Origin of the sequence: Burkholderia sp. ZZQ-2, from assembly GCF_050768715.1 — a bacterium.
In the GTDB taxonomy this organism is placed as follows: Bacteria; Pseudomonadota; Gammaproteobacteria; order Burkholderiales; family Burkholderiaceae; genus Burkholderia; species Burkholderia cepacia.
Genome location: NZ_LDVA01000274.1, coordinates 1 through 111,887, shown reverse-complemented (window position 1 = coordinate 111,887; position 111,887 = coordinate 1). Strand labels below are relative to the sequence as shown.

109 protein-coding genes, 6 tRNA genes, 1 other RNA gene, 1 pseudogene and 1 riboswitch (1 of these 118 running past the window's edge) are annotated in these 111,887 nt (G+C 66.4%); of the genes and pseudogenes, 59 read left to right on the top strand and 58 right to left on the bottom strand.

Annotation, left to right across the window (positions count from 1 at the left end; translation table 11 throughout):
- From rpsA to gyrA, 8 genes are all read right to left on the bottom strand, one after another.
- Positions 1–1,094, bottom strand: partial view of a 30S ribosomal protein S1 gene (rpsA, locus tag ABY44_RS22145; RefSeq protein WP_027788061.1) — the 5' portion only. 619 nt of this gene lie to the left of the window's left edge; only the first 1,094 of its 1,713 coding nucleotides appear in the window; the start codon lies at positions 1,092–1,094; the stop codon falls past the left edge of the window.
- A 142-nt stretch (positions 1,095–1,236) separates the two neighbouring features.
- Entirely contained in the window at positions 1,237–1,923 is a 687-nt protein-coding gene (gene cmk / locus ABY44_RS22140) for a (d)CMP kinase (RefSeq protein WP_006476573.1), read from the bottom strand.
- Between the two features lie 13 nt (positions 1,924–1,936).
- Complete coding sequence (gene aroA, locus ABY44_RS22135) at positions 1,937–3,241, bottom strand: 3-phosphoshikimate 1-carboxyvinyltransferase (protein ID WP_060174723.1); 1,305 nt, start codon at positions 3,239–3,241, stop codon at positions 1,937–1,939.
- Between the two features lie 13 nt (positions 3,242–3,254).
- Positions 3,255–4,181 (bottom strand): prephenate dehydrogenase/arogenate dehydrogenase family protein, encoded by a 927-nt coding sequence (locus ABY44_RS22130; protein ID WP_060174722.1) that lies wholly within the window; start codon positions 4,179–4,181, stop codon positions 3,255–3,257.
- A gap of 186 nt (positions 4,182–4,367) precedes the next feature.
- Positions 4,368–5,450, bottom strand: coding sequence for a prephenate dehydratase (pheA, locus tag ABY44_RS22125; protein ID WP_048024358.1), 1,083 nt, complete (start codon positions 5,448–5,450; stop codon positions 4,368–4,370).
- A 33-nt stretch (positions 5,451–5,483) separates the two neighbouring features.
- Positions 5,484–6,566: a 3-phosphoserine/phosphohydroxythreonine transaminase gene (gene serC, locus ABY44_RS22120; protein ID WP_027788065.1), complete on the bottom strand. Its 1,083-nt coding sequence runs from the start codon at positions 6,564–6,566 to the stop codon at positions 5,484–5,486.
- A 155-nt stretch (positions 6,567–6,721) separates the two neighbouring features.
- Positions 6,722–7,321 (bottom strand): DUF2059 domain-containing protein, encoded by a 600-nt coding sequence (locus ABY44_RS22115; RefSeq protein WP_021157463.1) that lies wholly within the window; start codon positions 7,319–7,321, stop codon positions 6,722–6,724.
- A gap of 83 nt (positions 7,322–7,404) precedes the next feature.
- Positions 7,405–10,008 (bottom strand): DNA gyrase subunit A, encoded by a 2,604-nt coding sequence (gyrA, locus tag ABY44_RS22110; protein WP_027788066.1) that lies wholly within the window; start codon positions 10,006–10,008, stop codon positions 7,405–7,407.
- A gap of 527 nt (positions 10,009–10,535) precedes the next feature.
- Here gyrA and ompA point away from each other — a divergent pair.
- From ompA to ABY44_RS22085, 5 genes are all read left to right on the top strand, one after another.
- Positions 10,536–11,204: an outer membrane protein OmpA gene (ompA, locus tag ABY44_RS22105; protein ID WP_021157465.1), complete on the top strand. Its 669-nt coding sequence runs from the start codon at positions 10,536–10,538 to the stop codon at positions 11,202–11,204.
- Between the two features lie 154 nt (positions 11,205–11,358).
- A complete protein-coding gene (gene ubiG / locus ABY44_RS22100) occupies positions 11,359–12,057 on the top strand; it encodes a bifunctional 2-polyprenyl-6-hydroxyphenol methylase/3-demethylubiquinol 3-O-methyltransferase UbiG (protein WP_027788067.1) in 699 nt (232 codons plus the stop codon).
- A 13-nt stretch (positions 12,058–12,070) separates the two neighbouring features.
- Positions 12,071–12,787, top strand: coding sequence for a phosphoglycolate phosphatase (gene gph, locus ABY44_RS22095; RefSeq protein ID WP_060174721.1), 717 nt, complete (start codon positions 12,071–12,073; stop codon positions 12,785–12,787).
- Between the two features lie 17 nt (positions 12,788–12,804).
- Positions 12,805–13,174, top strand: a transfer-messenger RNA (tmRNA) gene (gene ssrA, locus ABY44_RS22090).
- A 176-nt stretch (positions 13,175–13,350) separates the two neighbouring features.
- Entirely contained in the window at positions 13,351–14,592 is a 1,242-nt protein-coding gene (locus tag ABY44_RS22085) for a tyrosine-type recombinase/integrase (RefSeq protein ID WP_060174720.1), read from the top strand.
- A gap of 86 nt (positions 14,593–14,678) precedes the next feature.
- Here ABY44_RS22085 and ABY44_RS22080 read toward each other — a convergent pair whose 3' ends face one another.
- Both ABY44_RS22080 and ABY44_RS22075 read right to left on the bottom strand, forming a co-directional pair.
- Entirely contained in the window at positions 14,679–15,062 is a 384-nt protein-coding gene (locus tag ABY44_RS22080; RefSeq protein ID WP_060174719.1) for a type II toxin-antitoxin system death-on-curing family toxin, read from the bottom strand.
- A complete protein-coding gene (locus tag ABY44_RS22075; protein WP_196487892.1) occupies positions 15,063–15,236 on the bottom strand; it encodes a hypothetical protein in 174 nt (57 codons plus the stop codon). It lies immediately after the preceding gene.
- Positions 15,237–15,917: 681 nt separating this feature from the next.
- On the opposite strand from ABY44_RS22075, the gene ABY44_RS22070 reads away from it, so the two are divergent.
- Complete coding sequence (locus ABY44_RS22070) at positions 15,918–16,100, top strand: hypothetical protein (protein ID WP_060174718.1); 183 nt, start codon at positions 15,918–15,920, stop codon at positions 16,098–16,100.
- Positions 16,101–16,203: 103 nt separating this feature from the next.
- The gene (locus ABY44_RS22065; RefSeq protein WP_060174717.1) at positions 16,204–16,392 is read left to right on the top strand and encodes a hypothetical protein; all 189 of its coding nucleotides are present in this window, start codon (positions 16,204–16,206) and stop codon (positions 16,390–16,392) included.
- A gap of 57 nt (positions 16,393–16,449) precedes the next feature.
- Here the strand turns inward: ABY44_RS22065 and ABY44_RS22060 are convergent, their stop codons facing one another.
- From ABY44_RS22060 to ABY44_RS22005, 12 genes are all read right to left on the bottom strand, one after another.
- The gene (locus ABY44_RS22060; RefSeq protein WP_063812536.1) at positions 16,450–17,169 is read right to left on the bottom strand and encodes a hypothetical protein; all 720 of its coding nucleotides are present in this window, start codon (positions 17,167–17,169) and stop codon (positions 16,450–16,452) included.
- Between the two features lie 85 nt (positions 17,170–17,254).
- Entirely contained in the window at positions 17,255–17,602 is a 348-nt protein-coding gene (locus tag ABY44_RS22055; protein ID WP_060174715.1) for a hypothetical protein, read from the bottom strand.
- A complete protein-coding gene (locus tag ABY44_RS22050; protein ID WP_060174714.1) occupies positions 17,599–18,489 on the bottom strand; it encodes a phosphoadenosine phosphosulfate reductase family protein in 891 nt (296 codons plus the stop codon). Before ABY44_RS22050 ends, ABY44_RS22055 begins: the two co-directional genes overlap by 4 nt.
- A gap of 261 nt (positions 18,490–18,750) precedes the next feature.
- Positions 18,751–19,176: a DUF5681 domain-containing protein gene (locus tag ABY44_RS22045; RefSeq protein ID WP_060174713.1), complete on the bottom strand. Its 426-nt coding sequence runs from the start codon at positions 19,174–19,176 to the stop codon at positions 18,751–18,753.
- A 46-nt stretch (positions 19,177–19,222) separates the two neighbouring features.
- Positions 19,223–20,203, bottom strand: a complete 981-nt coding sequence (locus ABY44_RS22040; RefSeq protein WP_060174712.1) for an AAA family ATPase — start codon at positions 20,201–20,203, stop codon at positions 19,223–19,225.
- Entirely contained in the window at positions 20,203–20,712 is a 510-nt protein-coding gene (locus ABY44_RS22035) for a hypothetical protein (protein ID WP_060174711.1), read from the bottom strand. The genes ABY44_RS22040 and ABY44_RS22035 overlap by 1 nt, the downstream gene beginning before the upstream one ends.
- The gene (locus ABY44_RS22030) at positions 20,709–21,554 is read right to left on the bottom strand and encodes a hypothetical protein (RefSeq protein WP_431642016.1); all 846 of its coding nucleotides are present in this window, start codon (positions 21,552–21,554) and stop codon (positions 20,709–20,711) included. The genes ABY44_RS22035 and ABY44_RS22030 overlap by 4 nt, the downstream gene beginning before the upstream one ends.
- Positions 21,551–21,826 carry a hypothetical protein gene (locus tag ABY44_RS22025; protein WP_060174741.1) on the bottom strand — a complete coding sequence of 92 codons (276 nt, stop codon included), beginning with the start codon at positions 21,824–21,826 and terminating at the stop codon, positions 21,551–21,553. The genes ABY44_RS22030 and ABY44_RS22025 overlap by 4 nt, the downstream gene beginning before the upstream one ends.
- Before the next feature lie 8 nt (positions 21,827–21,834).
- Entirely contained in the window at positions 21,835–22,050 is a 216-nt protein-coding gene (locus tag ABY44_RS22020) for a helix-turn-helix transcriptional regulator (RefSeq protein WP_060174710.1), read from the bottom strand.
- Between the two features lie 123 nt (positions 22,051–22,173).
- Positions 22,174–22,734, bottom strand: a complete 561-nt coding sequence (locus ABY44_RS22015) for a hypothetical protein (RefSeq protein WP_015602309.1) — start codon at positions 22,732–22,734, stop codon at positions 22,174–22,176.
- A 92-nt stretch (positions 22,735–22,826) separates the two neighbouring features.
- Positions 22,827–23,192: a hypothetical protein gene (locus tag ABY44_RS22010; RefSeq protein WP_060174709.1), complete on the bottom strand. Its 366-nt coding sequence runs from the start codon at positions 23,190–23,192 to the stop codon at positions 22,827–22,829.
- A complete protein-coding gene (locus tag ABY44_RS22005) occupies positions 23,192–23,356 on the bottom strand; it encodes a hypothetical protein (RefSeq protein WP_185643676.1) in 165 nt (54 codons plus the stop codon). The genes ABY44_RS22010 and ABY44_RS22005 overlap by 1 nt, the downstream gene beginning before the upstream one ends.
- 374 nt (positions 23,357–23,730) lie before the next feature.
- Between ABY44_RS22005 and ABY44_RS22000 the strand changes: the two genes are divergently transcribed.
- Positions 23,731–24,039, top strand: coding sequence for a hypothetical protein (locus ABY44_RS22000; RefSeq protein WP_060180692.1), 309 nt, complete (start codon positions 23,731–23,733; stop codon positions 24,037–24,039).
- Here ABY44_RS22000 and ABY44_RS21995 read toward each other — a convergent pair.
- From ABY44_RS21995 to ABY44_RS21980, 4 genes are all read right to left on the bottom strand, one after another.
- The gene (locus ABY44_RS21995; RefSeq protein ID WP_081072613.1) at positions 24,010–24,762 is read right to left on the bottom strand and encodes a hypothetical protein; all 753 of its coding nucleotides are present in this window, start codon (positions 24,760–24,762) and stop codon (positions 24,010–24,012) included. The two genes, ABY44_RS22000 and ABY44_RS21995, sit on opposite strands and share 30 nt — an antisense overlap.
- Before the next feature lie 599 nt (positions 24,763–25,361).
- Positions 25,362–25,715, bottom strand: coding sequence for a DUF4148 domain-containing protein (locus ABY44_RS21990; RefSeq protein ID WP_027788069.1), 354 nt, complete (start codon positions 25,713–25,715; stop codon positions 25,362–25,364).
- 379 nt (positions 25,716–26,094) lie between these two features.
- A complete protein-coding gene (locus tag ABY44_RS21985; protein WP_060174706.1) occupies positions 26,095–26,364 on the bottom strand; it encodes a hypothetical protein in 270 nt (89 codons plus the stop codon).
- Between the two features lie 101 nt (positions 26,365–26,465).
- Positions 26,466–27,572: a substrate-binding domain-containing protein gene (locus ABY44_RS21980; protein ID WP_060174705.1), complete on the bottom strand. Its 1,107-nt coding sequence runs from the start codon at positions 27,570–27,572 to the stop codon at positions 26,466–26,468.
- Positions 27,573–27,703: 131 nt separating this feature from the next.
- Between ABY44_RS21980 and ABY44_RS21975 the strand changes: the two genes are divergently transcribed.
- The 4 genes from ABY44_RS21975 to ABY44_RS21960 are packed head-to-tail and all read left to right on the top strand — an operon-like array spanning position 27,704 to position 33,006.
- On the top strand, positions 27,704–28,204 hold the full coding sequence (locus tag ABY44_RS21975) for an NAD(P)H-dependent oxidoreductase subunit E (protein ID WP_060174704.1): 501 nt from the start codon (positions 27,704–27,706) through the stop codon (positions 28,202–28,204).
- Positions 28,201–29,778 (top strand): formate dehydrogenase beta subunit, encoded by a 1,578-nt coding sequence (locus tag ABY44_RS21970; protein ID WP_060174703.1) that lies wholly within the window; start codon positions 28,201–28,203, stop codon positions 29,776–29,778. Before ABY44_RS21975 ends, ABY44_RS21970 begins: the two co-directional genes overlap by 4 nt.
- Before the next feature lie 17 nt (positions 29,779–29,795).
- A complete protein-coding gene (gene fdhF, locus ABY44_RS21965) occupies positions 29,796–32,747 on the top strand; it encodes a formate dehydrogenase subunit alpha (protein ID WP_060174702.1) in 2,952 nt (983 codons plus the stop codon).
- A 7-nt stretch (positions 32,748–32,754) separates the two neighbouring features.
- Complete coding sequence (locus tag ABY44_RS21960) at positions 32,755–33,006, top strand: formate dehydrogenase subunit delta (RefSeq protein WP_027788075.1); 252 nt, start codon at positions 32,755–32,757, stop codon at positions 33,004–33,006.
- Between the two features lie 8 nt (positions 33,007–33,014).
- On the opposite strand, the gene ABY44_RS21955 is transcribed toward ABY44_RS21960, so the two are convergent.
- Positions 33,015–34,658, bottom strand: coding sequence for an FAD-dependent monooxygenase (locus tag ABY44_RS21955; protein WP_060174701.1), 1,644 nt, complete (start codon positions 34,656–34,658; stop codon positions 33,015–33,017).
- Between the two features lie 130 nt (positions 34,659–34,788).
- Here ABY44_RS21955 and ABY44_RS21950 point away from each other — a divergent pair, with 130 nt between their 5' ends.
- Positions 34,789–36,627, top strand: coding sequence for a tetratricopeptide repeat protein (locus ABY44_RS21950; protein WP_414143082.1), 1,839 nt, complete (start codon positions 34,789–34,791; stop codon positions 36,625–36,627).
- Positions 36,628–36,717: 90 nt separating this feature from the next.
- On the opposite strand, the gene ABY44_RS21945 is transcribed toward ABY44_RS21950, so the two are convergent.
- Positions 36,718–38,013, bottom strand: a complete 1,296-nt coding sequence (locus ABY44_RS21945) for an MFS transporter (RefSeq protein WP_059695985.1) — start codon at positions 38,011–38,013, stop codon at positions 36,718–36,720.
- 358 nt (positions 38,014–38,371) lie between these two features.
- Between ABY44_RS21945 and ABY44_RS21940 the strand changes: the two genes are divergently transcribed.
- Entirely contained in the window at positions 38,372–39,313 is a 942-nt protein-coding gene (locus tag ABY44_RS21940) for a hypothetical protein (protein ID WP_060174699.1), read from the top strand.
- Between the two features lie 79 nt (positions 39,314–39,392).
- Here the strand turns inward: ABY44_RS21940 and ABY44_RS21935 are convergent, their stop codons facing one another.
- Positions 39,393–40,085 carry a DUF2968 domain-containing protein gene (locus ABY44_RS21935; protein ID WP_027788080.1) on the bottom strand — a complete coding sequence of 231 codons (693 nt, stop codon included), beginning with the start codon at positions 40,083–40,085 and terminating at the stop codon, positions 39,393–39,395.
- 115 nt (positions 40,086–40,200) lie between these two features.
- Positions 40,201–41,388 (bottom strand): gamma-glutamyl-gamma-aminobutyrate hydrolase family protein, encoded by a 1,188-nt coding sequence (locus ABY44_RS21930; RefSeq protein WP_060174698.1) that lies wholly within the window; start codon positions 41,386–41,388, stop codon positions 40,201–40,203.
- A gap of 280 nt (positions 41,389–41,668) precedes the next feature.
- On the opposite strand from ABY44_RS21930, the gene ABY44_RS21925 reads away from it, so the two are divergent.
- The 8 genes from ABY44_RS21925 (at position 41,669) to ABY44_RS21890 (ending at position 49,725) form a co-directional block, all read left to right on the top strand.
- The gene (locus tag ABY44_RS21925; RefSeq protein WP_027788082.1) at positions 41,669–42,349 is read left to right on the top strand and encodes a GntR family transcriptional regulator; all 681 of its coding nucleotides are present in this window, start codon (positions 41,669–41,671) and stop codon (positions 42,347–42,349) included.
- Positions 42,350–42,355: 6 nt separating this feature from the next.
- Positions 42,356–43,732: an amidase gene (locus ABY44_RS21920; RefSeq protein ID WP_060174697.1), complete on the top strand. Its 1,377-nt coding sequence runs from the start codon at positions 42,356–42,358 to the stop codon at positions 43,730–43,732.
- 140 nt (positions 43,733–43,872) lie between these two features.
- On the top strand, positions 43,873–44,385 hold the full coding sequence (locus ABY44_RS21915; RefSeq protein WP_027788084.1) for a disulfide bond formation protein B: 513 nt from the start codon (positions 43,873–43,875) through the stop codon (positions 44,383–44,385).
- A gap of 636 nt (positions 44,386–45,021) precedes the next feature.
- Entirely contained in the window at positions 45,022–46,026 is a 1,005-nt protein-coding gene (gene xdhC, locus ABY44_RS21910) for a xanthine dehydrogenase accessory protein XdhC (protein ID WP_431641993.1), read from the top strand.
- An 18-nt stretch (positions 46,027–46,044) separates the two neighbouring features.
- Complete coding sequence (locus tag ABY44_RS21905) at positions 46,045–47,070, top strand: adenosine deaminase (protein ID WP_060174695.1); 1,026 nt, start codon at positions 46,045–46,047, stop codon at positions 47,068–47,070.
- Positions 47,071–47,097: 27 nt separating this feature from the next.
- Complete coding sequence (locus ABY44_RS21900; RefSeq protein WP_081072610.1) at positions 47,098–47,445, top strand: hypothetical protein; 348 nt, start codon at positions 47,098–47,100, stop codon at positions 47,443–47,445.
- The gene (gene guaD / locus ABY44_RS21895; protein ID WP_431641989.1) at positions 47,442–48,758 is read left to right on the top strand and encodes a guanine deaminase; all 1,317 of its coding nucleotides are present in this window, start codon (positions 47,442–47,444) and stop codon (positions 48,756–48,758) included. The genes ABY44_RS21900 and guaD overlap by 4 nt, the downstream gene beginning before the upstream one ends.
- A gap of 178 nt (positions 48,759–48,936) precedes the next feature.
- Positions 48,937–49,074: riboswitch (yybP-ykoY riboswitch) on the top strand.
- A gap of 78 nt (positions 49,075–49,152) precedes the next feature.
- Positions 49,153–49,725, top strand: a complete 573-nt coding sequence (locus ABY44_RS21890; RefSeq protein ID WP_021163944.1) for a TMEM165/GDT1 family protein — start codon at positions 49,153–49,155, stop codon at positions 49,723–49,725.
- Between the two features lie 54 nt (positions 49,726–49,779).
- Here the strand turns inward: ABY44_RS21890 and ABY44_RS21885 are convergent, their stop codons facing one another.
- Positions 49,780–50,481 carry a DUF4136 domain-containing protein gene (locus ABY44_RS21885; protein WP_431641985.1) on the bottom strand — a complete coding sequence of 234 codons (702 nt, stop codon included), beginning with the start codon at positions 50,479–50,481 and terminating at the stop codon, positions 49,780–49,782.
- Positions 50,482–50,668: 187 nt separating this feature from the next.
- Between ABY44_RS21885 and pepN the strand changes: the two genes are divergently transcribed.
- The 7 genes from pepN (at position 50,669) to ABY44_RS21850 (ending at position 58,520) form a co-directional block, all read left to right on the top strand.
- Positions 50,669–53,362 (top strand): aminopeptidase N, encoded by a 2,694-nt coding sequence (gene pepN / locus ABY44_RS21880; protein ID WP_060174693.1) that lies wholly within the window; start codon positions 50,669–50,671, stop codon positions 53,360–53,362.
- Between the two features lie 279 nt (positions 53,363–53,641).
- Entirely contained in the window at positions 53,642–54,655 is a 1,014-nt protein-coding gene (locus ABY44_RS21875; protein ID WP_006485729.1) for a class 1 fructose-bisphosphatase, read from the top strand.
- A gap of 206 nt (positions 54,656–54,861) precedes the next feature.
- Positions 54,862–54,937: transfer RNA gene (locus ABY44_RS21870), tRNA-Thr, on the top strand.
- Positions 54,938–55,108: 171 nt separating this feature from the next.
- Positions 55,109–55,918: a helix-turn-helix transcriptional regulator gene (locus ABY44_RS21865; RefSeq protein ID WP_060174692.1), complete on the top strand. Its 810-nt coding sequence runs from the start codon at positions 55,109–55,111 to the stop codon at positions 55,916–55,918.
- A gap of 144 nt (positions 55,919–56,062) precedes the next feature.
- The gene (locus ABY44_RS21860) at positions 56,063–57,796 is read left to right on the top strand and encodes an FAD-dependent oxidoreductase (RefSeq protein WP_060174691.1); all 1,734 of its coding nucleotides are present in this window, start codon (positions 56,063–56,065) and stop codon (positions 57,794–57,796) included.
- The gene (locus ABY44_RS21855; RefSeq protein WP_027788092.1) at positions 57,793–58,005 is read left to right on the top strand and encodes a hypothetical protein; all 213 of its coding nucleotides are present in this window, start codon (positions 57,793–57,795) and stop codon (positions 58,003–58,005) included. The genes ABY44_RS21860 and ABY44_RS21855 overlap by 4 nt, the downstream gene beginning before the upstream one ends.
- Positions 58,006–58,265: 260 nt before the next feature.
- Positions 58,266–58,520, top strand: a complete 255-nt coding sequence (locus tag ABY44_RS21850) for a GlsB/YeaQ/YmgE family stress response membrane protein (RefSeq protein ID WP_027788093.1) — start codon at positions 58,266–58,268, stop codon at positions 58,518–58,520.
- Between the two features lie 79 nt (positions 58,521–58,599).
- Here the strand turns inward: ABY44_RS21850 and ABY44_RS21845 are convergent, their stop codons facing one another.
- The 3 genes from ABY44_RS21845 to ABY44_RS21835 all read right to left on the bottom strand — a co-directional run bounded on the left by ABY44_RS21845 (position 58,600) and on the right by ABY44_RS21835 (position 62,078).
- Complete coding sequence (locus ABY44_RS21845; RefSeq protein ID WP_060174690.1) at positions 58,600–59,211, bottom strand: hypothetical protein; 612 nt, start codon at positions 59,209–59,211, stop codon at positions 58,600–58,602.
- Positions 59,199–61,562 (bottom strand): TonB-dependent receptor, encoded by a 2,364-nt coding sequence (locus ABY44_RS21840; protein ID WP_060174689.1) that lies wholly within the window; start codon positions 61,560–61,562, stop codon positions 59,199–59,201. Before ABY44_RS21840 ends, ABY44_RS21845 begins: the two co-directional genes overlap by 13 nt.
- A gap of 126 nt (positions 61,563–61,688) precedes the next feature.
- The gene (locus tag ABY44_RS21835) at positions 61,689–62,078 is read right to left on the bottom strand and encodes a DUF2946 domain-containing protein (RefSeq protein WP_060174688.1); all 390 of its coding nucleotides are present in this window, start codon (positions 62,076–62,078) and stop codon (positions 61,689–61,691) included.
- A 239-nt stretch (positions 62,079–62,317) separates the two neighbouring features.
- On the opposite strand from ABY44_RS21835, the gene ABY44_RS21830 reads away from it, so the two are divergent.
- Together ABY44_RS21830 and ABY44_RS21825 are read left to right on the top strand one after the other, a co-directional pair.
- Positions 62,318–62,422: a chorismate mutase gene (locus ABY44_RS21830; RefSeq protein ID WP_162269111.1), complete on the top strand. Its 105-nt coding sequence runs from the start codon at positions 62,318–62,320 to the stop codon at positions 62,420–62,422.
- Between the two features lie 223 nt (positions 62,423–62,645).
- Positions 62,646–63,239, top strand: coding sequence for a chorismate mutase (locus ABY44_RS21825; protein WP_060174687.1), 594 nt, complete (start codon positions 62,646–62,648; stop codon positions 63,237–63,239).
- A gap of 18 nt (positions 63,240–63,257) precedes the next feature.
- Here the strand turns inward: ABY44_RS21825 and ABY44_RS21820 are convergent, their stop codons facing one another.
- Together ABY44_RS21820 and ABY44_RS21815 are read right to left on the bottom strand one after the other, a co-directional pair.
- A complete protein-coding gene (locus ABY44_RS21820; RefSeq protein WP_060174686.1) occupies positions 63,258–64,397 on the bottom strand; it encodes an exonuclease domain-containing protein in 1,140 nt (379 codons plus the stop codon).
- A gap of 141 nt (positions 64,398–64,538) precedes the next feature.
- On the bottom strand, positions 64,539–64,742 hold the full coding sequence (locus tag ABY44_RS21815) for a cold-shock protein (protein ID WP_011351289.1): 204 nt from the start codon (positions 64,740–64,742) through the stop codon (positions 64,539–64,541).
- A gap of 398 nt (positions 64,743–65,140) precedes the next feature.
- Between ABY44_RS21815 and ABY44_RS21810 the strand changes: the two genes are divergently transcribed.
- The gene (locus ABY44_RS21810) at positions 65,141–65,407 is read left to right on the top strand and encodes a hypothetical protein (RefSeq protein WP_027788099.1); all 267 of its coding nucleotides are present in this window, start codon (positions 65,141–65,143) and stop codon (positions 65,405–65,407) included.
- A gap of 499 nt (positions 65,408–65,906) precedes the next feature.
- Complete coding sequence (locus ABY44_RS21805) at positions 65,907–67,052, top strand: porin (protein WP_060083963.1); 1,146 nt, start codon at positions 65,907–65,909, stop codon at positions 67,050–67,052.
- A gap of 83 nt (positions 67,053–67,135) precedes the next feature.
- On the opposite strand, the gene greB is transcribed toward ABY44_RS21805, so the two are convergent.
- Positions 67,136–67,699 carry a transcription elongation factor GreB gene (greB, locus tag ABY44_RS21800; RefSeq protein WP_021163929.1) on the bottom strand — a complete coding sequence of 188 codons (564 nt, stop codon included), beginning with the start codon at positions 67,697–67,699 and terminating at the stop codon, positions 67,136–67,138.
- A 129-nt stretch (positions 67,700–67,828) separates the two neighbouring features.
- Here greB and ABY44_RS21795 point away from each other — a divergent pair.
- From ABY44_RS21795 to ABY44_RS21785, 3 genes are all read left to right on the top strand, one after another.
- Positions 67,829–67,905 (top strand) — tRNA-Arg (locus ABY44_RS21795).
- 67 nt (positions 67,906–67,972) lie between these two features.
- Positions 67,973–68,049 (top strand) — tRNA-Arg (locus tag ABY44_RS21790).
- A 60-nt stretch (positions 68,050–68,109) separates the two neighbouring features.
- Positions 68,110–68,186 (top strand) — tRNA-Arg (locus tag ABY44_RS21785).
- A 187-nt stretch (positions 68,187–68,373) separates the two neighbouring features.
- Here the strand turns inward: ABY44_RS21785 and ABY44_RS21780 are convergent.
- From ABY44_RS21780 to ABY44_RS21765, 4 genes are all read right to left on the bottom strand, one after another.
- Complete coding sequence (locus tag ABY44_RS21780; RefSeq protein ID WP_021164124.1) at positions 68,374–70,740, bottom strand: RelA/SpoT family protein; 2,367 nt, start codon at positions 70,738–70,740, stop codon at positions 68,374–68,376.
- A gap of 63 nt (positions 70,741–70,803) precedes the next feature.
- Positions 70,804–71,007: a DNA-directed RNA polymerase subunit omega gene (rpoZ, locus tag ABY44_RS21775; RefSeq protein ID WP_006025620.1), complete on the bottom strand. Its 204-nt coding sequence runs from the start codon at positions 71,005–71,007 to the stop codon at positions 70,804–70,806.
- A 58-nt stretch (positions 71,008–71,065) separates the two neighbouring features.
- Complete coding sequence (gmk, locus tag ABY44_RS21770; protein WP_027788102.1) at positions 71,066–71,749, bottom strand: guanylate kinase; 684 nt, start codon at positions 71,747–71,749, stop codon at positions 71,066–71,068.
- A gap of 88 nt (positions 71,750–71,837) precedes the next feature.
- A complete protein-coding gene (locus tag ABY44_RS21765) occupies positions 71,838–72,761 on the bottom strand; it encodes a YicC/YloC family endoribonuclease (RefSeq protein ID WP_059529547.1) in 924 nt (307 codons plus the stop codon).
- 173 nt (positions 72,762–72,934) lie between these two features.
- Here ABY44_RS21765 and rph point away from each other — a divergent pair, with 173 nt between their 5' ends.
- The 9 genes from rph (at position 72,935) to ABY44_RS21720 (ending at position 79,410) form a co-directional block, all read left to right on the top strand.
- On the top strand, positions 72,935–73,666 hold the full coding sequence (rph, locus tag ABY44_RS21760) for a ribonuclease PH (RefSeq protein ID WP_059695881.1): 732 nt from the start codon (positions 72,935–72,937) through the stop codon (positions 73,664–73,666).
- A 1-nt stretch (position 73,667) separates the two neighbouring features.
- Entirely contained in the window at positions 73,668–74,294 is a 627-nt protein-coding gene (gene rdgB, locus ABY44_RS21755) for an RdgB/HAM1 family non-canonical purine NTP pyrophosphatase (RefSeq protein WP_021164128.1), read from the top strand.
- 34 nt (positions 74,295–74,328) lie between these two features.
- Positions 74,329–75,543, top strand: coding sequence for a radical SAM family heme chaperone HemW (gene hemW, locus ABY44_RS21750; RefSeq protein ID WP_027788106.1), 1,215 nt, complete (start codon positions 74,329–74,331; stop codon positions 75,541–75,543).
- 44 nt (positions 75,544–75,587) lie between these two features.
- Positions 75,588–75,675, top strand: a tRNA-Ser gene (locus ABY44_RS21745).
- Positions 75,676–75,817: 142 nt separating this feature from the next.
- The gene (locus ABY44_RS21740; RefSeq protein ID WP_027788107.1) at positions 75,818–76,213 is read left to right on the top strand and encodes a hypothetical protein; all 396 of its coding nucleotides are present in this window, start codon (positions 75,818–75,820) and stop codon (positions 76,211–76,213) included.
- A 188-nt stretch (positions 76,214–76,401) separates the two neighbouring features.
- Positions 76,402–76,695, top strand: coding sequence for a hypothetical protein (locus ABY44_RS21735; protein WP_027788108.1), 294 nt, complete (start codon positions 76,402–76,404; stop codon positions 76,693–76,695).
- A gap of 334 nt (positions 76,696–77,029) precedes the next feature.
- Positions 77,030–77,521 carry an energy transducer TonB family protein gene (locus tag ABY44_RS21730; protein ID WP_060174685.1) on the top strand — a complete coding sequence of 164 codons (492 nt, stop codon included), beginning with the start codon at positions 77,030–77,032 and terminating at the stop codon, positions 77,519–77,521.
- Positions 77,522–77,815: 294 nt separating this feature from the next.
- Positions 77,816–79,126, top strand: a complete 1,311-nt coding sequence (locus ABY44_RS21725) for an MFS transporter (RefSeq protein WP_021164135.1) — start codon at positions 77,816–77,818, stop codon at positions 79,124–79,126.
- A gap of 104 nt (positions 79,127–79,230) precedes the next feature.
- Positions 79,231–79,410, top strand: coding sequence for a hypothetical protein (locus ABY44_RS21720; RefSeq protein ID WP_021164136.1), 180 nt, complete (start codon positions 79,231–79,233; stop codon positions 79,408–79,410).
- 19 nt (positions 79,411–79,429) lie between these two features.
- On the opposite strand, the gene waaC is transcribed toward ABY44_RS21720, so the two are convergent.
- Positions 79,430–80,428: a lipopolysaccharide heptosyltransferase I gene (waaC, locus tag ABY44_RS21715; protein ID WP_059695885.1), complete on the bottom strand. Its 999-nt coding sequence runs from the start codon at positions 80,426–80,428 to the stop codon at positions 79,430–79,432.
- A gap of 170 nt (positions 80,429–80,598) precedes the next feature.
- On the opposite strand from waaC, the gene ABY44_RS21710 reads away from it, so the two are divergent.
- Positions 80,599–82,158: a chloride channel protein gene (locus ABY44_RS21710; protein WP_060174684.1), complete on the top strand. Its 1,560-nt coding sequence runs from the start codon at positions 80,599–80,601 to the stop codon at positions 82,156–82,158.
- Positions 82,159–82,275: 117 nt separating this feature from the next.
- On the opposite strand, the gene ABY44_RS21705 is transcribed toward ABY44_RS21710, so the two are convergent.
- From ABY44_RS21705 to ABY44_RS21685, 5 genes are all read right to left on the bottom strand, one after another.
- A complete protein-coding gene (locus ABY44_RS21705; protein WP_059695887.1) occupies positions 82,276–82,677 on the bottom strand; it encodes a YXWGXW repeat-containing protein in 402 nt (133 codons plus the stop codon).
- 160 nt (positions 82,678–82,837) lie between these two features.
- Positions 82,838–83,092: a cell division topological specificity factor MinE gene (gene minE, locus ABY44_RS21700; RefSeq protein WP_006486661.1), complete on the bottom strand. Its 255-nt coding sequence runs from the start codon at positions 83,090–83,092 to the stop codon at positions 82,838–82,840.
- Between the two features lie 12 nt (positions 83,093–83,104).
- Positions 83,105–83,920 (bottom strand): septum site-determining protein MinD, encoded by an 816-nt coding sequence (gene minD, locus ABY44_RS21695; RefSeq protein ID WP_027788114.1) that lies wholly within the window; start codon positions 83,918–83,920, stop codon positions 83,105–83,107.
- 59 nt (positions 83,921–83,979) lie between these two features.
- A complete protein-coding gene (minC, locus tag ABY44_RS21690) occupies positions 83,980–84,759 on the bottom strand; it encodes a septum site-determining protein MinC (RefSeq protein WP_059695888.1) in 780 nt (259 codons plus the stop codon).
- Between the two features lie 169 nt (positions 84,760–84,928).
- Entirely contained in the window at positions 84,929–85,570 is a 642-nt protein-coding gene (locus ABY44_RS21685) for a GNAT family N-acetyltransferase (protein WP_226113008.1), read from the bottom strand.
- Between the two features lie 538 nt (positions 85,571–86,108).
- Here ABY44_RS21685 and ABY44_RS21680 point away from each other — a divergent pair.
- On the top strand, positions 86,109–87,269 hold the full coding sequence (locus ABY44_RS21680) for an alkane 1-monooxygenase (protein ID WP_060174683.1): 1,161 nt from the start codon (positions 86,109–86,111) through the stop codon (positions 87,267–87,269).
- On the opposite strand, the gene ABY44_RS21675 is transcribed toward ABY44_RS21680, so the two are convergent.
- The 3 genes from ABY44_RS21675 to serS form a co-directional block, all read right to left on the bottom strand.
- Positions 87,188–87,409 carry a methyl-accepting chemotaxis protein gene (locus ABY44_RS21675; protein ID WP_230948739.1) on the bottom strand — a complete coding sequence of 74 codons (222 nt, stop codon included), beginning with the start codon at positions 87,407–87,409 and terminating at the stop codon, positions 87,188–87,190. The genes ABY44_RS21680 and ABY44_RS21675 overlap by 82 nt on opposite strands.
- A gap of 235 nt (positions 87,410–87,644) precedes the next feature.
- Positions 87,645–87,735, bottom strand: a tRNA-Ser gene (locus tag ABY44_RS21670).
- Positions 87,736–87,871: 136 nt separating this feature from the next.
- A complete protein-coding gene (gene serS / locus ABY44_RS21665) occupies positions 87,872–89,173 on the bottom strand; it encodes a serine--tRNA ligase (RefSeq protein WP_021163430.1) in 1,302 nt (433 codons plus the stop codon).
- A 263-nt stretch (positions 89,174–89,436) separates the two neighbouring features.
- Here serS and ABY44_RS21660 point away from each other — a divergent pair, with 263 nt between their 5' ends.
- Complete coding sequence (locus tag ABY44_RS21660; RefSeq protein ID WP_021163431.1) at positions 89,437–89,703, top strand: DUF2164 domain-containing protein; 267 nt, start codon at positions 89,437–89,439, stop codon at positions 89,701–89,703.
- 39 nt (positions 89,704–89,742) lie between these two features.
- Here the strand turns inward: ABY44_RS21660 and ABY44_RS21655 are convergent, their stop codons facing one another.
- From ABY44_RS21655 to ABY44_RS21645, 3 genes are all read right to left on the bottom strand, one after another.
- Positions 89,743–91,053 (bottom strand): replication-associated recombination protein A, encoded by a 1,311-nt coding sequence (locus tag ABY44_RS21655; protein ID WP_027788118.1) that lies wholly within the window; start codon positions 91,051–91,053, stop codon positions 89,743–89,745.
- A gap of 189 nt (positions 91,054–91,242) precedes the next feature.
- Positions 91,243–91,932 (bottom strand): outer membrane lipoprotein chaperone LolA, encoded by a 690-nt coding sequence (gene lolA / locus ABY44_RS21650; RefSeq protein ID WP_021163433.1) that lies wholly within the window; start codon positions 91,930–91,932, stop codon positions 91,243–91,245.
- Positions 91,933–91,978: 46 nt separating this feature from the next.
- Positions 91,979–94,288 carry a DNA translocase FtsK gene (locus ABY44_RS21645; RefSeq protein ID WP_021163434.1) on the bottom strand — a complete coding sequence of 770 codons (2,310 nt, stop codon included), beginning with the start codon at positions 94,286–94,288 and terminating at the stop codon, positions 91,979–91,981.
- A gap of 413 nt (positions 94,289–94,701) precedes the next feature.
- On the opposite strand from ABY44_RS21645, the gene trxB reads away from it, so the two are divergent.
- The 3 genes from trxB to ABY44_RS21630 all read left to right on the top strand — a co-directional run bounded on the left by trxB (position 94,702) and on the right by ABY44_RS21630 (position 97,190).
- On the top strand, positions 94,702–95,664 hold the full coding sequence (gene trxB, locus ABY44_RS21640) for a thioredoxin-disulfide reductase (protein WP_021163435.1): 963 nt from the start codon (positions 94,702–94,704) through the stop codon (positions 95,662–95,664).
- Between the two features lie 136 nt (positions 95,665–95,800).
- A complete protein-coding gene (locus ABY44_RS21635; protein WP_027788120.1) occupies positions 95,801–96,580 on the top strand; it encodes a Smr/MutS family protein in 780 nt (259 codons plus the stop codon).
- Positions 96,567–97,190: a trimeric intracellular cation channel family protein gene (locus ABY44_RS21630; protein WP_027788121.1), complete on the top strand. Its 624-nt coding sequence runs from the start codon at positions 96,567–96,569 to the stop codon at positions 97,188–97,190. The genes ABY44_RS21635 and ABY44_RS21630 overlap by 14 nt, the downstream gene beginning before the upstream one ends.
- Before the next feature lie 89 nt (positions 97,191–97,279).
- Here ABY44_RS21630 and ABY44_RS21625 read toward each other — a convergent pair whose 3' ends face one another.
- The 4 genes from ABY44_RS21625 to ABY44_RS21610 form a co-directional block, all read right to left on the bottom strand.
- On the bottom strand, positions 97,280–98,398 hold the full coding sequence (locus tag ABY44_RS21625) for an ABC transporter ATP-binding protein (protein ID WP_021163438.1): 1,119 nt from the start codon (positions 98,396–98,398) through the stop codon (positions 97,280–97,282).
- 112 nt (positions 98,399–98,510) lie between these two features.
- Complete coding sequence (locus tag ABY44_RS21620; protein ID WP_006476648.1) at positions 98,511–99,368, bottom strand: carbohydrate ABC transporter permease; 858 nt, start codon at positions 99,366–99,368, stop codon at positions 98,511–98,513.
- On the bottom strand, positions 99,358–100,296 hold the full coding sequence (locus ABY44_RS21615) for a carbohydrate ABC transporter permease (RefSeq protein ID WP_060174682.1): 939 nt from the start codon (positions 100,294–100,296) through the stop codon (positions 99,358–99,360). The genes ABY44_RS21620 and ABY44_RS21615 overlap by 11 nt, the downstream gene beginning before the upstream one ends.
- A gap of 137 nt (positions 100,297–100,433) precedes the next feature.
- Entirely contained in the window at positions 100,434–101,681 is a 1,248-nt protein-coding gene (locus ABY44_RS21610) for an ABC transporter substrate-binding protein (RefSeq protein ID WP_027788123.1), read from the bottom strand.
- 432 nt (positions 101,682–102,113) lie between these two features.
- Here ABY44_RS21610 and zwf point away from each other — a divergent pair, with 432 nt between their 5' ends.
- From zwf to ABY44_RS21595, 3 genes are all read left to right on the top strand, one after another.
- The gene (gene zwf, locus ABY44_RS21605; RefSeq protein ID WP_027788124.1) at positions 102,114–103,583 is read left to right on the top strand and encodes a glucose-6-phosphate dehydrogenase; all 1,470 of its coding nucleotides are present in this window, start codon (positions 102,114–102,116) and stop codon (positions 103,581–103,583) included.
- Positions 103,584–103,670: 87 nt separating this feature from the next.
- Positions 103,671–104,351, top strand: a complete 681-nt coding sequence (gene pgl, locus ABY44_RS21600; RefSeq protein WP_059695897.1) for a 6-phosphogluconolactonase — start codon at positions 103,671–103,673, stop codon at positions 104,349–104,351.
- Positions 104,329–106,257, top strand: a complete 1,929-nt coding sequence (locus ABY44_RS21595; protein ID WP_060174681.1) for a bifunctional transcriptional regulator/glucokinase — start codon at positions 104,329–104,331, stop codon at positions 106,255–106,257. Before pgl ends, ABY44_RS21595 begins: the two co-directional genes overlap by 23 nt.
- Positions 106,258–106,357: 100 nt before the next feature.
- Here the strand turns inward: ABY44_RS21595 and ABY44_RS21590 are convergent, their stop codons facing one another.
- Positions 106,358–107,575 carry a Bcr/CflA family multidrug efflux MFS transporter gene (locus ABY44_RS21590; RefSeq protein WP_027788127.1) on the bottom strand — a complete coding sequence of 406 codons (1,218 nt, stop codon included), beginning with the start codon at positions 107,573–107,575 and terminating at the stop codon, positions 106,358–106,360.
- A 255-nt stretch (positions 107,576–107,830) separates the two neighbouring features.
- Here ABY44_RS21590 and ABY44_RS21585 point away from each other — a divergent pair, with 255 nt between their 5' ends.
- The 5 genes and pseudogenes from ABY44_RS21585 (at position 107,831) to ABY44_RS21565 (ending at position 111,820) form a co-directional block, all read left to right on the top strand.
- Positions 107,831–108,283, top strand: a complete 453-nt coding sequence (locus tag ABY44_RS21585; protein WP_048024193.1) for a hypothetical protein — start codon at positions 107,831–107,833, stop codon at positions 108,281–108,283.
- Positions 108,284–108,474: 191 nt separating this feature from the next.
- Positions 108,475–109,758 (top strand): glutamate-1-semialdehyde 2,1-aminomutase, encoded by a 1,284-nt coding sequence (gene hemL, locus ABY44_RS21580; RefSeq protein WP_014897811.1) that lies wholly within the window; start codon positions 108,475–108,477, stop codon positions 109,756–109,758.
- Between the two features lie 15 nt (positions 109,759–109,773).
- Positions 109,774–110,895 carry a bifunctional diaminohydroxyphosphoribosylaminopyrimidine deaminase/5-amino-6-(5-phosphoribosylamino)uracil reductase RibD gene (gene ribD, locus ABY44_RS21575; RefSeq protein WP_060174680.1) on the top strand — a complete coding sequence of 374 codons (1,122 nt, stop codon included), beginning with the start codon at positions 109,774–109,776 and terminating at the stop codon, positions 110,893–110,895.
- A gap of 14 nt (positions 110,896–110,909) precedes the next feature.
- Positions 110,910–111,155 (top strand): annotated as a pseudogene (locus ABY44_RS21570) (riboflavin synthase); the annotation flags it as partial.
- Positions 111,156–111,301: 146 nt separating this feature from the next.
- On the top strand, positions 111,302–111,820 hold the full coding sequence (locus ABY44_RS21565; RefSeq protein WP_027788130.1) for a DUF1993 domain-containing protein: 519 nt from the start codon (positions 111,302–111,304) through the stop codon (positions 111,818–111,820).
- Positions 111,821–111,887: the final 67 nt, after the last annotated feature.

Here is a 111,887-nt window from a genome sequence, read left to right as displayed (position 1 = left end):
TCATCCCACGGATTCGGCTTGCACTGCTTCATGCCGAGGCTGATACGACGACGGTCTTCGTCGATCTCGAGGACCATGACTTCGACTTCGTCGCCCAGCTGGACAACCTTCGACGGAGCAACGTTCTTGTTGGTCCAGTCCATTTCCGACACGTGGACGAGGCCTTCGATGCCCGATTCCACTTCGACGAATGCGCCGTAGTCGGTGATGTTCGTGACCTTGCCGAACAGGCGCGTGCCCGACGGGTAACGGCGCGAGATGCCTTCCCACGGATCGTCGCCCAGTTGCTTGATGCCCAGCGAGACGCGGTTCTTCTCTTGGTCGAACTTGAGGATCTTCGCGGTGACTTCCTGGCCAACCGACAGGACTTCGCTCGGGTGACGCACACGACGCCATGCGATGTCGGTGATGTGCAGCAGGCCGTCGATGCCGCCGAGGTCGACGAACGCGCCGTAGTCGGTGATGTTCTTGACCACGCCGTTGACGATCGCGCCTTCCTTCAGCGTCTCGAGCAGCTTCGCGCGCTCTTCGCCTTGGGTTGCTTCGATCACTGCACGACGCGACAGCACGACGTTGTTACGCTTGCGATCGAGCTTGATCACGCGGAACTCGAGCGTCTTGCCTTCGTACGGGGTCGTGTCCTTGACCGGACGCGTGTCGACCAGCGAACCCGGCAGGAACGCACGAATGCCGTTGACCATCACGGTCATGCCGCCCTTCACCTTGCCGGTGATCGTGCCGGTGACGAGTTCGTTGTTGTCGAGAGCCTTTTCCAGCGACAGCCACGATGCAAGGCGCTTCGCCTTGTCGCGCGACAGGATCGTGTCGCCGTAGCCGTTTTCGAGTGCGTCGATCGCGACGGACACGAAATCGCCCGACTGCACCTCAACCTCGCCCTGATCGTTCAGGAATTCCTCGATCGGAATGTAAGCCTCGGACTTCAGGCCTGCATTGACGACCACGAAGTTGTGGTCGACGCGCACGACTTCGGCGGAAATCACTTCGCCGGCGCGCATGTCTTGGCGGGTCAGCGACTCTTCGAACAGAGCCGCGAAAGATTCAGTATTCGGGGTGGAGGTTTGCAGGTCGGACATAAAAATCTGATTGTGCATGGATCGCTGTGCCACGCCGGCCGGAATGGCAGGCTGAAAGGGCCAGATCGACGACCACACGGGGTTAAGGGTTCGAAACACGCTCCGCGCTTGCGACGCGGAACACCTACTGCTACCCGCCTTCTCAGGCGGGCTGGCCGAGCGCCCGGTACCACTGCAGCACCTGGTCGACCGCTTCATCGACCGAAAGCGCCGACGTATCGAGCAGCTTGGCATCTGCCGCAGGCTTCAGCGGCGCGGCCGCGCGATTGCTGTCGCGCGCGTCACGTTCACGAAGATCCCGGAGCAAGTCATCTATATTAGCAGAAAAACCTTTTTGCATCAATTGCTTATGCCGTCTGGTCGCGCGCGCCTCGGCGCTGGCCGTCAGGAACACCTTCAACACGGCATCCGGGAAGATCACGGTGCCCATGTCGCGCCCGTCTGCAACGAGGCCCGGCGTCTTGCGGAACGCGCGCTGACGCGCGACGAGCGCGGTGCGCACCGGCCCATGCACGGCAATCGCCGATGCGCGGTTGCCGACCGCTTCGGCACGGATGTCGTTCGACACATCGACGCCGTCGAGCTGCGCGCAGCCCTCCCGGAACGTGATGTGGAGATCGTCGATCAGCTTCACCAGCGCGTCGATGTCCTCTGCCGCGATGCCGTAGCGCACGCTCGCGAGCGCGGCGAGGCGGTACAGCGCGCCGCTGTCGAGCAAGTGGAAGCCAAGATGCGCGGCGACGAGCGCGGCGACGGTGCCCTTGCCGGAAGCAGTGGGACCGTCGATCGTGATGACGGGAGTCGGGTGAAAGGGTCGGGTCGATTTCATCGGAACAGTCGGGTCAGGCTTTGGCGAGCGCGGCGAAGCGGTCGAAATAGTCGGGGAACGTCTTGCCGACGCACTTCGGATCGTTGATCCGCACGGGCACACCGCCCAGGCTGACGAGCGAGAAGCACATCGCCATCCGGTGATCGTCGTACGTGTCGATCGCCGCGTTCGGCGTGAGCCTTTCCGGCGGCGTGACGACGAGATAGTCAGGGCCTTCCTCGACGATCGCGCCGACCTTACGCAGTTCGGCCGCCATCGCCGCGATGCGGTCGGTTTCCTTCACGCGCCAGCTTGCGATGTTGCGCAGCGTGCTCGGGCCGGCGGCGAACAGCGCCGCGACCGCGATCGTCATCGCCGCATCGGGAATCAGGTTGAAATCCATGTCGATCGGCTCGAGCTTGCCGTGGTCGTGGCCGATGCCGCGCACTTCGATCCAGTCGTCGCCCATCGTCACGTTCGCGCCCATCTGCATCAGCGCGTTCGCGAAGCCGACGTCGCCCTGGATGCTCGCGCGCCCCACGCCCTCGACACGCAGCGGCCCGCCGCCGAGCGCGCCAGCCGCGAGGAAATACGACGCCGACGATGCGTCGCCCTCGACCATGATCTGCCCCGGCGATTTGTAGCGAACCCCGGCCGGCACGACGAAGCGCTGCCAGCCGTCGCGCTCGACGGTCACGCCAAAGCGCTCCATCAGCCGGATCGTGATGTCGATGTACGGCTTCGAGATCAGCTCGCCGTCGATCTCGACGACAATCCGGCCGTCCTTCGCCTTCACGAGCGGCAGCGTCATCAGGAGCGCCGTGAGGAACTGGCTCGACACGTCGCCGCGCACGCGGATCGGCGCATCGACCGAGATCGTCGCGGGTTTGATCCGCAGCGGCGGGAAGCCTTCGTTCAGCTCGTAGTCGATCTGCGCGCCGATCTGGCGCAGGCCGTCGACGAGATCGCCGATCGGCCGCTCGTGCATGCGCGGCACGCCGTGCACGCGATAGTCGCCGCCGTTCACCGCGAGCGCGGCGGTCAGCGGCCGCACGGCCGTGCCCGCGTTGCCGAGGAACAGGTCGGCCGTCTTCGCGGTGAATGCGCCGCGCGTGCCCGTGACGACACAGGTATCGCCGTCGCGCGCGAGCTTCACGCCGAGCTTGCCGAGTGCGTCGAGCATCACGCGCGTGTCGTCGGAGTCGAGCAGGTTGGTGATCGTCGTTTCGCCTTCGGCCAACGCCGCGAGCAGCAGCACGCGGTTCGAAATGCTCTTCGAGCCGGGCAGGCGCACGGTGCCCGATGCGCTGGAGTACGGGCCGAGATCGAGATAGTCCATGGGAATCGTCCTGTTATTTCTTGACCGGTTCGGCAGCAGGCGCGCCGCCGCGCTCCTGCCATGCCTTGCGCGCGGCGCGCGAACGCGTGAACACGGCTTCGAGCGCCGCGCCGTCGCCGGCGTCGATCGCCGCGCGCAGCCGCGTGAGCACGCGCGTATAGCCGTCGAGCTCGTCGAGCAGCGCCGCGCGATTCGCAACGCACACGTCGCGCCACATCTCCGGGCTCGACGCCGCGATGCGCGTGAAATCGCGGAAACCACCCGCCGCGTACGAGAATTTGAGTTCCGCGTCGGCCTCGCCGAGGATCTGCTCGACGAGCGCGAACGACAGCACGTGCGGCAAATGGCTGATCGACGCAAACACGCGATCGTGCTGCTCCGTGCTCATCGTGCGCACGTCGGCGCCGGTCGCGCGCCACATCGCGTCGATCCGCGCGACGGATTCGGGCGCATTCTCCGGCAGCGGGCACAGCACCACGTTGCGACCGACGTACAGATCCGGCAACGCGGCCTCGACGCCGCTCGACTCGCGACCGGCAATCGGATGCCCCGGCACGAACTGCGCGATGCGTGCGCCGAGCGCGTCGCGCGCGGCCGCGACGACATCGGACTTGGTGCTGCCCGCATCGGTGACGATCGTCGCCTCTTCAAGCCACGGCGCGACGCGCTTGAGCAACGGGCCCGTTTGCGCAACGGGTGCCGCCAGCAGCACGAGATCGGCGCCGGCCAGCGCGTCGCGCAATTGCGCGTCATCGTCGAGTGCCGCCGCGCGATCGATCACGCCGAGCGCGAGCGCGCGCTCGACCGACGCACGCGAACGGCCCACGCCGACGACCTCGCCCGCACCGCCCGGCGCGCGTTCGCGCAGCGCGCGGGCCAGCGATCCGCCGATCAGGCCGACGCCGAAAATGACCAGTTTGTTGAATGCAAAGCCTGACACGACAAGAGCCAAGTTACGCGCGCGGAACGACGCCCCGCATGCGGAATTCCAGATTCCGGGCAACGGGCCCGCACCCGGCGCAACCTGCGCCGGACGCGGGCCGAACCCGCCTTCGGCAGCGCCAACCGGCCTGCCCTGCCCGCCTCGCCGCAACGCCTGCCCGAGCAGGCGACGGGCCGCCGCGCATCAGCGTGCGCGCGGATACGAACCGAGTATCTTCAGGAACGCAGCCTTCTGGCCGAGTTCCGCGAGCGCGGCCGCCACCGCCGCATCGTCCCGGTGCCCTTCGATATCGATGTAGAAGTAGTACTCCCACGTGCCGACGCGCGCCGGGCGCGATTCGAAGCGCGTCATCGACACGCCGTGCCGCGCGAGCGGCTCGAGCAGCTTGAACACGGCGCCCGGCTCGTTCTTCACCGACACGATCAGCGACGTCTGGTCGTGACCGCTTTGCCCGGCCGGCTGCTTGCCGACGATGACGAAGCGCGTGCGGTTGTGCGGATCGTCCTGGATCAGCGAGAACGCGATCTGCAATCCGTAGTGCGCGGCCGCACGGTCGCCCGCGATCGCCGCGACGGTCGGATCGGCCGCCGCGAGACGCGCGGCCTCTGCGTTGCTCGCCACGGCCTGCCGCTCGAGCTGCGGCGCATTCGCCGCGAGCCACTGCTGGCATTGCGCAAGCGCCTGCGCATGCGCGCAGACGCGCTTCACGCCGTCGAGCGTGCCGCCCTGCGTCAGCAGGTTGTGATGGATCGGCAGCGCGAGCTCACCGCTGATCAGCAATTGCGTCTGCAGCAGCAAGTCGAGCGTGCGCGACACGGCGCCTTCGGTCGAATTCTCGACCGGCGCGATGCCGTATGCGGCAGCCCCGGCCTCGACCGAGCGGAATACTTCGTCGATCGACGGGCACGGCAGCCCTTCGATCGACTGGCCGAAATACTCGAGCATCGCCTGCTCGCTGTACGTGCCGACTGGCCCGAGGAACGCGACGTGGATCGTCTGCTCGAGCGCGCGGCTCGCGGCCATGATCTCGCGCCAGATGGCGCTGATGTGCTCGCTCGCGAGCGGCCCCGCGCTCATGTCCTGCAACCGCGCGATCACCTGCAGCTCGCGCTCCGGCCGGAACACCGGCGCGTTGAAATGCTTCTTGACCTCGCCCACCTCCAGCGCCACCGCGGCGCGCTGGTTCAGGAGCGCGATCAGCTGCGCATCGATCGCGTCGATGCGATCGCGCAGCGGTTTCAGGCGGGAATTCAGTTCGTCGTCCATGCGTTTTGCCGTGCTGTTTGAACAGCGCCGCCGTCAGGCGCCGCGCTGCTCGAAGTCCTTCATGTACTCGACGAGCGCTTTCACGCCCTCGAGCGGCACCGCGTTGTAGATCGACGCCCGCATACCGCCGACGGACTTGTGGCCCTTCAGCTGCAGCAGCCCGCGCGCCTTTGCGCCGGCAAGGAAGTCTTCGTTGCGCGTTTCGTCGGCCAGGAAAAACGGCACGTTCATTCGCGAACGTGCTGCCGGCTCGACCTTGTTCAGATAGAAACTGCTCGCATCGATCGTGTCATAGAGCAGCTTCGCCTTTTCGATATTGCGGGCCTCGATCGCCTCGAGACCGCCCTGCCGCTTCAGCCACTGGAATACCAGACCCGCGATGTAGATCGCGTAGGTGGGCGGCGTGTTGTACAGCGAGTTGTTCGCGGCGATGGTCTTCCATTCGAACGCGGACGGGCAGATCGACAACGAGCGGTCGAGCAGGTCCTCGCGCACGATCACGAGCGTCACACCGGCCATCCCGATGTTCTTCTGCGCACCGCCGAACAGCACACCGTACTTCGCGACGTCCATCGGACGCGACAGGATGTGCGACGAGACATCCGCGACCAGCGGCACGTCGCCGAGATCGGGAATCTCGAACGTCTCGACGCCGTCGATCGTCTCGTTGGTGCACAGATGCACGTAGGCCGGATCGTCCGACAGTTGCCATTCGGCGCGCGCGGGCGCACGCGTGAAGCCGTTTTCCGTCTTGCCGGTTGCGGCGAGATGCGGCGTGCCGTATTTCTTCGCTTCGCTGAACGATTTCTGCGACCACGAGCCCGTCACGACGAAGTCGGCCGTCTTGCGCGAGCCGAGCAGGTTCATCGGCACGATCGCGTTTTCGGCGATACCGCCGCCCTGCAGGAACAGGATCCGGTGGCTTGCCGGCACGCCGAGCAGGTCGCGCAGGTCGGTCAGCGCGGCCTCGTGGATCGACATGAACTCCTTGCCGCGATGGCTCATCTCCATCACGCTCATACCGCTGCCGTGCCAGTCGAGCATTTCGTCGGCGGCTTGCCGCAGCACTTCCTCGGGCATCGCCGCAGGGCCGGCGGAGAAATTAAAGACGCGCATCGTGAAAACCTCGGAGGGACGCGACCGGCTCGCCGCCGGCAGAACGCGCCAGAAAAGAAATGGCCGCTTGCGCTCGCGCGCAAACGGCCATTATCGCACTGTCGTCAGGCTCCCGCCAAACCCGGCCGAACGGCCGGTGGCGTGCCCGGACGGCTTTACTTGCCCGGCTTGACTGCTGCGACTTCCTTGTCAGCCTGCGTACGCGTTGCCTGGATCGCTTGCGGCATGTACTTCTGCATCAGGCCGTTGACCACGTCGCGACCGACCTGATCCTGAACCTGGATGAACTTGCGGCCCGTCGGGCTCTTGTAGAACGTCGTCAGATCCTTGATCTCCGACGTGCTGTAGTACTTCGCGTAGGCGTCGTACTGAGCCGACATCGCGTCGTTCTGGAACTGTTGCGTACCGAACACCTTGCCTGCGCCGTCGACCAGCTTCGGCACCGCGTTCTTCTGCAGCGTCGGAACGGCAGCCTGCTTCTGCTTGTCGTTCAGCGTCTTGTTTTCCGACAGCGCGTCCGACAGGATTGCCGGCACGAGTTGCTTGGCCTGCATTTCGGCGCTGTTGCCGATTGCCGACACGAGCTTCGGCGCGTCGATCGCGTCGAGCAGATCCTTGATCGCAGCCTTCTTGTCGGCGTCGATCGGCGCAGCTGCCGCGGCAGGCGCCGGTGCGGAATTCGACAGCGCTTGCGCCATCGCGAACGTCGGCACCAGTGCAGCCAGCAGGACCAGTTGCTTGAATTGCTTTTGCATCATCACTCCCTTTTGGAAATATGAATGGTTGCTCGCCGGCCGCGGCGCTTCACGCCCGCGGCGGCCAGAGTCTCATCCGTTCTTCAGGCTTCGCCGTCCGACGCCTCGTCGGCCTCGCCATCGCCCTCTTCAGCCTCCGCGATCTGCTGCAGGCCGGAGAGCTTGGTACCCTCATCGAGACTGATGAGTGTAACACCTTGCGTGGCACGCCCCATCTCGCGAATCTCCGAGACACGGGTGCGAATCAACACGCCGGCCGTCGTGATCAGCATGATCTGATCTTCGGCGTCGACGAGCGTTGCAGCCACGACCTTGCCGTTACGCTCCGACGTCTGGATCGCGATCATACCCTTCGTGCCGCGGCCGTGACGCGTGTACTCGGTGATCGGCGTACGCTTGCCGTAGCCGTTCTCGGTCGCGGTGAGCACCGTCTGCTCCTCGCTGCCGGCAACCAGCATCGCGATAACCTGCTGCCCGTCCTCGAGCTGCATGCCGCGCACACCTCGTGCTTCACGCCCCATCGGACGCACGTCGTTCTCGTCGAAGCGCACGGCCTTGCCTGAATCGGAGAACAGCATCACGTCGTGCGCACCGTCGGTGATCGACGCGCCGATCAGGTAGTCACCCTCGTCGAGGCCGACCGCGATGATGCCCTTCTTCATCGGACGGCTGAATGCCTCGAGCGGCGTCTTCTTCACGGTGCCGAGCGACGTCGCCATGAAGATGAACTTGTCGGCCGAGAACTCCTTGACCGGCAGCACGACGTTGATCTTCTCGCCTTCCTGCAGCGGGAACATGTTGACGATCGGGCGGCCGCGCGAGTTGCGCGACCCCTGCGGCACTTCATAGACCTTGACCCAATACACGCGGCCGCGGTTCGAGAAGCACAGGATGTAGTCGTGCGTGTTCGCGATGAACAGCGTCTCGATCCAGTCGTCTTCCTTCATCTGCGTCGCCTGCTTGCCGCGGCCGCCGCGCTTCTGCGCGCGGTACTCGGACAGCGGCTGCGACTTCACGTAGCCCGCGTGCGACATCGTGACGACCATGTCCTGCGGCGTGATCAGATCCTCGGTGTTCAGCTCGGTCGCGTTCAGCTCGATCTTCGAGCGGCGCGCGTCGCCGAATTCGGCCTTCACCGAGGTCAGCTCCTCGCCGATCATCGTCGTGATCCGCTCGGGGCGTGCGAGGATGTCCAGCAGGTCGGCGATCTGCGCCATCACTTCGCGGTATTCGCCGATAATCTTGTCCTGCTCGAGGCCGGTCAGGCGCTGCAGGCGCATCTGCAGGATTTCCTGGGCCTGCGTGTCGGACAGGCGGTACAGCCCGTCGCTCTGCATGCCGAACGCCGGGTTCAGGCCTTCCGGGCGGTACGCGGAGCGGCCGCCGGCCGCCGCGTTCTCGCTCTCGGCGCGCGTGAGCATCTCGCGCACGAGCGACGAATCCCACGGCTTCGCCATCAACTCCGCTTTCGCGATCGGCGGCGTCGGCGCTGCCTTGATGATCGCGATGAATTCGTCGATGTTGGCGAGCGCGACCGCGAGACCTTCAAGCACATGGCCACGTTCACGGGCCTTGCGCAGTTCGTAGATCGTGCGGCGCGTCAGCACTTCGCGTCGGTGCGACAGGAAGCACTGCAGGATTTCCTTCAGGTTCAGCAGCTTCGGCTGGCCGTCGACCAGCGCGACCATGTTCATGCCGAACGTATCCTGGAGCTGCGTCGCCTTGTACAGGTTGTTCAGCACCACTTCCGGCACTTCACCGCGCTTGAGCTCGATCACGACGCGCATGCCGCTCTTGTCGGACTCGTCGCGGATGTCGGAGATGCCTTCGAGCTTCTTCTCGTTGACGAGTTCGGCGATCCGCTCGAGCAGCGAGCGTTTGTTCACCTGGTACGGCAGCTCGTCGACGATGATCGCCATCCGCTGGCCGCGGTCGATCTCCTCGAAGTGCGTGGCCGCGCGCATCACGACGCGACCGCGCCCGGTGCGGTAGCCGTCGCGCACGCCGGCGACGCCGTAGATGATGCCGGCCGTCGGGAAATCCGGCGCCGGGATGATCTCGATCAGCTCGTCGATCGTCGCTTCCGGGTTACCCAGCAGATGCTGGCACGCGTCGACGACTTCGTTCAGGTTGTGCGGCGGGATGTTGGTCGCCATGCCGACCGCGATACCCGACGAGCCGTTGATCAGCAGGTTCGGGATGCGCGACGGCAGGACCGACGGCTGCATTTCGTTGCCGTCGTAGTTCGGCTCGAAATCGACCGTTTCCTTGTCGATGTCGGCGAGCAGCTCGTGACCGATCTTCGCCATGCGAATTTCGGTGTAACGCATCGCCGCGGCATTGTCGCCGTCGATCGAGCCGAAGTTGCCTTGCCCGTCGATCAGCATGTAGCGCAGCGAGAAGTCCTGCGCCATCCGCACGATCGTGTCGTACACCGCGGTGTCGCCGTGAGGATGGTACTTACCGATCACGTCACCGACGATACGCGCCGACTTCTTGTACGCGCGGTTCCAGTCGTTGTTCAGTTCGTGCATCGCGAACAACACGCGCCGATGCACGGGCTTCAAGCCATCGCGGACATCCGGGAGGGCACGTCCGACGATCACGCTCATCGCGTAATCGAGATACGAACGGCGCATTTCCTCCTCTAGGGAGGTGGGCAGGGTCTCTTTGGCGAATTGATCCATGTATCCGTATCGTTTCGGAGCGAAGACGGCGAACGCCTTTCGCGTGGGCGCTGCATGCGCAACGCAACGCGAGATTCTAACATGCGCCCATCAGCCGCCAATTCGCCGCCCCCTCTATATATAAATAGCGAAAATCGCGGCCACGTCGATTCGACCGAAATCGCACGCGACTCGACGCCGCAGGCGATCCCGTCACACTTGTTTCATGCGCACGAGTAAACAACCACGCACATTCGCGCAATTTCGCCGACACACTCTTGACAATCTCTAAAAGTTGCGGCAGGGCGGTGTTGCGCATGCACCACAAAGTTGAAGCGATCTTAGGGTGGGGAGGATTTTTTTTCGTAGGAAGGGAACGATATGGCAAAATGCCAACGCACTGAAAGTTAGACGCTGCTCGAAGTCTACACAGAGCGGTGCCGCGTTTTTTGTGCCGCACCAATGTTATACTTCGAGCAATGTATGACTTGTCACCGTCAACAGGCTCGCAGTAAACCTGCGGTAATCTCAATTTCGAGAGGAGAAATATGAATAAACTTTCAAAGCTCGCGTTCATTGCAGCTACCGCAGTTATGGCTGCATCCGCTTCGGCACAGTCGGTGCCGGCGTCGCGTCAAGCCGTCAATGACAACTGGGTGAACGGCACGGGCGAATGGGTGTGGATGAACGGCACGAACGAGCTCTGCTGGCGCGATGCGTTCTGGACGCCGGCCACCGCCAACGCGAAGTGCGATGGCGCACTGGTCGCCCAGGCACCGCAGCCGCCGGTCGCTCCGGTCGCTCCGGCTATCTCGAGCCAGAAGATCACGTATCAAGCTGACGCACTGTTCGACTTCGACAAGGCAACGCTCAAGCCGCTGGGCAAGCAAAAGCTGGACGAACTGGCTTCGAAGATCGAAGGCATGAACACGGAAGTGGTCGTCGCAACGGGCTACACGGACCGCATCGGTTCGGACAAGTACAACGACCGTCTGTCGCTGCGCCGTGCGCAAGCCGTGAAGTCGTACCTGGTCAGCAAGGGTGTGCCGGCCAATAAGATCTACACGGAAGGCAAGGGCAAGCGCAACCCGGTCACGACGGGCTGCAACCAGAAGAACCGCAAGCAACTCATCGCCTGCCTCGCACCGGATCGCCGCGTGGAAGTCGAAGTGGTTGGTACGCAAGAAGTCCAGAAGACGACCGTTCCGGCAAACTAAGCCGCGGTTTTCGACTGCTTCAAAGCCCCGCCCCGGCGGGGCTTTTTCTTTGACGTCCGTCCAGGCGCCTGCCGCTTCGCCGCTCGTCCGCTTCTTATATACTCGGGGCTGACGAATCGCAGTACCGCCCTCCTCTCGTAGCCCGTTTGCCGACATGACCAACGCCGATCCGCACGAACTCCAGAAATTCAGCGACCTCGCCCATCGGTGGTGGGATCCGAACGCCGAATTCAAGCCGCTGCACGACCTGAACCCGGTCCGCCTCGGCTGGATCGATGCGCATGCGCACCTCGCCGGCAAGCGTGCACTCGACGTCGGCTGCGGCGGCGGCATCCTGTCCGAATCGATGGCCGGACTCGGCGCACAGGTGAAAGGTATCGACCTGTCGACCGAAGCGCTCGGCGTCGCCGACCTGCACAGCCTCGAAAGCGGCATCACTGTCGACTATGAAGCCATCGCAGCGGAAGCGATCGCCGCGCGTGAACCGGGCACCTATGATGTCGTCACGTGCATGGAGATGCTCGAGCACGTGCCGTCTCCCGGCGATGTCGTCGCCGCGTGCGCGACGCTCGTGAAGCCGGGTGGCTGGGTGTTCTTCTCGACGCTGAACCGCAACCTGAAGGCCTACCTGTTCGCCGTGATCGGCGCGGAGTACATCGCGCAAATGCTGCCGAAGGGCACGCACGACTACGCGCGCTTCATCCGCCCGTCGGAACTGGCCGGCTTCGTGCGTGCGACGGATCTGCACATCGTGGAGATCAAGGGCATCACGTATCACCCGATCGGCAAGCGCTTCGCGCTGTCGAACGACACCGACATCAACTACCTCGTCGCGTGCCGCCGCGGCGCATGACCCTCCACCCTGCATGACGACTCCCCTCTCGACCGCGCGGGCTGCACTCGACGAGCCGCGCCTGCTGCACTGCGATGCCGTGCTGTTCGACCTGGACGGCACGCTCGCCGACACGGCCCCCGATCTCGCGGCGGCCGTCAACAAGATGCAACGCGTGCGCGACCTGCCCGAAACACCGCTCGACGTGCTGCGGCCGCTGGCCTCGGCCGGCGCGCGGGGCCTGCTCGGCGGCGCGTTCGGCATCGATCCGCACACGCCCGGTTACGAAGCGATGCGCGACGAGTTCCTGGCCAACTATGCGACGGATCTGTGTGTGCATACGACGCTGTTCCCCGGCATCGGCGACGTGCTCGACGAACTCGATGCACGCGGTGTGCGCTGGGGGATCGTCACGAACAAGGTGATGCGGCTCACGGCGCCGCTCGTCGAGTTGCTCGGTCTCGCGCCACGCGCGGCCTGCGTCGTCGGGGGCGACACAACGCCGCACCCGAAGCCGCATCCGGCCCCGCTGCTGCATGCGGCCGACCAGTTGACGCTCACGCCCGCACGCATCGTCTACGTCGGCGACGATCTGCGCGACATTCAGGCCGGCAGCGCCGCCGGCATGGCGACGATCGCGGCCGCGTACGGCTACTGCGGCGACGGCGCCGCACCGGCCGACTGGCAAGCGCAACATCTCGTCGACACGACACTGCAACTGCGCGAACTGCTGCGCGATGTTGGGCTATAATGTTCGATCTTATCCGCGGGGGCGACCTGGTTTCGACAGGGGTTGTGAAGCGGCTAGGGCATGTCGAGGACCCGTCACCTCGTTAATCAATGGGAAAATCGTAACTGCAAACGACGATACGTTCGCACTGGCAGCCTAAGGGCCGCCGTCCTCTGCCTAGTTCACTGACGGGCTAGTGTCGCAAGACCGGTAGCAATACCGCCAGAGGTCATTTACGTCAGTTAAGCCCTGTCGGCGTCGCGACGCCAGGGTCGAAAACCTAGCGAATCGCCGTAGTGCAGCGTGTTCGTCCGCGTCGCTGCGGTTAAATCAAATGACTGAACTAAACATGTAGAACTAGTCGTGGAGCGCTTCTGGACGCGGGTTCGATTCCCGCCGCCTCCACCAAATTCCCTTCCAAGATGTTCCGAGGAAGTACAGAAACCCGCGATAGCTCAAGGCTTCGCGGGTTTTTTCATTCCGAATTGGTCCGGATTAGTCCGTAGACAGCCGGGGGCAAGTGGGGGCAAGATTGGGGGCATGCAGGTTTCACTCGCCAGCTGTTGCCCCCAACGAGGCGCCCCATGCCACTGACCGATACCGCGATCAAGAACGCCAAGCCGGCCGACAAACCAGCCCGTCTGTTCGACGGCGGCGGCCTGTACCTGGAAATTGCCCCCAGCGGGGGCAAGTGGTGGCGACTCAAATACCGCTTCGGAGGCAAGGAAAAGCGCATCTCTCTGGGCGTCTACCCTGATGTGCCCCTGAAAGAGGCCCGCGAGCGGCGCGACAAAGCGCGTGCGCTGCTGGACGGCGGCACCGATCCCGGCGAGGCCAAGAAGGCCGAGAAGCGAGCCGCTCGGTTGAGCACTGAAAACTCGTTCGAGGCGGTCGCCCGGGAATGGCATGCGAAGTACGCGCCCAGCTGGTCCGCCAGCCACGGCGCCCGCCTGCTCCGCCGGCTTGAGGTCGACGCCTTTCCATGGATCGGCGGTAAGGCCATTGCAGACCTCGCGCCGCCGGACGTGCTTGATGCGCTGCGCCGAGTTGAAAAGCGCGGTGCGCTCGAGACTGCCCACCGCCTCCATGCCAACATCAGCCAGGTGTGCCGGTATGCCGTGGCGACCGGACGCGCACAGCGTGATGTCACGGCCGACCTCCGCGGCGCGCTGCCGCCGGTTCAGCAGGAGCATATGGCCGCGCTCACCGATCCGAAGCAGGTCGCCGAGCTGCTGCGCGCGATCGACGGCTACCAAGGCACCTTCCCGGTGGTATGCGCCCTTCGCCTCGCTCCACTGCTCTTCCAACGGCCTGGCGAACTGCGCGCCGCCGAGTGGGCCGAACTCGACCTCGATGCGGGGATCTGGGAGATTCCTAGCGACCGAATGAAGCGCACCAAACAGGGCAAAGCCTCCGGTGGCGCCCATATCGTGCCGCTGTCGACTCAGGCAGTCATGGTTCTGCGCGAATTGCACGCGCTGACGGGTAATGGCCGATTCCTGTTTCCGAGCGTACGGACGAAGGATCGCCCCATGTCCGACAACACGATCAACGGCGCGCTACGCCGGCTGGGGTACGACGGCGACACGATGACCGGTCATGGCTTCCGCGCGATGGCCCGCACGATCCTGGATGAGGTGCTGGGCTTGCCTGCGGCAATCATTGAGGCACAACTCGCCCACGCGGTGAAAGACCCCCTCGGGCGCGCGTACAACCGCACTGCCCACCTCCCCCAACGTCGCGAAATGATGCAGCGATGGGCCGACTACCTCGACCGGCTCAAGGCAGGAGCGAACGTCATCGAGATTAATTCGGTTCGCGGGTAGCCGATAGGTCAACCGGCCGCTTGTATGCGCACCAGAGACGCAGGCACCGGCACAATGAAAAAGCCCCGCTCGGAGCGGGGCTTTCGTCACTCTTGGGTAAGCTCCCAGAGCGAGCTCAAGTACGAGGCAAGGATTTCGTGATCGATCTCCTTCTGCGCGACGCGCACAATCACCTCTTCAAGTTCCGGGGTACGTGGGATGGGATAGCCTTCCCGCTCCAGATAGGTGAGAGCACACGTCAAAGCAGTCCGCTTGTTGCCGTCGTTGAAAACGTGCCCACAAGCTATCGCGACACCATACATGGCCGCAATGCCGAAGATGTCGTCGATACCGTTGTAAAAAGCGTGATTTTCGACCCGTGCTAGAGCGGCGATGACCCCATCCCGGCCGCCTCCCGCAAACCCTCCAAGGCCACCAAACTCAACTAGGATGGCATCGTGCGCGGTGATGACGTAGTCGACCTCGAGCAATCAGCGATCCTTCAAGGCGATGAGTACATCCCTGTGCTCATCCATCACTTTGTGGATCGACTCGAGGACCTCGCGCTTTTCTGCGGGCGTGGAGACGCGGACCGAAGATTTCGGCCGAATGATCACACGCGGCTTGATTTCTACGCCGTAGAGTTCAGTGATTTTTCGTTCCATATCGTGTCCTCCCGCAGACTGAGATGCGGTGCGATATCGCACCTGTGATCCCGCCTGCACCAACTGACGGCACCGCTAACTGTGTCAACAAAATTGTACGCGTGAATCTATAGCTTTGCTATTGACAGCAGGTTTTTTGATGCGTTCGGAACTGTAAATGTTGTTTCGACGGTCGAATTTCAAGGCACCACGGTGCTGTGGCACGAAATCGACACGGCAAATCTACACAGTCAAAATACGCGTCGCTGGTCGAGCGACGCCACAGGCTCAATCTTCCGAAGTTGCAATCAATTGCAATCCCGGGAGTTGGCGCCCCTCTGGGCTGGTATTGACATGGCAACGGCAACATCCGCGGCCTCCGATCGTGGGCTCTGTTTGGGGGACATACCCTCATGCGCCACAAAACCCCGCCCTTTCGGACGGAGGTTGGTTCAAAATCTGTCACCAGACCGATGTCGGCCAGATGAGCAGGGCCAGGATTGCGAGCCAGATGGCCCACTTCCACAACCGACTCATGCTTACTTCTCCTACTAGCCCCAGCCCGGCGGGCCAGCGGCAGCATGTCTAGGTGTTCAAACCTGGACATGCCGCGGAGAAATGCCGAGTGGAAAATGGAATGGCGCGGCACACGGATCATCCCGATCGGAGCAGCGGCGGGCTGACGGGCGCTGCGGAGGCCATATGGAAATCGTCACGGCGTATCTCGCTGGCATCGTCACTGCAGGCCTCCTCTGGTTCCTCGTGCGCTGGTTCGAAGTCGCACGTGATCCCGAACTGGAAGCCGTTTATCGGCAACGCGCCGAGCAAGATCGAATGCGGCGCCAGCGGCGCAAGGACGAGTCGGCGCGCCGAGGCAGGGGATGAGCCCGGCGCAGCGTCTGCGCACCGCGCCTCGCGCGCGCACGTGCGCATAGTGGCTGCATCGCATCGATGCACGCCCATTGAACGCCACACGGGGAGGCAACACATGAGAGCATCGAACGGGTTCACGCGCCTCGGCGCAGTGCTGAAGGTCGTCGGATACGTCCTCTTCGCCTTCGCCGCATCCGCGTGCATTTTCGGGCCCGCGGGCGTGGCCGGCGCGCTCTTCTTCGGCGTGCCTGCGGCTGGGGTCTGGGCGCTCGGTTGGCTGATTGGCGGACTCAGTGCGACCTAGGCAGCGGCGAATCTCCTCCTAGTAGCGGCCGCCGCATAATCGCGTCGAGCATATCCGTTAAGGTCGCTCCAGTGGCCGGCAATCCAAGCTGTCATGGAATCGATCGGAGTCGTCACACATCCAGATTTCATCGAATTGATGCTGGGGCAGTCGGCCACGCACGAGCGCAACGAGGCGATCCCATTCGTCAGGGTAGTAGAGCGAATTCAGCACGCAGCGCACGATCAACACGGTGTGCTCGGGGTAGACCTTTTCGACCTTGCCCAGAATGCTTTTCAGCACGACGTCACCCATCGCATGCACGAAGTCCTCATTGCCATGAACGACCACCTCAGACGCGATTTCCCGATTTCCACGGCGCCGAGTGCCCGAAACGCTCAGCCCGTCAACACCATAGGCAAATCCGACTGTATCTAGCCGCTCGCGCAGCAGGTGGTCGTTCTCGTGTGCAGCGCTGGTCACTTCCAGGTAACCAGCGGCCGGATAGTATCCGTGGTCAATGTAGCCCCCTCGTTGCTCCATAGTTGCATCGGGACGCTGATTTCCGCTAGACCAGCAAATGGAGATATAGCGCCCCGTCCGATAATGCGACTGGAGGTATCGGCAGATCGGAAGCAGTTCCTCGATCAGCCGCTTCTCAAAGGTTGATGGCCTGAGCCTGAGCCGTGTCGCCGAGTCCGGATGTCGCCATACAGTCTCGAACAATTCATACACCCGGGCACAGAACTGCAGGCCATCTAGCAACACACCATCCACACGGGCATATGCACTGTCCATTTGATCTCCGAGGCTCTGCCGCCAATTCGCTACGCTCCCCGAGAGCTTACCCGTTCCCGGCAGAGCGCCGCCTCCGTGTTGAGCACTATCGGAACCGCGGGATCGCCATGCAGAGGTCGTGGAACCGCCGGAGCGACTCGGTATAGCCCGTCAGCTCACCGATGCCGTGCGTGCGCACCAGCGGCCCGATACGGCGGCCAGCGATGCTTGGCGGCTCACCCTCGGGGATCCAGTAGCCGACACGGAAGCCACGCCGCCGTGGCCGCTCTTTGACCTTGCCGAGCATGATCGCGCCGAGCATCGCCGGCCGCACCGCGTCGGCGGGTATCCCGAACTTGAGGGAAATCGCCTCTGCGGAATAGACGCGACCGGGCACCAGGTCGCGCAGCACATTCTCGAAGGTGAACGGCGGTGGGTTCTTGCGGGCCCTCAATCCCCCCTCCCCTCGCCGACGTCGGAAAGGAGCTCGCCGAGCGCGATCTTCGTCAGGCGCATGTGCCGCTCCTGCTCGTCGTGGATCAGCCGCAGGCGGCGCTCGTATTCGACAGCGGCCTCCGGATGGAAGTCGCGCAGATAGCGAAGCTTGTTGCCGCTCTCGTTCAGCCACGCCGTGCAATGCATGCAGTCGAGCGAGCCGAGACCGTATTCATACGACCTGGGAACCTCGACGCCCTCGGCACGCAGGTAGGCGAACACGTCCTCTCTCGACCAATCGCGTAAGGGGAACAGATACGCGCCCCCGTTGGGATCGGGCTCCGCGTTCAAGAGCACGTTATTCGTCAGTTTCTCGTCTGCACGATCGCCCCGGATCAGCAGATCGACGCCATGTGCGTTGATCGCGTTGTGGAGCGGTAGCCACCAGTTGCTCCAACAGCAATCGAACTTCGAATGAATCTTGAATCTCGGCGCCGACGCCTCGGCCATGCGCCCGGCGGGCGTTGCGCTCAACGGCACCATGTCGGCTGGAAAGGTCTGCTCGGGCGCGTGTCCTCGAATGTAGCCGGGCCCCTTCACCTCGATGAAGTTCGGCACGAGCTTCCGGATCTGTTCCATCTGCTCAATGGTTTCGGGATACGGGTCGCCAGCGTTCGCCCAGAAGACCGTCAGCCAGCGCCAGTAGCGGCGCGCCAGGTTCAGGCACGCGAGCGAGTCCTTGCCGCCCGAGAACAGCAATCCCGGGCGCTTGTGCGCCAGGATCGCCTCCAAGACCATGTGCTCGGTCAGCGCGAATTTCAGCGCACGCTCGGAAAGCGGCTCGGTGTCGTCGGTGGCATGGCCGATGATCAGTTCCATGTCCGGTTTGCTCATGGTCTCGCTCATTCCGGAAGCTCCTCGACGGGCGTCATGCGCAGGAGAACCACCTGTCGGCGCGACTCGACCGGCCGGCGCTGCCGACTGACGAGATCGACGGCACGCCGCTCGGTTTCGGAGATTGCTTCATCCGGTGCACATGGGAAGAACTCGCCGTTAGCGCTGATTCCCGTGAAGGCGCCCCCAGAGGCCGACAAACGGCGGATCCGCACGACCAAGGTCTCGATGCCACTCCCAGCGCTGAGCCCGCGTGCGGCACGCTCGAGGCGCCTAATGCGTGCTTTGAGATTGATAGTTGCCATCGTCCTTGCCCTCCAAGACCGCGAGCCGTTTCTCGAGCTCGTCCACTTCGATGATTCGTGCCTGCGCGGAGATGACCTGCATCACCGCATTCGCCTCGTCCGGCGTGATTCGTCCGCCCGCCATCGCATGCATGACCGCCGCCCCCTGCTCGGCGAGCGAGCCCGTCAACTCAGGCAGATCGACCGGTGCATCCTTCGCCTTGATTACCGGGATGCATCGATCGATGCAGATGCGCAGCGCAGTCGTATCGCCCGCCTTGGCGAGCTCGACAGCTTTCGCCACCAGGTCGACGGCGTGCGGCTGGAGCAACTCGCGCAGCGCGGTGCGCTTGTCGCGCGTGCCCTTCGGCTTGCCGGCCGGATTGCCGCTCTGCCCCTTCTTGAACTGGGTCATCGCCCTGATTTCCCCCTGCTAAATTCAGCCTCACCGATCAGAGCCATTACCGCTTCCACTCGTGCTTCCATGCACCGGAAGCGAGATCCAGATACCGGCCCGGCGCGTTTGGGTCATCTCTGAGCTGCTGGCTCGCTTTGTCGAACCAAAGTCGCGTCGGCCCCTCCCAAGCGAAGTGGCGCTGCTTCTCGCAGAGCAAGAGCACGTCGGGAACGCGACGCAGCTCTTCAATCTTCGCGGCTCGTTTCGCCTCGTCCTGAAGCTGGCGCGCCGCCTGAACGCTGTTTTCCTTATGCTTGTTGCGATGGACGATCAGCACGTTGTCGACCAGGTCCGTGATTTCGCCGGCGCCCTTGATATCGAACTTGTCCGGCGCAGATTTCTCTGTGTCGCCCTTGCGGATGTGATGCACGAGATGGATATGCACGCCGGTATCTCGAGCCAACACGCAAAGCGAATCGACGAAGCGCGCCTGCCCGGCGTAATCGTCCGGCGCCATGCCGCACTTCATGAGGCTGTCGATGACCATGTGGTCGACGCCCAACTCCTTCCGGCAGTACCGCGTAACCGCGACCATTCGGTCCCTCGTCATCGCACCGCGATGCCCGTACAGCCAGAGGCGCGCATCAGTCCAGCGGTGGAATTTCGTGATGTGGTCGATGGATGGCGATGCGCCGCCGGACGACTGCGTGCACATCCGACTCATGGTCGCCTGCATTGGCATTTCGAGTGATGCGATACATGCGCGGCGACCCTGCGCCATCGCATCCAACATTACGTAGCCGAGCGCGCCGGATTTGCCGTGTCCGTTCACGCCGGCCCAGAGCGTTACCTCGCCTGAGCGGAACTTGAGGTTGTCGCCCACCGAGGGCCACGGCGACGGGTCGCCGGCCACTTCTTCGGCGCCGTGGAACATGCGGATAACGTCGTCCATGAATTCGGACGCCGGGCGCACATCGGCACGACCGTCGTCCGCGTCATTGACGTAGGCGTTCCAGTCGATCGAATCGGGAATAGTTCGAGCCATCAGTTCACCTCCTTGGTGTTTTCGTTTCGTTCGGCCGCGAGCTGCACGACGAGCTCGCACGCGTGGTCATAGGGATTCGGCAGCGTGTCGCCGAGGGCATCGAATAGGCGGCGCGCCAGCGTGTGCGATGCCGGCCAGCACATCGGCGCGATCGGCATCGGGAACCAGTCGAAGAGCGCGAAGTCCTCGCCCGGCACCGTGCGCCTCTCGCCGCAATGCACGCGCGGCCCTTCGCGGAACGTGAGCACCAGCGTGTCGGGCACCACGGCCGCGATGTCAGCGAGCGTGCGCAGCAGATCGCTCCAGGGCACATCCGCCGACGCGAATACCTCGACGTCGAGCGCGGCAACAGGACGCCAGTCGTAGGGCTGGCCGGCGGCGGCCGAGAGCGTCACGTTGTCGAAACGCAGCGGCCCTGCGAGCGTCACGAGGACCGGCAGTTCCGGCACCCGACCGGCTCGGCGCATGGACACGAGCGCGGCACCGTTGGAGGGATAGCGATGGCTCATGACACGGGCGCCCAAGGGTCGAAGGCTTGGCCGTTTGCCGCGCCAGCACCAAGCGGCAACTCGTCTTCCCAGCGACGTTGATTGAGGTATGTCAGGGGCGCAGGCTCGTAGCCGTCCAGCCATTGCCGGGTCGCTTTCATCGCTACCACGTGTCCGATTACCTGCTCGGCGATGGCATCCAGACAAGCCCCCCGCCACTTCTCCCGGCACTTGGCCTTCGCCACCTTCCGGCCCGTGGACGGCCATACATCCCAGAAGCGACCGAACTCGGATGAGCCATTGGGCGATGCCGAGTCACCGCGAGGTGACGATATGTTTTTTATTGAAGATGGAGATGGAGATGGAGATGGAGAAGAAGAGCCGTCACCCAAGGGGGGCTTTGGTGAAGCTTTGGTGCTATCACCCAACGGGGGCTTTGGTGCACCCTTCGATACGCTGTCGTCGGTCTGAAATCGCGACGACTCGCCACGAACCGAACGCACGTACTCGTCCTTGACCATCCGCGACGAGTACCAGATCGGCCCTTCCTGCTCGGCAACCAACGTCACCGGCTCGCCGTCACGGCGGCCGGAGCGCGGCACGTAGATGCACGCGGTACACGGCTGCCCGTTGTCGGCGCCCTTCAACACGCCCTTGCTAACGATGGCCCTGAGCGTCACGAGCGGCGCGCCGATCGCCTGTGCGATCTCCTTGAGCGGCCAGCGCAGAACGCCGTATTCCTCCGAGTCGTGCAGTAGGCACATCACGTCGATCCACACGCCCTTCTCAGCGTGTGTGCAGCGCCGCAGGTTGCTGTTCGCCTGCCAGTCGCCCGGGTAAAACTGGAACGATGGGCGGGTCATACCGGCAGCCCCATCGCATCTTTCATGCGCCGGATCTGCACCGCGCTACGGTGCCGGATTTCCAGACGCATGAGATAGCTGCAGCGAGCGCGCAGGACGCGCGTGCCGGCGGCGCACATCAGCCGCCCGAGCGCGTCGATACGCAACTCGCGCGCGTGGTCATCGATAGATCGCCCGAGTGCGGCCGAAGAGCGAATGGCGGCGCGCGTCGACCAGCTTCGCAACTGGATCGTACCAACGCGGCGCGCGCGAGTCGCAAGGTTTGCCGTCATGGCGCGCCTCACGCGTTTTCGGGAACACGGTAGCCGGCCGGGTCAGCCAGCCATGCGTCGATGTCTGCGCGCCGCCAGACGATGCTGCGGGCGCCGATGCGGATCGCCTTGGGGAAGGTGCCCGCCTTCATACGATCGTAGATCGTGCTGCGCGCCAGGGTCGTTTCGACTTCGACTTGCTTGCGACGCATCAGCGTCTGCGATTTGGGCTGCTGATCGGACATTCTCGGCTCCTGTCGGGAGTGCCGGACAAAACCGGCACATGGGAGCCATGATGTCGACCGCCTGAACGACGGTCACGGTATGAAATCGCGAATTAAATACCGTGCGGAGTAGGCCGCGGAGCGCTATTCAGCATCCTCCGCTGACGCCTTCGCCTGAGATGGCACACCCCTCAAGAGCGCGAGCCATGCCTGATAGCCTTTCTTGACGGCGTCAGCGCTCTTCGGGGTAAATTTCGGGGCATAGCGCTCGGTCCAAGCGACCTTTTCCAAGGTCTTCCCATCGGCTACCCACTGGATTGCCCTCTCAACTGTGAAAGGGTCGTCGAGAGGTCGCAGCAACGCGGGGACGCGCTTCGCAATTCGCAGCAGGTCGTGAACGTGCTGGCCGCGTGCAAGCGATTCTTCGCGCGCTTCGCTAGATGCAGGACGGCCACGTCGCCCTTGAACGGCGGGGCGCAGCATTACCCCGCTGTCACCTCGAAGGCTCTCCACGAGATAGTCGAGCAGCCGCTCATCAACCGCTGTATACGGGACCAGGGGGATGCCACCGGGCTCGCCGTTCGCGCGGTTCTGGCAGACCGTCGCACAAAACTCCTCGATGAGTCGACGCGCGGCCTCCATATCGCCATCGCGCGCCGCATCGATCCAGAGCGAGAGTTGATCACGCCCACTGTCAGCGCCCATTGCGCCCTCACGCAAAGCCCCTTCGGAGAAGCCGCGCCGGCCGGGTAAGGGAGCCCGGTTTTCGCCCCGTCGAGCTAGGCGCGGTGAAACGATTATGCCGCAGTGTCGGAGCGTGCCGGCCGCACCGCATATTCGTCGGCCCAATCCGACAGTGCCCCGATATCCTGCACGAGCATCCCCGACACGGCCGCGCCCATCGCAAGAAGCGCCTCCACGGTCGTCGGCTGCAGGGGCGGCTCCACTTCGCAACCCTCCCCAGCACTGCGATATGACGTTTCCTGAACCAGATTCGCACGCGCGATCGCGAAAATATGCTCGAGCCCATGGACCACCGCATAGGCGCGTTCAAGGTGGTTCAGCAACGGGCCGGCCCTAACGAGCGAATCGTCTGCGGCAGCATCGGACACACGTTCGCTGAAGACCGGGAATCGGGAATCGAGGAAGTTCTCGCCGCTCATCACGCCACCTCCGCGCGGACGATTTCAGCCAGGAGGCGCAGTGCGTCGCCGGTGGCGTCGAGCGCATCCTGATAGGTCGGCGCGAGCGCGGCGGTGCGCAGGGCGGCGCGGATAATTTCGAGTGGGGATTGCGGTTGCTCGGGACGAGCGATGGCTTGGCGCATGATGCGGCCTCCTGTAGGTGACATGGAGACCCGCCGCTCATTTCCACGTGAGGGTGGCGGGCCCGACGACAAGGGGTGGAAAACCGGCCTACAGGAAACCGGCCCAGCCGAAGCTAGCCCTCGCCCGGCCCGCCATAGAAAACTGGCGTGCAGAAGCGAACGGACGAAAAAATAGCCGCGTCTGCGGCGGCTCGTCCGCCTGTAGTCCACGGGTTTCCACGCCCGGCCGCTGTTGTCTCAGCGACGACTGCAGAGTAGCCCCGTCGAACGACAGTCGTCAACAGGGAATTCGTAAACTTGGGTACCCATGGCAAGATAGCGGCACAACCGAGACGCCAGTGCAACGCACGTTGCGCGGCACGCAGAGGAGAACCATGGACGAAATTGCGCGCGGCATCGGCTACGCAGTCATCGAAGTCGGCGGAGCAGTGCTCCTTCTCGTTGTGCTGATCCTGGTCGCTTCGAAGTCGCTCTCGTTCGCGCGCGCGTGCAAAGTACTGCTGCTATTGGTTTGGATGCTAGGCGTAACCGTGGTTCCAGTCTACGGGCTGTCGCTAACGTGGCAGCAGGGCAATCACATCACCGCCATTTTGACCGGCATACTTTTCATCTTCCCAGGCCCGCTACCATTCTTCGTCATCGGATGGCCCGAGTTACTCAAAGCGATCCGCGGTATCGATTAAGCGACCTCTCCAGCGCCGACTGAAAAACAACTTGCAATAGCGCATGAACAACTGCCGTTGGACAGGCCAAGCAATGGCGCACGCTCCTCGATACTGTTGCGCGAGAGGTGGCGGATTCCAACGACCAGGATGCGGCATGAAATCGGCCGGAATCGCTTCGATGCCATCGAACATCGATGGCTGCGTTTCCTCGATGCGCGCCGCGCGCGCCACTCGTCGATTGAGCGTCCGTGCTCCGATCGCCAGATAGGTCGCCACGCGCACCGCGTCACCATCGAACCGCTCGAATGTACGGAGATATGCGATGGCCTCGGAGAATCGATCGCTGATCGCGCGCGCTGCCACCGCGGCGTCTTCGCGCATCTCGAGCGCAACGAGCGGCTCGTATTTTTCTGGAGCTGAAAGTCGCGCGCCGACAGCACTGGGCAGAAGATCGCCATCGTCGTCGATATCGTCTCGATCGATGCGCAGCGCGAACCGCTCCTTCCGATTGACGAATTTCCCGAACTGGCGCTGCAGCCGGGCGACAATCATGTCGCGCAGGTCTTCGTCGTCCGGGTCAGGACTTGCATCAGGATCCGCGTGGAGCTCGTCCACGATCAGCCAGGTTTCGCTCGTCAGATCGTCAACGGAGTGATCCCCTTCCGAAGACCAAGCGATTCGCTCGAGCTGCTTGCGAATCAGGCTTGTGACGCGCTGGAAGAATGCGAAGGCCCGGCTCAACGGCCCTCCCAGTCAGTCGGGGACGCGTTACCCGCGCCTGTATCGGCAGCGCAGCAATTCCTCGGCAGCGATAGCCCGGCGCGGCGCCCGGTACTCGATCTGGAGTGCATCGCGCGATGCTAAATCAATCGTATGAAAGATCAATGCATCATCGCCACGAGATGAGTAGCAGTGCTTCTGTTGACCGATGCGGAGCCGCGAAGAAAAGAGTGGTGTAGCAGGAGCAGCGAGACAAACTCGGGGGCAACTTTGGGGGCAACTTTTCTTTCGAAATGCGACTCACCATTTACTGTCGTGGCTTTCACGCAACAATTCGAGTGACGCCGCCCCACCAAATTCCGCGCTCGTCGCACGAACCCCGCATGACGCAAGTCTGCGGGGTTTTTTGTTGCCAAACGCATGCACCCTTCCCCTTCCGAAAAAGCGCCCAGCCACGGACGGGCCGGGCGGAATGCCACCGGTATTCCGGCGACAGGAGGTGACGGATGTCCTGCCGCGCCCGCACAATCATCGATCGCGCCGGGCGGCGGCCGGCCCGGGTGCCGCAGTGCCGGACGCGTCGTCGCACCAGCACTCACGCACACCGGGCGATGTGCGGCTTAGCTGCCGCGATACAGCGACTTCATTTCTTCAGCGGTGGCCGGGCGCACGCCCATTGCACGCGAACCCGATGCCGACGCACCCTGCGCCTGTGCACCGTAACCGCTGGCGTCGGCGCCTTGCGCTTGCGCCATCGCGCTGCGCTGTTGCTCGGCAACACGCGCCGTTGCGGCCTGGATCGCTTCCGGATAATGCGGATCTTCGCCGCGAGCGGAGTTGTAACCTGCCTGCTGCAACTGGACCAGTTCGGCGCGAACCTGCGCGCGGGTGATCGTCGAACCCGACTGGGCAAACGACACGACCGGGGCAACGAGAGCGGCAGCAACGACAACAGCTTGAACGAGCGACTTCATGATGACCTACCTCCAGATTTGTCTGTGTTCGCGGTGAACACCTTGTTCATCGCTGACAACCCGAAGTTTATGTAGGCAGATGCTTAAGAATAAGGCAGGTTTCTGGAAGACATCCTTCCTGATTTACGGGTTAACCCTAGATCCCCCATCAGGCCGACGATGCGCGCATGCAGGCATCGCCCGACACCGAATCGCATGAAGATTCCGCCGGAAAGCAAAAGCCCCGCGAAGCGGCAACACTTCGCGGGGCTCGGACAGAACCGGAATCCCACGGGACTCCGGCAGTCGCCGGTCAACCGGCCAGGCCAGTACGTGGACGCAACGCCCGTCAAGCGAACCGGCGCCGCATGCCCCTTGCGGACGTACTCCGTCCGCCCGGTTACCGGCTATCCATCGGACACTTCAGGTTGCAGCCGTTCGGATCGCCCAAGTCGCCCTTGCGGCGCAAGGCCGACTTCTTGCCGCTCTGGTATTTCTGCGACGGCGTTGACGCTGCGAACGGCATCTGCGGATGCTCGTTCAGACGAAACTGTTCGCTCAGGATACCGCCAGGCACACCGGGGGAATTCTGCGCGAGCGCAAACGGCGGAACAGCGACCAGCAGCCCCGCGGTCAACGCTGCCGCGGCGAGGGGAACGGAAAATTTCATGGCGGGATGACGCTTGAACGGCGTACTTGTTGGAACGTTGGTCAAGCGGCAAGCGTAGCGCAAATCCCCCGCTGCTGCAGCGCGGTTCGATCGCGCGCGCGTTACCGCGAATTGCCGCCCGGCACGCTCGCGCCGTCGCCGCCGGCCAGCCCCGTCGCGATGCTCGTCAACGTTCCGCACGCAGCCGGATCGTAGCCGTCGAGATGCGCGACGCGCTCGACGAAGCGCGCGTCGCGCAGCAGCGCCAGTACGCCGGCAAGCGGCCGCGCGTCGAGCCGCGCGCGTTCGCACGCGAAGTAATAGTCCTCGTCGACGACCGGGATGAAATCGAGCCCGAAATGATGGGCGGCAGGTTCGACGCCGAAGCCGAGATCGGCCATCCCGCTCGCGACGAACGCCGCGATAGCCGAATGCGTGAGCTCGGCCGACGCGTAGCCGTCGATGCACTCGGGATCAATGCCGATCGCGCGCAGCGCGAGGTCCAGCAGCATGCGCGTGCCCGACCCCGGCTGGCGGTTGACGAAGCGGATGTCATTACGCGCGAGATCCGCGAGGCCGCGAACCTGCTTCGGGTTGCCGCGCGGGACGAACAGCCCCTGCTGGCGCCGAGTCAGGTGGATCAGCACATGGCGCGTATCGTCGAGCCACGGCCGGTAGATTTGCGCGCACTGTGCACGAAACGCACCGCGCGGCAGATGGAAGCCCGCCAGGTCGCACTCGCCGCGGGCAAGCGCCTGCACGGCCTCGACGCTCTCGCGATACTTGATGTCGACAGCCGCCTGCGCATCGACGAGCGCGGATACGAGCGTCGCGACCGCGTAGCCGTGCGACGCATGAATGCGCACGGCGCCGTCGCGCTGCGCGAGCCGCCGGTTCAGGTCGCTCGCCACCTCGGCCGCCAGTGTCCGCAGGTTACCGTCGAGCCGGCTGCGCGCGAGGCGCTGCGCATCGACGACCGCCTGCCCGAGCGCCGACAGCGTCGAGCCCTTGCCGCGCGCGGTTTCGATCAGTTCCCCGCCGATGCACGCCTCCAGCGCGCGCAGCATGCCCCACGCGTGCCGGTAGGACAGCCCTTTCGCGTGCGCGGCCTGCGCGATGCTGCCCGTGTCGGCCACGAGTTCCAGCAACGGCGCGACATCCGACAGGCTGGCCGCACGGCCTTCCGTGTCGCGTACGGTCAGATACGCGTCGCATTCGATTCGAACCAATTATGCACTCCGATTTCCTATTGCGACCGCCAAATCTTCCGCTTATCGTTGTTCAAAATCAATCAGAACGAAGTCGAAGTGCGCACTATATGAATTTAGAGCGCATATGAGATTTTGGAGGAGCACAACCGATGTCCCCGAATTCCGAAGCGCCCGACGCGCTCGTCGAGCGCCATGCGCGCGCCGGCCGGTCGCTCGTGGCGATCCTGCACGCGATCCAGGACGACGCGGGCTACGTGCCGCCGGGCTGCGTCGCGCCGCTCGCCAGGGCGCTCAACCTGTCGCGCGCGGAAGTGCACGGCGTACTGACTTACTACCACCACTTCCGCACCGCGCCGCCCGCCCGCGTGACGATCGAGATGTGCCGTGCCGAAGCGTGCCGCAGCATGGGCTGCGAAGCGCTGGCCGCGCATGCGGAAGCCCGCACGGGTTGCCGGTTCGACACGCCGCACGGCGATGTCACGAACGCGCATGCGCCCGGAGACGTCGCGCTCGAATCGGTCTACTGCCTCGGACTGTGTGCGCAATCGCCGTCGCTGACGGTCAACGGCGTGCTGCACGCGAAGGTCACGCCGGAGAAATTCGACGCGCTGCTTGCCGAGGCGGTCGCCCATACCCCGGAGGCCGCATGACGACCCGCATCTACGTTCCGCGCGATTCGTCCGCACTGGCACTCGGCGCCGACGCGCTCGCCGCCGCCATCACGGCGGAAGCGCAGCGGCGCGGCGTCGCCGTCGAGCTGGTCCGCAACGGTTCGCGCGGGCTGCTGTGGCTCGAGCCGCTCGTCGAGGTCGGCACGGCCGCCGGCCGCGTCGGTTATGCGAACCTGTCGGCCGCCGACGTGCCGGCCCTGTTCGACGCGAACTGGCTCGACGGCGGCACGCATCCGAGCGGTGTCGGCCTCGTCGACGCATTGCCCTATCTCGCGCGCCAGCAACGCCTCACGTTCGCCCGCATCGGCCTGACCGATCCGCTGTCGATCGACGACTACCTGCAATACGAAGGCCTCGCCGGCCTGAAGAACGCGCTCGCGCTCGACGGCGACGCCGCGTGCGAAACGCTGATCGAATCGGGGTTGCGCGGCCGCGGTGGTGCCGCGTTCCCGGCCGGCATCAAATGGCGCACGGTCCGGCAAGCCAGCGCCACGCAGAAATACATCGTCTGCAACGCAGACGAAGGCGATTCGGGCACGTTCTCCGACCGCCTGCTGATGGAGTGCGATCCGTACTGCCTGATCGAAGGGATGATCATCGCGGGCATCGCGACCGGCGCGACGGTCGGCTACATCTACGTGCGCAGCGAATACCCGCATGCAATCGCCACGCTCGAAGCCGCGATCGTCCGTGCACGCGAAGCCGGCTGGCTCGGCGAGCACGTGCTCGGCTCCGCGCATGCGTTCGAGCTGCACGTCGCGAAAGGCGCGGGCTCGTACGTGTGCGGCGAGGAAACGGCGCTGCTCGAATCGCTCGAAGGCAAGCGCGGCGTCGTGCGGGCGAAACCGCCGCTGCCCGCGCTCGCGGGCCTGTACGGCCAACCGACCGTCATCAACAACGTGATCACGCTCGCGACGGCGCCCGTGATCTTCGCGCGCGGCGCCGCGTTCTATCGCGACTACGGGATGGGCCGCTCACGCGGCACGCTGCCGTTCCAGCTCGCGGGCAACATCCGCCACGGCGGCCTCGTCGAGCTCGCGTTCGGCGTCACGCTGCGCGAGCTGCTGTTCGATTTCGGCGGCGGCACGGCAAGCGGCCGGCCCGCGCGCGCCGCCCAGGTCGGCGGCCCGCTCGGCACCTACCTGCCCGACCACCAGTGGGACGTGCCGCTCGACTACGAAGCGTACACGGCGATCGGCGCGGTCGTCGGGCACGGCGGCATCGTGCTCCACGACGATACGTCGAACCTCGCCGAGCTGGCCGAATACGCGATGAAGTTCTGCGCGATCGAGTCGTGCGGCAAGTGCACGCCGTGCCGGATCGGTTCGACACGTGGCGTCGAGACGATCGCGCGCATCCGCCACGGCGACACGTCGGAGCGGCAAATCACGCTGCTGCGCGACTTGTGCGACACGATGCTGGCCGGTTCGCTGTGCGCAATGGGCGGCATGACACCCTACCCGGTGCTGTCCGCGCTCGACCATTTCCCCGAAGATTTCGGGCTCGCCGCCGGCAAGGACGCCGCGTCGGGTCCGGTCAAGGCTGCGGCCTGACCCAGAAGGAGCCCTGCATGTCCCTCGACACGAACAACGTCCGCCAAGGCGGCTGCGGCTCGGGCCAATGCGCGTGCAAGAGCGCCGCGCAAGCGCGTGCCCGCGACCCGTTCGACGATACCGACTACGGCACGCCGCAACGGCATGCCGATACCGACGTCACGCTCGAAATCGACGGCCAGCCGGTCACCGTGCCGGCCGGCACGTCGGTGATGCGCGCGGCGATCGAAGCCGGCGTCAACGTCCCGAAGCTCTGCGCGACCGATTCGCTCGAACCGTTCGGCTCGTGCCGGCTGTGCCTCGTCGAGATCGAAGGCCGGCGCGGTTATCCCGCCTCGTGCACGACGCCGGCCGAAGCGGGCATGAAGGTGCGCACGCAGTCGGACCGGCTGCAGTCGCTGCGTCGCAACGTGATGGAGCTGTACATCTCCGACCATCCGCTCGACTGCCTCACCTGCCCCGCCAACGGCGACTGCGAGTTGCAGGACATGGCGGGCGTCGTCGGGCTGCGCGAAGTGCGCTACGGCTTCGACGGCGCGAATCACCTGAAAGACCGCAAGGACGAGTCGAACCCGTACTTCACGTACGACCCGTCGAAGTGCATCGTCTGCAACCGCTGCGTGCGCGCCTGCGAGGAAACGCAAGGCACGTTCGCGCTGACGATCGCCGCACGCGGCTTCGAATCGCGCGTCGCCGCCGGCGAAAGCGAATCGTTCATGGCGTCGGAATGCGTATCGTGCGGCGCATGCGTCGCCGCCTGCCCGACCGCCACGCTGCAGGAAAAAACGGTCGTGCAACTCGGGCAGGCGGAACACTCCGTCGTCACGACCTGCGCGTACTGCGGCGTCGGCTGCTCGTTCAAGGCCGAGATGAAGGGCACGCAGGTCGTGCGCATGACGCCGCACAAGAACGGCCTCGCCAACGAAGGCCATGCGTGCGTGAAGGGACGCTTCGCGTGGGGCTACGCGACGCACAAGGACCGCATCACGAAGCCGATGATCCGCGAGAAGATCACCGAGCCGTGGCGCGAAGTCAGCTGGGACGAAGCGCTCACCTACGCGGCAACGCAATTCCGCAAGCTGCAGCAGAAGTACGGCCGCGACTCGATCGGCGGCATCACGTCGTCGCGCTGCACGAACGAAGAAACCTACCTCGTGCAGAAACTGGTGCGCGCCGCATTCGGCAACAACAACGTCGACACCTGCGCACGCGTGTGCCACTCGCCGACGGGCTACGGCCTCAAGACGACGCTCGGCGAATCGGCCGGTACGCAGACGTTCGCGTCGGTCGGCCAGGCCGACGTGATCGTCGTGATGGGCGCGAACCCGACCGACGGGCACCCGGTGTTCGGCTCGCGGCTGAAGCGGCGCGTGCGCGAGGGTGCGAAGCTGATCGTGATCGACCCGCGCCGCATCGACGTCGTCGACGGCCCGCACGTGAAGGCCACCCACCATCTGCAGCTGCGCCCCGGCACCAACGTCGCGATCGTCAACGCACTCGCGCACGTGATCGTCACCGAGGGGCTCGTCGACGACGCGTTCGTCGCCGAGCGCTGCGAGACGCGCGCATTCGAGCAGTGGCGCGAATTCGTATCGCGTGCCGACAACTCTCCCGAGGCGACCGCCGACGTGACGGGCGTGCCGGCGGAACGGGTCCGTGAAGCCGCGCGCCTCTATGCGACGGGCGGCAATGCCGCGATCTACTACGGGCTGGGCGTGACCGAACACGCGCAGGGCTCGACGACGGTGATGGGCATCGCGAACCTCGCGATGGCGACCGGCAACGTCGGCCGCGAAGGCGTCGGCGTCAATCCGCTGCGCGGCCAGAACAACGTGCAGGGTTCGTGCGACATGGGCTCGTTCCCGCACGAGCTGCCCGGCTACCGGCACATCAGCGACACGATCGTGCGCACGCAGTTCGAACAGGCGTGGTCGGCCACGCTGCAACCCGAACCGGGGCTGCGCATCCCGAACATGTTCGACGCGGCGCTCGACGGCAGCTTCAAGGGGCTCTACTGCCAGGGCGAGGACATCGTCCAGTCGGACCCGAATACACAGCACGTCGCGGCCGCACTGTCGGCCATGGAGTGCATCGTCGTGCAGGACATCTTCCTGAACGAGACCGCGAAATACGCGCACGTGCTGCTGCCCGGCTCGTCGTTCCTCGAGAAGGACGGCACGTTCACGAACGCGGAACGCCGCATCTCGCGCGTGCGCAAGGTGATGCCGCCGCTCGCGGGCTACGCCGACTGGGAAGTCACCCTGATGCTGTCGCGCGCGCTCGGCTACGAGATGGACTATGCGCATCCGTCGGAAATCATGGACGAGATCGCGCGACTCACGCCGACGTTCTCGGGCGTGTCGTACGCGAAGCTCGACGCGCTCGGCAGCATCCAGTGGCCGTGCAACGAGCACGCACCGGAAGGCACGCCGACGATGCACATCGACGCATTCGTGCGCGGCAAGGGCAAGTTCGTGATCACGCAGTTCATCGCGTCGCCGGAGAAGGTCACGCAGCGTTATCCGCTGATCCTGACGACGGGTCGCATCCTGTCGCAATACAACGTCGGCGCGCAGACGCGCCGCACCGAGAACGTCCGCTGGCACGAGGAGGATCGCCTCGAGATCCATCCGCACGACGCGCAGGATCGCGGGATCCGCAGCGGCGACTGGGTCGGCATCGAGTCGCGCGCGGGGCAGACGGTGCTGCGCGCGCTCGTGACCGAACGCATGCAGCCGGGCGTCGTCTACACGACGTTCCACTTCCCCGAATCGGGTGCGAACGTGATCACGACGGACAGCTCGGACTGGGCGACGAACTGCCCCGAGTACAAGGTGACGGCCGTCCAGGTGCTACCCGTCGCGCAGCCGTCCGACTGGCAGAAAGCCTACGCACGCTTCAACGCCGAGCAGCTCGATCTGCTCGAGCGCCGTGCGGCCGCGACCGCCGGCGAGACCACGGGCAAGTGAGGAAGCGATGGACAACGGACACCTGATCGACATGGCCAACCAGATCGGCGCATTCTTCGAATCGATGCCCGATCGCGACGAGGCGCTGGCCGGCATCGCCGACCATATCCGGCGCTTCTGGGAGCCGCGGATGCGCCGCGCGCTTCTCGCGGCGCTCGACGATCCGTCATGCGAGGCTGCGCAACGCGCGGCACCGATCGTGCGCGACGCGATCGCCGCGCACCGCGCGTCCCTCGTGCCTGCCGCGGCAAAGGCCTGACCGCCCCGCTACGCGGGCCGCGACATGCCCGCGAACCAGCTTTCGCAGTGGCGCAGCAACGCGTTCGCGTCGGTCGCCGTGCGCCCGCGCGCGGCCACGTAACCGTCGGGCCGGAGCAGGTAAAACGACGGCCGCGAGCGACCGTATTCCTGCGCAAGCCCGGCGTCCCCGCCTTCGGCATCGGTGACGCGCCAGACGCGCACCGCGTCCGGCATGATCCGTTCGAGCCCCTGCGCGAGCACTTGCGCATCGGCCGGTATCGGCGGCAACGCGCCGGCGTCGGCGTCCGGCGGCTCTTCCAGCAGCAGCAACGTGAAGCTCGCCGGATCGTGCAGGTCGTATAGCCGCGCCGTGCCGGGCGCCTGACCGAGCGGCCCGTCGACCACGCGCACATATGCATCGGGTGCCCGCTCACCTGCGCGCGGCCCGCCGTCGAGCACGCGCTCCAGCGTGAGCGGGCTCTTCCGGTACTGCACGCCGAGTTCGCTGACCGTACGCCGCACGGCGTCGCGCATCGGCCCGAACGACGCCAGCAGCGGCACGACATGATCGCGCAGCAGCTTCATCGCGCCGCGCTCGGCTTCGACGACCTGCGTGACGAAACCGGTCTGCCGCAACACGTCGCGCTCGATCGGATGACGTTCCGCGTGATACGTGTCGAGAAGCCGTTCGGGCGTGCCCGCGCCGAGCACGCGCGCGAGCTTCCAGCCAAGATTGAACGCTTCCTGGATGCCGGTGTTCATGCCCTGCGCCCCGGCCGGGCTGTGGACGTGCGCGGCGTCGCCCGCGAAGAACACGCGGCCGTGACGCAGCCGGTCGACCATCCGGCTGTGCAGGTGAAAATAGGACGACCACGCGAGATCGCTCGGCGAGATCGACGCGCCGGCACGGGCACGCACGATAGCGTCGCATTCCGCGAGCGACGGGACCGGCGCATCGGACGACGCGTCGCTGCCGGGCGGCCGGTCAGCCACGAGCCGGTAATGGCCGCCGCCCATCGGAAACAGGCCGGCCATGCCTTCGGGCGTCGCGAACAGGTGGATCTCTTCGTCCGGCCAGTCGGGTATCGCCGCGAAATCGGCGAGCAGGAACGTCTGCTCGAACGCCTGCCCGGTGAAGCCCAGGCCGAGCAGATGCCTGACCGTGCTGTGCGCGCCGTCGGCGGCGATCAGGTACGACGGCGCGAACGATTCGTCACGACCGTCGGCGCGGCGGATCGACACGTCGAGCGACGCGCCGCCCGCATCGCATGCGGTCAGCGTCGCGCCGCGCTCGACCGTCACGCCGAGCCGGGCCAGATGCTCGGCGAGCAGGCGCTCGGTGACGGTCTGGTCGAGAAACAGCAGGTACGGATAGCGCGTGTGCAGCGGATCGAAATCGAGCCGCGCGATCACGCGGCCGTCGGCATGGAGCGCGGCTGCATGCGCACGATGGCCGAGCGCGAGAAACGGTTCGACCGCGCGATGCTGCTCCAGCAGTTCGAGCGTGCGCGCCTGGATGCCGATCGCGCGCGAATGCGGCGCGGGCGCGGCAAGCCGATCGATGATGCGCACCGGCACGCGGGCTCGCGCGAGGCTCATCGCCGCGGCAAGGCCGGTCGGCCCCGCACCGACGATCAGCACGGGCCGGATATCGGGCAGTGTGTCAGCCATGAGAACCTCGATGACACGCGATCCTGCAAGTCTACGCCGCTCCACGTGACGGGGCCATATGCCGATCGGCCGACGCGCGGCGGCGCCTCGCGGTGTGGGAAAATACGCCCTTTCCGTCAGTTTTCGCGTCATGGATACCGCATTCGACCGAGCGTATGCCGCACACCGCGCGGGCCGCCTCGCCGAGGCCGAGCACGGCTATCGCAACGCGCTCGCCTCCGATCCCGCCAACGCCGACGCGCTGCATCTGTTCGGCGTGCTGCGGCACCAGCAGGGCCAGCACGCCGAGGCGGCCGACCTCGTCGGCCGCGCCGTCGCGCTGCGTCCGGACGATGCCGCGCTGCAGCTCAATCTCGGCAACGCGCTGAAGGCGCTCGGCCGGCTCGACGAAGCGGTCGACCGCTTTCGCAACGCGCTGACGCTCGCGCCCGAATTTCCGCTCGCGCACTACAACCTCGGCAACGCGTATGCGGCGCTGCAGCGCCACGACGATGCGATCGACGCATTCGGCCGCGCGCTGCGGCTCACGCCCGACGATGCATCGATCCACAACAATCTCGGCAACGCGCTGAACGCGCTCGGCCGCCACGACGATGCGCTCGCCGCGTTCCATCGCGCGCTCGAGTTGCGGCCGGGGCATGCGGGGGCGCACAACAACCTCGCGATGGCGCTGAACGCGATGGGCCGCGCCGACGATGCGATCGCGCACTTCCAGGCCGCGATCGCCGCGCAGCCGCGCTTCGTCGCCGCGCACTTCAATCTCGGCAACACGTTCGACGCGGTCGGCCGGCATGCCGAGGCGGCCGCCGCGTTCGAAGCCGCGCTCGCGCTGCATCCGCCGTTTCCGCTCGCGCTGTTCGGGCTCGCGAACGCACTAAGCGCGCAGGCGCGCCACCGCGACGCGCTGCCCTTCTACGAGCGAGCGGTCGGTCTCGATCCGTCGTTCAGCCTGGCCTGGCTGAACCTCGGCAACGCACATCACGCGCTCGGTGCGCACGAGATGGCGCTGCGCGCGTTCGACCAGGCGCTGCGTGTCGCCCCCGATCTCACGCTGGCACGGCTGCACCGCGCGGTCACGCTGCTGACGCTCGGCGACTTCACGCGCGGCCTGCCCGCCTATGAAGCGCGCCACGACACGCCGGGCGCGACGCCGCTCGGCACGCTGCCGCGCTGGCAAGGCGAACCGATTGCGTCGCGTACGCTGCTGATCCGCGCGGAACAGGGCTTCGGCGACACGCTGCAGTTCGTCCGCTTCGTGCCGCTCGCCCGCGCGCGCTGCGCGCGCGTCGTGCTCGAAGTCCAGCCGGAACTCGTTACGCTGCTGGCGCCGGCGGCCGCGCGCTGGCGCGTGACCCTCGTCGCACAGGGCACCGCGAAACCGCCCACCGCGGATGTCGCCTGCACGCTGATGAGCTTGCCGTTCCTGCTCGGGCTTCAGGCGGAGGACATCGTCGCGGGCTCGCGCTACCTCGATGCCCCCGACGGCGCCGGCAGGCGCTTTCGCGGCTCGCTCGGCGGGCAGTCGAAGCGCAAGTTCGGCCTTGCATGGTCGGGGCGCCGGCAGGCGCAGGAAAACCGCTCGATGCCGTTCGACGCGCTCGCGCCGCTGCTCGCGCTGCCGGATATCGACTGGATCGTGCTGCAACCCGCACTCGACGAGGACGAACGCGCGCGCGTCGACGCGCATCCGCGCGTGCACCGGTTCGACGGCCGGTTGAACGACTTTGCCGACACGGCCGCGCTGATCGAGCGGCTCGACGGCGTCGTCACGATCGATACCGCGGTCGCGCATCTCGCCGGCGCGCTCGGCAAGCCACTGTGGGTCATGCTGCCATTCGCGCCCGACTGGCGGTGGTTCACCGGCGACGACTGCCCGTGGTATCCGCAGGCCAGGCTCGCCCGCCAGCCCGCACCGGGGCAATGGCTCGACGTGGCGACAGCAGTCGCCGGCATGCTGCGCGAAGCCTGAACGCGGACGAAAAAAGGGAGCGCCGTTCACCCGGGCTCCCTTTGTCCATGCGACGCGCGCGGCCGGCGCCGCGCGACGTGCGCTTGCCTGTCAGGCCGCCTTGTACTGGTTGCGAGCCTCGGGCGTGCGATACAGCACGAGTGTCGCGATCAGCCCGCAAATCGCGGCAACGCTCAGCCACAGCCCCGGCGCGGCCTTGTTGCCGGTCTGATGAATCAGCAGCGTCGAGATCGCGGGCGTGAAGCCGCCGATCGTCGTCGCCAGGCTGTATGCCAGCGAGAAACCGGCCGTGCGCACGTCGGCCGGCATCACTTCGGTCAGCGCGACGACCATTGCGCCGTTATACGACGCATACAGGAATGACAGCCACAGCTCGACCGCGAGCAGCCGCAGGAACGACGGATCGCCGACGAGCCACAGCACGGCCGGGTAAGCCGACAGCAGCGTCAGCACGGTAAACGCAATCAGCACCGGGCGGCGACCGATGCGGTCGGACAACGCACCGGACAGCGGCAGCCACACGAGATTGGAAATCCCCACGCAGACGGTCACGACGAGCGCGTCGAGCGACGACAGGTGCAGCACTTCCTTGCCGAACGTCGGCGTATAGGCGGTGATCATGTAGAACGACACCGTCGTCATGATCACCATCCCCATGCCCGCCACCACGACGCCCCAGTTGTCGAGCATCGAACGCATGATCTCGCCCATCGTCGGACGATGACGCTTCGCGAGGAACTCGTCGGTCTCCTTCAGCGAACGCCGGATCAGGAACAGGAACGGCACGATCAGGCAGCCGATCAGGAACGGAATGCGCCAACCCCACGCGGTCATCTCCTCGACCGGCAGTGCACGGTTGAGCAGCACGCCGACGAACGCGGCGAACACCACGGCCACCTGCTGGCTGCCCGACTGCCACGACGTATAGAACCCCTTGTGGCCCTTCGTCGCGATCTCCGACAGATAGACCGACACGCCGCCGAGTTCGACGCCCGCAGAAAAGCCCTGCAGCAGCCGGCCGAGCAGCACGAGCACCGGCGCGAGCACGCCGATCGTCGCGTAGCCGGGTATCGCGGCCACCGTGAGCGTGCCGAGCGCCATCAGCCCGAGTGTCAGGATCAGCCCCTTGCGCCGGCCGTGGTGGTCGATGTACGCACCGAGCACGATCGCGCCGACCGGGCGCATCAGGAAGCCCGCGCCGAACACCGACAGCGACAGCATCAGCGACGCGAATGCGTTGCCGCTCGGAAAGTAGGTTTTCGCGATGGCCGACGCGTAATAGCCGTAGACCATGAAGTCGTACATTTCCAGGAAGTTGCCGCTGACGACGCGGAACACGGTGCGGAATTTCGATTCCTGCGTGATGGCGTGTGACGCTGTGGACATGTTTTTCTCGCTCAGCTCGGATGGCGCGAATCCGCGCCGCATGGATCCGACGACGCACGCGGCGCCGGGCCGGCGCGCACGGGCATCGCTGCCCGCCGGCGGCGCGCCGCGCGACGACGCGCGCACCGGCATGGTTCGCGCATCATGCCACGCCAACCCGACATTTGCCTTGTGCCGCCGCGACCGTTGCCATTGCCGTCGCGGCACTCTTCTCGTACGAGTCGCCCCGAATCGGAAGAAAAAATCGGATTGATCTGATCGACCTGCTCTCGCCACCTGACCACAATGTCACGATTTGCGACGACATTTCCGCGCCGCGGCCGGCAAGGTTGCCCGTGTCGCACGGCGTACCGCCCTCATGACCCCATCGCCACTCGTCCCCGTCGAAGGCGCACTCGCCCGCCCTCGCGTCAAGCCGCTCGATATCGCTCCGTCGTTCGGCCGCGAATGGACCTTTCGCGGCGCGCCCGGTGCACGGCCCGACAGGCACTGTCTCGCCACGCTGACGACATCCTGCATCGACGTCGACCGGCCGCACAGCGCATGCCGCTGGCAGCCGCGGTCCGTGGCGTTATCGATGCCGGTTTCGGCTGGCGCGCCGGTCGTGCCGGCCGGCGTTACCGGCGCGCGCATCCGCCGTTCTCACGACCGGCGTGCGCGGTATGCGATCTGCTGGAGCATCGGCGCGCTCGGCATCATCGGCTGGCTGATCGCCGCATATGAACCGCCTGCGGGCTTCGGGCCCACATACGCGATTCAAGCGGCCGGCAGCGTGCCGGATCACGCTACGTCGTGGTCCGGCACCGTGCAGGTCGCGACGGTACAGCCGGATACGTCGACGAGCACGCCACCGCAGCGCACGATGGCCGCGCCTGTCGCGACAACGGCCGAAGCGCCGCAGGTCATGCACCACGTCGCGCGTCGTCCGGCACCGCTTCGTCCCGACGCAACGTCCAACGTGCCGCCCGCGGCCATTGCATCGTCACTCCGTTCGAACGACAAACGCGGCGCGACGGCGGCACCGGCCCGGCCCGCGACCCCGTCGCGGCTGGCCGCGCGCCCACCGGTCCGGAGCAGCACGGTTGCCCCACGCGCACATGATCAGTTCGCCCCCGCGTCGCCCGCAATCGCCGAACCACGCGACACGCTCGACGATCCGCTCACGCTGATCGCAATGGCAAGCGCGCTGCGCGCTACCCAACCCGAGTGCGCATCGCACACGCCCGCCGCCGGTTTCGACTGGACGGCACAACTGTCCCACCGCCGCCTGACCGATACGCCGGACGCGTTCGCGCACTGACGGCCGCACCATGAAAAAAACCCGGCGAAGCGCGCTTCGCCGGGTTTTGCCCGTCTCTCTCCGTCCGTCTGACGAATCGTTACTTGTGTGCCGGCAGCCCCGTCTCGGTCTGCTTCTCGAGTTGCCGCACCTGCTCCTGCAGATCACGCAACTGCATCTGCGCGGCCCGCTTCTCGACCTGCAGCGCCTGTGCCTGCTCCTGCGCCGAACGCTGCCGTTGCGCGACTTCGGCCTGCTGGCTACGCGCAACGCTCAGGTCGGCCTGCAACTGCTGCGCACGGTTCGCCTGCAGCGCGATCACGCGCTCGAGAAACGCTTTCTGCGCCTCCAGCTCGGTACGACGGATCTCGATATCGGCGAGTTGTACGGTCTGCTGAACGAAGTTCGCGTACACCATCTCCGCGCGGCTCTTCTCCTGCGACCGGATCACACGCCACAGGTGCTTGTCCTGGAACAGCGCGACGTAGTACGTCATCTCGCGCGGATCGAACATCAGGCTCGCACCGTAGCTGCCGTTGTACGTCGTGCGCATTTCGACGATCCGGCCATCGTGCAGCATCTGCGTCAGCTCGGCGACGTTGCCTTGCGCGGATGCATCCGTCGCCACCGTGGCGGACGCCGCCGCGTCGCCGCGCAGGCTCGTGACCGCCGGGCGCGTACCGGCGGCCGGCGCGGTCGCGTCGGCGGACCAGGCCGTGCCTGCTTGCGTGCAGGCAGCCAGCGCAACGATCCACGTTGCGCATCGTGCAGGGGAGAAATTTCGGAAAACCAACGTCGGACTCCGGCGAACGATTCGGAACTCGCGATTATCGTTCAAAACGAAATGGCCGCATCTCGAATTTATCGGGATGCGGCCGGCCTTCGTACGACGCGAAGAAAGGGGCTGGCTACAGGCGGGTTTCGCGCGCCGCGCGCAGGAACGCATCGAGCAGCGGCGTGCAGTCGAGCAGCTCCGAGCCGCCGGCGCGATGGAACTCGGGGTGCCACTGCACGCCGACGACGAACGGCGAACGCCGATGACGAATGCCCTCGATGATCCCGTCGCCCGCCGACACGGCCTCGATGTTCAGATCGCGGCCGAGATCGCGGATCGCCTGATGGTGAATCGAGTTGACGATCGCCTCGCTGCGCCCGGGGAACATGCTCGCGAGCGTCGACGAATCGGGAAAGCGGATCGCGTGTCGATGCTGGTCGTAATGCTCGCTCACGTGCGCATTCGCGGTCGGCACGTCGGTGGCGATGTCCTGGTACAGCGAGCCGCCGAACGCGACGTTGATCAGCTGGCAGCCGCGGCATACGCCGAGGACGGGTTTGCCGGATTCGACGAACTCGTGCAGCAGCTCGAGTTCGTACATGTCGCGCACGCGATCGCCCGGCCATTCGGGGCGGGCGTCGGACGCGGCGTAGGTTTGCGGCGACACGTCGGCGCCGCCCTGCAGCAGCAGCCCGTCGAGATGCTTCGCGTAGTCGCGCAGGCGGATGTTGCTCGGGTGAATCATGCCCTGGTGGCCGACGGTCGGAATCATGAACACGAGCACGTCGCGCGACATCACCCAGTGCGCGATCGATTCCTCGAGATACTGCAGTGTCTTGCCCCGCAGCCCCTTCGCACCCGGTTCCGGATGGAAGATCCGCGCCGACACGCCGATGCGCAGCGTGCGCTGCGTGATGCGCTGGCCGGCGCGGTCGAACAGCCGGCGCGCGCGCGCGGCCACGATCCGGCCGAACACCGACCACGGCGTGTCGCTCTGCTTCAGGTAGGCCGGCGGCGCATTCTGCGCGCTCGCCGGCGGCGGGCGCGGCGTGTCGAAGTCGGGCTGCGCGCCGAACCCCGGCGGCGGCGCGCCATGCTTCGGCGGCGTGGCAACAGCGCCATCGACGGCGGTGCCCGTTGCACCGGGCGCACCCGGCTCGGACGCCGCCGTGACCGGCGACGCGCCGTCCGCGGCGACGTCCTGCGCGGCGGCCTGGACTGCCGGCGCATCGGGCGCTTTCGCCGGATCGGTACGGGGGGAATCGGAAGAAACGGAGGAGGTGCCGGGCAGACCGGCCGGGGAAGGCGTGTTTTCGCTCATGACGATGGTCTGGTACGTCGCTCACGCGTATGGATAAACGAGGATTCATTATGCGTCAGCGCACGATCGCGCGGCAAACCTGCAACATCCTGTCGATATTGTTGCAAGTCGGCGGCAAACTGCGCCGACAAGCGCCCCCGTCCCTCGCGCCGGCAAGCCGGTGCACCGCCGCCGGTACTGGACACCAGTGATATATCACAATAATATCCAGCCATCGTCCACGCTTCCCGATCGCCCGCGCCATGATCGCGCCCCGTCCGGCCGCCGCGCCGCACCCCGCATGAATGCCCTGACCGACGTCACCCGCGACCGCCCCGCCGCACCGGCGGCCAGCCTCGCCGACCGCGCGTACGCACTGATCCAGCGCGACATCATCACGATGCGCCTGAAGCCCGGCGCCGCACTCAACGAAGCCGACCTCGTCGCCCGCACCGGGATCGGCCGCACGCCGGTGCACCAGGCCGTGCATCGGCTCGTACTCGAAGGGCTGCTGTCCGTGATGCCGCGCAAGGGATTGATGGTGCAGCCGCTGTCGCTCGACGACATCGTCGCGGTGATCGACGTGCGGCGCATCAACGAAGCGCACTGCGCGGAACTCGCCGCGCGCCATGCGACGCCCGACGATCTCGCGCGCCTGGCCGCGCTGCTCGACGAAGGACAGGCGTGCGTCGACACGCACGACGTCGAGGGCATGATGGAACTCGACCGCGCGTTCCACCAGGCGATCGCCGCGGCCGCGCGCAATGCGGTTCTCGCCGAGATCCTGCGCGCGCTGCACGAACGCTCGCTGCGCTTCTGGTTCGTCACGCTGTCCGAACCCCACCATCTCGCCGACGTCCAGCACGAACATCGCGAACTGTTCGACCGGCTGTCCGCGCGCGATGCCGCCGGCGCACGCGCGGCCGTCGAAAACCATATCGACTCGTTCCGCTCCACGCTTCTTCAACATCTTCGCCCCTGAGCCGCCATGACCACTTTCACGCCCTTTCCCCCGCTCGCCCAGCTCGCCGCCGATCTCGCCGCCGGCCGGACCACGAGCCGCGCGCTCGTCGACACCGCGCTCGACCGGATCGCCGATCCGTCGGGCCAGGGCGCGGTCGTCTTCACCGAAGTCGATGCCGACAACGCGCGTGCCGCCGCCGACGCGCACGACCGGCTGCGCGCCGCGGGCACCGTGCTGTCGCCGCTCGCGGGCATTCCCGTGTCGGTCAAGGACCTGTTCGACGTCGCGGGCCAGGTGACGCGCGCGGGTTCGCGCGTGCTCGACGGCGCGCCGGCCGCGCGCACCGATGCGGTCGCCGTCGCCCGGCTCAAGCGGGCGGGCGCGGTGCTGGTCGGCCGCACCAACATGAGCGAGTTCGCATTCTCGGGGCTCGGGCTGAATCCGCACTTCGGCCACCCGCGCTCGCCGTACCACCGCGACGTGCCGGGCGACGCACGAATTTCCGGCGGCTCGTCGTCCGGCGCGGCCGCGTCCGTCGCCGACGGGATGGCCGCCGTCGCGCTCGGCACCGACACGGGCGGCTCGATCCGCATTCCGGCCGCGCTGTGCGGGCTGACGGGATTCAAGCCGACCGCGAGCCGGATCCCGACACAAGGCGGCGTACCGCTGTCGACGACGCTCGACTCGTTCGGCCCGATCGGCCTGACGGTCGCCTGCTGCGCGCTCGTCGACCGGATGCTCGCGGGCCTCGAACCGCACGTGCCGGCCGCCCGGCCGCTCGAGGGCGTACGGCTCGGCGTGCTGACGAACTACGTGACGGACGGTGTCGATGCCGACGTCGCGGCCGCGCTCGACGCCGCGCTCAAGCATCTCGAAGCCGCCGGCGCGATCGTCACGGAAGTGCGCTTCCCTGCGCTCGACCGGCTGCCGGACGTCAACCGCTTCGGCTTCTCGCCGATCGAGGCCTACGCATGGCATCGCCCGCTGCTCGCTCGGCACCGCGACCAGTACGATCCGCGCGTGCTCACGCGCATCCTGAAGGGCGAACCCGCGAGCGCGGCCGACTATCTCGACCTGCTCGCCGCGCGCACCGCGATGCTCGCCGAAGCCGCGCACACGGTCTGGGCGCGCTTCGATGCGCTCGTCGCGCCGACGGTGCCGGTCGTGCCGCCGCGCATCGCCGACCTCGAAACGGACGACGCCGCGTTCACGCGCACCAACGCGCTGATCCTGCGCAACCCGAGCGCGTTCAACTTCCTCGACGCGTGCGCGCTGTCGCTGCCGTGCCATCCGCGCGACGCGGCGCCGGTCGGCCTGATGCTCGCGGCCGCACCGCATCGCGACGACGCGCTGCTCGCGATCGGCCAGGCCGTCGAGGCCGTGCTCAATACGATCCGCTGAACGCAGCCAGCCGAGCGCCGGCGGACAGGGCGCGCGGTGCGGCAGGTTGCCGCACGCGCGCTGTCAGTTTCGTGCCAGACCGTTCGCGCTAAAATCGCGCGATTGTTTTCCGGACCGACCCCACGAGGAACCCCGCCGACATGAACGACTACACGCTCGCAATCCGCCGCGAACGCCGCCTGCTGATGCTGCTCGGCTGGGTGTGCATCGCCCTGCTGGCCGGTGCGCTCTACCTGCAGTACGTGAAGAACGAAGATCCCTGCCCGCTGTGCATCATCCAGCGCTACTTCTTCTGCGCGATCGGGATCTTCGCGTTCCTGGCCGCCGGGATCCGCAACTGGCGCGTCATCTGGGTGCTCGAGCTGCTGATCGCGATCGCCGCGGCCGGCGGCGTCGGCACGGCCGCCCGGCATCTGTCGATCCAGATGAATCCTGGCTTCAGCTGCGGCTTCGACACGCTGCAGCCGATCGTCGACAGCCTGCCGCCCGCGCAGTGGTTCCCCGGCATGTTCAAGGTCGCCGGGCTGTGCGAGACCGTCTACCCGCCGATCTTCGGCATCCTGCTGCCCGGCTGGGCGCTGATCGGCTTCGCCGCGATCCTGGTTGCCGTCGTCGCGAGCCTCTGGCGCCATCGCCGCAAGCTCGCGGCATGACCGGCCGGTTTCGCACCGGCCTGCGCGCGGCCCGCTCACCCGGGCCACACGCCGCCAGCCGGCAAGCCCGGCACCGGAGCACTCGCCGAAGCGGCCCGGCCGGTCGCCCCTGACCGGCCGTACCCGGGCGGCCCCGCGTAAACACCTACCTCGCCGCCGCCCGGATAGCCTGGCGAACGCGCATCGCGCGACTTCCGCGCCCAGCCCCGCCACGCCTGCGTTTTGGCCCGATGTGCACGCATCGGCGCCCCGATCCCGGGCGGCGGGCCTATGATCGACATGATCGCCTCCTGATAGCCCGGATCACCGCCCCGCGATGTTCCCGCCGCCGTGCGGTGCTATCTTCCGGACTGGATGGCGATCTACGTGCGCGAGGCCAGGCGGTCTCCCCCCCTGCGTAACGCGCGCCCGATCCGCAATGTCGACTGGATTCATCATGACAACGCAAACCATCCGCATCCGTCACCCTCATGGCGTCCGCGCATCCGGCGGTGCCGTCCGCGCGCACTGTCGCCGCGCCGCCGCACCGCATTCGCCGTGCGGCCGGCCCGCCCCGCTCCCGTCCGTCATCGTTGCCGCCACGCTCGCCAGCCCGCGCCGCGTGTCGTGCCGCGTCGTTTCGCAAGGGGTGTGCTGATGGAAGCCTGGCTCGGCGATCTGCAGCAACTGCTCGCGCACGGCGAAGCCGCCGTGCTCGTGACGGTCGCGCACACCGACGGCTCCGCGCCGCGCGAAGCCGGCACCAAGATGCTCGTCACGCGCGACACGGCCCGCCATACGATCGGCGGCGGTCATCTGGAATGGAAGGCGATCGAGATCGCGCGGCATCTGCTGAAGGACGGCGCGCACGTGCCGCACGCGCGCCGGCTCGAACGGCTCGCGCTCGGCCCGAGTCTCGGCCAGTGCTGCGGCGGCGCCGTGGTGCTCGCGTTCGAGCGGCTCGACGTCGGCGATCTCGGCTGGATCATGTCGCTCGCGAAGCGTGTCGCGGCCGGCGCCGCGACCGTGCGTAGCGTATCATTCGGCCCCTCGCCGGGCGCGCCGCTGTTGAGCGAGCCCGAATCGGAAGCCGCGCGTGCCGACTGCCTGCTGTGGGAAACCGGCGGCGTGTCGCTGATGACCGAAACGATCGCGCCGTATGCGTTCCCCGTCGTGCTGTTCGGCGCCGGGCACATCGGCACCGCGCTCGTGAAGGTGCTGGCGACGCTGCCGTGCCAGGTGCGCTGGATCGACGGGCCCGATGCGGTGTTCCCGCCGGCCGACGCGCTCGCCGGCATCGGCAACCTCGCGATCGAGGCGGCCGATGCCCCGGGCGACGCCGTCGACACGGCGCCGCCGCAGTCCTACTTCGTCGTGATGACGCACGACCACGCACTCGATTTCGTGCTGGCCGAGCGCATCCTGCGACGCGGCGACTATGCATACTTCGGGATGACCGGCTCGCACGCCAAACGCGTGCAGTTCGATCATCGCCTCGCGGCGATCGGCATCGACCCGGCCCAGGTCGCGCGGATGCGCTGCCCGATCGGTGTCGAAGGCATCATCGACAAGGCGCCCGAAGTGATCGCGATCTCGGTGGCTGCGCAATTGCTGCAGGCCGTCGAAGCGAACGCGGCCGCGCAGGCTTCCCTTACCTACTGACCGACCAAGAACGACGCCATGACCCCGACACTCAAGGACAAGATCGCCCGCGCGCCGAAAGCGGAGCTGCACATTCACATCGAAGGCTCGCTCGAGCCCGAGCTGATCTTCGCGCTCGCGCAGCGCAACGGCGTGAAGCTCGCGTACGACTCGATCGACGCGCTGCGCGCCGCCTACGCGTTCACCGACCTGCAGTCGTTCCTCGACATCTATTACGCCGGCGCGAGCGTGCTGCTGACCGAGCAGGATTTCTACGACATGACGGCCGCGTACTGCGAACGCGCGCTCGCCGACAACGTCGTCCACACCGAACTGTTCTTCGATCCGCAAACGCACACCGAACGCGGCGTGCCGATCGAGACGGTAGTCGCGGGCATCGAGCGCGCACTCGCCGATTACGAGCAGCGCGGGCTGTCGAGCAAGCTGATTCTGTGCTTCCTGCGCCACCTGTCCGAAGAGGACGCGCTCGCGACGTTCGAATCCGCGCTGCCGCTGTTCGAGCGCTATCGCCATCGCCTGATCGGCGTGGGCCTCGACTCGTCCGAACTCGGCCATCCGCCGACGAAGTTCGCGCGCGTGTTCGACAAGGCACGCGCGCTCGGGCTGAAGCTCGTCGCACATGCGGGCGAGGAAGGCCCGCCCGCGTACATCTACGAGGCGCTCGACGTGCTGAAGGTCGACCGGATCGACCACGGCGTGCGCAGCATCGAGGACGCGGCCCTGGTCGAGCGTCTCGCCAGGACGCGCACGGCACTGACCGTCTGCCCGCTGTCGAACCTCAAGCTGTGCGTGTTCGACGACATGGCGAAACACACGCTGAAGGCGCTGCTCGATCGCGGCGTCGCGGTGACGATCAACTCCGACGATCCGGCCTATTTCGGCGGCTACGTCAATGAAAACTACTTCGCGACGGCCGAAGCGCTGCAACTCACGGATGCCGAAGTCCATGCGGTGATCCGCAACGGCTTCGAGGCATCGTTCATCGATCCGGCGCAGCGCGACGCACTGTACGCGCGCCTCGACGCGTACTGGCAGGCCGCCTGACGGCCCGCATCGAGGAACGCCAGACAGATGAAACACGGCAACGGCATCCGCTTCGCAACCACCGGCCCGGCGTCGCGCCGGAACGGTCGCGTGCGTGCCCGCGCGGCGAGCGCGCCATTCGTCGTCGCCCGCCCGTGCTTGCCGTCGCGGTTTGCCGCTGCGTTCGCCGCCGCTCCGGTCGCGAACGCAGCGGCTGCGAGGCCCGCCGGCAACCACTCGCCGGCGGCTTCGGCCGCCACGTTCGCCCGCGCAATCGCCTCCGGTCGTGCCGCACGCAGCATGCCGCTACCGCTCGCGAAACGCCGTCCCGCCGCCCTCCGGCGTCGATCGCTTTCTTCTGTTCGCCTTACCTTGATGCAGGACCATTCGTCATGACGCAAACCGCTTTCCGTTCCCAGCTGCTGACTTTCAACGGCGACCCGGCGCAATCGAGCCAGGCCGCGAACTACGAGACCGACGGCCTCCTGATCGTCGACGACGGCAAAGTCGTCGCGGCCGGCCCGTACGCGCCGCTCGCCGCGACGCTCGCGCGCGACGCGATCGTCCATGACCTGCGCGACAAGCTGATCGTGCCCGGCTTCATCGACACGCACATCCACTATCCGCAGACGGACATGATCGCGTCGCCGGCGCCGGGCCTGCTGCCGTGGCTGGACAAGTACACGTTCCCGACCGAGCGCCAGTTCGGCGATCCCGAGCATGCGCGCGAGGTGGCCGACTTCTTCGTCGACGAACTGCTCGCCTGCGGCACGACGAGCGCGCTCGTCTACTGCACGGTGCACAAGCAGTCGGCCGATGCGCTGTTCGCGGCGAGCGACGCGCGCGACCTGCGGATGATCGCGGGCAAGGTGCTGATGGATCGCAACTGCCCCGAATTCCTGCGCGATACCGCGCAATCCGGTTACGACGACAGCGCCGAGCTGATCGGCCGCTGGCACGGCAAGGGCCGCCAGATGTACGCGCTCACGCCGCGTTTCGCGCCGACGTCGACCGAAGCGCAGCTCGAGGCGTGCAGCGAACTCGCGCGCCGCCATCCGGACGTGTTCGTACAGAGCCACGTCGCGGAGAACGTCGACGAGGTGAAATGGGTGGCCGAGCTGTTCCCCGGCCATCGCAGCTATCTCGACATCTACGACCGCTACGGGCTGCTGCGCCCGCGCGCGGTGTACGGCCACTGCATCCACCTCGACGACGAGGACCGGCGCCGGATGGCCGAGACGCGCACCGTCGTCGCGCACTGCCCGACGTCGAACTTCTTCCTCGGCAGCGGGCTGTTCGATTTCGACAAGGCCGGTGAATACGACGTGCCCGTCACGCTCGCGACCGACGTCGGCGGCGGCACGTCGTTCTCGATGCTGCAGACGATGAACGAAGCGCACAAGGTCGCGCGGCTGTCGGGCCACCATCTGACCGCGACCCGGATGTTCTGGCTCGCGACGGCCGGCGCCGCGCAGGCGCTCGACCTCGCCGACACGGTCGGCACGCTCAAGCCGCGCACCGAGGCCGACTTCGTCGTGCTCGATCCGCAGGCCACGCCGCTGCTCGCGCGCCGCACGAAGCGCGCGGATTCGCTCGAGGAACTGCTGTTCGCGTTCGCGCTGCTCGGCGACGACCGCGCGGTGTACCGCACCTATGCGGCCGGCGAACTCGTCCACGAGCGCGGGGCGGCGCGGCGCCCCGCCGCGTAACGGCGTTCCGGGGGGTGTCACGGCAGGCGCGGGCGTTCGCCGCCGCGTCTGCCTGCGGCCGCTCCCCGCCTGCCGGGCCTGCTGTACGGCCGGAGCTTGCCGAACGCCAATCCCCGCCCCGACACCAGGCACCGCACCGCTCGACCGCTTTCCCGCGCGCGACACGCCGTGCTAGAATTCGCCGCTCATTGGGGAGTAGCCGCTCCGCTCGATGTCCCGCGCCCCCGGCGCGCATCGTGACGGAGGCGTCCGTCAACAGACTTGGCCTTGCGGCCATGGCGGGCGCAGCCACCTAGGCCTGGCGAGACCGATGGTTCACAGTGCGCCGCATCAGGGCCCGGCGCGCCGTGGATCGTCGCTCGCACGCACAACACCGGCCCGTGGAACCCCATACGTGTCTCAAGCCTTCCTGATCTCCACCGGCGCCGTCGCGCTCGCTGAAATCGGCGACAAGACCCAGTTGCTTTCCCTCGTCCTGGCCGCACGCTATCGCAAGCCGGTGCCGATCATTCTCGGTGTGCTCGTCGCGACGCTCGTGAACCACGGTTTCGCCGGCGCGCTCGGCGAATGGCTCGGCGCGCTGGTCACGCCGTCGATCATGCGCTGGGCGCTCGCGTTCTCGTTCATCGCGATGGGGTTGTGGATCCTCGTGCCGGACAAGCTCGACGCCGACGAGGCCAATGCCAACCGCTCGCGGCTCGGCGTGTTCGGTGCGACCCTCGTCGCGTTCTTCCTCGCGGAAATGGGCGACAAGACGCAGATCGCGACCGTCGCGCTGGCCGCGCGCTTCCAGGACTACATCGGTGTCGTGGCCGGCACGACGTTCGGGATGATGCTCGCGAACGTACCCGCGATCCTGCTCGGCGACCGTTTCGCGCACCGCCTGCCGACGAAGCTCGTGCACGGCATCGCGGCCGTGCTGTTCGTCGTGCTCGGCGCGCTGGCGCTGCTGGGCGTCGGGGTCTGACGGGGAAGAAAACGGCAGGCGCGGCCGGACGGCCGCGCCGAGGCTGATGCCGCGTTACTTGGCGGCGGCTGCGCCCGAAGCGGGCGCAGCCGGCACCGCGCGCTCGTTGGCGGCCGGTGCCGCCGGGCCGCCGCGCTTGTCGACCGGCAGCCGGACCGAGCGGACCGCGCCGTTCGACAGCGGGAAATCGGCGAGCGCGCTGCGCGCAAGGAACGGCATCGCGTACAGCAGCGTGCCGTTGTCGCCGGTCGTGCGCGCGGACACGTTATAGACCTCCTTGCCCGTCGCGCGCTCGGTGATGCGGATGCCGAGCGTGTAGTCGAACACCTGGTACGTCTGCGCGACATAACCGGCCGGCATCGGCCCCCAGGGCCCCCACGGGCCCCACGGCCCGCGCCGCCAGTACGGCCCCGGCCCGACGAACCACGGATCGTAATAGACGGGCTGCGGCACCGTCACGAGATCGCTGCCGACCGCATAGGTCAGCCCGACGAGATAGCGCGCCTGCGCCTGCGGCACCTGCCGGTACGCATACGTGGACAGCTCGTTCGCGACGATCGGCTCGTAGGTCGACTGCTCGATGCTGTTCTTCTGCGCGTCGGTGCGGGTGAACGCATAGGTGCGTGTCGCGTCGCTGCCGCTCCAGTCGGAGAAGGCCGTGACCTGGGTCGTCACGTAGCTGGTGCAGCCGGTCAGCAGCGCCACGCACAGCACCGCCGCCCAGCCCGCACCGCGTTGAATCCATTCGCGTTTCATGTTGATCCTCTTCGATCCGTCACCCGTTCGTCGCACCGCGCGAACCGTAACGGGATGCCGATAATACGCGGACTCCCGGAACCGGTAAAAAGTTCGCCCGGCACGCAGCCGCAAGCCTTTGTACAATGGCCCGGTTCGCCCGGCCCGTGCCACGGGCCCGTCCCCCACTCCACCGATCTCGACGACCATGTCCGACAACGCTTCCTCCACCGTGATCCGCCGCGCCGACTACACGCCGCCGGCCTTTCTCATCGATGCCGTTGCGCTCGAATTCGATCTCGCGGCGGCCCGTACGATCGTCAGGAATACGATGCGCGTGCGCCGCAACCCGGACGCCGCGCCCGCGCCGCACCTGGAGCTGATGGGCGAAGCGCTCGAATTCGTCGGCGCACGGCTGGACGGCGCGCCGCATGGCGCCGTGCGCGCGCACGAGCACGGGCTGACCGTCGAGAACGTCCCCGATGCATTCGAGCTGACGCTCGAAAGTGCATGCGCGCCCGACCAGAATACGACGCTGTCGGGTCTCTATGTATCGAGCGGCAACTTCTTCACGCAGTGCGAAGCCGAAGGCTTTCGCCGCATCACCTACTTCCTCGATCGCCCGGACGTCATGGCGTCGTACACGGTGACGCTGCGCGCCGACAAGGCCGCCTACCCGGTGCTGCTGTCGAACGGCAACCTCGTCGATTCCGGCGACCTGCCCGACGGCCGCCACTTCGCGAAGTGGGAAGACCCGTTCCGCAAGCCGAGCTACCTGTTCGCACTGGTCGCCGGCAAGCTCGTCGCGATCGAGGAGAAGATCACGACCGGCTCGGGCAAGGAAAAGCTGCTGCAGGTGTGGGTCGAGCCGGCCGATCTCGACAAGACGCGTCACGCGATGGATTCGCTGATCCATTCGATCCGCTGGGACGAGAAGCGCTTCGGCCTCGAGCTCGATCTCGACCGCTTCATGATCGTCGCGGTCGGCGACTTCAACATGGGCGCGATGGAAAACAAGGGGCTCAACATCTTCAACACGAAGTACGTGCTGGCGAACCCCGAGACCGCGACCGACACCGACTTCGCGAACATCGAATCGGTAGTCGGCCACGAGTACTTCCACAACTGGACCGGCAACCGCGTGACCTGCCGCGACTGGTTCCAGCTGAGCCTGAAGGAAGGCCTGACGGTGTTCCGCGACCAGGAATTCTCGGCCGACATGGCCGCGGGCGACGCCGTCGAATCGGCGGCCCGCGCGGTCAAGCGCATCGAGGACGTGCGCGTGCTGCGCCAGCTGCAATTCGCCGAGGATGCAGGCCCGATGGCGCACCCGGTGCGCCCGGAGAGCTACGTCGAGATCAACAACTTCTACACGATGACCGTCTACGAGAAGGGCTCGGAAGTCGTGCGGATGTACCAGACGCTGTTCGGCCGCGACGGCTTCCGCAAGGGGATGGACCTGTATTTCAAGCGCCACGACGGGCACGCCGTGACCTGCGACGACTTCCGCCACGCGATGGCCGACGCGAACGGGCGTGACCTCGCGCAGTTCGAGCGCTGGTACAGCCAGGCCGGCACGCCGCGCGTGTCGGTGCGCACCGCGTACGACGCGGCCGCGCGCCGCTATACCGTCACGCTCGCGCAGGGCTACGGCGACGCGTCGCCGGCCGCGCGCGAAACGCAGCAAGGGCCGCTGCTGATCCCGTTCGCGATCGGCCTGATCGGCCGCGACGGCCGCGACCTGCCGCTGCGCCTCGACGGCGAAGCCGCCGCGGCGGGCACGACGCGCGTGCTCGACTTCACCGACACCGAACAGACCTTCACGTTCGTCGACGTGCCGGAACAACCGCTGCCGTCGCTGCTGCGCAACTTCTCGTCGCCGGTGATCGTCGAGTACGACTACAGCGACGACGACCTCGCATTCCTGCTCGCGCACGACAGCGATCCGTTCAACCGCTGGGAAGCCGGCCAGCGCCTCGCGACGCGCGCGCTGCTGACGCTCGCCTCGCGTGCCGCCGCGAACGAGCCGCTCACGCTCGGCGAGAACTTCGTTGCCGCCTTCCGCCGCGTGCTGACCGACGCGACGCTGTCGCCCGCGTTCCGCGAACTCGCGCTGACGCTGCCGTCGGAAACCTACCTCGCCGACCAGATGGCGGAAGCCGATCCGGCCGCCGTGCATCGCGCGCGCCAGTTCGTGCGCCGCCAGCTCGCCACCGCGCTGCGCGCCGAATGGCTCGCCACATACGAGCAGCACCAGACGCCCGGCGCCTACGAACCGACGCCCGAGGCTTCCGGCCGCCGCGCGCTGAAGAACCTCGCGCTCGCATATCTCGCCGAGCTCGAGGATCCGGCCGATGCCGTGCGCCTCGCGACCGCGCAATACGACGCGGCGAACAACATGACCGATCGCGCGGCCGCACTCGGCGCGCTGCTGTCCGCCGCGGCCGCCGGCGCGAACGAACCGGCCGAGCACGCGCTCGACGATTTCTACCGCCGCTTCGAGAAGGAAGCGCTCGTGATCGACAAATGGTTCGCGATGCAGGCCGCGCAACGCGGTACGCCCGCGCAGCCGACGCTCGCGAAGGTTCGCAAGCTGCTCGCGCACCCCGCGTTCAACCTGAAGAATCCGAATCGCGCACGTTCGCTGATCTTCAGCTTCTGCGCGGCCAACCCCGCGCAATTCCACGCGGCGGACGGCTCGGGTTATGCATTCTGGGCCGAACAGGTGCTCGCGCTCGACGCGATCAATCCGCAGGTCGCGGCGCGCCTCGCCCGCTCGCTCGAACTGTGGCGCCGCTTCACGCCCGCGTTGCGCGACCGCATGCGCGAAGCGCTCGAGCAGGTCGCGGCAGGCGCGAAATCGCGCGACGTGCGCGAGATCGTCGAGAAGGCGCTCGCGTAACGCAATTCTCCGCATCGCTCACACGCGAAACAGCCGGTGCCGCCCATGGCGGCACCGGCTTTTTTACTGCGTGAATACTGCCGGCCCCGGACGTAGTCGCGGGGTCTGACCGCGCCGCTTGCCGCCGCTGCATGGCGCGTCCCGTGCATCGTCGCTGCCAGAAACCGGGCCGATCCGGCCGCCCGGCCATGTAACCGGACGAAAAAAGCCGGCGGCACGGGAGGCGCGGCGGGTAAAATTGCGGCCATTCAAGGATTCTTTGGCCTTCTGGAGTCTGTCATGTCCATTGCCCGCCGCACCACGCTGTCGAAGTTCCTGATCGAACAGCAACGTGAGACCAACAACCTCCCCGCCGACCTGCGCCTGCTGATCGAAGTCGTCGCACGCGCGTGCAAGGCGATCAGCTACAACGTGTCGAAGGGCGCGCTCGGCGAGGCGCTCGGCACCGCCGGCAGCGAGAACGTCCAGGGCGAAGTGCAGAAGAAGCTCGACATCCTGTCGAACGAGATCCTGCTCGACGCGAACGAATGGGGCGGCAACCTCGCCGCGATGGCATCGGAAGAAATGGAAACCTTCTTCCCGATCCCGGCGAACTACCCGCGCGGCGAATACCTGCTCGTGTTCGATCCGCTCGACGGTTCGTCGAACATCGACGTGAACGTGTCGATCGGCACGATCTTCTCGGTGCTGCGCTGCCCGGACGGCAAGCAGGCAACCGAGGAATCGTTCCTGCAGCCGGGCACGCAGCAGGTCGCGGCCGGCTACGCCGTGTACGGCCCGCAGACGGTGTTCGTGCTGACGACCGGCAACGGCGTGAACTGCTTCACGCTCGACCGCGAAGTCGGCTCGTGGGTGCTCACGCAGAGCAACATGCAGATCCCGGCCGACACGCGCGAATACGCGATCAACGCATCGAACGCACGCCACTGGTACGACCCGGTCAAGCGCTACGTCGACGAACTGAACGCCGGCAAGGACGGCCCGCGCGGCGACAACTTCAACATGCGCTGGATCGCATCGATGGTCGCCGACGTACACCGGATCCTGAACCGCGGCGGCATCTTCATGTACCCGGCCGACAAGCGCACGCCCGATCGTCCGGGCAAGCTGCGCCTGATGTACGAAGCGAACCCGATGTCGTTCATCGTCGAACAAGCGGGCGGCGCCGCGACGACGGGCACGCAGCGCATCATGGAAGTCCAGCCGACGGGCCTGCACCAGCGCGTGCCCGTGTTCCTTGGCTCGAAGAACGAAGTCGAGCGCGTGACCGGCTATCACGACGAAGCAAAATAATTGCACTGCAGCACTAGACGGAGGTGCGATGCGCAAGTACAATCGCGCCTCTTGATGTGGCCCTGACCGGTCGCATCACAGTGAAGTGAAAGCGGGAAGTCCGCCGGATCGATGGTTTCGCGAAGCAGCAGCAGCAAGCTGAAAAAAATTTCGCAAAACCTATTGCCAAGATCCCGGAAATCACCATATAATTTCATTTCTCTGCTGCCGGTGTAGCTCAGTTGGTAGAGCAGCGCATTCGTAATGCGAAGGTCGTAGGTTCGACTCCTATCTCCGGCACCAAGACATAAAGGCCTGACAAGCATCGCTTGTCAGGCCTTTTCTCTTTTCCGGCGCCGAAATCGTGCGCCCGCCCTCTCGCCTCACCCAGTCCGCTTGCGGGCATCTCCGGACTCCCGTATCACGCGCCGACGACTACAATCGCCGGACACTCCACCCTCGCCCCCCTTCTTCATGCGCACCTGGCGTCTCGAGCGAGCGAATCTCGCCGCGCAGCTGGACGTGTCCCGCGCAACGCGCCTCGTCGCCGCGATCGGCGGCAACGAGCCGAACGCATTCGCGGCCGAAATCCTGAAACTGTTCGACGACGCGCTGTCCATCACGCAGTGCACGATCTTCGCGTACGAGTTCGGCAATCGCCCGCGCACGATGTCGGTCGCCGATCATCGCGGAGGCCGCTACCTGCGCGACCTCGCCGACACCTACGCACGACATTTCTACGCACTCGACGGCAACCAGCAGATCGTGTCGACCGCCCATCGCGGCACACGCCGCCACGATCTGCTGCTGCACCAGCAGGCCGGCGACGAGATCGATCACGAAGCGTATCGTGCCGCGTGCTACCGCGGCCCCGACGTATCCGACCGGCTGGCGCTGCTGATGCAGCCCGGCGATGCGACGTGGCTGTCGATCAACCTGTACCGCGCGCATTGCAGCGGCGCATTCCAGCCGCGCGAGATCGCCGCGATCGAAGCGCTCGCGCCGCTGATCGCGCAGGCCGCAAGGCATCACTACGCGCTCGCCGGTGCGGCACAGATCGGTATCCCGCAACGGATGCTCGCGCGACTGCGCCATGCATGCCCCGATTTGTCCAAGCGCGAGCTCGACGTGCTGCGCGGCGTACTCGACGGCCAGACCGCGCACGAGATCGGCGAGACGATCGGCGTGAAGGCATCGAGTGTCGTCACCTACCAGAAGCGCGCGTACCGGCGCCTCGGCATCTCGAGCCAGCGCGAGCTGTTTGCGCTGTGCATGCAGCCGTGAAACGTCGCGGCCTGCGTTGAGCCCCTCGCTGTACCCGATTTGGGGACAACCGACGCACGACCGGCTTCCATACTGTCCCGACCTGTTGCGCGCATCTTTGCGTCGATGCGCGCACGTCGAGCCGGACAACCCTGGAAGCCAACGATGGATATCGACTTCAAGCCCTACCCGTTCGTCGCCGAGCGCCATCCCGCGCATCTGCCGGCCTGCGACGACGGTATCGATACGCACCGGCATCGCGTTGCGATCGTCGGTGGCGGCCCCGTCGGCCTGGCCGTCGCGCTCGGCCTTGCGAACCACGGCATCCGCAGCGTGCTGATCGAGGCCGACGACGCAGTCTGCCACGGCAGCCGCGCCATCTGCATCTCGCGGCGCAGCCTCGAGATCATCGAGCGGCTCGGTGCGCTCGACGACTTCCTGCGCAAGGGGCTGCCGTGGACCGGCGGGCGCAGCTTCTACCGTCGCGACGAAGTGCTGCATTTCACGATGCCGCAGGACGAAAACCAGAAGCTGCCGCCGATGGTGAATCTCGCGCAGTATCACATCGAGCAGTTCCTGCTCGACGCCGCGCTGCGCCGCCGCGAACTCATCGAGATCCGCTGGCAGACGAGAGTCACCGGCGTGACCCGGCAACCGGACGGCGTACGCCTCGACGTCGACACGCCGCTCGGCGGCTACGCACTCGACGCCGACCGGGTCGTCGCGTGCGACGGCGGGCGCAGCACGATGCGCGACGCGCTCGGCCTGTCGCTCCGCGGCACGAGCTACGAGGGCCGCTACGTGATCGTCGACATCGCGCTCGACAGCGACCGGCCGACCGAACGACTGGCGTACTTCGACCCGTCGTCGAACCCGGGCTCGACGGTGCTCGTTCACAAGCAGCCCGACAACGTGTGGCGGATCGACTATCAGTTGCGCGACGATGAGGATGCCGAAGCCGCCGTGAAACCGGAAAACGTGATCCCGCGCGTGCAGAACCTGCTCGACATGATGGGCGAGCGCGGCGACTGGTCGCCGATCTGGATCACGATCTACAAGGCGAACGCACTGACACTCGAACGCTATCGACACGGTCGCGTGCTGTTCTGCGGCGACGCTGCGCACCTCGTGCCGATCTTCGGCGTGCGCGGCGCGAACTCGGGCATCGACGATGCCGACAACCTGGCATGGAAACTCGCGTACGTGACGCGCGGACTCGCATCGGACACGTTGCTCGACAGCTACTCGGACGAACGCGTGTTCGCGACGCACGAGAACCTCCGCTACGGCACCAAGAGCACCGAGTTCATGGCGCCGCCGTCGTTCGCGTTCGAACTGATGCGCAAGGCCGTGCTGTCGCTCGCGGTCCGCCATCCCGCGCTGCGCTCGCTGATCAATCCGCGCCAGACGACGGCCATCGCGTATGCGACGTCGCCGCTCAACGCGGCCGAACGCGACACGTTTTCGGCCGGCCCCGCGCCCGGCACGGTGCTCGCCGAATGCCCGCTGATGCTGTACACGGCACACGGCAGCGACGTGCGCCGCGGCCACCTGACCGACCTCGTCGCTCCGCGCTTCACCGCATTCTGCTTCACTGCCGACGGCGTGCCCGAGGCGACGCTGGCCGATCTCGAGCGGCGCCTGCAGGCTGCGCGGATGCCGTTCGCGCTCGTCACGCTCGCGCGGCATGCGGCGCCACGGCAACCGGCCTGCGGCGGCCATGACGTCGGCGGCCGGCTGTTCGACATGTACGGCGCGCGCGACGGCACCGTCTATCTCGTGCGTCCGGACGGTCACGTACTCGGCCGCTGGCACGACGCGCGCGCCGGCGACGTGGCCGCCGCACTCGAACGCGCACTCCATCCTTGCGCATCGACCGATCCTCAGGAGACCGCATGATGACGGATACCGAACGCGACACCCTCTACACCGACCTGTGCCGCACGATGACGCGGATCGGTGAAGCCGATGCGTCGCTCTTTCTCGCCCGCTTCGCACTGCTGTCGATCGAGGCGATCGGCGACACCGCGACCGTCGCACGGCTGATTGCCGACGCAAGCGACGGATTGCCCTCTGCGGGCATGCAGGCTTCGACGCTCGGACGATGACGCTCACGGCCGACCGGCTTCACCGGCAGCCATTCCTTACAGATTCATTTCGCCGCGCATCGCCCGTGCGCCAGCCTCGCCGTATGCAGACGAATTCCCTGGAAAATCCGGTTACGGGTGCATAACATTACTTAACGATTCCGACCCGTCTATCGCGTTACATTGCGTGGGCGGCGCGGCGGGTCGCAATGCCGCCTTCATTCAGCTTGCGGCGACAGCCGACGTCCGGTCATTCGACACAACACAAGGAGAGGACCACCATGACTCATGGCTTGATTATGTGGCTCATCATCGGCGCGATCGCCGGCTGGCTTGCCGGCTTGCTCGTCAAGGGCGGCGGCTTCGGGCTGATCGTCGACATCATCGTCGGGATCGTCGGCGCAGTGATCGGCGGCTGGCTCGCCGGGCTGCTCGGCATCAGCATCGGCAGCGGTTTCATCGGATCGGTGATCGTCGCGGTCGTCGGTGCAGTGATCCTGCTGTTCGTGATCCGGCTATTCAAGCGAGCGGCCTGACGCTTCTCTCCACGCGCCTTCGGGCGCGTTTTCGCATCAGGCCGGCGCGCGGCCCGTTCGCCGCGCGCCACCGGCCCGTTCAGCGCCTGGCGCGCTGCAACCCGCCGTCGAGCACGTCGGCCGTCAGCAATCCGCTGCGCGCTTCGCGCGCGCCATCGCGCCCGATCCATACGGTGCGCAGCATCTCCCCTCTCCATCCCGCATCGAGCGCCGCGCTCAGCCGCTCGGGCATCGGCTCGGCGTTCGCGTACTGCACGACCTGCGGCAGATGCATCTGCGCGAGTGCCCGGGAGATCGCCGGGCCGTTGTCGTCGTACACATCCATTGCGACCATCGCGAACTGCATGTCCGGACTCGTAGCGATCTTCGGACGATTCTCGGCGCTCGTGTAGATCGGCTCCGGCATCGCGTTGACGGTGGCGGGCGCGGACAGCGTGCGGCCCGCGTCGTCGGACTGCGCGACGACGACATGCGCGCCTTCGACCCACGCGGCCCACAGCCGGTGATGCGTGTCGAATGCCGCCCCCGTCGCGAGCGGCTGCTTCTGCTGCGCGGGCACTTCCTGCATGCTCATGTGCGCGGCGCGCGAATCGGCGGCCTTCGGCAGGACGTGGGTGTCGTGCGCCCCGGCAGTCGACAGCAACGCGCACCACAGCGCGCCGCCTGCCGCGGGCGATTTCACAGTGACCATTTCAGTTCTCCGTAGAAAGTACGGCCCGGATATGGGTGAAACACGTAGTAGCGGCGGTCCGTCACGTTGTCGATACCGACCGACGCGGTCCAGTGACGGTCGAAGCGGTAGCGCGCCTTCAGGTCGACGATCGTGAACGAGCTCGTACCGCCGTAGACGTCCGGGTTCACGTCGCTGTTGTCGAGCGCGTTGAACTGGCGACCCGAATAGCGCACGCCGACGCTCGCGAGCCAGTGTTCGTCGAAGCGATACGACGCGAGCAGGTTTGAACGCATGCGCGGAATACGCGGAAAGCGCGAGCCGACGTACGCGGGATTCGCGGCATCGGTGAGGATCTGCGCGTTGCTCGCCGACACGTTCGCGTCGAGACTGAGGCCGCGCAGCCCGACGTTCTCGCCGCTGAACGCGAGTTCGACACCGCGCACGCGCACGCGATCGACGTTCGAGATGTTGGTCACCGTCGTCGCACCCGACACCGTCGTCTGGCTGTAGATCGAATCGCGCAGATCGCTCTGGAACACGCTGGCACGCACGACGCCGACACCCACGTCGCGCTCGGCCGTGAAGTCCCAGTCGATCGCCTTTTCCGGCCGCAGGTTCGGGTTGTTGTTGACGATTGCGTTGTTCGAGATCGTGCCCTGGAACAGTTCGCCGACCGTCGGGTAACGCGTGCCCGTCGCGAACGACAGCCGGAAGCGCCAGACGTCGGTCGCATCCCATTGCAACGCGACTTTCGGCGACAACGCATTCGCGCTGCGATCCGCATAACCGAGCGTGCCGCTCGCGTTGCCGAGCGCGCCGCCGTACGCATCCCAGCGTTCGTAGCGCAGCCCCAGCGTCGCGAGCCAGCCCGGTGCGAAGCGCCACGCATCCTGCCCGAACAGCGCCTGCGTGCGCGTGTCGCCCCGATAGGTGGTCGCGAGCGACGTGGTCGGGCCGGCCAGCCAGTCGGCCGTGTTGTACATGACGTTGCGCAGGAAGTAGTTGTCGTAGTGGTAGCCGAACGTGAACGTGTGGCCCTTCACTTCCGGCGCCTCGGCCTTCAGGTCGAGCGTGCGCCAGCCGGTGCCGTCTCCCTGGAACAGCGTGCCTGCACCGCCCTGCACGGTCGACGCCGAGCGCTGCACGTCACGCGACACGTCGTACGCGGACACGACACCCGACAGGCGCCAGCCTGAATCGAGCCGACCGTTCAGCCCGAGCGCGTACAGCCAGTTCTCCTGGTCGCCGCGCTGCGGCGCGAACGCATTCGGCGCAACGGTCATGTTCTGGCCACCGATCGACACGTTGCCGCCGTAGACCGGATTGCCGGCCGCATCGCGCAGAAAGGTTTCGCCGTGCTGCCGGTAATGGTTCTCCCAATGCCCGAGCGTGAGCGTCGCATCGACGTGGTCGGTGAACGCGTAGCCCATCCGGATCGTCTCGTTGAGCTGTTCGGTCCGCTCGATCGTCTGCGCGCCGACGATCGTCCGCGGCTTGCCGTTGGGCCCGATGTCGGTCGCGGCGCCGCTCACGGGCACGGCGGCGCCGAGCTTCGGGTTGTACGCCGAATTGGGGCTCGCATATTGCATCGGCTGACCGTTGTTCTCGAGCCGGTCGAGCGACAGCGCGAACCAGAACCGCCCGACGCGGTTCGCGATCCGCGCGGTCTGGTGATTGCCACCGAAGCTGTCCGCGAATCCGTAGCCGTCGTGGTAGCGCTGCGTAAAGAACTGCGTCGACAGCGACGCCTCGAGCTTTTCCGGCCGGCGCGTCGTGAGCAGCACGGTCGAGCCGATCGAGTTGCCCGGGTACAGCGCGGAAAAAGGGCCATAGAGCACGTCGACGCGCGCGATATCGTCAGGCGGGATCAGCGACCAGCGCGGCGGGTACGCGTAGCTCGAGCCGAGCAGGTTCGACAGCAGCACACCGTCGGCGTAGACGAGCCCGCGCGCGCTCTGCAGTTCGTTGAAGTCGCGACCGGCGAACACGCTGTTGCGGTCGCCGATATAGCGCTTGCGGACCATCAGGTTCGGTGCGTACTTGAGCGCGTCCTCGGTGGTGACGTTGGTATGCGATTCGATCTGCTCGCGCGTGATCGACGTGACGACGGCCGGCGTATCCGGATCGACCGGTTGCCGCTGCGCGGTCACGCTGACCGCGGTCAGCGTACTGCCGGCCGGCACCGGCGAAACAGTTGCCGCGGTGGATGCCGGCGCGACGGGATCGGCGGGACGCTCGACACCACGGCGGGCAGTGTCGACACGCGTGTCGTCAGTTGAAGCCGCATGGGCGACAGGCCACGCGAAAGCGGCCGCGCATGCGAGCGCGAGCCGCCCGCGCGACGGCCGCGCGGCGAAGGAGGAGGACATGAGGGGATTCCTGAAAACGTGATCGAACGCCGCCGGACACGAGCGCGCGCACCACGCACGGACGGCGCGGCACGCGGCCCGGCCGCGAGCGGCACGCGCGCCACCGGGGCGCGCGGACGACATCAATCAGATCGGAGCGTTTTCAGGCGGCGCGCGGGGCTGCGCGAGACGGATACCCTTGCGGGGGCAATCGGGAATGACGGGTGCTGCCGCGCGGTAGGCGAACGTCCGCACGAAACCCGGCAGCACGGGCAGGCTCGTACCGAGCGCCACGTTCGCCGCGAAGCCGGGGCAGTACACGCAGTGCGGCACGCCGGCATGGTCGAACGACGGCGCATCGTGATCGCCTCCGGCCTGCGCGAGCACGATCTGGCGGGCGCCCGCTGCACTGCACAACTCGAGCGTGAGTTCGCCGGAGCCGCTCGAGGCGAGACGCGCATAGCCGACGACGGGCGACAGTACGTTCAGTACCAGCGCCAGCCATACGAGGCCGATCCATCGCGTCGTTCGTTTCATCGCGGTGCAGGAAAAGTGCGCGCAAGTATAACAAGCGGCCCGATTGTTGCCGATTCCGCACGACTCGATAGTCGGCATCGCAGCGCGCGTCCGAGCGCATGTGCCGTTAATACAACAGAGACAAAATCTAACGATTCGCCACTGGCATAAATCCAAGCGCGAGGATGATAATCATCGAACCTGCTGGAGAAATGACCATGGACGAAAGACCAACTCGCATGCCACCGCCGGAGCAAGTGATGAGCCCGGATCCGGAACCCGTCGGCGTGGAATTCCTCGCCGAATTGCCCGACCACGTACGGGCATTCTTCGACGAGCAGCACAAGCTGTACTCGCCGAAGTGAACGCCTGTTCGGTTCTGTAACCGCCACGTGTCGATCATCGCTATCGTGCGGTTCATCATTGCGCATGGCGCGCAACTCGCCTCGCACCCGGGCCGCAACAGCCTGACGGTGCTGGATCAGCTCGCCTGCTGATTCCTCTGTCGCGTCGCTACGCCGCGCGACTGTCTTCGTCTATCCTTCTGGTTTTCCACGTCCGGCCCGCCCGGCTCTCCCGATCGTTCCGATGAAGCAAGCCATTCGTGCCAGCGTCGCTGTCGCCGCGCTCGGCGTCGCCCTCTTTTCGTCCCCGCGCATCGCCGTTGCAGACGGCGACGACACCGCCCTTACCAACATCGTCGCACTCGCGTCGCAGCGCCTCGCGCTCGCTGAGCCGGTGGCCCGATGGAAATGGGCGAATCACAAGGCAATCGAGGACCGCCCGCGCGAAGCGGCGCTGCTCGAATCGGTCGGGAAGCGCGCGGCACAGGCCGGCGTCGATCCCGCGTTCGCGCGGACGTTCTTCGAGGATCAGATCGCGGCGAGCAAGGATGTGCAGAACGCCCTGTTCGCAACCTGGCGCACGACGCGGCCGCCGGAAGGCACGCCTCCCGATCTCGCGACCAGCACGCGCCCGGCGCTCGACCGGCTGACGCAGAAAATGCTCACGGGGCTCACGCAGGTTGCACCGCTGCGCGATGCGCCTGATTGTCAGGCGCGACTCGCCCGCAGCATCGCGAACTGGAAGACGCTCACGCGCTACGACTCCACGCAGACGCAAGCGCTCGACACCGCGTTGTCGCACATCTGCTCGGCCGGCGGCGCAAGCGCGATCGGCTGATACGGCGGTCGCGCCGGGTCAACCCGCTTGGCCCGCAGGCGTGAGTGCGGCGAGCGGAATCAGTTGCAGTCCGCGTGCGAGATGCGTCTGGAGCAGGCGGTGGGTGAAGGGTTCGAATGCGCCGGCTGCCCCGTCGGCCGCGAGCCGCGCGGCCGCGTCGAGCGATTCCGCGACGCCGAGATAGCGCCAGCCATCGATCACATGAAACAGGCGGCGCTCGCCGCTCGCCTCGAACGCAACGGCGCCTTCGAACGGCCAGGGTGCATTGTCGGTACGGGCGGTGTCGGCCGCAGGGCGCCGGTTGTACGACGGACGCAGCCCGGCGATCCATTGCGCTTCTGCGAGCATCGCCCCCAGTTCGTTACCCGTCTCGCGCCATTCAACGCGCCGTACCTGCTGCGCAAGCCGCATTTCCTTCGACGACCGACGCTCTCCCGTCAACAACGCGCGCAGCCGCTGCCGCACGCGTACGCTGCGGCCAACGTACAGTGGAGCGTCGCCCTCCCCGAACAGTGCGTACGCCCCGCACCCGGCCGGTGCGGTATCGAGCCAGGCTTCGGTCAGGTCGCCGCCCAGACGGAAGTGGCGCGTCGTGCGCGCGATCTGATCGCGCAGCCGCTCGAGCGGCACGATGTCGTGCAACTGGCGCCAGAACTGCCACAGGAGGTCGGCATCCGCCAGCGCCCGGTGGCGCGCAGCCGGCACGAGGCCGTGGCGTTCGATCAGCGCGTCGAGCCCGTGCCGCGTTTCACGCGGGAACAGCGCACGCGACAGCCGCACCGTACACAGCACGTCGGGATTGAACGCGAAACCTGCGCGCTCGAATTCGGCCCGCAGGAAACCGCGGTCGAAGCTCGCGTTGTGCGCGACGAAAAGCTTGCCGTCGAGCCGCTCGAACAAGGCCGGCGCCAGCGATGCGAACGAAGGCGCGTCGCGCACCATCTCGTCCGAAATACCCGTCAGTTGCTGGATGAACGGCGGAATCGACTGCCCCGGGTTGACGAGCGTCGTCCACGTCGACACGCCGAGCGGGCCGATTTCGACCACGCCGATTTCTGTGATGCGGTGTTCGGCGGGCGAGCCGCCGGTGGTTTCAAGGTCGACGAAAACGAGCGGCTGTTCGCTGGCCGGATCGGACGGACGGGGGAAATCGGACATGAAAAGACTGGGAAACGATGCTTCCGTGAGTATGCACCGGCATCCCTGTTCGCGGCCAGCCCGAACCGTATTGTTCCGTCCCCGGAAAATGAAAAGCCCCCGCCATGCGGGGGCCGGACGTGATCGGCAATGCGTGGCGCGTCAGACGGCCTGGATATTCGCTGCCTGCTTGCCTTTCGGCCCGACTTTCACGTCGAACGAAACACGCTGGTTTTCCTTCAGCGTCTTGAAGCCGTCCATCTTGATTTCGGAAAAGTGCGCAAACAAATCTTCACCACCATTGTCCGACGTAATAAAGCCGAAACCTTTAGCATCGTTAAACCATTTCACGATACCGGTATCCATGTCTTCGTTCCCCACTCGATTAGATCAAAGAAGCTATTTTTATAGCCGTTTCCCGAAATCCCGAAACATCGCGCCAGCAACTGCACCAGCACCAGCACGCCGCCCGAGGACGGAGTGCTGACTTTATAAATTGGACAATCCGGGTGCGTCAAGAAAATTTTTGATGATCGTTTTATCAAAATAGTGCTAATGGCATTGGAATCGGTACACCATCGCCTTTTATTAATTGATTCGAGTCAAAAACCTGTCAACATTACCGGGGTGGGAGTTCCGATAATCTCGACCACGAAATTTCTACCGGGGACAAATCGCCTCGGTAAAATCCTCGGGTTTTTTCCGGGTTGCAGAAATGCGGGGACATTGCGATGCTCATCCAATGCGGAAGGAAGGAGAAGGTCATGTGGCTGGACGGAATCAAGCGCTTCGCGAGCCGGCTTGGGCGCGTACGCCGCAAGTCCCGCGCCCTGGCAGAGTCCGCGCGCGAAGCGCCGTGCGACACCGAGTTCGATACGACCTGGCACGGCGATCACTGGCAGAACCTGCTTGCATCGCCCCTCGATGCCCGTCACTACGTGATGGAAGACTGGACATACACGCCGCCCCCGAACGAAGCCAAGGAGGCCGCGCCTGCGGCCAAGCGCAAGCGGCGCTCGTACACGCAGTAGTGCGCAGCGGCGGGGCAAAAAAAAAGCGCGACTGGGAAGTCGCGCCGACAAAGGTTTGGAGATCTTTTCCGTCAACGAAAAAGTCTGCTTCGGAAAGCAGAGATCGCAGTATAGCGAGAGAACAACCTTTCATTATCCATGCTCCACACAAACCTCTATTGCCGATGTGTCAATAATCGCGCTATGACCGCCGTCGCCTGCTGGTGATTACCTGTCGCGATCGCGCAACGTCCGTTACGCAGTCCTGAGCGCCATTTTCTTTCGCTGCATCGCCGCAAACCCTTGCTGGACAACCGTTTGCACTACCTTCGCGATCTTTGCGGATTCCAAAATACATTATTGCTTAAAGCGCGCCCCACCCCCGCTCCACGCACTCCTTACACTGCAGATGGCTTTTTGAAAAGCGCACCGCCGCTCTGCCGGACCGGCCGCAGCGTCAAGCACAACATGCCAGTCCGCAGCAGGTTCGATCGACATCATCCTGTTTGGAGACAGATCCATGAAAAAAACTCTGATCGTCACCGCGTTGTCGGGTGTATTCGTTACGGCAGCCCATGCCCAGAGCAGCGTGACGCTCTATGGCCTGATCGACGCCGGCATCACCTACACGAACAATCAGCACGGCCACAGCGCCTGGCAGGAAACGAGCGGTTCGGTCAACGGCAGCCGCTGGGGCTTGCGCGGCACCGAAGATCTCGGCGGCGGCATGAAAGCGATCTTCACGCTGGAAAATGGTTTCGGCATCAATAACGGCGCGCTGAAGCAGAACGGCCGCGAATTCGGCCGGCAAGCGTTTGTCGGTCTCGCACACAACAGCTACGGTTCGCTGACGCTGGGCCGGCAGTACGACAGCGTCGTCGACTATCTCGGGCCGCTGTCGCTGACCGGCACCCAGTACGGCGGCACGCAGTTCGCTCACCCGTTCGACAACGACAACCTGAACAACTCGTTCCGGATCAACAACTCGGTCAAGTATCAGAGCGCGAACTACGGCGGACTCAAGTTCGGTGCGTTGTACGGGTTCTCGAACTCGACGTCTTTCGCGAACAACCGCGCCTATAGTGGCGGCGTGTCGTACAGCTACCTGGGCTTCAACTTCGCCGCGGCCTACTTGCAGTTGAACAGCGATGTGAACGCGCTCGCGCAGGCCGCGACCGACCCGGGCGCGGTGACCGGCGACTGGACCTTCGCCTCGCGCGTGCAACGCACCTGGGGCGCCGGCCTGAACTACGGGTTCGGCCCGGCCACGGTCGGCTTCGTGTTCACGCAGACGCGCCTCACCGGCATCCGCGCAATCAGCGCAGGGCAGTCCGGCGTGTCCGGTGGCATCACGGGCCTCGGCGGAACCGCGCGCTTCAGCAACTACGAACTCAACGGCCGCTACGCGCTGACACCGGCGCTGTCGCTTGCCGGCTCCTACACGTACACGCAGGGCCGCCTGGCCGGCGACAAGCCGACCTGGCACCAGTTCAACCTGCAAGCCGACTATGCGCTGTCGAAGCGCACCGACGTCTACCTGCAGGGCGAGTTCCAGAAGGTCAACAACGACGGCCTCGACCTCGGCGCCAACATCAACGGGCTGGGCGCCGCGTCATCGACCAACAAGCAGATCGCGGTCACGGCCGGCATGCGCCATCGCTTCTGAGCGACCGCCACATCCGCTGCATGCCGGATGACGAAGCGCCCCGTCGGGGCGCTTTTTCTTTGCCGGACTGCACCGGGTATCGCTCAGGCGTTGTCCCGCGGCGGGTAGCGAACGTCGAGCACGTCGATCGGCTGCGGGCCGGCCGGCGTCATCAGCATGACGGTATCGCCGATCTTCGCCTTGATCAGCGCACGCGCAACCGGGGAAATCCAGCTGACGCAGCCGCGATCCAGATCGACCTCGTCGATCCCGACGATCGTGATCGTATGATCCTCGCCGTCCGGCGTCTCGTAATCGACCGTTGCACCGAAAAACACCTGGTCGACATTCTCCTGCCGGCTCGCATCGACGACTTCGGCAAGATCGAGCCGCTTCGTCAGGAAGCGGATGCGGCGATCGATCTCGCGAAGCCGTCGCTTGCCGTAGATGTAGTCGCCGTTTTCCGACCGGTCGCCGTTCGATGCGGCCCAGGACACGAGCCGCACGACCTCGGGACGCTCGACGTCGATCAGGTTCAGCAGTTCGTCCCTCAGCCGCTTGTGACCGGCCGGCGTGATGTAGTTCTTCGCGCCCGCCGGGATCGCGGGCTGGGCCTGGTCGAGATCGTCGTCGTCGCCGTCCGACTCTTTGACAAACGCCTTGTTCATGATGCAGATTCAACGTGGATGACTGATGCTCCAAGGGTACACGATGGGGGCCCCGGCAAGGTCGCGTAGAACAATTCGCGAATAAGGCTTCCCTTTTTATACAACCCTGCTATAATTTCGCTTCTGCGTGCGGCTGTAGCTCAGTTGGATAGAGTACTTGGCTACGAACCAAGGGGTCGTGGGTTCGAATCCTGCCAGCCGCGCCACTTTTTTCGAGGGCCTTCCGAACCGAAGGCCCTTTCAGTTCGAAGCAGTAGAAGTTTTGTTTTGCGTGCGGCTGTAGCTCAGTTGGATAGAGTACTTGGCTACGAACCAAGGGGTCGTGGGTTCGAATCCTGCCAGCCGCGCCACTTTTTTGGGGGCCTTCCCATCGCAGAAGGTTCCGACAGTCAAGCAGTACCGTTTTGCGTGCGGCTGTAGCTCAGTTGGATAGAGTACTTGGCTACGAACCAAGGGGTCGTGGGTTCGAATCCTGCCAGCCGCGCCACCTTAAAAGGGCTTTCCTCCGGGAAAGCCCTTTTTCTTTTCCGCCTCCCCTTCCCTTGCTCCCGACACGGCCCGGTTACAGGCACCCTTGTCCAGCCACGCCGCACGTTCGCTCTTCGTACCGCACAAATGAAAACGGCGGCCATATTGGCCGCCGTCGATCAATCGCCCGCTTGTGCTGGCAAGCGTCAATAATCCTGCCGTTCGCGCTCGATCCGCATGCCGCCGTCATGGCGCGCATGCGCGCCGTCGTCTGTCGAACGCTCGCGCATGATCCGCATCACGTCCGGATTGGTCCGCACGCGCCGCATCACGTTCGCGAGATGCACGCGGTCGCTGACCTGGATCACGAAGCGCAGCACCGTCGATTCGTGTGTCAGATCCTCGTCCATCGCGATATGCACGATGTTCGCGTCGGCCGACGTGATGTCCGCCGCCACGCGCGCAAAGATACCCTTGGTGTTCTTCACGAGCGCCTTCACCGCGACATCGAACAGGCGGCCCGGCTGCGGCGCCCATTCGACGTCGATCCAGCGGCCCGGATCGCGGCGGTGAATCCGCTGCGCCACGCGGCAATCGGTCGTATGAATCGCCATCCCCAGGCCGATGCCGATGTAGCCCATGATCGCGTCGCCCGGAATCGGCCGGCAGCACGCGGACAACTGCACGGACATCCCTTCGGTGCCGGTAATCACGACCGGCGGCGCATGGTGCGCGGGATGCCGCTCGGACTTCGGCAGATCGTCGTCCGCGTCGCGGCCGCTCATCAGCACCTCGATGCGCTTGGCCATCACCGCGGCAACGCGACGGCCGAGGCCGATGTCCGCGAAGATTTCCTGACGGCTCTTGTTGCCCGTCCACTGCACGAGCTTCTCCCACACCTCCGGCTCGACATCGGCCAGCGCGAGACCATAGCCTTTCAGGCTCTGGTCGACCAGCCGCTCGCCAAGCTGCACCGACTCGTTCAGGCGCATCGTCTTCAGGTAGTGACGGATCGCCGAACGCGCCTTGCCGGTACGCACGAAGCCGAGCCATGCGGGGTTCGGCTTCGAATACGGCGCGGTGATCACCTCGACGATGTCGCCGCTCTTCAGTTCGGTGCGCAGCGGCAGCAGCTCGTTGTTGATCTTCACGGCCACGCACTGGTTGCCGAGATCGCTGTGGATCGAATACGCGAAATCGAGCGCCGTCGCGCCGCGCGGCAGCGCCATGATCTTCGACTTCGGCGTGAACACGTAGACCGCATCGGGGAAGAGGTCGATCTTCACGTGCTCGAGGAATTCGCTCGAATCGCCGGCTTCGCTCTGGATGTCGAGCAACGACTTCAGCCACTGGTGGGCGCGCTTCTGCACGTCACTGAGATCGGCGCTGCCGTTCTTGTACAGCCAGTGCGCGGCGACGCCCGCCTCGGCAATCTCATGCATCTTGCGCGTGCGCACCTGAAACTCGATCGGTGCGCCGAACGGACCGACGAGCGTCGTGTGCAGCGACTGATAGCCGTTGATCTTCGGGATCGCGATGTAGTCCTTGAACTTGCCGGGCACGGGCTTGTACAGCGCGTGCAGCGCGCCGATGCACGTGTAGCAGTCGAGCGGGCTGTCGACTACGACGCGAAAACCGTACACGTCGAGCACCTGCGAGAACGACAGCTGCTTGTCGCGCATCTTGCGGTACACGCTGTAGATGGTCTTTTCGCGGCCGGTGATCTCGGCGTCGATCTTCGCGTCAGCCATCGCGCGCTGCGCGGCCTCGAGAATCTTGCTGATCACTTCGCGGCGGTTGCCGCGCGCCGCCTTGACGGCCTTCTCGAGCGTCGCGTAGCGATGCGGGTTGAAGTTCGCGAAGCTCATGTCCTGCAGTTCGCGATACGTGTTGTTCAACCCGAGGCGGTGCGCGATCGGCGCGTAGATATCGAGCGTCTCGCGCGCGACGCGGCGGCGCTTTTCCATCGGCACCGCGCCGAGCGTGCGCATGTTGTGCAGGCGGTCGGCGAGCTTGACGAGAATGACGCGCACGTCGCGTGCCATCGCGAGCAGCATCTTGCGGAAGTTTTCCGCCTGCGCTTCCTCGCGGCTGCGGAACTCCATCTTGTCGAGCTTCGACAGGCCGTCGACCAGTTCGGCGACCTTCGGGCCGAACCGTTCGGCCAGCTCGCTCTTGGTCACGCCCTGGTCTTCCATCACGTCGTGCAGGAGCGCAGCCATGACGGCCTGCGCGTCGAGCTTCCAGCCGGCACAGATTTCCGCGACGGCGACGGGATGGGTGATGTAGGGTTCGCCGCTCTGGCGATATTGACCGAGGTGGGCTTCGTCGCTGAAGTGGAACGCCGCCTTGACCTCTTTGATTTCTTCCGGAGCGAGATACTCGGCCAGCACGGCCGTCAGTTTCGCGATCGAAACGACGCCGTGCTTGCGCGGCTGCTCCGGTGTGGCGGTCGGCCCGAACAGATGCCGGAAGGACTGTTCGAGGACCGCGTCGATGTACTGGCGCGCAGGCGACTGGGCCGTGGCTTCGGTGGTCGAATCCGCGGAGGCGGACGATGGGGTGGTGCTCATATTCGCCTCCAGGTCGAGTCGTTGCGCGCGTGGATTACATGGCTGGAACGGGCCGGATGCGCGTTACACCGGCACCTTCTTCAGCATCTCGACGCCGACCTGGCCGGCAGCGATTTCGCGCAGCGCGACGACGGTCGGCTTGTCGCGGCTTTCGATCTTCGGCGTATGGCCTTGCGCGAGCTGCCGCGCGCGATAGGTGGCGGCGAGCGCCAGTTCGAAGCGGTTCGGGATTTGCTTCAGGCAGTCTTCGACGGTAATGCGAGCCATGTTGGTAATTCCTTCTGAATATAGTCCTTATTCTACCTTATGTCCCTCGTCCCCCGCGTCATTCCGCGTGGGGCAGATGGATGCCGAGCTCGATGAACAGCTCCGTGTGTCGCGCGTACTGCGAAGCAAAGCGCAGGCGCGTGGCGGCGACGATGCATTCGAGCTCCGCGAGCGCACGCTCGAAATTCTCGTTGATCACCACGTATTCCGCTTCCGACGCGTGCGCGATCTCGCTGCCGGCGGCGAGCAGTCGGCGCGTGATCACGTTCGGTTCGTCCTGGCCGCGCTTCTTCAGGCGCTCCTCGAGCGCGTCGAGTGACGGCGGCAGGATGAAGATGCCGACCGCATTGCGGAACTGCTTCTTCACCTGCAGCGCGCCCTGCCAGTCGATCTCGAGCAGCACGTCGTGGCCGTTCTTCATCTGCTCTTCGATCCAGACGCGCGACGTGCCGTAGTAGTTGCCGTGCACTTCCGCGCTCTCGAGGAATTCGTGCGCTGCGTGGCGCGCGCGGAAATCCTCGACCGTCGTGAAGTGATAGTGCCGGCCGTCCTGCTCGCCCGGGCGCGGCTTGCGCGTCGTGTACGAGATCGACAGGCAGATGTCGTTGTCCTTCGACAGCAGCGCATTCACGAGCGTCGACTTGCCGGCGCCCGACGGCGCGACGACCATGAACAGGTTGCCGGGATAGACGCCGCCGTGCAGCGAATGCGACGCGTGGACGTCGCGATGGGAATCGGTCATGACAGCCTCCGCCGGGCAGCCCCAAGGAGGCTGGCCGCCCCCTCGGGGGGCAGCGAACATAGTGAGCGTGGGGGTCGTTTCATCTCTGTTACTCCAGGTTTTGCACTTGCTCGCGCATCTGCTCGATCAACAGCTTGAGCGCCATCGATGCGTCGGCCAGTTCCTTCGCCGCCGCCTTCGAGCCGAGCGTGTTTGCTTCTCGATTCAGTTCCTGCATCATGAAGTCGAGACGCTTGCCGACGCGGCCGCCCTTCTCGATCACATGACGCGTTTCGTTCAGGTGCGCGGTGAGACGCGACAGCTCTTCCGCGATGTCGATCCGGATCCCGTACATCGTCACTTCCTGACGAATGCGCTCCGCGGCTTCCTCGCGCGTGACGATCGTCGCGCTGCCTTCGGGCGCCGCGATGCCGAGCGCTTCCTGCAGCCGTTCGACGATCTTCTGCTGATGCTTCGCGATCAGCTCCGGCACGAGCGGCGTGATGCGCGCGACGATCGCTTCCATCTCGGTGACGTTCGACAGCAGCATCGTCGCCAGTTGCGCGCCTTCGCGCGAACGCACGACGACGAGCTCGCCGATCGCTTCCTTGCCGCACGCGAGCACCGCGTCGCGGATCGCTTCCGCGGACACGCCGCTTTCGGCGATCACGCCGGGCCAGCGCAGGATCTCGCCCGCGCGCAGGCGGCCGACGCCCGGGAACGTGTCCAGCACCGAGCGCTCGAGTTCGGCGAGCTGGCCGAGCGCCGACTGGTTCAGCGCGCCGGCGCCGATGCTCTGCTCGCCGCGCTGCAGGTTGATGCGGATGTCGACCTTCCCGCGCGACAGCTTGTTCATCAGCATTTCGCGCAGCGCGGGTTCGCACGCGCGCACGTCGTCCGGCATCCGGAAATTCAGGTCGAGGAAGCGCGAGTTCACGGTGCGCAGTTCGACCGACACGCTGGTGCCGCCGTTACCGGTGGCCGTCGCGAGTTCGCGCGTCGCGCTCGCGTAGCCCGTCATGCTGTAGATCATGGTTCGTCTCGCCGTCTGGGTGCCCTCGCGGGCGGGGATATGTCGAGGCGCCCGGCGCATCGGAAAGCGCGGGGCGGGAAGCGCGCATTATCCCATTTTTGGGAACCACCCCGCCGGGCAAGCCCGCCGTTCGGCGCTAAAATCGGGGTTTCCTCTCGTTCCGCGATTCCCACATGACGTCCTCCGTTTCCCGCCCGAGCGGCCGCCGCGCCGACGAACTGCGCAAGGTCGCCCTCACGCGCCACTACACGAAACACGCCGAAGGCTCGGTGCTGGTCGAATTCGGCGACACCAAGGTGCTCTGCACCGCGAGCGTCTCCGAACGCGTGCCCGATTTCCTGCGCGACCGCGGGCAAGGCTGGCTGACCGCCGAATACGGCATGCTGCCGCGCGCGACGCACACGCGCAGCGACCGCGAAGCCGCACGCGGCAAGCAGACCGGCCGCACGCAGGAAATTCAGCGCCTGATCGGCCGCGCGCTGCGCGCCGTGTTCGACCTCGAGGCGCTCGGCCCGCGCACGATCCACATCGACTGCGACGTGATCCAAGCCGACGGCGGCACGCGCACGGCGAGCATCACCGGCGCGTTCGTCGCCGCACACGACGCCGTGTCGACGCTGATCGCGGCCGGCAAGCTCACGCGCTCGCCGATCACCGACCACGTCGCCGCGATCTCGGTCGGCGTGTACGAGGGCGCGCCCGTGCTCGACCTCGATTACGCGGAAGATTCGCGCTGCGACACCGACATGAACGTCGTGATGACGGGCGCCGGCGGCTTCGTCGAAGTCCAGGGCACGGCCGAAGGCGTGCCGTTCTCGCGCGCCGAGATGAACGCGCTGCTCGACCTCGCGCAAGGCGGGATCGCCGAACTCGTGCAGCTTCAGAAAGACGTGCTGGGCGCCTGACATGCCGGACGACCACACCATCGCGCCGCTGTCGCGCATCGTCCTCGCGTCGAACAACGCCGGCAAGCTGCGCGAATTCACCGCGCTGTTCTCGACGGTCGGCATCGAGATCGTCCCGCAGGGCGACCTCGCGGTGCCCGAGGCGGACGAGCCGTTCGGCACCTTCATCGAGAACGCGCTGACGAAGGCGCGTCACGCGTCGCGGCTCACCGGGCTGCCGGCGATCGCCGACGATTCGGGCCTGTGCGTGCGCGTGCTGCGCGGCGCGCCGGGCGTCTATTCGGCGCGCTATGCGCAGCGCGCGGGCCGCGACAAGGGCGATGCGGCGAACAACGCGTATCTCGTCGAGCAGCTGCGCGGCGTCGACGACCGGCGCGCATACTACTGCTGCGTGCTCGCGCTCGTGCGCCATGCCGACGACCCCGAGCCGCTGTTCGCCGAAGGGCGCTGGGCGGGCGAGATCGTCGATACCCCGCGCGGCGAGCACGGATTCGGCTATGACCCGTATTTCTATCTGCCTTCGCTCGGCGCGACGGCCGCCGAACTCGAACCGGCCGTGAAGAACACGCACAGCCACCGCGCGCTGGCGCTGAAGGCGCTGCTGGCGCGGCTCGCGGAGGAGGCATGAGCATGCCCGATACCCCTTCACTGCGGGAGGTTGCATGAGCCAGGCCGCGGAAACCGGCGCACGCGTCGTCGCGACCTTCACGTCGCCCGGCCAGGTGCGGCTCACGTCGCTGCCGCCGCTCGCGCTGTACGTGCATTTCCCGTGGTGCGTGCGCAAGTGCCCGTACTGCGATTTCAACTCGCACGAGTGGAAAGGCGAACGGTTTCCGGAAACCGAGTATCTCGACGCGCTGCGCGCCGATCTCGAGCAGGCGCTGCCGCTCGTGTGGGGCCGGCAGGTGCATACGGTGTTCATCGGCGGCGGCACGCCGAGCCTGCTGTCAGCCGCCGGCCTCGACCGGATGCTGTCCGACGTGCGCGCGCTGCTGCCGCTCGACGCCGATGCCGAGATCACGCTCGAGGCGAATCCGGGCACGTTCGAGGCCGCGAAGTTCGCGCAGTTCCGCGCGAGCGGCGTGAACCGCCTGTCGGTCGGCATCCAGAGCTTCAACGAAACGCACCTGAAAGCGCTCGGCCGGATTCACGACACCGCGCAGGCGCGCGCGGCCGTCGAGATCGCCGCGAAGAACTTCGACAACTTCAACCTCGACCTGATGTTCGCGCTGCCGAACCAGACGCTCGACGAATGCCGTACCGACATCGAAACCGCACTGTCGTACGCGCCGCCGCATCTGTCGCTGTATCACCTGACGCTCGAGCCGAATACGCTGTTCGCGAAGTTTCCGCCGGTCGTCCCCGATGACGACGCGTCGGCCGACATGCAGGAATGGATTCACGCACGTACGGCCGAGGCCGGTTACGGGCGCTACGAAGTGTCCGCGTATGCGAAGCCGAATCATCAGTGCAAGCACAACCTGAACTACTGGCGTTTCGGCGACTATCTCGGGATCGGTGCGGGCGCGCACACGAAGCTGTCGTTCCCGAACCGGATCCTGCGGCAGGCACGCTACAAGCATCCGGCGACCTTCATCGAGCAGGCGATGGCCGGCACGGCCGTGCAGGAAGAGCGTGAAGTCGGCGCGCGCGACCTGCCGTTCGAGTTCATGCTGAACACGCTGCGGCTCGTCGAGGGCTTCCCCGTGCACAGCTTCGCCGAGCGCACCGGCCTGCCGATGAGCACGATCGAGCCGGCACTGCAGGAAGCGGAACGGCGCGGGCTGATCGCACGCGATTTCGCGCAGATCGCGCCGACGCCGCTCGGCCAGCGTTTCCTCAACGACCTGCAGGAATTGTTCCTGCGCGACGATTGAGGGCATGAAGATCGCGGCATTTCGGTTACAATGCCGCCTCGTGTGGAAGCGTGGCCGAGCGGTTTAAGGCACCGGTCTTGAAAACCGGCGACGGGAAACTGTCCGTGAGTTCGAATCTCACCGCTTCCGCCAGGAAGTTTGCCAAACCCCGTCCATTCAGCGAATGACGGGGTTTTTTGTTGGTTCTCGTACGGCTTTCCCCCACGTTCCGACGCGTCCCGCCGGATGCCGTTACAATCCGGCGCTCCGATTCGCGAAACGGGAAACCCACGTCATGAAGCCCCTCATCGTCTCGTCGCTCGTCGCCTTGCTCGCGGCCGTCAGCACGCACGCGGCAGCCGACACCGCGTCCGGCAGCGACGCGCAAGCGTCGTGCGCGATCGCATACGTGTCCGGCGTCGGCGGCTCGCCGCGCGGCCTGAGCGAATACCTCGCGAGCCCGTCGCCGTACAACTACCTGAAAGACAACGACCTCCAGTGCAAGGTGGGAGACGACGGACGCACGTCGAACTGCACCGGCGTGACCTACCTGCGCAACGAACAGGTGAGCGTGTACGACGATTCCGATCCGGCGACGCTCACCGTCGTGGCACGCGTAGAGCTCGACCACGGCCAGAAATACCCGGTGATCATCGTCGTGCAGCGCAAGGACGCCCGCTGCAAACAATGATGCAGCGCCGCGCGCGAACCCGTTCGTCGAAACGGCACGGGCAGCAGCCCGTCATCGCGCCGCACCGCGCCGGAAGCCTCCCGGCCAGCCGCTCGATCACCTAGAATTCGATCAACACGGCGACACGACCGCCGCCGCGTACTCGATGCCGCGCGCGCCACCCCTGCGTGCGGTACACGGAGATCGCCATGACCGAACTGTCGATACCGACGGAACACGTCGATTACGAAGGCTTCGAGGTCCATGTCGTGCCGGCTGCCGTGCCCGGCAGCGACACGCGCTATACCTACACCGGCTACGTATGCCATCCCGGCGCGAATCCCGCGTTACCCGGCCACGCGGTACCGTTCCATGCGGACGGCGAGGAAAGCTTCGCCAGCCTCGATGAAGCCGTCCACGAAGCCGTGCATGTCGGCAAGAGCATCATCGACGGCACGCACCCCGACCTGTCGGTCCTGTCACTCGTCACGCACGGTTTCTGAACCGGGCGACACGCGTCGCTGACGATTGCGCGGGCATCCGCCGCGGTGCTGCCCGCGGCGACGGATGCGCGCTGCCGAACCATCTCCAAGCGCCTGCGCGCCGGTCGCGTTCCTCGCCTTGCTTTCAACCGTGCAACACGCGCACCGGGATGCGGACGTGCGGCAGCCGCGCGAGCGTGCCGTCACATGTCACGTCACATCGCGATGCGCGGGCGCACGCTGCCTCGCCATCAGCGATCGCGACACCCGGCATCGACCGTTATGCGTTTCTCCCGATGCCGGCTCGCGCCCGTGCGCCTATCATTTTTTTATAGTCACTTCTGGCTAGCCTCCCATGCGCCCCCTTTCCCGTTCGCGCGTCGACCGGCTGCGTGCAGTTGCACTGGCCGTCGTCGCCATGCTCGCGGCGTGCACGATCACGCCGCCTCCGTCGCTGCACTCGATCCTGACGATTCCGTCGATCACACGCAGTGGCAGCCTCGACCAATACCGCGTCGAAGTCGCGCGGCGTGTCGCCGAACGCAATCCGTCCGGCCTGCTGCACGGCACGCCACAGGCCATGCTCCGTTCGCTCGTCGTCGTGGCCTTCACCGTCGATGGCAGCGGCCGGCTCGTCAACGCGTCCGTCTATCGCAGCAACGGCGACAGCGAAGCGGAAGCGCTCGCGCTCGCGTCGCTGCGCCGCTCGGCGCCGCTGCCCCCGCCACCGTCGCGGCTGCTCGACGGCAACGGCCGGCTCGAAATGATGGAAGGCTGGCTCTTCAACGACGACGGCCACTTCCAGTTGCAAAGCACCGCGTCGGCGCAGGCGCAATCGATCGACTGACCGGCCGCCGCACCGCGATTGCCGGTGCGCGGCAGCGCTGGCTATAATTTTCCGCAATCGCGCGGCCATCACGCCGTGCGCGCGTTCGTGCGCCCCACCCGGCATGCGAGCCGACCACGCCGGCACCGGGTGGCGGCGACGTACCCGTCTCCATCGTCGACCGGCGGGTGACGTCCGCGCCATGGCGCGCGTCCACGCCGCTACCGCATCATCCGCTCGGCTGCTCCCCGGCAGGCGTCCGCCTGTCCGACCGCACGCCCAGCCGACCGCCCTAACGACAAAACGGAGACATCCATGTCCGCATCCCCCCCGACCGTTGCACACGCAACCGGTTCGGCCGGCGCCGTCAGCCACCGGCGCATCGTGTTCGCGAGCTTCATCGGCACCGCGATCGAGTTCTACGATTTCTATGTGTACGCAACGGCTGCCGCGCTCGTCATCGGCCCCGTATTCTTTCCACACGGCTCCGCGACCGCACAGGCGCTGTCCGCGTTCGTCACGTTCGGCATCGCGTTCATCGCGCGCCCGATCGGCTCGTTCCTGTTCGGGCACTTCGGCGACCGCATCGGGCGCAAATCGACGCTCGTCGCGTCGCTGCTCGTGATGGGCGTATCCACCACCGCAATCGGCTTCGTGCCCGGCTACGACGCGATCGGCACGCTCGCGCCGGTGCTGCTGTGCGTGCTGCGCTTCGGCCAGGGGATCGGCCTCGGCGGCGAATGGGGCGGCGCCGCGCTGCTCGCGACCGAGCATGCGCCGCAGGGCAAGCGCGGCTGGTTCGGCATGTTCCCGCAGCTCGGGCCCTCGGTCGGTTTCCTGATGTCGAACGGCCTGTTCTTCGCGCTCGCGTTGTCGCTGTCGGACGAGCAGTTCCGCAGCTGGGGCTGGCGCATCCCGTTCCTGGTCAGCGCGGTGCTCGTCGCGCTCGGCCTGTACGTGCGACTCAAGATCACCGAAACGCCCGCGTTCCAGGCCGCGCTCGATCGCAACGAGCGCGTACGCGTGCCGGTCGCGACCCTCGTCACGCAACACTGGCAGCCGACGCTGCTCGGCGCGCTCGCGATGGTCGTCTGCTACACGCTGTTCTATATCTCGACGGTGTTTTCGCTGTCGTACGGCGTGTCGGCGCTGCATATTCCGCGCCAGAGCTTCCTCGGCCTGCTGTGTTTCGCGGTCGTGTTCATGGGACTCGCGACGCCGCTGTCCGCGTGGGCATCCGATCGCTTCGGCCGCAAACCGGTGCTGGTCGTGGGCGCGATCGCCGCGCTGCTGTCGGGTTTCGCGATGGAACCGCTGCTCGGCAGCGGCTCGATGCCGCTCGTCGCGCTGTTCCTGACGATCGAGCTGTTCCTGATGGGCGTGACGTTCGCGCCGATGGGCGCGCTGCTGCCGGAACTGTTCCCGACCAACGTCCGCTATACGGGCGCGGGGGTCGCGTACAACCTCGGCGGGATCCTCGGCGCGTCGATCGCGCCGTACATCGCGCAACTGCTGGCGGCGCGCGGCGGGCTGTCGTGGGTCGGCGGGTATGTATCGGTTGCGGCGGCCATCAGCCTGATCGGCGTGCTGCTGATGCGCGAAACGCGCGACGCGTCGCTCGTCTGAGTCTCCGGGGCGACCCGGGTTGCGCGGTGGCCGGCGCTGCCTATACTCGATCCCGGGTGCGCCGCCGCGCGCCCCCGGGATCCCGCCCCGAAGGAGCCGCCGCCATGAACATCCGCCTCGGCAATGCCGATCTCGTCCTGATCCTCGCGCTTGCGCTCGGTGGCGCGCTCCTGCTCGCGCTGCGCTTCCGGCCGAAGACGTGGCGCGGCCTCGTGTTCGAGGCGCTGCTGGCGAACCTGGCGGCGATCGCCGCCGTCGTCACGGTCGAGGCGCTGCTCGCCTGAACCGGCCCGCCCCGCTTCGTCAGGCGGTCAGTCGCGCGCGCCGCGCGCCGTAGGCCGGGCAGACCGTATCGATCGCGTCCAGCGCCTCCTCGACCGACGGCATCGCGCCCGGCTCGCCGATGGACAGGGCATTCGGCGCGCCGCCGATCCCGCAATGGTGCCGCGACGTCGCGACGAAAATCATCACGGTCGGCCGCTGCAACGCGTGCGCCATGTGCACGAACCCCGTATCGACTCCCACCACGAGCGCAGCCCGGCCAAGCGCCGCACCGAGTTCGCGCACCGTCATCGCGGGCAGCACGACCGCCCCCGGCGCGCGCGCGGCGATGTCCTGCGCGTCATCGTGCTCGGCAGCCGATCCCCACGGCAACAGCACGCGCACGCCGCGCGCCATCATCTGCGTGGCGAGCGCGGCCCAGTGATCGGCCGGCCATTTCTTGTCGGGGTTGGACGTCGCATGGAACAACAGCATGAACGGTGCGCCGTCGGTCACGGCCGTCGGCAGGTTCGCGTCCTGCGGCGGGACGATGCCGTACGTGGCGACACCCTCGGGCGCGTAACCGAGCGCCTCGCCCGCGCTCACGCGCATCCCGTGCCACGCATCGCAATCCGGCCGCGGGCCGAAGCGGTGCGAATACGCGAAGCGTGCGCCCGTTTCGCCGAGATCCTGCGTCTGGTAGCCGACGCGGCGCGCGGCGCGCGCCAGCAGCGAAATGATCGCGCTCTTGTAGACGCCGTGCAGGTCGATCACCGCATCGTAGCGGTGCGCCCGCAGCGCGCTGATCGACGCCGAGATCGCCTTCAGGTCGCCGCGATTGCGCATCTTCTTGAAACGGCGCAGCGGCGCGCAAAGGACATGGCTGACGCCCGGATGCCAGCGCACAACCTCCGCGCACGATTCGTCCACCGCCCAGTCGACCGTTACGCCGGGAAAGGCGCGATGCAGATCCGCGACGACAGGCAGCGTCTGGACGACGTCGCCGAGCGACGTCACTTTCACGATGAGGATGCGTTTCACGTTTGCGGGGAAGAGCGAGCCATTTGGGGATGCTAACGACGGATACCCGCCGCGAACATTACTCTTGAATTACATTTGCAACGAAATGCTACAAGCTTGCGAAACCCTGTCGCCCACTGTGCGACCCCGGTTCCTTTTTATAATGTCTCCTTTGCCCGATGGCCCCGCCGATGCCACGCCCCGCTCTTGCCGCCCTTCCCGCCCTGTTTCCCGCCCTCACCCGACGCTCGCTGAGAATCTGGCGCCAGTACGGCGTTTTCTGGCTCGGCGCGATCGTCGTCGGCCTCGCGGCCGTGCTCTACGCGCGACTGATCGACTGGGGCTACGAAAGCTTCCGCACGATGCGCGATCACGCCGCGTGGCTGCCGCTACTGCTGACGCCGGCAATCGCCGCGGTGTCGGTATGGATCACGCGCCGCTTCTTCCGCGGCGCCGAGGGCAGCGGCATCCCGCAGGTGATCGCGACGCTGCATGCGCGCCCGAGCGCGTTCGGCTCCCGGCTGCTGACGCTGCGCATCCTGTTCGGCAAGGTGCTGGTGTCGTTCCTCGGCATCCTGGGCGGCTTCACGATCGGCCGCGAAGGGCCGACCGTGCAGGTCGGCGCGGCGCTGATGTTCAACCTGCGGCGCTTCTACCCGCGCTCGAACGCGCAGATCGAACGCCAGCTGGTGCTCGCCGGCGCGGCGGCCGGGCTGTCGGCCGCGTTCAATACGCCGCTCGCCGGGATCGTGTTCGCGATCGAGGAACTGACGCGCAGCTTCTCCGCGCGCGCCAGCGGCGTGCTGATCACCGCGATCATACTCGCCGGCGTCGTCGCGCTCGGCCTGAACGGCAACTACACGTATTTCGGTACGATCGATGCCGGCCCCCATTTCCCGAAACTGCTGGCGCTCGCCGTGCTGGTCACCGCGATCGTGACCGGAATCGCGGGCGGGCTGTTCTGCTGGCTGCTGCTCAACACGGGGCGCTGGCTGCCCGCGCGGCTGCTGGGCCTGTATCGCGAGCGGCCGATCGCGTTCGCCGCGCTGTGCGGCTTCGCGATCGCCGTCGTCGGCCTCGTATCGGGCGGCACGACCTTCGGCAGCGGCTATGCCGAAGCACGCGGCCTGCTCGACGGCAGCCAGCATCTGTCGGTGTTCTACCCGTTCCTGAAAATGGTGTCGATGGTCGCCTCGTACCTGCCGGGCATCCCCGGCGGGATCTTCGCACCGTCGCTGTCGATCGGCGCAGGGTTCGGCAACCTGCTGCACGTCGTGTTCAGCAACATGAGCCTGCCGATGCTGATCGCGCTCGCGATGGTGGGCTATATGGCGGCCGTCACGCAGTCGCCGATCACGTCGTTCGTGATCGTGATGGAGATGATCAACGGTCACGCACTCGTGATTTCGCTGATGGCCACCGCGTTGGTGTCGAGCCGCGTATCGCGCTTCTTCGCGCCGCCGCTCTACGAAACGCTCGCGCTGCGCTATCTCGCGCCGCCCGTCGCGGCCGCGGAACCGGCTGCGGCAGCCGCGGCGAGCACGACGATGGCAACCGGCATCACCGAACCGCAGGATGCGGCCGCCGCGCCCGCCGACCCGCTCGACACGCTGCGCGACGAAGGTGGTGAAGTGCCGCCCGCCGCCGCACCGACCGAAGGCGGCGCCGATGCACCGGCGCCGCACGACGACGAGCCGGCCGCGGCCGGGACCAACGGCGCGGCGCAGCCCGGCCCGCGCGACGCTCAGTAGATCACGACGGGTGCCGGCCGGTAGTACACGGGCCGCGCCGGCACGACGATGCACCCGGCCAGCGTGATCGCGACGAGCACGATGGCGATTGCGGTTCTTTTCATCGCCCGCCCCCCGTCATGCCCAGTGGCCACGGGTCCAGAACCAGTTCGGACCGCGCTGGTCCCAATGGCCCGGCACCCATTGCATGCCGACGCGCTCGGCCTCCCAGTGGCCGCCGATCCACACGTAGCGGCCATGCTCCCAGTGCCAGTGCCCGCGATCCCACACATAGCCCACGCGCGCGGCCGGCACGACCTCGTAGCGCACCGGCGGCGGCGCATTCGGCGCGACGATGACGACTTCCTCGGTGCGCACGGCGACCGGCTCGGCGACGACCACGCGGCCCTGCGGCGCGATCACGGGTGTGCCGACGAGAATCTCGTCCGCATGCGCGGCGAGCGGCGCGACGACGGCTGACAGGCTCGCGGCAAGCAGGGCGAGCGAAACGATACGACGTTGAACAGTAGAGACAGCCATCACAACCTCCAGGTTGAACAAGTTACGCGAGCGTATTCGTTCAATGCGGGAGGACCGATAACGGCCGACAGGCGCCGTGTTACGGCGTGCCCGAAAGTGCAACAGGGCGTAAGACGCGCACGGCGGCGAGTGCCGCCGTGCGGAGGGACACAGGTAGCACTCAGGCCTGCGGGATCTCGATCTTCACTTCGAGGACTTCGAGATCGTCCTGGCGCTCGAGGCTCACGCGGATGTCATCGTTCGAAATATGGACGTACTTCGAGATGACCGCGACCAGCTCCTTCTGCAGCGCCGGCAGGTAATCGGCCGGCGGGCGGCCGCCGACGCGCTCGTGCGCGATGATGAGCTGCAGGCGCTCCTTCGCGACCGATGCGGACTTCTTCTTCTCACCGAGGAGAAACGAAAGGATGGACATTGGCGGCCTCCGTTACTTGCTGCCGAAGAGGCGCTGCAGCAGGCCCGGCTTCTGGTAATCGGTGAAGCGCAGCGGCTTGTCTTCACCGAGGAAGCGCGCGACGACGTCCTTGTACGCTTCCGCCACGTCGGTGCCGTCGATATGCACGGCCGGCAAGCCCTGGTTCGACGCATGCAGGACGGCTTCCGACTCGGGCACCACGCCGATCAGCTTGATGCGCAGGATCTCGCTGATGTCCTCGAGCGACAGCATCTCGCCTTCGCTGACGCGCTTCGGGCTGTAGCGCGTGATCAGCAGGTGTTCCTTGATCGGATCCTTGCCTTCGGTCGCACGTTTCGTCTTCGACGACAGGATGCCGAGAATGCGGTCGGAGTCGCGCACCGACGACACTTCCGGGTTCGTGACGATCAGCGCTTCATCCGCGAAGTACATCGCGTGCAGCGCGCCCGCCTCGATGCCGGCCGGCGAATCGCAGACGATGTATTCGAAGTCCATCGCGGTGAGGTCGTTCAGCACCTTCTCGACGCCTTCGCGCGTGAGCGCATCCTTGTCGCGCGTCTGCGACGCCGGCAGGATGAACAGGTTCTCGCACTTCTTGTCCTTGATCAGCGCCTGGTTCAGGTTCGCTTCGCCCTGGATCACGTTCACGAGGTCGTACACCACGCGGCGCTCGCAGCCCATGATGAGATCGAGGTTGCGCAGGCCGACGTCGAAGTCGATCACGGCCGTCTTGTGGCCGCGCAGCGCGAGACCGGACGCAAAGCTCGCGCTCGTCGTCGTCTTGCCCACGCCGCCCTTGCCCGAGGTCACCACGATGATTTTTGCCATTTACCCAATACCCTGTGTTCGTCAATGAGAGCCAATCGATCCGGAGCGCACCGCGTGTATTACGTCAGGCGCAGCGGTTCAATCATCAGTTTTTCCTCTTCGAGCCGGATCTGCACCGCTTTCCCCAGTACATCGGCGGGCAACGGGTTCTCGGTTGTTCGATAGATACCCGCGATCGAAATCAGTTCCGGCTCGAGACACGTGCAGAAAATGCGCGCGTCGTGATTGCCGTGCACGCCCGCGAGAGCGCGGCCGCGCAACGGCGCGTAGATGTGGATATTGCCTTCCGCGATGATCTCCGCGCCGTGACTGACCGGCGCGAGCACCACGAGGTCTCCTTTCGCGTAAATCTGCTGCCCCGAACGCAACGGCCGGTCGATCACGAGCGTCTGGCCGCCCGGCTGGTTCGACACCGGCACCGACTCGGACGCCTGCTCGGGCGCCGCCGCGGCTGCTGCTGCGACGACGGCCTCGGCGACCGGCGACGCCTCCGCGCCCTCGGCCGGTTTCGCGGCCGGCGCGCGGCGATCGCGCGCCTCGAGCAACGGCAGGCCGGCTTCCCCCGCCCAGCCCTGCGTGGCCAGCGCGACGACACCCACCGGGCGCATCCGCACGTCGTTCAGCATCTGGCGGATGTCCGCCAGCGCGACGCGTTCGCCGTCCGCCAGGCGGCGGACGTCGATCGCGACGACATCGTCGGCGAAAAACTCGGGAGTCGCTTCGAAGCGCTTGACCAGTTCGGTACGCAACGCATCGAGATCGGTCGTCTTCACGGTGAACAGCAACGTATCGACCGATCCGCTGCGCAGCTCGAAGAATGGCGATTTTTTAAGCGACATGGACACTCTGCAAAAATTTTTTGCGTATTTTACAGGCGTCCACGCGCGCGGCCATTATTTTTGGGGAACCGGGTTGCAGCGGCCCGGGCGGGCGCGCAACCGGAAAGCAGGCTGGCAAGCGGGCGACCGGACCTTCATCGCGCCGCGCGGCCCGCGTTCTGACGTCGCGTCAGTGCTTCACCTGCGACACGTACAGCGATTTCATCGCGCCGGGCATCCGCGCGATCGGCGCGTGTTCGCCGGTGTTGCCGAAGCCCGCGCGCTCGTAGAAGCGGATCGCGTTGCGGTTCGCATCGGCAATCCACGCGTAGACGTCCTGGGCGCCGCGCTCGGCGAGCCAGGCGGTGGCCGTCTCCAGCAGCAGCACGCCGCCGCGCAGATGGCGCACCGCGTGCGCGACCCACAGCTCGCTGACGAACGCACGCCGATCGGGCGTATTGTCGAAATACGCGCCGATCATGCCGGCCGGATGGCCTTCGGTATACAGCAGGAAAGTCGTCGACTCGTCTGACACGGCGCGCTGCGCGGCAATCGCCGACGCTGCGTCCGTTTCGACGTTCAGCAATTCGGCCTCCGGCGCTTCGCCGGGCGCGTAGGGCTCGCGCAGCGATGCAGCGCGGAGTTCGCGATACACGCCGCCCTGGTCGGCAACGATACGACGAACGGTCAAGGTCGAACTCATGCAGGCACAGCCCCCTTCGGACAGCAAGCTACTAGCTTCAACCGAAAGCGGGGCATGAGTCAAATCGTAATTTTCAAATGGCAGCGCGAATCGAAAGGCGGCAGGCACTGCGGGCGGCCATGCGGCCAGCCCGTGTGCAGGTGCAGCATCGGCGCATCGACGCGGCAACCGGACGACCTCCGTGACGGCTTCATTCGACGCCTGGCAGCAGTCGCCTTGCGGCAAGAGGCAGTCGCAGGTCGGGCCCCGTGAATTTCATCATGAAGGGCGTAATGATCCGTAATATTGGTAACGCCGAAGCAAGCGACATGGGTCGTCATCCCGCTCCGCATATTGCAATGCAACATTTGTTGCGAACCTGCAGCGTCGACGCCAATCCCCGTCACGGCACGCCATCCGTCTGACAAACCTGCCGCACGCGCGGGCCGATCCGGTCATTCCCGCATGTTTCAATCGGCGTGCGCGGGCTCTTCCCTGCCTGCGCCGCACGCGCGCCGCCGTTTGGAGCCGCACGCCTAGTGCCGGAGTTTGGCAAGCGTGCGCGTGGGTCGTATAACAGGCAGAACCGGACGACGATCCGGTTCAACCGCGCGTGCTTCGCGGGCCAACGAGAATTCGAACAACCGTACAGGCGGCCGCCTTCGGGCCGGCCGGCAGGAGGGAGACAATGGCAACGACCGATGGATCGGCTTCGGGCTGGTCGGATGGCAAGCGTTACCTGTGGCTGCTCGGCGCACTGACGATCACGCTGCCGATTCTCGCCGCCCAGCTCGCGCTGTCGACGGGCCTGCACGTGTTCTGGTGGTTCGGCCCCCTGTTCGCATTCGGCGTGATCCCGATCCTCGACACGCTGATCGGCGACGATCGCGACAATCCGCCCGAGGCCGTGGTGCCACACCTCGAACGGGAGCGCTACTACCGGCTGATCGTCTATCTCGCGACCCTCGTCGAATACGTCGCGTTCTTCGCGTGCGTATGGATCGTCGGCACGCACGCGCTCGCCTGGTACGACTACGTCGGCTTCGCGCTGTCGCTCGGCGCCGCGACGGGCATCTCGATCAACACCGCGCATGAACTCGGGCACAAGACCGACCGCTTCGAGCGCTGGCTCGCGAAGATCACGCTCGCGCCGGTCGCATACGGCCATTTCTACGTCGAGCACAATCGCGGCCACCATGTACGTGTCGCGACGGCCGAGGATCCGGCGAGCGCGCGCTACGGCGAATCGTTCTGGGCCTTCCTGCCGCGCACCGTGACCGGCAGCATCCGCTCCGCGTGGCGGCTCGAGAAGGCCCGCCTCGAACGGCTCGGGCATTCGCCGTGGACCTGGCGCAACGAGGTGCTGCACGCATGGGCGATGACCGTCGTCGTGTGGGGCATCGCGATCGCGATGGCCGGCAAGGTCGTGATCCCGTTCCTCGTGATCCAGGCCGTCTACGGCGCGTCGCTGCTCGAAGTCGTGAACTACGTCGAGCACTACGGGCTCGGCCGCCGCAAGCTGCCGAACGGTCGCTACGAACGCTGCACGCCGCAGCACTCGTGGAACAGCAATCACGTCGTCACCAACCTGTTCCTGTACCAGTTGCAGCGGCATGCCGACCATCACGCGAATCCGACGCGCTCGTATCAGGCGCTGCGCCACTTCGACGATTCGCCGCAACTGCCGGCCGGCTACGCGACGATGATCCTGTTCGCGTACGTGCCGCCGCTCTGGTATCGCGTGATGAACCCGCGGGTGGTCGCGCACTACGGCGGCAACATGGCGCAATCGAACATCAAGCCGTCGATCCGCGCCCGGGTGCTCGCGCAATATCCGGCCGCTGCTTGACTCTGCTCCTGCGACGCGGACGAGATCTCGCCGACGATCGTCGTGACGCGCTGCACCGCATCGACGATCTCGTGAATCGACTCGCCCGCGCGGCCGATCAGCACGGCGCCTTCGTCAACACGCTGCGTCGACTGCTCGATGAGCCCCTTGATCTCCTTCGCGGCGGCGACACGCGTCCCCGCGATCCGGACAGACTGAACTGCCGACGCTGCCCACTGCGCAGCAAGACGTATGGAACACGGTCGCTATCGCATCGGCACATTCCAATGCATCGATGGTCGATGCTGTTGCCACCGCAACGCCTTGCGACACACGATTTAGCAAGCCCAAAACGAAAAACCCCTTGATCCTTCCGGATCAAGGGGCTTCGTATTTTGGCGGAGAGGGTGGGATTCGAACCCACGGTACGGGGAAACCGTACGCCTGATTTCGAGTCAGGTACATTCGACCACTCTGCCACCTCTCCTTCCTTGCTGCTTTACTGCATTTCGCGTTTGGTCGTTTCCGCGAAAGAAAAGATTATAGAACGATCTCTTCGAATCTCACAAGCCCTTTTTGCAAATTTTTTTGCGAGGGCTTGAAGCGATCGCCGGCTCGCGACCTTACGACGCCTGTGCCGGCGCGTCGATACGCTCGATGCCGCCCATGTACGGACGCAGCACTTCCGGCACCGTGACCGAGCCGTCCGCGTTCTGGTAGTTCTCCAGCACCGCGACGAGCGTGCGGCCGACCGCAAGGCCCGAACCGTTGAGCGTATGCACGAGTTCCGGCTTGCCCTGTGCGTTGCGGAAACGCGCCTGCATCCGGCGCGCCTGGAACGCCTCGGTGTTCGAGCAACTCGAGATCTCGCGATAGGTGTTCTGCGCAGGCAGCCACACTTCGAGGTCGAACGTCTTCGCAGCCGAGAAGCCCATGTCGCCCGTGCACAGCGTGATCACGCGGTACGGCAGGCCGAGCTTCTGCAGGATCGCTTCCGCATGGCCGACCATCTCGTCGAGCGCCGCGTACGACGCATCCGGCGCGACGACCTGCACCATCTCGACCTTGTCGAACTGGTGCTGGCGGATCATCCCGCGCGTGTCGCGGCCATACGAACCGGCTTCCGAGCGGAAGCACGGCGAATGCGCGGTCAGCTTGATCGGCAGCGCGGAGCCTTCGACGATCGACTCGCGCACGGTGTTCGTCAGCGAGATTTCCGACGTGGAGATCAGGTATTGCGTGACCTTGTTCTCCTCGCCGCCCTTCTCGACGCGGAACATGTCGTCCGCGAACTTCGGCAGCTGGCCCGTACCGTACAGGATCTCGGGGTTCACGATGTACGGCGTATACGCTTCGGTGTAGCCGTGCTGCTGCGTATGCGTGTCGATCATGAACTGCGCGAGCGCGCGGTGCAGGCGCGCGATCGAGCCGCGCAGCATCGTGAAGCGCGCGCCGGCGAGCTTTGCGCCGGTCTCGAAATCGAGGCCGAGCGGCGTGCCGACGTCGACGTGATCCTTCACCTCGAAGTCGAACTGGCGCGGCGTGCCCCAGCGGCGCACCTCGACGTTGTCGGCTTCATCCTTGCCGACCGGCACGCTTTCATGCGCGACGTTCGGCATACCGAGCATCAGGTCGGACAGGCGCGCCTGGATGTCGCCGAGCTTGGCTTCCCCCGCCTTCATTTCGTCGCCGATCCCGCCGACCTCGGCCATCACGGCCGACGTGTCCTCGCCCTTGCCCTTCATCGCACCGATCTGCTTCGACAGGCTGTTGCGGCGCGCCTGGAGCTCTTCGGTGCGGGTCTGGATCGCGCGGCGTTCCGCTTCGAGGGCGGAGAACGCGGCGATGTCGAGGGTGTAGCCGCGATCGGCGAGGCGCTTCGCGACGCCGTCGAGGTCTTTGCGCAGCAACTGGATGTCGAGCATGGGAGGACTTGGAGAATCGTTGTGTAAGACGGGAATTCTAACGCACCGCAGGGCCGCCAAGGCACTGGACGGACGGACTATGCTGCAAACGGGCGATGACCGTGGCGCGACGGCCATGGCAGTATCGCGTTGCCGGCCCGCCCGTCGGCACCCGCGAAATCGCGCGGCATCGAAGCGCCGCGGATCGCGAAACGCCCGCGCGGGCCCGCGGCGGCGCATCGAGCGAGGCGCCCGCCCCACGTCACAGCACCCCAAGGAACCCGATGGCCATCGAACTGGACAAGGAAATACGCGACCGCGCGATCGCGTCACTGCAACGCTATTTCACAGAAAACATGGATGAGCCGATCGGCAATATCCAGGCCGGCGCGCTGCTGCATTTCTTCGTCGAGGAGATCGGCCCGGTGATCTACAACCTCGCGATCGCCGACGCGCAGTCGAGCCTGCACACACGCATCGCCGAACTCGACATCGAATGCCATCAGGAGCCGTTCGACTACTGGAAGAAGCAGCCGGCACGCAAGCGCTGACGCGAGCCACGAGCATGCCGGCCGCCCCGGGCCGCGCCGTCAGTCCTTCTTGCCGGCTTCGCGATCGAGTTCGCGCAGCCACGCGAGCTTGTCGGCGATCTTCGATTCGAGCCCGCGCGGCACCGGCTTGTACCAGCGCGGTTCGCGCATCCCGTCCGGCAGGTACGTCTCGCCGGCCGCATACGCATTCGGCTCGTCGTGCGCGTAGCGATAGGCGTGACCGTAGCCGAGTTCCTTCATCAGCTTGGTCGGCGCGTTGCGCAGGTGCACGGGCACCTCGCGCGACTTGTCCTGCTTCACGAACGCCATCGCCTGGTTGAACGCGTTGTAGCCCGCGTTGCTCTTCGCCGCGCACGCGAGATAGATCACCGCCTGCCCGAGCGCGAGCTCGCCTTCCGGCGAGCCGAGCCGCTCGTAGGTTTCGGCCGCGTCGTTCGCCACCTGCAGCGCGCGCGGATCGGCCAGGCCGATGTCTTCCCACGCCATCCGCACGATCCGCCGCGCGAGGTACTTCGGATCCGCGCCGCCGTCGATCATCCGGCAGAACCAGTACAGCGCACCGTCCGGGCTCGAACCGCGCACCGACTTGTGCAGCGCCGAGATCTGGTCGTAGAAGTTGTCGCCGCCCTTGTCGAAGCGCCGCGCGTTCAGCGTCATCGCGCTGCTGACGAAATCGGCGTCGATCGTCGCGACGCCGGCCGACGTGGCCGCCGTCTGCGCCTGCTCGAGCAGGTTCAGGAAGCGCCGCGCGTCGCCGTCCGCATAACCGACCAGCGTATCGATCGCCTTGTCGTCGAACGCGAGGCCGTCGAGCGCGATTTCCTGTGCGCGCTTCAGCAACTGGCGCATCTCGTCGTCGTCCAGCGACTTCAGCACGTACACCTGCGCACGCGACAGCAACGCCGAATTGACCTCGAAGCTCGGGTTCTCGGTCGTGGCGCCAATGAAGGTCACGAGCCCCGACTCGACGAACGGCAGCAACGCGTCCTGCTGCCCCTTGTTGAAGCGGTGGATCTCGTCGACGAACAGGATCGTGTGGCGGCCGGTGCGGTTCAGCGTGTCCTTCGCCTGCTCCATCGACTCGCGGATGTCCTTCACGCCGCCGAGCACCGCGGACAGCGCGATGAATTCGCAGTCGAACGCGAGCGCGGTGAGCCGCGCGAGCGTCGTCTTGCCGACGCCGGGCGGCCCCCACAGGATCATCGAATGCGGCTTGCCCGATTCGAACGCGAGCCGCAGCGGCTTGCCTTCGCCCAGCAAATGCGTCTGGCCGATCACCTCGGCGAGCGTCTTCGGCCGCAGCGCCTCGGCGAGCGGCCGGCGCGGCTCGACTTGAAACAGATCGGACATGAACCCTCGCTCCACATCAAACAGTCGCGGCCGAACCGGCCGCCGGACCCGACATTATGACAGCCGCGCGACGGCACCGCCGTGCCTGCCGCCCGCGCCCGGTGCCCGCGCCTAGTGCCCGCGCCCGAAAACAACACGGGCCTGCCGTCGCCGGCAGGCCCGTTGCGAACAAACGGCGTGCGGCGCCGGTCAGCCGGTAATCACGTCGGCGCCCTTCGGCACGACGAACTTGAACGTATCGCCCTTCAGCGGCGGATTCGTCTGGATGTTCGTAAACGTCAGCAGCGTGACGTTGCCGAACACGTCGTGCAGCTCCATCGCGGCGAGCGTGCCGTTGCGAAAACCGATGCCGATCCGCTGGAACTGCGTGTCCTGCGCCTTCGGCAGCATCTCGAGCCACTCGATGCCGCCCTTCTCGCCGGCATCGCGCAACGTGTAGCTCTTGTCGAGATCGTTGCTGCCGAACAGGATCGCAGCCGGGCTCGCGCCCAGCGCGCCGTTCAGCTTGCGCTCGGTCACCTGGTTCAGGTCGCGGTCATACACGTAGAGCTTCTCGCCGTCGGCCTGCAGCACCTGCTGGTAAGGCTTCTGGTACGTCCAGATGAACTTGCCCGGGCGCGCGAACACGAACGTGCCGCTCGAATTGTCGGTGGGCTTCGGCACGGCCTGCGCGGCGCTCGCGCCCTTCGCCGGCGCCTTGACGATCTGCTGCGTGAAGTCGCCCTTCGCCGAACGCACCTGCGACACGAACGCCTTCAGTTGCTCGGTGCCGCCCGCGAACGCGTGCGTCGCCGCGAGCATCAGCGATGCGCCGGCGAGCGCCGCGCCGAGCCAGCGCCGCGTCGAACGAAGGGACATTGCGAACGAATGTTGCTGCATATTGCGGTTTTCTCCCTGGGTGGCCGGCGCCGCGAACGCCGCGGACTCATTCCGCGTCGCGCGCCGGCACAAGAATTTCGCGGTTGCCGCTCGATGACATCGCCGACACGAGCCCCGACTGCTCCATCTGCTCAAGCAGCCGTGCCGCGCGGTTATAGCCGATCCGCAGGTGCCGCTGCACGAGCGAGATCGACGCGCGGCGGTTCTTGATGACGATCTCGACCGCCTGGTCGTACAGCGGATCAGACTCGCCGCCGCCTTCGCCGGTTCCCGCGCCGGCCGAGCCCTCGTCGCCGTCGGCGGTGCCGCCTTCGAGCAGGCCCTCGACGTAGTTCGGCTCGCCTTGCTCCTTGAGCTTCTCGACGACGCGGTGCACTTCGTCGTCGGCGACGAACGCGCCGTGCACGCGCACCGGCAGCCCGCTGCCCGGCGGCAGGTACAGCATGTCGCCCATCCCGAGCAGCGATTCGGCGCCCATCTGGTCGAGAATCGTGCGCGAGTCGATCTTCGACGACACCTGGAATGCGATCCGGGTCGGCACGTTCGCCTTGATGAGGCCCGTGATCACGTCGACCGACGGACGCTGCGTCGCGAGGATCAGGTGGATGCCGGCCGCGCGCGCCTTCTGCGCGATCCGTGCAATCAGTTCCTCGACCTTCTTGCCGACGACCATCATCAGGTCGGCCAGCTCGTCGATCACCACGACGATGTTCGGCAGGCGGCCGAGCGGCTCGGGATCTTCCGGCGTCAGGCTGAACGGATTCGGCAGCTTCTCCTCGCGCTTCGCGGCCTCGTCGATCTTGTTGTTGTAGCCCGCGAGGTTGCGCACGCCGAGCTTGCTCATCAGCTTGTAGCGGCGCTCCATCTCCGCGACCGTCCAGTTCAGCGCGTGGCCGGCCTGGCGCATGTCGGTGACGACCGGGCACAGCAGGTGCGGAATGCCTTCGTAGACGCTCATTTCGAGCATCTTCGGATCGATCAGGATCAGGCGCACCTGCTCGGCGGTCGCTTTATACAGCAGCGACAGGATCATCGCGTTGATCCCGACCGACTTGCCCGAGCCGGTTGTACCGGCGACCAGCAGGTGCGGCATCTTCGCGAGATCCGCGCACACCGGCTTGCCGCCGATGTCCTTGCCGAGGCTGAGCGTGAGCGCCGACGATGCGGCCGCGTACACCTCGGAACCGATGATCTCGGACAGGTGCACCGTCTGGCGGCGCTGGTTCGGCAGCTCGAGCGCCATGTAGTTCTTGCCGGGAATCGTCTCGACGACGCGGATCGACACGAGCGACAGCGAGCGCGCGAGATCCTTCGCGAGGTTGACGATCTGGCTGCCCTTCACGCCGGTGGCCGGCTCGATCTCGTAGCGCGTGACGACCGGGCCCGGATACGCGGCCACGACGCTCGCCTCGACGCCGAAATCCTTCAGCTTCTTCTCGATCAGGCGCGACGTGAATTCGAGGGTATCGGCCGAAATCGCCTCCTGCGCCTTCGGCGCGGGGTCGAGCAGCGATACCGGCGGCAGCGTCGAATCGCCCGGCAGGTCGGTGAAGAGCGGCACCTGGCGCTCGCGCTCGACACGCTCGGACTTCGCCGGCGTGACGACCGGCGGCACGATCGTCACGGGCTCGTGATCCTCGATGCGCACGCGCTCCTCTTCGACCTTGCCTTCGCGGCGCACGGCCGCGGCCTCGCCGAGCTTGCGGTCGCGCTCGGCCTCGCGGCGCAGCTTCGCGACATTGACGGCGGACAGGATCGCGCCGCCGACGCGCTCGGCGACCGACAGCCACGAGAAGCGGAAATACAGCGACAGGCCGATCGCGAGCAGGATCAGCAGCAGCAGCGTGCCGCCGGTGAAGCCGAACGCGTGCGACATCGCGCCCGCCACGGCCTCGCCGATCACGCCGCCCGGCGCACGCGGCAACTGCACCTTCAGCGACCACATGCGCAGCGCCTCGATGCCGTCGCACGCCAGCACGACGAGCACGAACGCGAAGATTTCGGTGAGCCAGCCGATCGGCCGCTCGGGTTCGTCCACGACCGCCTCGTGACGCGTGATGCGGCGGTAGTTGACGGCGATGCGCCGCGCGAGCGGCACGATCAGCCAGTAGGCCGACAGGCCGAACAGCAGCAGGATGATGTCGGCCGTCCAGGCGCCGACGCGGCCGGCCCAGTTCGAGATGTGGTCCACCTGGGCGGCGTGCGTCCAGCTCGGATCGCGCCGGCTGTAGCTCAGCAGGGCCATCACCAGAAATGCGCAGAGCGCGACCTGGAGAATCCAGCGGATCTCCGTGAGGAGCTTCGACATCCGGTGCGGCAACGCCTGTGCCTGGGCGGAATAAGGAGCTTTTGCCATGAATCCGTATAAAGAGGACGGGCTGCGCGCCCGCCTGTCGTTCGATCCCGCATATTGTAAGCGCTGCACCGGGCCGCCAAGTGTAAATGACGGTTACATAACAGGGCCGGGGTACGGCCGGCGCGGCGCATGCTCTCCGCGGCGCCCCTTTCCGCCCTTTCACTCCGGTGCGCGGTCCGGCCGGCCGCCCGCAGCCGCGCCGCCCCGGGCGGGTGCCTCGCCCCGCCCGCCCCGCATGCGCGACCGTTGCGCCACGAGACACTATCGCCGCGATTGAAACTCTCGTTCGGCAACGCAGCAACGGGGCCTTTATAATGCGCGTCTGATACCCATCTATGACGGCATCCCGGTCAACCCGGATCGTACGGCGAGCCCTACCCCGCCCGCCGCAGCCGACTTTTACGGATTCGCACATGTCCACGCCCAAACACGCCAAAGTCCTGATTCTCGGTTCCGGCCCCGCCGGCTACACGGCTGCCGTCTACGCGGCACGTGCCAACCTGTCCCCGGTGCTGATCACCGGCATCGCGCAGGGCGGCCAGCTGATGACCACGACCGACGTCGAAAACTGGCCGGCAGACGCGAAAGGCGTGCAGGGTCCGGAGCTGATGGCGCGCTTCCTCGAGCACGCCGAGCGCTTCAACACCGAAATCGTGTTCGACCACATCCACACCGCGAAGCTGCACGAGCAGCCGATCCGCCTGATCGGCGACTCGGGCGAATACACGTGCGACTCGCTGATCATCGCGACCGGCGCGTCCGCGCAGTATCTCGGCCTGCCGTCCGAAGAACACTTCATGGGCAAGGGCGTGTCGGCCTGCGCGACCTGCGACGGCTTCTTCTATCGCGGCCAGGAAGTCGCAGTGATCGGCGGCGGCAACACGGCCGTCGAGGAAGCGCTCTACCTGACGGGCATCGCGAAGAAGGTCACGGTGATCCACCGCCGCGACAAGTTCCGCGCGGAGCCGATCCTGATCGACCGCCTGCTGGAAAAGGAAAAGGAAGGCGCCGTCGTGATCAAGTGGGATCACGTGCTCGACGAAGTGACGGGCGAGGATTCGGGCGTCACGGGCCTGCGCATCAAGAACGTGAAGACCGGTGCGACGGAAGACCTCAGCGTGCAGGGCGTGTTCGTCGCGATCGGCCACAAGCCGAACACCGACCTGTTCCAGGGCCAGCTCGAGATGAAGGACGGCTACATCCTGACGAAGAGCGGCCTGCACGGCAACGCGACGTCGACGAGCGTGCCGGGCGTGTTCGCCGCCGGCGACGTGCAGGACAACGTGTACCGCCAGGCAATCACCAGCGCGGGCACGGGCTGCATGGCCGCGCTCGACGCGCAGCGCTACCTCGAAAGCCTGCACGACAAGAAGTAAGCCGCGAGACCGCTCGCGCCGGGCGCTACAATGGCGTCCGCTGCCGCGAAGCGGGCTCGACCGGAAAGCCGCTGCCGCCGTGCAGCGGCTTTTTTTTGCCCGCGCGCCCGAACGCGCCTGCCCTGTGTACCGAATCATGGCGAAGAACCAGCCCCATCCGAGCGATCCCGCGAAGCGGCAGATCGCCGCCCGTCCCGCGAACCCCGCGCCCGTCGCGCCGGCGCCCGCGCCCGATCCCGCCGCATTGCGCGGCCAGGGGCTCGCGGGCCTCGGCGCATTGCGCAAGTCGCTGCAAGGCGAAGCCGATCGCCGCGAACGCCAACGCGTCGAAACGGCCAAGGCCGAGCGCAAGGCGGAAGCCGACGCGAACCTGTTCCGCAACGAGATCGGCGCGATCCAGCCGCTCAATGCCCCGCCGCGCGCGGCAGCCGGCCGCACGCCGCCCGACCCGGTGCCGAAGCAGACGCAGCGCGACGAGGAAGCCGTGCTGAACGCGACGCTGTCCGACGAATTCGATCCCGAGACGCTGCTCGACAGCGACGACTCGCTGTATTACCACCGCCCCGGCATCAGCCGCGACGTCGTGCGCAAGCTGAGGAGCGGCGCGTGGATCGTGCAGGCGCAGATCGACCTGCACGGGATGCGGCGCGACGAGGCGCGCGACGCGCTCGCCGAGTTCATCCGCGAAGCCGGCAAGAAAGGGCTGCGCTGCCTGCGCGTGATCCACGGCAAGGGGCTCGGCTCGATCGGCAAGGAACCCGTGCTGAAAGGCAAGGTGCGCGCGTGGCTCGTGCAGAAGGAAGAAGTGATCGCGTTCTGCGAGGCGCGCGGCCACGACGGCGGCGCGGGCGCGGTGCTGGTCCTGCTGCAGCCGTTCGCGGCACCCGCCGACCGGGGGCCGCGTGCCGCATCCTAGGCTGACGCTCGCGATCGCGGTACTGGAGGCGATCGCCACGCTGGCCTTTGCGATCTCGGGCTTCATCGAGGCGCGCAAGAACCGTCTCGACTCGGTCGGCACGTTCGTCGTGGCGCTCGCCACCGCGTTCGGCGGCGGCACGCTGCGCGACATCCTGCTCGAGCGCCGCCCGTTCTACTGGGTCGTGCACGACGACTACGTGATCGCGATCTTCGTGCTCGCGCTGTTCGCGCCGTTCGTGCTGCGCATGCTGTCGCGGCTGTCGGCCGAGCGGCTGCTGCTCGTCGCCGATGCGATCGGGCTCGGGATCTTCAGCATCTCGGGCACGGCGATCGCGCTCGATGCCGAGATGCCGCGCTTCATCGCGGTGATGATGGGCGTGATCACCGGCGTGGTCGGCGGGATCATCCGCGACGTGCTGTGCAACGACATCCCGCTGATCCTGCGCGATTCGCGGCCGTACGCGACCTGTGCGTTCGTCGGCTGCTGGTTCTACCTGCTGCTCGTGTGGCTGCAGTTCGATTCCGTGTACAGCGTGCTGCTCGCGACCGGCTTCATCCTCGTCGCGCGGCTCGCGACCTTCAAGTTCGACGTGCGGCTGCCGCACTGAGCGCCGCCGCAACGCCGGACGCATCGCCAGAAACAAAAGGGGCCGCTCACGTCGAGACGGCCCCTTCTTCGTTCAGCGCGAACGTAGCCTCACGCGATCCGCTCTTCCGACGCCGGATCGAACAGCACCGCCTTCGACACGTCGAACAGCAGCGACTGCGTCTGCCCCGGCTGCGGGTTCGCGGCCGGATGCACGCGGCTCACGATCCGCTTGCCGTTCACCTGTGCGAACACGTGCGTGTCCGGCCCGGTCGGCTCGGTCACGTCGACGCGCACGTCGATCGGCTGCAGCTTCGACGCCTCGCCGTGGTGCGCGTTGCGCGCATCGGTGATGCGCTCCGGACGCAGCCCGAGGATCACCTCGCGGCCGACGTGGCCGTTCATCCGCTTCGCGTCGAACGGCAGGTTCAGCGCGCTGCGCGCGAGGCCCGTGTCGATCTCGAGCGCGATCCCGCTGCCCTGCTCGACCAGCTTGCCGTTGATGAAGTTCATCGGCGGCGCGCCGATGAAGCCCGCGACGAACAGGTTCGACGGCGAATCGTAGATCTCCTGCGGCGCGCCGAACTGCTGGACCACGCCGTCCTTCATCACCGCGATCCGGTCGCCGAGCGTCATCGCCTCGATCTGGTCGTGCGTCACGTAGACGATCGTCGTGCCGAGACGCTGGTGCAGCAGCTTGATTTCCGCGCGCATCTCGATGCGCAGCTTCGCGTCGAGGTTCGACAGCGGCTCGTCGAACAGGAACAGCGACGGATCGCGGGCGAGCGCGCGGCCCATCGCGACACGCTGGCGCTGGCCGCCGGAGAGCTGGCCCGGCTTGCGGTCGAGCAGGTGCTGGATCTGCAGCATCTGCGACACGCGGTCGACGATCTGCTGCTGTTCGCTCTTCGGCACCTTGCGGATGTTCAGGCCGAACGAGATGTTCTCGCGCACCGTCATCGACGGGTACAGCGCGTAAGACTGGAACACCATCGCGATGTCGCGATCCTTCGGCGACAGGTCGTTGACGACCTTGCCGTCGATGCAGATCTCGCCGCTCGTGACCGTCTCGAGCCCGGCGATCATGTTGAGCAGCGTCGATTTCCCGCAGCCCGAGCCGCCGACCAGGATCAGGAACTGTCCGTCCTCGATCTCGATGTCGACACCCTTCAGGACCGGCACCCCGTTCGGGTAGGTCTTGTACACGTCACGGATGGAAAGGCTTGCCATGCTGTGAATCCTCTGTCTCGTCTCGCGCGGCGCACTCCGGCGCCGCGTCGGGTTCGTTTCGATGCGCCGCGCGCGAGGCGCGGCCGGTTCGTCGTATCGGATGAAGCCGCGCTTACCCCTTCACCGCGCCCGCCGTCAGCCCGCGCACGAAATAGCGGCCGGCGACGATGTAGACGAGCAGCGTCGGCAGCGCGGCGATGATCGCGCCGGCCATGTCGACGTTGTACTCCTTCACGCCCGTCGACGTGTTGACGAGGTTGTTCAGCGCAACCGTGATCGGCATCGAATCGACGCCGGAGAACACGATCCCGAACAGGAAGTCGTTCCAGATCTGCGTGAACTGCCAGATCAGGCACACCATGAAGATCGGCAGCGACACCGGCAGCAGGATCTTCGTGAAGATCGTGAAGAAGCCGGCGCCGTCGATGCGCGCGGCCTTCACCAGCTCGGCCGGCACGCTCACGTAGAAGTTGCGGAAGAACATCGTCGTGAACGCGATCCCGTACACGACGTGCACGAACACGAGGCCCGGAATCGTGTTGGCAAGGCCGAGCATCCCCTGCAGGCGCGCCATCGGCAGCAGGATCACCTGGAACGGGATGAAGCAGCCGACCAGCATCATCGTGAACAGCGCGTCGGCGCCGCGAAAGCGCCAGTGCGTGAGCACGTAGCCGTTGAACGCGCCGATCAGCGACGAGATCAGCACGGCCGGAATCACCATCTGCAGCGAGTTCAGGAAGAACGGCTTCATCCCGTCGCAGCGCACGCCGGTACAGGCGCCGCTCCACGCCTTCACCCACGGGTCGACGGTCCAGCTGGTGGGCGGCGTCAGCAGGTTGCCGGTACGCAGCTGGTCGAGATCCTTGAACGACGTCGACAGCATCACGTAGATCGGGAACAGGAAATACAGCGCGAACAGGATCAGTGCCGCGTAGATCACTGCCCGGCTGATCGTCATCTTAGGCTGCATTGCGGGTGCTCCTCGATTCCATATACATCAGCGGCACCAGCACCGCGACCACGGTCGCGAGCATCATCACCGAGGATGCCGCGCCGAGCCCGAGCTGGCCGCGGTTGAACGAAAACGTGTACATGAACATGGCCGGCAGCGACGACGACGTGCCCGGGCCGCCCGCCGTCAGCGCGACGACGAGGTCGAAGGTCTTGATCGTGATGTGGCAGAGGATCAGCAGCACCGAGAAGAACACCGGGCGCATGCTCGGGATCACGATCTTGCGGTAGATGGTCGGCAGCGTCGCGCCGTCCACCTGCGCGGCCTTGAAGATCTCGCTGTCGACGCCGCGCAGCCCCGCGAGGAACAGCGCCATCACGAAGCCGGTCGACTGCCACACGGCCGCGATCACCACGCAGAAGATCGCCTTGTCCGGATCGTCGAGCCAGCCGAACGAGAAGCTCGTCCAGCCCCAGTCGTGCATCACCTTCTCGAGGCCGAGGCCCGGGTTCAGGATCCACTGCCACGCGGTACCCGTGACGATGAACGACAGCGCCATCGGGTACAGGAAGATCGCGCGCAGCGCGCCTTCGTTGCGGATCCGCTGGTCGAGCAGGATCGCGAGGAACAGCCCGAGCGCGACGCAGATCGCGATGAACGGAATCCCGAACCACGCGAGGTTCGCGGCGGACGTCCACCACACGTCGTTCTGGAACAGGTCCGTGTAACGGCCGAAGCCGTCGAATTCGTAGTTCGGCAACAGCCGCGAATTGGTCAGCGACAGATAGCCGGTAATCAGGATGAAGCCGTAGATGAACACCACGGCGATCACGACGCTCGGCGCAAGCACGAGCTTCGGGATCCAGCGATCGGCGAAGGCCGACATCGGCGACGTACGCCGTGCGGCGGCAGCGCCGGATCCGTTTCCGCTAAGAGGGGCAGCCACTTGATTCGACTCCTGGAACGAGGGCGGCGCAGGCCGGGCCGGCGCCGGTACGGCACGGGCCCGCGGGCGAGCCCGTTTGCTGCACATGCAAAAACGCCCGGCCGAGATAGCGTGTCCGGCCGGGCGCCTGTCGCGCGTTACTTGACCTTCGCGGCCTTCGCGAGCGCGGCGACCGCGCTCTTCGAATCCTGCTGCGAGTTCATGAACTTCGTCACGACGTCCGTGATCGCGCCGGCGGTCGCATCGCTCTGCGCCATCCCGTGTGCGAGCGACGGCACGAAGCCGCCCGACTTGATCGCGGTCTGCTCGTCGGCGTACGACTTCTTCGCGCAGTCGTCGAACTTGTCCATCTTCACGCCGAGGCGCACGGGCACCGAACCCTTCAGCAGGCTGAACTGCTCCTGGAAGTCCGGCGTCATGATCGTCTTCGCGAGTGCGAGCTGGCCCGGCGTCGCGGCCTTCTCGCCCTTCTGCTGGAAGAACACGAACGAGTCGACGTTGAACGTGTAGGCATTCGCCGTGCCCGGCACCGCCGCGCAGATGTAGTCCTTGCCCGCCTTCTTGCCGGCGTTCTCGAACTCGCCCTTCGCCCAGTCACCCATGAACTGCATGCCGGCCTTGCCGTTGATGACCATCGCGGTCGCGAGGTTCCAGTCGCGGCCGTTACGGCCGGTATCGAAGTAACCCTGGATCTTGCGCACCGTGTCGAACACGGACAGCATCTGCGGCGACGTCAGCGTCGCCTGGTCGAGGTCGACCAGCGCCTTCTTGTAGAACGCCGGGCCCTGCGACAGCACGACGTCTTCCCACAGCGTCAGGTCCTGCCACGGCTGGCCGCCCATCGCGACCGGCTGGATACCCGCGGCCTTCAGCTTGTCGGCCACCGCGAAGAATTCAGGCCAGGTGGTCGGCACCTTCGCGCCGACCTTGTCGAGCGCGGCCTTGTTGATGTACAGCCAGTTCACGCGGTGCACCGAGAACGGCGCCGCGACGGTGTGGCCCTTGTACTTGATGATCTTGTCGATTTCCGGTGGCAGGTTCTGCTTCCAGTCGCCGGCAGCGGAATCGATGTTGACGAGCACGCCCTGGTCGGCCCAGTCCTGGATCAGCGGACCCTTGATCTGCGCGGCCGACGGTGCGTCGCCGCTGATCACCTTGGTCTTCAGCGCGGTCATCGCCGCTGCGCCCGCGCCGCCCGCGACCGCGAAGTCCTTCCACACGTAGCCCTGCTTCTGCAGGTCGTCCTTCAGCACGCCGACGGCCTTCGACTCGCCGCCCGAGGTCCACCAGTGCAGCACCGTTACGTTCTCGGCTGCCTGCGCCGCCACGGCGCCAGCCATCAGACCTGCCGCGCAGAGCGCGCCCATGATCGAGCGAACTTTCATTACTTATCTCCTCCAGACTGAATCAACTCGTGAGGTTCCCTGACCGGGAACCGGCTTCTTGATAAACGACGGGGAAATCGAGCCGCGGGACGCATGCAGCGTACGGGGCCGATGACCGGCCGGGCTCTTACAGAAAGCGTGAATCGAGATTCAACGGCGTGTCTCCTCTTTGTGTTTCTGGCCCGCCGCGATGCTGCGGCGCGAGCCCGGGGCCGACGGCGCGCCGACGATGCGCGCCGTCAATGTCCGATAACATTCGGCACAAGGCGTTCCCGAAGGCGAAGCTCGCGCAGTTCATCGACCGCACTTCTTTTTTTCTTCACCCAGGTGCTACCCCTTGCGGCGGATTGTAGTTAAACTACAATTCAGTGTCAAAAATATTTTTATCGCACTACGGATCGCTTCCCAGCCCCCCCAACACGGCGGAGACACATGCATACCGATTCCAGCTTTACCTTCGTACTTTTCGGCGGCACCGGCGATCTGTCGATGCGCAAGATCCTGCCCGCGCTGTTCGAAGCGCACCGTGCGAACATGCTGGCGGAGAGCGGCCGGATCGTCGCCGTGGCGCGTCACGAATCGGACCGCGCGGGTTATCTCGAGTGGGTCGACACGCACGTGAAGCCGCACGCGGAGAAAGCCGCCGGCAAGGCGCTCGACGAAACCGCGTGGAAGTCCTTCCTCGATCGCATCGAGTACGTGAAGCTCGACCTCGGCCGCGCGGAAGACTACGTCGTGCTGCGCGACGCGATCGCATCGCTGCCCGGCATCCGCGTGTTCTATCTCGCGACGGGCCCGTCGCTGTTCGTGCCGATCTGCAAGGCGCTCGCGTCGGTCGGCCTGAACGAAGGCTCGCGCATCGTGCTCGAAAAGCCGCTCGGCTACGACCTGAAGTCGTCGAATGCGATCAACGACGCGGTCGGCGAGATCTTCGCGGAAGGCCAGATCTACCGGATCGACCACTACCTCGGCAAGGAACCCGTGCAGAACCTGCTCGCGCTGCGCTTCGGCAATGCGCTGTTCGAGCCGCTGTGGCGCCGCGAATGGGTCGAGAGCATCCAGATCACGATCGCCGAGGAGCTCGGCGTCGAGGCACGCGGCGATTTCTACGACAATACGGGCGCGCTGCGCGACATGGTGCAGAACCACCTGCTGCAGCTGCTGTCGATCGTCGCGATGGAGCCGCCGCATTCGATGGATTCGGATTCGGTGCGCGACGAGAAGCTGCGCGTGCTGCGCGCGCTGAAGCCGGTCGATCCGCGCGACATCGGCAAGGTCGCCGTGCGCGGCCAGTATCATGCGGGCGTGATCAAGGGCGCGCAGGTGCCCGCCTACGCGACCGAGCCGGGCGTGAAGCCCGACAGCCAGACCGAAACCTTCGTCGCGCTGAAGGTCGAGATCGAGAACTGGCGCTGGGCCGGCGTGCCGTTCTTCCTGCGCACCGGCAAGCGTCTGGCCGACCGCGTCGCGGAGATCGTCGTCAATTTCCGCCCGGTGCCGCACTCGGCGCTCGGGCCCACCGCGTTGCGTCCCGGTTCGAACCGCCTCGTGATCCGGCTGCAGCCGAACGAGACGATCCGCCTGTACTGCCTCGCCAAGCAGCCGGGCGAAGGGATGAACCTCGCGAGCGTGCACCTCGACCTCGCGTTCGACCAGTTCTTCAAGGAAGGGCAGATGGAGGCGTACCAGCGCCTGCTGCTCGACGTGATCAACGGCCGTCTCGCCCTCTTCGTGCGCCGCGACGAACAGGAAGCCGCATGGCGCTGGGTCGAACCGATCCTGAACGAATGGGCCCGCACGCTGAAGCCGCCGAAGCCGTACGCGGCGGGCACGTGGGGGCCGGCCGCGGCGAGCGCGATGCTCGCGCAGCACGACACCTGCTGGCTCGAAGAAGAGAACTGATGTAAACGTCACCGCGCACGCCTTCGTACGCGGCGACGTGCCCCACGATTCGTACGATTTGAACAGACAAAGCAGTCCGGAGGAGATGTGATCGAGATCCACGCTTTCGACACCCAGGAAGCGCAAAGCGAAGCGCTCGCGCGCGCCGTTGGCGATGCGCTGCGCGCCGCGCTCGCCGGCCCCGCGCGCCCGACGCTCGCGGTGTCCGGCGGCACGAGCCCGCGCCCGTTCCTGCACACGCTGTCGCACGCGGCGCTCGACTGGGCCGGCGTCGACGTGACGCTGGTCGACGACCGCTGGGTGCCGGAGGACGACGCGGCCAGCAACGCGCGCCTGGTGCGCGACACGCTGCTGCAGCACGCGGCGGCCCCTGCCCGCTTCCTGCCGCTCGTCGACACGCGCAGCGCGCTCGACGCGCACGTCGCCGCGCTGAACGCGAACGCCGACTACCGCGTGCCGACCGTCGCGGTGCTCGGCATGGGCGAGGACGGCCATACCGCGTCGATCTTCGCCGATGCGCCCGAATGGGATCACGCGATCACGACGCCCGAGCGGTTCGTCGCCGTGCATCCCGGCGCCGCGCCGCATGCGCGCGTGAGCTTCTCGCTCGATGCGCTCAAGCGCGTCGACCGGCTGTTCCTGCTGATCGCGGGCGAACGCAAGCGCGCGGTGCTCGACGCCGCGGCCGCATCGCTGCAGAAGAACGCGATTTCCCAACTGGCCAACGACAAGGGGACCCAGCTCGATGTCTACTGGTGCGCAAAGTAAGGCCGTTGTCGCGGGCCAGCATGCCGACGGCCCGCGCCTGCTCGCGGACGTCGGCGGCACCAACGCGCGTTTCGCGCTGGAAACCGGGCCGGGCGACATCACGCAGATCCGCGTGTATCCCGGCGCCGACTATCCGACGCTCACCGATGCGATCCGCAAATACCTGAAGGACGTGAAGATCCCCCGCGTGAACCACGCGGCGATCGCGATCGCCAATCCGGTCGACGGCGACCAGGTCACGATGACCAACCACGACTGGAGCTTCTCGATCGAGGCGACGCGCCGCGCGCTCGGCTTCGACACGCTGCTCGTCGTCAACGATTTCACCGCGCTGGCCATGGCGCTGCCGGGCCTGACCGACGCGCAGCGCGTGCAGATCGGCGGCGGCGCGCGCCGCCAGAACAGCGTGATCGGGCTGCTCGGGCCCGGCACCGGGCTCGGCGTGTCGGGGCTGATTCCGGCCGACGACCGCTGGATCGCGCTCGGCAGCGAGGGCGGCCACGCGTCGTTCGCGCCGCAGGACGAGCGCGAGGATCTGGTGCTGCAGTACGCGCGCAAGAAGTTTCCGCACGTGTCGTTCGAACGCGTGTGTGCGGGCCCCGGCATGGAGATCATCTATCGCGCGCTCGCCGCGCGCGACAAGAAGCGCGTCGCCGCGACCGTCGACACGGTCGAGATCGTCGAGCGCGCGCATGCGGGCGACGCCCTCGCGCTCGAGACGGTCGAATGCTTCTGCGGGATTCTCGGCGCGTTCGCGGGCAGCGTCGCGCTGACGCTCGGTGCGCTCGGCGGCGTGTACATCGGTGGCGGCGTCGCGCTGAAGCTCGGCGAGCTGTTCACGCGCTCGTCGTTCCGCGCGCGCTTCGAGGCGAAGGGCCGCTTCACGCACTATCTCGAGAACATCCCGACCTACCTGATCACCGCCGAATACCCGGCGTTCCTCGGCGTATCCGCGATCCTCGCGGAACAGTTGTCGAACCGCTCGGGCGGTGCGTCGTCGGCCGTGTTCGAACGGATCCGCCAGATGCGCGACGCGCTGACGCCGGCCGAGCGCCGCGTCGCCGATCTCGCGCTGAACCATCCGCGCTCGATCATCAACGACCCGATCGTCGACATCGCGCGCAAGGCCGACGTGAGCCAGCCGACGGTGATCCGCTTCTGCCGCTCGCTCGGCTGCCAGGGGTTGTCGGACTTCAAGCTGAAGCTCGCCACCGGCCTCACCGGCACGATCCCGATGAGCCACAGCCAGGTGCATCTCGGCGACACGGCCACCGACTTCGGCGCGAAGGTGCTCGACAACACGGTGTCGGCGATCCTGCAGCTGCGCGAGCACCTGAACTTCGAGCACGTCGAGAACGCGATCGAGATCCTGAACGGCGCGCGGCGCATCGAGTTCTACGGGCTCGGCAACTCGAACATCGTCGCGCAGGACGCACACTACAAGTTCTTCCGCTTCGGGATCCCGACGATCGCGTACGGCGACCTGTACATGCAGGCCGCATCGGCCGCGCTGCTCGGCAAGGGCGACGTGATCGTCGCGGTGTCGAAGTCGGGACGCGCGCCCGAGCTGCTGCGCGTGCTCGACGTCGCGATGCAGGCCGGCGCGAAGGTGATCGCGATCACGTCGAGCAACACGCCGCTCGCGAAGCGCGCGACCGTTGCGCTCGAGACCGACCACATCGAGATGCGCGAATCGCAGCTGTCGATGATCTCGCGGATCCTGCATCTGCTGATGATCGACATCCTCGCGGTCGGCGTCGCGATCCGCCGGGCGTCGACGAACGGCGAACTGCCCGAGGCCGTCGCCCAGGCGAAGGCACGCGCGAGCGATGACGAAACGGCCGACGTGCTCGACTGGCTGAGCCACGGCGCGTCGCCGGCGGCGAAGGACGTCGCGCGGGATTGACGCACGGCGCGGCGCAAGCCGCTTCCTGCCCCCCCAACGAAAAACGCCACCGGCGCATCGCGCGCGGTGGCGTTTTTCATGGTGCCGCCCGGCTGGAGGATCACGCCCCCGCTTTCACCGGCCGCCCGTGCCAGCGCAGCACGAGACAGCGCCCGGCGAAACACAGCACGCCCGTAACACCGATCGTCACCCCCATCGCGAACGGCGTGCCGTCCGCGAGCGCGCCGATCGCCACGCTCGCGATCGCGCCGAGCGCCAGCTGCATCGCGCCGAACACGGCCGCCGACGCGCCCGCATTGTGCGGATAACGATGCATGAGGTCGGTCGTGCAGTTCGCGGACAGGATCCCGACCACGCCGACGACGAAGAACAGGCACACGACGATCGACCACAGCCCGCCCCACCCCGTCAGCGCGACGAGCGCGACCGCGAGCGACGCGATGCAGCTCACCAGCGACGCGGCCGCGATGATGCGCAGCGAACCGACGCGGCCGACCAGCCGCGTGTTCGTGAAGTTGCCGATCATGATGCCGACCACGTTCAGGCCGAACAGCAGCCCGTAGTGCTGCGGCGACACGTGGAAATACTCGATGTAGACGAACGGTGTCGCGGTGATGTACGAGAACATCGACGCAAACGCCATCCCGCCGCACAGCATGTGCCCCCATGCGACGGGGTCGGACAGGATGCGCCCGTACGACGCGAACGACGCGAGCACGGCCGCGCTCTTGCGCCGCTCCTTCGGCCAGGTTTCGGGCACGCGCAGGTACGCGGTCGCCGCGCACACCGCGCCGAACACGGCCAGCACGACGAACACGCCGCGCCAGCCCGAGAAACGCAGGATCTGCCCGCCGATCAGCGGCGCGAGCAGCGGCCCGACCGCGGTAACGATCGCGACCATCGACAACACCTTCGCCGCGTCGGTCGGCTCGTGCGCGTCGCGCGCGATCGCACGTGACAGCACCGACGCCGCGCCGGCGCCGAGCGCCTGCAGGAAGCGCACGAGGATCAGCATGTCGATCGAGTTCGACACGAAGCAGCCGATGCTCGCGAGCGTAAATAGTGCGATGCCGCCGAGCAGCACGGGACGGCGGCCCCACGTGTCGGACAGCGGGCCGTACAGCAGCATGCCGATCGAGAAGCCGGCCATGAAGCTCGTCAGCGTGCGCTGCGCGGCGCCGGGGCTGACGGAGAAGCCGTCGGCGATCGACGGCAGGCTCGGCAGGTACATGTCGGTAGCGATCGGCCCGCAGGCGGCGAGCGCACCGAGCAACAGGATCAGCCGGGCATCGGGCCGGCGCCGGACGACGTGAGACATGGGTATCCGGAATGGAGCGCCGCGCGCATCGGGGCGCGCGTGGTGGTGACGACGGGAGGCCGCGCCGCGAACGGCGCGCTCGGGCCCATGATTGTACGCGCAACTTTTTTTCGTGCCGCCGGCCCGGCGCGCGACCGGCGGAAAAAACACAGGCACGGCGCCCGCCGCGCGGGATCGCGAGCAGGGATTCGATTAAGCTTGCAGCGCCTCGCTGCCAATTGTCTGATCCATTCCATTCGACACACGACCGAACCGATGACCGCTTTCCTGTTGATCTGGAGCCCCAAGAAATGGCCGTGGCCCGAACTGCCCGACGTCGCCGCGCGCGTGAAGGCCGGCGAGGCCGTGCATGACGTGTGGGGCTGCGGCTTCGCGCGCGGCATCCTGCCGGGCGACCGCGTGTTCCTGCACCGTGTAGCGAAGGAACCCAAGGGCGTGTTCGGCTCCGGCTACGTGACGCGCGCGCCGTACGAGGTACCCGATCCGGCGACGAAGCGCGGCTACCGGCTGTGCATCGACTTCGTATACGACTGGCTGGTCGATGCGCACCAGGACGTCGTGATCCCGCGCGACGCGCTGCGCGTGCATCCGTACTCGGTACAGACCTGGGACGCGCAAAGCTCCGGCACCGTGATCAAGCCGATGGTCGAAGGCCCGCTCGAGAAACGCTGGGCCGAGCTGACCGGCAAGCGCAAACCGCCGCGATAACCGAAGCGGCCGCCGTGCCGCATCTGCCCCTCCTTTCCGGCCCCGGCCCGCGCAACCCCGCACGCGCCGAAAGGCCGCGGACCGCGCCGCGGGCCCGCCGCGCGCGTCTCCGGTACAATCGGACGATCGTTCCGCCCAGGCGCCGCGGCCCGTGCACAGGCCCCCGCGCCCTTCTCTCGCAGGTTTCGCTCATGTCCAACAATCAGATCCTCTTCGAACGCGCCCAGAAGACCATTCCCGGCGGCGTCAACTCGCCGGTGCGCGCATTCCGTTCGGTCGGCGGCACGCCGCGCTTCGTCGCGCGCGCGCAAGGCCCGTATTTCTGGGATGCCGACGGCAAGCAGTACATCGACTACATCGGCTCGTGGGGCCCGATGATCGTCGGCCACGTCCATCCTGAAGTGCTGTCGGCCGTGCAGAACGTGCTCGCCGACGGCTTCTCGTTCGGCGCGCCGACCGAAGCCGAGATCGAGATCGCCGAGGAAATCTGCAAGCTCGTGCCGTCGATCGAGCAGGTGCGGATGGTGTCGAGCGGCACCGAGGCCACGATGAGCGCGCTGCGCCTCGCGCGCGGCTTCACGGGCCGCAGCCGGATCGTCAAGTTCGAGGGCTGCTACCACGGCCACGCGGACAGCCTGCTCGTGAAGGCCGGCTCGGGCCTGCTGACGTTCGGCAACCCGACGTCGGCCGGCGTACCCGCCGACATCGCGAAGCACACGACCGTCCTCGAATACAACAACGTCGCCGCACTCGAGGAAGCGTTCGGCGCGTTCGGCGACGAGATCGCCGCCGTGATCGTCGAGCCGGTCGCGGGCAACATGAACCTCGTGCGCGGCACGCCGGAATTCCTCAACGCGCTGCGCGCACTGTGCACGAAGCACGGCGCCGTGCTGATCTTCGACGAGGTGATGTGCGGGTTCCGCGTCGCGCTCGGCGGCGCGCAGGCGTACTACGGGATCACGGCCGACCTCACCTGCCTCGGCAAGGTGATCGGCGGCGGGATGCCGGCTGCCGCGTTCGGCGGCCGCCGCGACATCATGGCCCACCTCGCGCCGCTCGGCGGCGTCTACCAGGCCGGCACGCTGTCGGGCAACCCGATCGCGGTCGCCGCGGGGCTGAAGACGCTGCAGCTGATCCAGGCGCCGGGCTTCTACGACGCGCTCACCGCGCAGACGAAGCGTCTCGCCGACGGCCTCGCGGCCGAAGCGCGTGCGGCCGGCGTGCCGTTCGCGGCCGATTCGATCGGCGCGATGTTCGGCCTCTACTTCGCCGAACGCGTGCCGACCAGCTTCGCCGAAGTCACGAAGAGCGACACCGAGCGCTTCAACCGCTTCTTCCACCTGATGCTCGACGAAGGCGTGTATTTCGCGCCGTCCGCGTACGAGGCCGGCTTCGTGTCGAGCACGCACGACGACGCGGTGATCGACGCGACGCTCGCGGCCGCGCGCCGCGCCTTCGCGGCACTCGCTGCCTGACCCGGGGCCGCGCGCATGTTCTCGGATATCGATTTCGCCCACATGCAGCGTGCGCTCGCGCTCGCCGCGCGCGGCATGTATACGACGGCACCGAACCCGCGTGTCGGCTGCGTGATCGTCAAGGACGGCGACGTGATCGGCGAAGGTTTCACGCAGCCGGCCGGCCAGGATCACGCGGAGGTCCAGGCGCTGAAGGACGCGCGCGCGCACGGCTACGACGTCGCGGGCTCGACCGTCTACGTCACGCTCGAACCGTGCAGCCATTTCGGCCGCACGCCGCCGTGCGCGAACGCGCTGATCGACGCGCGCGTCGCGAAGGTCGTCGCCGCGATGGAAGACCCGAACCCGCAGGTATCGGGGCGCGGCCTCGGGATGCTGCGCGACGCCGGCATCGACGTACGCTGCGGGCTGCTCGCGCATGAAGCCGGCGAACTGAACATCGGCTTCGTGTCGCGGATGACACGCGGCCGCCCGTGGGTGCGGATGAAGACCGCCGCGTCGCTCGACGGCCGCACCGCGCTGCCGTCCGGCGAAAGCCAGTGGATCACCGGCGAGGCCGCGCGCCTCGACGGGCACGCGTGGCGCGCGCGCGCCTGCGCGATCCTGACCGGCATCGGCACCGTGCGCGAGGACAACCCGCTGCTGACCGTGCGCGGGATCGACACGCCGCGCCAGCCGCAGCGCATCCTGGTTGACAGCCGCCTCGACCTGCCGCTCGACGCGCGGCTGCTCGAAGGCGCTCCGCTGCTGATCTTCTGCGGCCGGCTCGACGCCGCCGGCGAAGTACGGGCGAAGGTGCTGAAGGCGCGCGGCGCGGAAATCGTGCCGCTCGCGAATGCGCACGGCAAGGTCGACCTGCCCGCGATGCTGGCGGCGCTCGGCGCACGCGGCGTCAACGAGCTGCACGTCGAGGCCGGCCACAAGCTGAACGGCTCGCTGCTGCGCGAACAGTGCGTCGACGAGTTGCTCGTCTATCTCGCACCGAGCCTGCTGGGCGCCGATGCGGCCGGCATGTTCGACCTCGCCGCGCCGGCGAGCCTCGACGCACGCACGCGGCTGTCGTTCCACGGGGTCGAGCGGGTCGGCGACGATCTGCGGATCCTCGCGCGCTTCACGCCGACGGACGCCGCGCACTGAACGGGATCGTCACGATGTTCACCGGAATTGTCGCGGTCGGCGGCCGACGCCGCGGCGTGCGCCTGACCGTGCCGGCCGGCGGCCTCGACCTCACCGATGTCGCGCTGGGTGACAGCATTTCGATCCAGGGCGCGTGCATGACGGTGATCGACAGGAGCGACACCGCGTTCGACGTCGACGTGTCGCGCGAAAGCCTGAACCGTACGGTCGGCCTCGCCCACCCCGGCGAAGTGAACCTCGAGAAGGCGTTGCGCGCGCACCGGCCCGCCCGCCGGCTCCATCGGCCGAACGGCCAACGACGCGCACGGGTCATGCGGTCGCGCTAAGATGCGTCGACAGCGGTCTCGATACCGCAATGCACGACGCGCCGCGTAGCGGCCGCCCTCTTCCTCAAGGAGTCGCCCCCATGTCCATCTCGATGTACCAGGCTTCACTGCCCGTGCTGATCCGCGGCCTGACCAATCTTCAGCACATTCTCGGCAAGGCGCAGGCACATGCGGCCGAAAAGCAGATCGATCCGTCGGTGTTCGTCGGCGCCCGCCTGTATCCGGACATGCTGCCGCTCGTCCGCCAGGTCTATATTGCGACCGACACGGCCAAGGGCTGCGCCGCCCGCCTCGCCGGCGCCGAGATCCCGAGCTATCCGGACGTCGAGCAGACCTTCGACGAACTGCACGCACGCATCCAGAAGACGATCGACTACCTGAAAAGCTTCGACGCCGCGCAGATCGACGGCAGCGAGACGCGCCAGATCGTGCTGAAGATGCGAGTCGGCCCGATCGAGTTCACCGGCCAGTCGTACCTGCTGAACTTCGTGCTGCCCAATTTCTTCTTCCACGTGACGACCGCGTACGACATCCTGCGTCACAGCGGCGTCGAGCTCGGCAAGCTCGACTACCTGGGCGGGCGCGACCAGCACGCCTGACGCGCGGCGGGCAAGGCCCGGCCCGCCACCGTCCGCACCGCGCGTGCAGGCAACCTGCGGCGGGCCC

What these genes read in the sequence shown, in the direction of transcription:
- cmk (WP_006476573.1), bottom strand. Translation starts at nt 1,923, where the DNA reads ATGAAATCGACCCGACCCTTTCACCCGACTCCCGTCATCACGATCGAC.
- aroA (WP_060174723.1), bottom strand. Translation starts at nt 3,241, where the DNA reads ATGGACTATCTCGATCTCGGCCCGTACTCCAGCGCATCGGGCACCGTG.
- pheA (WP_048024358.1), bottom strand. Translation starts at nt 5,450, where the DNA reads ATGGACGACGAACTGAATTCCCGCCTGAAACCGCTGCGCGATCGCATC.
- serC (WP_027788065.1), bottom strand. Translation starts at nt 6,566, where the DNA reads ATGCGCGTCTTTAATTTCTCCGCCGGCCCTGCGGCGATGCCCGAGGAA.
- ABY44_RS22115 (WP_021157463.1), bottom strand. Translation starts at nt 7,321, where the DNA reads ATGCAAAAGCAATTCAAGCAACTGGTCCTGCTGGCTGCACTGGTGCCG.
- gyrA (WP_027788066.1), bottom strand. Translation starts at nt 10,008, where the DNA reads ATGGATCAATTCGCCAAAGAGACCCTGCCCACCTCCCTAGAGGAGGAA.
- ompA (WP_021157465.1), top strand. Translation starts at nt 10,536, where the DNA reads ATGAATAAACTTTCAAAGCTCGCGTTCATTGCAGCTACCGCAGTTATG.
- ubiG (WP_027788067.1), top strand. Translation starts at nt 11,359, where the DNA reads ATGACCAACGCCGATCCGCACGAACTCCAGAAATTCAGCGACCTCGCC.
- gph (WP_060174721.1), top strand. Translation starts at nt 12,071, where the DNA reads ATGACGACTCCCCTCTCGACCGCGCGGGCTGCACTCGACGAGCCGCGC.
- ABY44_RS22085 (WP_060174720.1), top strand. Translation starts at nt 13,351, where the DNA reads ATGCCACTGACCGATACCGCGATCAAGAACGCCAAGCCGGCCGACAAA.
- ABY44_RS22075 (WP_196487892.1), bottom strand. Translation starts at nt 15,236, where the DNA reads ATGGAACGAAAAATCACTGAACTCTACGGCGTAGAAATCAAGCCGCGT.
- ABY44_RS22070 (WP_060174718.1), top strand. Translation starts at nt 15,918, where the DNA reads ATGGAAATCGTCACGGCGTATCTCGCTGGCATCGTCACTGCAGGCCTC.
- ABY44_RS22065 (WP_060174717.1), top strand. Translation starts at nt 16,204, where the DNA reads ATGAGAGCATCGAACGGGTTCACGCGCCTCGGCGCAGTGCTGAAGGTC.
- ABY44_RS22060 (WP_063812536.1), bottom strand. Translation starts at nt 17,169, where the DNA reads ATGGACAGTGCATATGCCCGTGTGGATGGTGTGTTGCTAGATGGCCTG.
- ABY44_RS22050 (WP_060174714.1), bottom strand. Translation starts at nt 18,489, where the DNA reads ATGAGCGAGACCATGAGCAAACCGGACATGGAACTGATCATCGGCCAT.
- ABY44_RS22045 (WP_060174713.1), bottom strand. Translation starts at nt 19,176, where the DNA reads ATGACCCAGTTCAAGAAGGGGCAGAGCGGCAATCCGGCCGGCAAGCCG.
- ABY44_RS22040 (WP_060174712.1), bottom strand. Translation starts at nt 20,203, where the DNA reads ATGGCTCGAACTATTCCCGATTCGATCGACTGGAACGCCTACGTCAAT.
- ABY44_RS22035 (WP_060174711.1), bottom strand. Translation starts at nt 20,712, where the DNA reads ATGAGCCATCGCTATCCCTCCAACGGTGCCGCGCTCGTGTCCATGCGC.
- ABY44_RS22030 (WP_431642016.1), bottom strand. Translation starts at nt 21,554, where the DNA reads ATGACCCGCCCATCGTTCCAGTTTTACCCGGGCGACTGGCAGGCGAAC.
- ABY44_RS22025 (WP_060174741.1), bottom strand. Translation starts at nt 21,826, where the DNA reads ATGACGGCAAACCTTGCGACTCGCGCGCGCCGCGTTGGTACGATCCAG.
- ABY44_RS22020 (WP_060174710.1), bottom strand. Translation starts at nt 22,050, where the DNA reads ATGTCCGATCAGCAGCCCAAATCGCAGACGCTGATGCGTCGCAAGCAA.
- ABY44_RS22015 (WP_015602309.1), bottom strand. Translation starts at nt 22,734, where the DNA reads ATGGGCGCTGACAGTGGGCGTGATCAACTCTCGCTCTGGATCGATGCG.
- ABY44_RS22010 (WP_060174709.1), bottom strand. Translation starts at nt 23,192, where the DNA reads ATGAGCGGCGAGAACTTCCTCGATTCCCGATTCCCGGTCTTCAGCGAA.
- ABY44_RS22005 (WP_185643676.1), bottom strand. Translation starts at nt 23,356, where the DNA reads ATGCGCCAAGCCATCGCTCGTCCCGAGCAACCGCAATCCCCACTCGAA.
- ABY44_RS22000 (WP_060180692.1), top strand. Translation starts at nt 23,731, where the DNA reads ATGGACGAAATTGCGCGCGGCATCGGCTACGCAGTCATCGAAGTCGGC.
- ABY44_RS21990 (WP_027788069.1), bottom strand. Translation starts at nt 25,715, where the DNA reads ATGAAGTCGCTCGTTCAAGCTGTTGTCGTTGCTGCCGCTCTCGTTGCC.
- ABY44_RS21985 (WP_060174706.1), bottom strand. Translation starts at nt 26,364, where the DNA reads ATGAAATTTTCCGTTCCCCTCGCCGCGGCAGCGTTGACCGCGGGGCTG.
- ABY44_RS21975 (WP_060174704.1), top strand. Translation starts at nt 27,704, where the DNA reads ATGTCCCCGAATTCCGAAGCGCCCGACGCGCTCGTCGAGCGCCATGCG.
- ABY44_RS21970 (WP_060174703.1), top strand. Translation starts at nt 28,201, where the DNA reads ATGACGACCCGCATCTACGTTCCGCGCGATTCGTCCGCACTGGCACTC.
- fdhF (WP_060174702.1), top strand. Translation starts at nt 29,796, where the DNA reads ATGTCCCTCGACACGAACAACGTCCGCCAAGGCGGCTGCGGCTCGGGC.
- ABY44_RS21960 (WP_027788075.1), top strand. Translation starts at nt 32,755, where the DNA reads ATGGACAACGGACACCTGATCGACATGGCCAACCAGATCGGCGCATTC.
- ABY44_RS21955 (WP_060174701.1), bottom strand. Translation starts at nt 34,658, where the DNA reads ATGGCTGACACACTGCCCGATATCCGGCCCGTGCTGATCGTCGGTGCG.
- ABY44_RS21950 (WP_414143082.1), top strand. Translation starts at nt 34,789, where the DNA reads ATGGATACCGCATTCGACCGAGCGTATGCCGCACACCGCGCGGGCCGC.
- ABY44_RS21945 (WP_059695985.1), bottom strand. Translation starts at nt 38,013, where the DNA reads ATGTCCACAGCGTCACACGCCATCACGCAGGAATCGAAATTCCGCACC.
- ABY44_RS21940 (WP_060174699.1), top strand. Translation starts at nt 38,372, where the DNA reads ATGACCCCATCGCCACTCGTCCCCGTCGAAGGCGCACTCGCCCGCCCT.
- ABY44_RS21930 (WP_060174698.1), bottom strand. Translation starts at nt 41,388, where the DNA reads ATGAGCGAAAACACGCCTTCCCCGGCCGGTCTGCCCGGCACCTCCTCC.
- ABY44_RS21925 (WP_027788082.1), top strand. Translation starts at nt 41,669, where the DNA reads ATGAATGCCCTGACCGACGTCACCCGCGACCGCCCCGCCGCACCGGCG.
- ABY44_RS21920 (WP_060174697.1), top strand. Translation starts at nt 42,356, where the DNA reads ATGACCACTTTCACGCCCTTTCCCCCGCTCGCCCAGCTCGCCGCCGAT.
- ABY44_RS21915 (WP_027788084.1), top strand. Translation starts at nt 43,873, where the DNA reads ATGAACGACTACACGCTCGCAATCCGCCGCGAACGCCGCCTGCTGATG.
- xdhC (WP_431641993.1), top strand. Translation starts at nt 45,022, where the DNA reads ATGGAAGCCTGGCTCGGCGATCTGCAGCAACTGCTCGCGCACGGCGAA.
- ABY44_RS21905 (WP_060174695.1), top strand. Translation starts at nt 46,045, where the DNA reads ATGACCCCGACACTCAAGGACAAGATCGCCCGCGCGCCGAAAGCGGAG.
- ABY44_RS21900 (WP_081072610.1), top strand. Translation starts at nt 47,098, where the DNA reads ATGAAACACGGCAACGGCATCCGCTTCGCAACCACCGGCCCGGCGTCG.
- guaD (WP_431641989.1), top strand. Translation starts at nt 47,442, where the DNA reads ATGACGCAAACCGCTTTCCGTTCCCAGCTGCTGACTTTCAACGGCGAC.
- ABY44_RS21885 (WP_431641985.1), bottom strand. Translation starts at nt 50,481, where the DNA reads ATGAAACGCGAATGGATTCAACGCGGTGCGGGCTGGGCGGCGGTGCTG.
- pepN (WP_060174693.1), top strand. Translation starts at nt 50,669, where the DNA reads ATGTCCGACAACGCTTCCTCCACCGTGATCCGCCGCGCCGACTACACG.
- ABY44_RS21875 (WP_006485729.1), top strand. Translation starts at nt 53,642, where the DNA reads ATGTCCATTGCCCGCCGCACCACGCTGTCGAAGTTCCTGATCGAACAG.
- ABY44_RS21865 (WP_060174692.1), top strand. Translation starts at nt 55,109, where the DNA reads ATGCGCACCTGGCGTCTCGAGCGAGCGAATCTCGCCGCGCAGCTGGAC.
- ABY44_RS21860 (WP_060174691.1), top strand. Translation starts at nt 56,063, where the DNA reads ATGGATATCGACTTCAAGCCCTACCCGTTCGTCGCCGAGCGCCATCCC.
- ABY44_RS21855 (WP_027788092.1), top strand. Translation starts at nt 57,793, where the DNA reads ATGATGACGGATACCGAACGCGACACCCTCTACACCGACCTGTGCCGC.
- ABY44_RS21850 (WP_027788093.1), top strand. Translation starts at nt 58,266, where the DNA reads ATGACTCATGGCTTGATTATGTGGCTCATCATCGGCGCGATCGCCGGC.
- ABY44_RS21845 (WP_060174690.1), bottom strand. Translation starts at nt 59,211, where the DNA reads ATGGTCACTGTGAAATCGCCCGCGGCAGGCGGCGCGCTGTGGTGCGCG.
- ABY44_RS21840 (WP_060174689.1), bottom strand. Translation starts at nt 61,562, where the DNA reads ATGTCCTCCTCCTTCGCCGCGCGGCCGTCGCGCGGGCGGCTCGCGCTC.
- ABY44_RS21835 (WP_060174688.1), bottom strand. Translation starts at nt 62,078, where the DNA reads ATGAAACGAACGACGCGATGGATCGGCCTCGTATGGCTGGCGCTGGTA.
- ABY44_RS21830 (WP_162269111.1), top strand. Translation starts at nt 62,318, where the DNA reads ATGAGCCCGGATCCGGAACCCGTCGGCGTGGAATTCCTCGCCGAATTG.
- ABY44_RS21825 (WP_060174687.1), top strand. Translation starts at nt 62,646, where the DNA reads ATGAAGCAAGCCATTCGTGCCAGCGTCGCTGTCGCCGCGCTCGGCGTC.
- ABY44_RS21820 (WP_060174686.1), bottom strand. Translation starts at nt 64,397, where the DNA reads ATGTCCGATTTCCCCCGTCCGTCCGATCCGGCCAGCGAACAGCCGCTC.
- ABY44_RS21815 (WP_011351289.1), bottom strand. Translation starts at nt 64,742, where the DNA reads ATGGATACCGGTATCGTGAAATGGTTTAACGATGCTAAAGGTTTCGGC.
- ABY44_RS21810 (WP_027788099.1), top strand. Translation starts at nt 65,141, where the DNA reads ATGTGGCTGGACGGAATCAAGCGCTTCGCGAGCCGGCTTGGGCGCGTA.
- ABY44_RS21805 (WP_060083963.1), top strand. Translation starts at nt 65,907, where the DNA reads ATGAAAAAAACTCTGATCGTCACCGCGTTGTCGGGTGTATTCGTTACG.
- greB (WP_021163929.1), bottom strand. Translation starts at nt 67,699, where the DNA reads ATGAACAAGGCGTTTGTCAAAGAGTCGGACGGCGACGACGACGATCTC.
- ABY44_RS21780 (WP_021164124.1), bottom strand. Translation starts at nt 70,740, where the DNA reads ATGAGCACCACCCCATCGTCCGCCTCCGCGGATTCGACCACCGAAGCC.
- rpoZ (WP_006025620.1), bottom strand. Translation starts at nt 71,007, where the DNA reads ATGGCTCGCATTACCGTCGAAGACTGCCTGAAGCAAATCCCGAACCGC.
- gmk (WP_027788102.1), bottom strand. Translation starts at nt 71,749, where the DNA reads ATGACCGATTCCCATCGCGACGTCCACGCGTCGCATTCGCTGCACGGC.
- ABY44_RS21765 (WP_059529547.1), bottom strand. Translation starts at nt 72,761, where the DNA reads ATGATCTACAGCATGACGGGCTACGCGAGCGCGACGCGCGAACTCGCG.
- rph (WP_059695881.1), top strand. Translation starts at nt 72,935, where the DNA reads ATGACGTCCTCCGTTTCCCGCCCGAGCGGCCGCCGCGCCGACGAACTG.
- rdgB (WP_021164128.1), top strand. Translation starts at nt 73,668, where the DNA reads ATGCCGGACGACCACACCATCGCGCCGCTGTCGCGCATCGTCCTCGCG.
- hemW (WP_027788106.1), top strand. Translation starts at nt 74,329, where the DNA reads ATGAGCCAGGCCGCGGAAACCGGCGCACGCGTCGTCGCGACCTTCACG.
- ABY44_RS21740 (WP_027788107.1), top strand. Translation starts at nt 75,818, where the DNA reads ATGAAGCCCCTCATCGTCTCGTCGCTCGTCGCCTTGCTCGCGGCCGTC.
- ABY44_RS21735 (WP_027788108.1), top strand. Translation starts at nt 76,402, where the DNA reads ATGACCGAACTGTCGATACCGACGGAACACGTCGATTACGAAGGCTTC.
- ABY44_RS21730 (WP_060174685.1), top strand. Translation starts at nt 77,030, where the DNA reads ATGCGCCCCCTTTCCCGTTCGCGCGTCGACCGGCTGCGTGCAGTTGCA.
- ABY44_RS21725 (WP_021164135.1), top strand. Translation starts at nt 77,816, where the DNA reads ATGTCCGCATCCCCCCCGACCGTTGCACACGCAACCGGTTCGGCCGGC.
- ABY44_RS21720 (WP_021164136.1), top strand. Translation starts at nt 79,231, where the DNA reads ATGAACATCCGCCTCGGCAATGCCGATCTCGTCCTGATCCTCGCGCTT.
- ABY44_RS21710 (WP_060174684.1), top strand. Translation starts at nt 80,599, where the DNA reads ATGCCACGCCCCGCTCTTGCCGCCCTTCCCGCCCTGTTTCCCGCCCTC.
- ABY44_RS21705 (WP_059695887.1), bottom strand. Translation starts at nt 82,677, where the DNA reads ATGGCTGTCTCTACTGTTCAACGTCGTATCGTTTCGCTCGCCCTGCTT.
- minE (WP_006486661.1), bottom strand. Translation starts at nt 83,092, where the DNA reads ATGTCCATCCTTTCGTTTCTCCTCGGTGAGAAGAAGAAGTCCGCATCG.
- minD (WP_027788114.1), bottom strand. Translation starts at nt 83,920, where the DNA reads ATGGCAAAAATCATCGTGGTGACCTCGGGCAAGGGCGGCGTGGGCAAG.
- minC (WP_059695888.1), bottom strand. Translation starts at nt 84,759, where the DNA reads ATGTCGCTTAAAAAATCGCCATTCTTCGAGCTGCGCAGCGGATCGGTC.
- ABY44_RS21680 (WP_060174683.1), top strand. Translation starts at nt 86,109, where the DNA reads ATGGCAACGACCGATGGATCGGCTTCGGGCTGGTCGGATGGCAAGCGT.
- serS (WP_021163430.1), bottom strand. Translation starts at nt 89,173, where the DNA reads ATGCTCGACATCCAGTTGCTGCGCAAAGACCTCGACGGCGTCGCGAAG.
- ABY44_RS21660 (WP_021163431.1), top strand. Translation starts at nt 89,437, where the DNA reads ATGGCCATCGAACTGGACAAGGAAATACGCGACCGCGCGATCGCGTCA.
- ABY44_RS21655 (WP_027788118.1), bottom strand. Translation starts at nt 91,053, where the DNA reads ATGTCCGATCTGTTTCAAGTCGAGCCGCGCCGGCCGCTCGCCGAGGCG.
- lolA (WP_021163433.1), bottom strand. Translation starts at nt 91,932, where the DNA reads ATGCAGCAACATTCGTTCGCAATGTCCCTTCGTTCGACGCGGCGCTGG.
- ABY44_RS21645 (WP_021163434.1), bottom strand. Translation starts at nt 94,288, where the DNA reads ATGGCAAAAGCTCCTTATTCCGCCCAGGCACAGGCGTTGCCGCACCGG.
- trxB (WP_021163435.1), top strand. Translation starts at nt 94,702, where the DNA reads ATGTCCACGCCCAAACACGCCAAAGTCCTGATTCTCGGTTCCGGCCCC.
- ABY44_RS21635 (WP_027788120.1), top strand. Translation starts at nt 95,801, where the DNA reads ATGGCGAAGAACCAGCCCCATCCGAGCGATCCCGCGAAGCGGCAGATC.
- ABY44_RS21625 (WP_021163438.1), bottom strand. Translation starts at nt 98,398, where the DNA reads ATGGCAAGCCTTTCCATCCGTGACGTGTACAAGACCTACCCGAACGGG.
- ABY44_RS21620 (WP_006476648.1), bottom strand. Translation starts at nt 99,368, where the DNA reads ATGCAGCCTAAGATGACGATCAGCCGGGCAGTGATCTACGCGGCACTG.
- ABY44_RS21610 (WP_027788123.1), bottom strand. Translation starts at nt 101,681, where the DNA reads ATGAAAGTTCGCTCGATCATGGGCGCGCTCTGCGCGGCAGGTCTGATG.
- zwf (WP_027788124.1), top strand. Translation starts at nt 102,114, where the DNA reads ATGCATACCGATTCCAGCTTTACCTTCGTACTTTTCGGCGGCACCGGC.
- ABY44_RS21595 (WP_060174681.1), top strand. Translation starts at nt 104,329, where the DNA reads ATGTCTACTGGTGCGCAAAGTAAGGCCGTTGTCGCGGGCCAGCATGCC.
- ABY44_RS21590 (WP_027788127.1), bottom strand. Translation starts at nt 107,575, where the DNA reads ATGTCTCACGTCGTCCGGCGCCGGCCCGATGCCCGGCTGATCCTGTTG.
- ABY44_RS21585 (WP_048024193.1), top strand. Translation starts at nt 107,831, where the DNA reads ATGACCGCTTTCCTGTTGATCTGGAGCCCCAAGAAATGGCCGTGGCCC.
- hemL (WP_014897811.1), top strand. Translation starts at nt 108,475, where the DNA reads ATGTCCAACAATCAGATCCTCTTCGAACGCGCCCAGAAGACCATTCCC.
- ribD (WP_060174680.1), top strand. Translation starts at nt 109,774, where the DNA reads ATGTTCTCGGATATCGATTTCGCCCACATGCAGCGTGCGCTCGCGCTC.
- ABY44_RS21565 (WP_027788130.1), top strand. Translation starts at nt 111,302, where the DNA reads ATGTCCATCTCGATGTACCAGGCTTCACTGCCCGTGCTGATCCGCGGC.